The 115,343-nt window shown below is 42.3% G+C and carries 98 protein-coding genes, 25 tRNA genes and 1 pseudogene (1 of these 124 running past the window's edge); 50 read left to right on the top strand and 74 right to left on the bottom strand.

From position 1 onward, the window contains the following. The first annotated feature begins 700 nt into the window (after positions 1–700). Positions 701–1,705, top strand: a complete 1,005-nt coding sequence (locus tag RMZ43_RS06535) for a phosphoribulokinase (RefSeq protein ID WP_322646157.1) — start codon at positions 701–703, stop codon at positions 1,703–1,705. Positions 1,706–2,121: 416 nt separating this feature from the next. After that, complete coding sequence (gene metK, locus RMZ43_RS06530) at positions 2,122–3,396, top strand: methionine adenosyltransferase (RefSeq protein WP_322655190.1); 1,275 nt, start codon at positions 2,122–2,124, stop codon at positions 3,394–3,396. 178 nt (positions 3,397–3,574) lie between these two features. On the opposite strand, the gene RMZ43_RS06525 is transcribed toward metK, so the two are convergent. Next, positions 3,575–4,537 carry a hypothetical protein gene (locus RMZ43_RS06525; protein WP_322655189.1) on the bottom strand — a complete coding sequence of 321 codons (963 nt, stop codon included), beginning with the start codon at positions 4,535–4,537 and terminating at the stop codon, positions 3,575–3,577. Between the two features lie 337 nt (positions 4,538–4,874). On the opposite strand from RMZ43_RS06525, the gene RMZ43_RS06520 reads away from it, so the two are divergent. The 4 genes from RMZ43_RS06520 to RMZ43_RS06505 all read left to right on the top strand — a co-directional run bounded on the left by RMZ43_RS06520 (position 4,875) and on the right by RMZ43_RS06505 (position 9,534). Continuing rightward, the gene (locus tag RMZ43_RS06520) at positions 4,875–6,323 is read left to right on the top strand and encodes a sensor histidine kinase (RefSeq protein WP_428850700.1); all 1,449 of its coding nucleotides are present in this window, start codon (positions 4,875–4,877) and stop codon (positions 6,321–6,323) included. Further along, complete coding sequence (locus RMZ43_RS06515) at positions 6,316–7,641, top strand: sigma-54-dependent transcriptional regulator (RefSeq protein WP_322655188.1); 1,326 nt, start codon at positions 6,316–6,318, stop codon at positions 7,639–7,641. The genes RMZ43_RS06520 and RMZ43_RS06515 overlap by 8 nt, the downstream gene beginning before the upstream one ends. Positions 7,642–7,786: 145 nt before the next feature. Next, positions 7,787–9,199 carry an RNA polymerase subunit sigma-54 gene (locus RMZ43_RS06510; RefSeq protein WP_322655187.1) on the top strand — a complete coding sequence of 471 codons (1,413 nt, stop codon included), beginning with the start codon at positions 7,787–7,789 and terminating at the stop codon, positions 9,197–9,199. Between the two features lie 2 nt (positions 9,200–9,201). Then, positions 9,202–9,534, top strand: a complete 333-nt coding sequence (locus RMZ43_RS06505) for a hypothetical protein (RefSeq protein WP_428850699.1) — start codon at positions 9,202–9,204, stop codon at positions 9,532–9,534. A gap of 410 nt (positions 9,535–9,944) precedes the next feature. On the opposite strand, the gene RMZ43_RS06500 is transcribed toward RMZ43_RS06505, so the two are convergent. Together RMZ43_RS06500 and RMZ43_RS06495 are read right to left on the bottom strand one after the other, a co-directional pair. After that, positions 9,945–11,129, bottom strand: coding sequence for an anion transporter (locus RMZ43_RS06500; RefSeq protein WP_322655185.1), 1,185 nt, complete (start codon positions 11,127–11,129; stop codon positions 9,945–9,947). Between the two features lie 245 nt (positions 11,130–11,374). Then, complete coding sequence (locus RMZ43_RS06495) at positions 11,375–12,631, bottom strand: MFS transporter (RefSeq protein ID WP_322646165.1); 1,257 nt, start codon at positions 12,629–12,631, stop codon at positions 11,375–11,377. 377 nt (positions 12,632–13,008) lie between these two features. Between RMZ43_RS06495 and RMZ43_RS06490 the strand changes: the two genes are divergently transcribed. Next, a complete protein-coding gene (locus RMZ43_RS06490) occupies positions 13,009–14,178 on the top strand; it encodes a homocysteine biosynthesis protein (protein ID WP_322646166.1) in 1,170 nt (389 codons plus the stop codon). A gap of 152 nt (positions 14,179–14,330) precedes the next feature. Here RMZ43_RS06490 and RMZ43_RS06485 read toward each other — a convergent pair whose 3' ends face one another. Further along, positions 14,331–15,347: a hypothetical protein gene (locus RMZ43_RS06485; protein ID WP_322655184.1), complete on the bottom strand. Its 1,017-nt coding sequence runs from the start codon at positions 15,345–15,347 to the stop codon at positions 14,331–14,333. 379 nt (positions 15,348–15,726) lie between these two features. Here RMZ43_RS06485 and RMZ43_RS06480 point away from each other — a divergent pair, with 379 nt between their 5' ends. Further along, positions 15,727–16,620 (top strand): tetratricopeptide repeat protein, encoded by an 894-nt coding sequence (locus RMZ43_RS06480; RefSeq protein WP_322646168.1) that lies wholly within the window; start codon positions 15,727–15,729, stop codon positions 16,618–16,620. Positions 16,621–16,713: 93 nt separating this feature from the next. Here RMZ43_RS06480 and RMZ43_RS06475 read toward each other — a convergent pair whose 3' ends face one another. The 3 genes from RMZ43_RS06475 to RMZ43_RS06465 form a co-directional block, all read right to left on the bottom strand. Further along, positions 16,714–17,334, bottom strand: coding sequence for a TMEM165/GDT1 family protein (locus RMZ43_RS06475; RefSeq protein WP_322646169.1), 621 nt, complete (start codon positions 17,332–17,334; stop codon positions 16,714–16,716). A 309-nt stretch (positions 17,335–17,643) separates the two neighbouring features. Further along, positions 17,644–18,096 (bottom strand): DUF29 domain-containing protein, encoded by a 453-nt coding sequence (locus RMZ43_RS06470; protein WP_322655183.1) that lies wholly within the window; start codon positions 18,094–18,096, stop codon positions 17,644–17,646. A 296-nt stretch (positions 18,097–18,392) separates the two neighbouring features. Then, positions 18,393–19,355 (bottom strand): protochlorophyllide reductase, encoded by a 963-nt coding sequence (locus tag RMZ43_RS06465; protein ID WP_322655182.1) that lies wholly within the window; start codon positions 19,353–19,355, stop codon positions 18,393–18,395. A 196-nt stretch (positions 19,356–19,551) separates the two neighbouring features. Here RMZ43_RS06465 and RMZ43_RS06460 point away from each other — a divergent pair, with 196 nt between their 5' ends. Genes RMZ43_RS06460 through RMZ43_RS06445 form a run of 4 tightly spaced genes read left to right on the top strand, consistent with a single transcriptional unit; the run spans position 19,552 to position 20,569 of the window. After that, positions 19,552–19,851, top strand: coding sequence for a type II toxin-antitoxin system HigB family toxin (locus RMZ43_RS06460; protein WP_322646172.1), 300 nt, complete (start codon positions 19,552–19,554; stop codon positions 19,849–19,851). Continuing rightward, complete coding sequence (locus tag RMZ43_RS06455; RefSeq protein WP_322646173.1) at positions 19,835–20,233, top strand: helix-turn-helix domain-containing protein; 399 nt, start codon at positions 19,835–19,837, stop codon at positions 20,231–20,233. The genes RMZ43_RS06460 and RMZ43_RS06455 overlap by 17 nt, the downstream gene beginning before the upstream one ends. Continuing rightward, the gene (locus RMZ43_RS06450; protein WP_416212027.1) at positions 20,154–20,372 is read left to right on the top strand and encodes a DUF6888 family protein; all 219 of its coding nucleotides are present in this window, start codon (positions 20,154–20,156) and stop codon (positions 20,370–20,372) included. Before RMZ43_RS06455 ends, RMZ43_RS06450 begins: the two co-directional genes overlap by 80 nt. Then, positions 20,369–20,569, top strand: coding sequence for a DUF6887 family protein (locus RMZ43_RS06445; protein WP_322646174.1), 201 nt, complete (start codon positions 20,369–20,371; stop codon positions 20,567–20,569). Before RMZ43_RS06450 ends, RMZ43_RS06445 begins: the two co-directional genes overlap by 4 nt. 82 nt (positions 20,570–20,651) lie before the next feature. Here RMZ43_RS06445 and RMZ43_RS06440 read toward each other — a convergent pair whose 3' ends face one another. Both RMZ43_RS06440 and RMZ43_RS06435 read right to left on the bottom strand, forming a co-directional pair. Then, a complete protein-coding gene (locus tag RMZ43_RS06440; RefSeq protein ID WP_322646175.1) occupies positions 20,652–22,379 on the bottom strand; it encodes a succinate dehydrogenase/fumarate reductase flavoprotein subunit in 1,728 nt (575 codons plus the stop codon). A 236-nt stretch (positions 22,380–22,615) separates the two neighbouring features. Beyond that, positions 22,616–22,933, bottom strand: a complete 318-nt coding sequence (locus RMZ43_RS06435) for a hypothetical protein (RefSeq protein ID WP_322655181.1) — start codon at positions 22,931–22,933, stop codon at positions 22,616–22,618. Positions 22,934–23,477: 544 nt separating this feature from the next. On the opposite strand from RMZ43_RS06435, the gene RMZ43_RS06430 reads away from it, so the two are divergent. After that, entirely contained in the window at positions 23,478–24,332 is an 855-nt protein-coding gene (locus RMZ43_RS06430) for a hypothetical protein (RefSeq protein ID WP_322655180.1), read from the top strand. A gap of 78 nt (positions 24,333–24,410) precedes the next feature. On the opposite strand, the gene RMZ43_RS06425 is transcribed toward RMZ43_RS06430, so the two are convergent. The 4 genes from RMZ43_RS06425 to pds all read right to left on the bottom strand — a co-directional run bounded on the left by RMZ43_RS06425 (position 24,411) and on the right by pds (position 28,501). Continuing rightward, on the bottom strand, positions 24,411–25,730 hold the full coding sequence (locus RMZ43_RS06425; RefSeq protein WP_322646177.1) for an ABC transporter substrate-binding protein: 1,320 nt from the start codon (positions 25,728–25,730) through the stop codon (positions 24,411–24,413). Between the two features lie 203 nt (positions 25,731–25,933). Next, positions 25,934–26,025: transfer RNA gene (locus tag RMZ43_RS06420), tRNA-Ser, on the bottom strand. Positions 26,026–26,145: 120 nt separating this feature from the next. After that, positions 26,146–27,078 (bottom strand): 15-cis-phytoene synthase CrtB, encoded by a 933-nt coding sequence (gene crtB, locus RMZ43_RS06415; protein WP_322646178.1) that lies wholly within the window; start codon positions 27,076–27,078, stop codon positions 26,146–26,148. Next, entirely contained in the window at positions 27,062–28,501 is a 1,440-nt protein-coding gene (gene pds, locus RMZ43_RS06410; protein WP_322655179.1) for a 15-cis-phytoene desaturase, read from the bottom strand. Before pds ends, crtB begins: the two co-directional genes overlap by 17 nt. A 548-nt stretch (positions 28,502–29,049) precedes the next feature. Between pds and nagZ the strand changes: the two genes are divergently transcribed. Continuing rightward, positions 29,050–30,138, top strand: coding sequence for a beta-N-acetylhexosaminidase (nagZ, locus tag RMZ43_RS06405; protein WP_322655178.1), 1,089 nt, complete (start codon positions 29,050–29,052; stop codon positions 30,136–30,138). A gap of 78 nt (positions 30,139–30,216) precedes the next feature. Here nagZ and RMZ43_RS06400 read toward each other — a convergent pair. After that, positions 30,217–30,287, bottom strand: a tRNA-Lys gene (locus RMZ43_RS06400). A 281-nt stretch (positions 30,288–30,568) separates the two neighbouring features. Between RMZ43_RS06400 and RMZ43_RS06395 the strand changes: the two genes are divergently transcribed. After that, positions 30,569–31,258, top strand: coding sequence for a homing endonuclease associated repeat-containing protein (locus tag RMZ43_RS06395; RefSeq protein ID WP_322646182.1), 690 nt, complete (start codon positions 30,569–30,571; stop codon positions 31,256–31,258). On the opposite strand, the gene RMZ43_RS06390 is transcribed toward RMZ43_RS06395, so the two are convergent. From RMZ43_RS06390 to RMZ43_RS06280, 23 genes are all read right to left on the bottom strand, one after another. After that, positions 31,240–31,313, bottom strand: a tRNA-His gene (locus RMZ43_RS06390). The genes RMZ43_RS06395 and RMZ43_RS06390 overlap by 19 nt on opposite strands. A gap of 6 nt (positions 31,314–31,319) precedes the next feature. Beyond that, positions 31,320–31,393, bottom strand: a tRNA-Ala gene (locus RMZ43_RS06385). Between the two features lie 71 nt (positions 31,394–31,464). After that, positions 31,465–31,538 (bottom strand) — tRNA-Arg (locus RMZ43_RS06380). A 6-nt stretch (positions 31,539–31,544) separates the two neighbouring features. After that, positions 31,545–31,619: transfer RNA gene (locus RMZ43_RS06375), tRNA-Val, on the bottom strand. A gap of 5 nt (positions 31,620–31,624) precedes the next feature. Beyond that, positions 31,625–31,696, bottom strand: a tRNA-Gly gene (locus RMZ43_RS06370). Between the two features lie 4 nt (positions 31,697–31,700). Beyond that, positions 31,701–31,773 (bottom strand) — tRNA-Thr (locus RMZ43_RS06365). A gap of 95 nt (positions 31,774–31,868) precedes the next feature. Further along, positions 31,869–31,941 (bottom strand) — tRNA-Leu (locus RMZ43_RS06360). 3 nt (positions 31,942–31,944) lie between these two features. Further along, positions 31,945–32,017, bottom strand: a tRNA-Pro gene (locus RMZ43_RS06355). Between the two features lie 4 nt (positions 32,018–32,021). Next, positions 32,022–32,096: transfer RNA gene (locus tag RMZ43_RS06350), tRNA-Leu, on the bottom strand. 6 nt (positions 32,097–32,102) lie between these two features. Next, positions 32,103–32,178: transfer RNA gene (locus RMZ43_RS06345), tRNA-Gln, on the bottom strand. 3 nt (positions 32,179–32,181) lie between these two features. Then, a tRNA-Gln gene (locus RMZ43_RS06340) sits at positions 32,182–32,254 on the bottom strand. A 5-nt stretch (positions 32,255–32,259) separates the two neighbouring features. Further along, positions 32,260–32,357, bottom strand: a tRNA-Asn gene (locus RMZ43_RS06335). Positions 32,358–32,363: 6 nt separating this feature from the next. Then, a tRNA-Phe gene (locus RMZ43_RS06330) sits at positions 32,364–32,437 on the bottom strand. 172 nt (positions 32,438–32,609) lie between these two features. Then, positions 32,610–32,684, bottom strand: a tRNA-Arg gene (locus RMZ43_RS06325). 4 nt (positions 32,685–32,688) lie between these two features. Next, a tRNA-Ser gene (locus RMZ43_RS06320) sits at positions 32,689–32,778 on the bottom strand. 4 nt (positions 32,779–32,782) lie between these two features. Next, positions 32,783–32,865 (bottom strand) — tRNA-Tyr (locus RMZ43_RS06315). A 7-nt stretch (positions 32,866–32,872) separates the two neighbouring features. Further along, positions 32,873–32,944, bottom strand: a tRNA-Glu gene (locus RMZ43_RS06310). Between the two features lie 9 nt (positions 32,945–32,953). Beyond that, positions 32,954–33,025: transfer RNA gene (locus RMZ43_RS06305), tRNA-Trp, on the bottom strand. A 3-nt stretch (positions 33,026–33,028) separates the two neighbouring features. Next, positions 33,029–33,104, bottom strand: a tRNA-Met gene (locus RMZ43_RS06300). A gap of 4 nt (positions 33,105–33,108) precedes the next feature. Then, a tRNA-Cys gene (locus RMZ43_RS06295) sits at positions 33,109–33,182 on the bottom strand. Positions 33,183–33,185: 3 nt separating this feature from the next. Further along, positions 33,186–33,262 (bottom strand) — tRNA-Glu (locus RMZ43_RS06290). Between the two features lie 4 nt (positions 33,263–33,266). Further along, positions 33,267–33,340: transfer RNA gene (locus tag RMZ43_RS06285), tRNA-Asp, on the bottom strand. 108 nt (positions 33,341–33,448) lie between these two features. Further along, positions 33,449–33,643: a hypothetical protein gene (locus RMZ43_RS06280; RefSeq protein ID WP_322655177.1), complete on the bottom strand. Its 195-nt coding sequence runs from the start codon at positions 33,641–33,643 to the stop codon at positions 33,449–33,451. Between the two features lie 204 nt (positions 33,644–33,847). Here RMZ43_RS06280 and RMZ43_RS06275 point away from each other — a divergent pair, with 204 nt between their 5' ends. Beyond that, on the top strand, positions 33,848–34,684 hold the full coding sequence (locus RMZ43_RS06275; protein WP_322655176.1) for a polysaccharide deacetylase family protein: 837 nt from the start codon (positions 33,848–33,850) through the stop codon (positions 34,682–34,684). 98 nt (positions 34,685–34,782) lie between these two features. Here RMZ43_RS06275 and RMZ43_RS06270 read toward each other — a convergent pair whose 3' ends face one another. From RMZ43_RS06270 to RMZ43_RS06260, 3 genes are all read right to left on the bottom strand, one after another. Beyond that, positions 34,783–35,172, bottom strand: coding sequence for an alr0857 family protein (locus RMZ43_RS06270; RefSeq protein ID WP_322655175.1), 390 nt, complete (start codon positions 35,170–35,172; stop codon positions 34,783–34,785). 16 nt (positions 35,173–35,188) lie between these two features. After that, positions 35,189–35,695 (bottom strand): HNH endonuclease, encoded by a 507-nt coding sequence (locus RMZ43_RS06265; RefSeq protein ID WP_322655275.1) that lies wholly within the window; start codon positions 35,693–35,695, stop codon positions 35,189–35,191. Between the two features lie 114 nt (positions 35,696–35,809). Then, positions 35,810–36,061, bottom strand: a complete 252-nt coding sequence (locus RMZ43_RS06260) for a hypothetical protein (RefSeq protein WP_322646186.1) — start codon at positions 36,059–36,061, stop codon at positions 35,810–35,812. A gap of 71 nt (positions 36,062–36,132) precedes the next feature. Between RMZ43_RS06260 and RMZ43_RS06255 the strand changes: the two genes are divergently transcribed. The 3 genes from RMZ43_RS06255 (at position 36,133) to RMZ43_RS06245 (ending at position 39,631) form a co-directional block, all read left to right on the top strand. Next, positions 36,133–36,468 carry a ribbon-helix-helix domain-containing protein gene (locus RMZ43_RS06255; RefSeq protein ID WP_229460451.1) on the top strand — a complete coding sequence of 112 codons (336 nt, stop codon included), beginning with the start codon at positions 36,133–36,135 and terminating at the stop codon, positions 36,466–36,468. A 524-nt stretch (positions 36,469–36,992) separates the two neighbouring features. Then, positions 36,993–39,014, top strand: a complete 2,022-nt coding sequence (locus tag RMZ43_RS06250; RefSeq protein ID WP_322655174.1) for a GAF domain-containing protein — start codon at positions 36,993–36,995, stop codon at positions 39,012–39,014. 8 nt (positions 39,015–39,022) lie between these two features. Beyond that, the gene (locus RMZ43_RS06245) at positions 39,023–39,631 is read left to right on the top strand and encodes an SRPBCC family protein (protein WP_322655173.1); all 609 of its coding nucleotides are present in this window, start codon (positions 39,023–39,025) and stop codon (positions 39,629–39,631) included. A gap of 97 nt (positions 39,632–39,728) precedes the next feature. On the opposite strand, the gene RMZ43_RS06240 is transcribed toward RMZ43_RS06245, so the two are convergent. After that, positions 39,729–39,801, bottom strand: a tRNA-Glu gene (locus RMZ43_RS06240). 322 nt (positions 39,802–40,123) lie between these two features. Here RMZ43_RS06240 and RMZ43_RS06235 point away from each other — a divergent pair. Beyond that, on the top strand, positions 40,124–42,043 hold the full coding sequence (locus tag RMZ43_RS06235; protein ID WP_322655172.1) for a cation:proton antiporter: 1,920 nt from the start codon (positions 40,124–40,126) through the stop codon (positions 42,041–42,043). Between the two features lie 199 nt (positions 42,044–42,242). On the opposite strand, the gene RMZ43_RS06230 is transcribed toward RMZ43_RS06235, so the two are convergent. Further along, positions 42,243–42,902 carry a cytochrome b N-terminal domain-containing protein gene (locus RMZ43_RS06230; protein WP_322655171.1) on the bottom strand — a complete coding sequence of 220 codons (660 nt, stop codon included), beginning with the start codon at positions 42,900–42,902 and terminating at the stop codon, positions 42,243–42,245. 262 nt (positions 42,903–43,164) lie between these two features. Further along, on the bottom strand, positions 43,165–43,860 hold the full coding sequence (locus RMZ43_RS06225; RefSeq protein WP_322655170.1) for an esterase/lipase family protein: 696 nt from the start codon (positions 43,858–43,860) through the stop codon (positions 43,165–43,167). Between the two features lie 619 nt (positions 43,861–44,479). Between RMZ43_RS06225 and RMZ43_RS06220 the strand changes: the two genes are divergently transcribed. Beyond that, positions 44,480–46,144: a hypothetical protein gene (locus tag RMZ43_RS06220; protein WP_322655169.1), complete on the top strand. Its 1,665-nt coding sequence runs from the start codon at positions 44,480–44,482 to the stop codon at positions 46,142–46,144. Between the two features lie 147 nt (positions 46,145–46,291). Here the strand turns inward: RMZ43_RS06220 and petJ are convergent, their stop codons facing one another. From petJ to RMZ43_RS06200, 4 genes are all read right to left on the bottom strand, one after another. Next, the gene (gene petJ / locus RMZ43_RS06215) at positions 46,292–46,636 is read right to left on the bottom strand and encodes a cytochrome c6 PetJ (RefSeq protein ID WP_322655168.1); all 345 of its coding nucleotides are present in this window, start codon (positions 46,634–46,636) and stop codon (positions 46,292–46,294) included. A gap of 255 nt (positions 46,637–46,891) precedes the next feature. Next, positions 46,892–47,311: a plastocyanin gene (gene petE, locus RMZ43_RS06210; protein ID WP_322646193.1), complete on the bottom strand. Its 420-nt coding sequence runs from the start codon at positions 47,309–47,311 to the stop codon at positions 46,892–46,894. Positions 47,312–47,706: 395 nt separating this feature from the next. Beyond that, positions 47,707–48,198, bottom strand: coding sequence for a photosystem II cytochrome c-550 (gene psbV / locus RMZ43_RS06205; protein WP_322646194.1), 492 nt, complete (start codon positions 48,196–48,198; stop codon positions 47,707–47,709). A gap of 132 nt (positions 48,199–48,330) precedes the next feature. Next, entirely contained in the window at positions 48,331–48,549 is a 219-nt protein-coding gene (locus tag RMZ43_RS06200; protein ID WP_322646195.1) for a hypothetical protein, read from the bottom strand. 904 nt (positions 48,550–49,453) lie between these two features. On the opposite strand from RMZ43_RS06200, the gene RMZ43_RS06195 reads away from it, so the two are divergent. Beyond that, positions 49,454–50,902, top strand: a complete 1,449-nt coding sequence (locus RMZ43_RS06195; protein WP_322655167.1) for an MFS transporter — start codon at positions 49,454–49,456, stop codon at positions 50,900–50,902. A gap of 66 nt (positions 50,903–50,968) precedes the next feature. Here RMZ43_RS06195 and accD read toward each other — a convergent pair whose 3' ends face one another. The 8 genes from accD to RMZ43_RS06155 all read right to left on the bottom strand — a co-directional run bounded on the left by accD (position 50,969) and on the right by RMZ43_RS06155 (position 59,235). Continuing rightward, complete coding sequence (accD, locus tag RMZ43_RS06190) at positions 50,969–51,919, bottom strand: acetyl-CoA carboxylase, carboxyltransferase subunit beta (RefSeq protein ID WP_229453450.1); 951 nt, start codon at positions 51,917–51,919, stop codon at positions 50,969–50,971. Positions 51,920–52,131: 212 nt separating this feature from the next. After that, positions 52,132–52,344 carry a hypothetical protein gene (locus tag RMZ43_RS06185; RefSeq protein WP_322646197.1) on the bottom strand — a complete coding sequence of 71 codons (213 nt, stop codon included), beginning with the start codon at positions 52,342–52,344 and terminating at the stop codon, positions 52,132–52,134. Between the two features lie 238 nt (positions 52,345–52,582). Continuing rightward, a complete protein-coding gene (locus tag RMZ43_RS06180; protein WP_322655166.1) occupies positions 52,583–52,729 on the bottom strand; it encodes a hypothetical protein in 147 nt (48 codons plus the stop codon). Between the two features lie 454 nt (positions 52,730–53,183). Continuing rightward, on the bottom strand, positions 53,184–54,035 hold the full coding sequence (locus tag RMZ43_RS06175; protein ID WP_322655165.1) for a prepilin peptidase: 852 nt from the start codon (positions 54,033–54,035) through the stop codon (positions 53,184–53,186). A 125-nt stretch (positions 54,036–54,160) separates the two neighbouring features. After that, complete coding sequence (locus tag RMZ43_RS06170; protein ID WP_104908437.1) at positions 54,161–54,421, bottom strand: hypothetical protein; 261 nt, start codon at positions 54,419–54,421, stop codon at positions 54,161–54,163. An 88-nt stretch (positions 54,422–54,509) separates the two neighbouring features. Next, the gene (leuB, locus tag RMZ43_RS06165) at positions 54,510–55,598 is read right to left on the bottom strand and encodes a 3-isopropylmalate dehydrogenase (protein WP_322655164.1); all 1,089 of its coding nucleotides are present in this window, start codon (positions 55,596–55,598) and stop codon (positions 54,510–54,512) included. A 233-nt stretch (positions 55,599–55,831) separates the two neighbouring features. After that, a complete protein-coding gene (locus RMZ43_RS06160; protein ID WP_322655163.1) occupies positions 55,832–58,582 on the bottom strand; it encodes an HAD-IC family P-type ATPase in 2,751 nt (916 codons plus the stop codon). A gap of 110 nt (positions 58,583–58,692) precedes the next feature. Further along, a complete protein-coding gene (locus tag RMZ43_RS06155) occupies positions 58,693–59,235 on the bottom strand; it encodes a hypothetical protein (protein ID WP_322655162.1) in 543 nt (180 codons plus the stop codon). Positions 59,236–59,491: 256 nt separating this feature from the next. Between RMZ43_RS06155 and RMZ43_RS06150 the strand changes: the two genes are divergently transcribed. Then, positions 59,492–59,917 carry a universal stress protein gene (locus RMZ43_RS06150; RefSeq protein ID WP_322655161.1) on the top strand — a complete coding sequence of 142 codons (426 nt, stop codon included), beginning with the start codon at positions 59,492–59,494 and terminating at the stop codon, positions 59,915–59,917. Between the two features lie 301 nt (positions 59,918–60,218). After that, positions 60,219–60,683 carry an SRPBCC domain-containing protein gene (locus RMZ43_RS06145; protein ID WP_322655160.1) on the top strand — a complete coding sequence of 155 codons (465 nt, stop codon included), beginning with the start codon at positions 60,219–60,221 and terminating at the stop codon, positions 60,681–60,683. A gap of 34 nt (positions 60,684–60,717) precedes the next feature. On the opposite strand, the pseudogene RMZ43_RS06140 reads toward RMZ43_RS06145, so the two are convergent. The 4 genes and pseudogenes from RMZ43_RS06140 to RMZ43_RS06125 all read right to left on the bottom strand — a co-directional run. Then, positions 60,718–60,816: pseudogene (locus RMZ43_RS06140) on the bottom strand (DUF4277 domain-containing protein); the annotation flags it as partial. Positions 60,817–61,107: 291 nt separating this feature from the next. After that, entirely contained in the window at positions 61,108–62,586 is a 1,479-nt protein-coding gene (locus tag RMZ43_RS06135) for an alpha-amylase (protein ID WP_322646204.1), read from the bottom strand. 112 nt (positions 62,587–62,698) lie between these two features. Further along, positions 62,699–63,325 (bottom strand): DUF1003 domain-containing protein, encoded by a 627-nt coding sequence (locus RMZ43_RS06130; RefSeq protein ID WP_322646205.1) that lies wholly within the window; start codon positions 63,323–63,325, stop codon positions 62,699–62,701. A gap of 166 nt (positions 63,326–63,491) precedes the next feature. Further along, the gene (locus tag RMZ43_RS06125; RefSeq protein WP_322655159.1) at positions 63,492–63,878 is read right to left on the bottom strand and encodes a hypothetical protein; all 387 of its coding nucleotides are present in this window, start codon (positions 63,876–63,878) and stop codon (positions 63,492–63,494) included. Positions 63,879–64,029: 151 nt separating this feature from the next. On the opposite strand from RMZ43_RS06125, the gene rppA reads away from it, so the two are divergent. The 7 genes from rppA to purT all read left to right on the top strand — a co-directional run bounded on the left by rppA (position 64,030) and on the right by purT (position 72,006). Continuing rightward, a complete protein-coding gene (gene rppA / locus RMZ43_RS06120; RefSeq protein WP_322655158.1) occupies positions 64,030–64,710 on the top strand; it encodes a two-component system response regulator RppA in 681 nt (226 codons plus the stop codon). Between the two features lie 86 nt (positions 64,711–64,796). Then, positions 64,797–66,077 carry a sensor histidine kinase gene (locus RMZ43_RS06115; RefSeq protein ID WP_322655157.1) on the top strand — a complete coding sequence of 427 codons (1,281 nt, stop codon included), beginning with the start codon at positions 64,797–64,799 and terminating at the stop codon, positions 66,075–66,077. Positions 66,078–66,328: 251 nt separating this feature from the next. Further along, positions 66,329–67,183, top strand: a complete 855-nt coding sequence (locus tag RMZ43_RS06110) for a mechanosensitive ion channel family protein (RefSeq protein WP_322646208.1) — start codon at positions 66,329–66,331, stop codon at positions 67,181–67,183. Between the two features lie 205 nt (positions 67,184–67,388). Beyond that, positions 67,389–68,339 carry an ABC transporter ATP-binding protein gene (locus RMZ43_RS06105; RefSeq protein WP_322646414.1) on the top strand — a complete coding sequence of 317 codons (951 nt, stop codon included), beginning with the start codon at positions 67,389–67,391 and terminating at the stop codon, positions 68,337–68,339. Between the two features lie 41 nt (positions 68,340–68,380). Continuing rightward, on the top strand, positions 68,381–70,138 hold the full coding sequence (locus RMZ43_RS06100; protein WP_322655156.1) for an ABC transporter permease subunit: 1,758 nt from the start codon (positions 68,381–68,383) through the stop codon (positions 70,136–70,138). A 156-nt stretch (positions 70,139–70,294) separates the two neighbouring features. Further along, positions 70,295–70,777, top strand: coding sequence for a pentapeptide repeat-containing protein (locus RMZ43_RS06095; RefSeq protein WP_322655155.1), 483 nt, complete (start codon positions 70,295–70,297; stop codon positions 70,775–70,777). 65 nt (positions 70,778–70,842) lie between these two features. Then, positions 70,843–72,006 (top strand): formate-dependent phosphoribosylglycinamide formyltransferase, encoded by a 1,164-nt coding sequence (purT, locus tag RMZ43_RS06090; RefSeq protein ID WP_322655154.1) that lies wholly within the window; start codon positions 70,843–70,845, stop codon positions 72,004–72,006. 37 nt (positions 72,007–72,043) lie between these two features. Here the strand turns inward: purT and crtH are convergent, their stop codons facing one another. Then, positions 72,044–73,534, bottom strand: a complete 1,491-nt coding sequence (gene crtH, locus RMZ43_RS06085; protein ID WP_322655153.1) for a carotenoid isomerase — start codon at positions 73,532–73,534, stop codon at positions 72,044–72,046. A gap of 352 nt (positions 73,535–73,886) precedes the next feature. Here crtH and upp point away from each other — a divergent pair, with 352 nt between their 5' ends. From upp to RMZ43_RS06070, 3 genes are all read left to right on the top strand, one after another. After that, positions 73,887–74,537: a uracil phosphoribosyltransferase gene (upp, locus tag RMZ43_RS06080; RefSeq protein WP_322646213.1), complete on the top strand. Its 651-nt coding sequence runs from the start codon at positions 73,887–73,889 to the stop codon at positions 74,535–74,537. A 75-nt stretch (positions 74,538–74,612) separates the two neighbouring features. Continuing rightward, on the top strand, positions 74,613–74,966 hold the full coding sequence (locus RMZ43_RS06075) for a hypothetical protein (protein ID WP_322646415.1): 354 nt from the start codon (positions 74,613–74,615) through the stop codon (positions 74,964–74,966). 127 nt (positions 74,967–75,093) lie between these two features. Then, positions 75,094–75,363, top strand: a complete 270-nt coding sequence (locus RMZ43_RS06070) for a YggT family protein (protein WP_322646214.1) — start codon at positions 75,094–75,096, stop codon at positions 75,361–75,363. A gap of 408 nt (positions 75,364–75,771) precedes the next feature. Here RMZ43_RS06070 and RMZ43_RS06065 read toward each other — a convergent pair whose 3' ends face one another. After that, complete coding sequence (locus RMZ43_RS06065; RefSeq protein WP_322655274.1) at positions 75,772–77,163, bottom strand: cytochrome P450; 1,392 nt, start codon at positions 77,161–77,163, stop codon at positions 75,772–75,774. A 283-nt stretch (positions 77,164–77,446) separates the two neighbouring features. Here RMZ43_RS06065 and RMZ43_RS06060 point away from each other — a divergent pair, with 283 nt between their 5' ends. From RMZ43_RS06060 to RMZ43_RS06050, 3 genes are read left to right on the top strand one after another with little or no spacing between them, the layout of a single operon-like run. Further along, the gene (locus RMZ43_RS06060) at positions 77,447–78,079 is read left to right on the top strand and encodes a ParA family protein (RefSeq protein WP_229483082.1); all 633 of its coding nucleotides are present in this window, start codon (positions 77,447–77,449) and stop codon (positions 78,077–78,079) included. A gap of 2 nt (positions 78,080–78,081) precedes the next feature. Further along, a complete protein-coding gene (locus RMZ43_RS06055) occupies positions 78,082–78,828 on the top strand; it encodes a hypothetical protein (RefSeq protein ID WP_322646216.1) in 747 nt (248 codons plus the stop codon). Positions 78,829–78,856: 28 nt separating this feature from the next. Beyond that, positions 78,857–79,246, top strand: a complete 390-nt coding sequence (locus tag RMZ43_RS06050) for a tautomerase family protein (protein ID WP_322655152.1) — start codon at positions 78,857–78,859, stop codon at positions 79,244–79,246. A gap of 296 nt (positions 79,247–79,542) precedes the next feature. Here the strand turns inward: RMZ43_RS06050 and RMZ43_RS06045 are convergent, their stop codons facing one another. Beyond that, on the bottom strand, positions 79,543–80,430 hold the full coding sequence (locus tag RMZ43_RS06045) for an alpha/beta fold hydrolase (RefSeq protein ID WP_322655151.1): 888 nt from the start codon (positions 80,428–80,430) through the stop codon (positions 79,543–79,545). Positions 80,431–80,755: 325 nt separating this feature from the next. Between RMZ43_RS06045 and RMZ43_RS06040 the strand changes: the two genes are divergently transcribed. The 4 genes from RMZ43_RS06040 (at position 80,756) to RMZ43_RS06025 (ending at position 84,698) form a co-directional block, all read left to right on the top strand. Next, positions 80,756–81,067 carry a BMC domain-containing protein gene (locus tag RMZ43_RS06040; RefSeq protein WP_322646219.1) on the top strand — a complete coding sequence of 104 codons (312 nt, stop codon included), beginning with the start codon at positions 80,756–80,758 and terminating at the stop codon, positions 81,065–81,067. An 87-nt stretch (positions 81,068–81,154) separates the two neighbouring features. Beyond that, complete coding sequence (locus RMZ43_RS06035; protein ID WP_109011757.1) at positions 81,155–81,502, top strand: carbon dioxide-concentrating mechanism protein CcmK; 348 nt, start codon at positions 81,155–81,157, stop codon at positions 81,500–81,502. Between the two features lie 853 nt (positions 81,503–82,355). Then, complete coding sequence (locus tag RMZ43_RS06030; RefSeq protein ID WP_322646220.1) at positions 82,356–83,543, top strand: HetZ-related protein 2; 1,188 nt, start codon at positions 82,356–82,358, stop codon at positions 83,541–83,543. A gap of 471 nt (positions 83,544–84,014) precedes the next feature. Beyond that, positions 84,015–84,698 (top strand): Crp/Fnr family transcriptional regulator, encoded by a 684-nt coding sequence (locus RMZ43_RS06025; RefSeq protein WP_322646221.1) that lies wholly within the window; start codon positions 84,015–84,017, stop codon positions 84,696–84,698. 193 nt (positions 84,699–84,891) lie between these two features. Here RMZ43_RS06025 and bcsA read toward each other — a convergent pair whose 3' ends face one another. The 5 genes from bcsA to RMZ43_RS06000 all read right to left on the bottom strand — a co-directional run bounded on the left by bcsA (position 84,892) and on the right by RMZ43_RS06000 (position 95,490). Then, entirely contained in the window at positions 84,892–87,504 is a 2,613-nt protein-coding gene (gene bcsA / locus RMZ43_RS06020; RefSeq protein WP_322655150.1) for a UDP-forming cellulose synthase catalytic subunit, read from the bottom strand. Positions 87,505–87,555: 51 nt separating this feature from the next. Next, the gene (locus tag RMZ43_RS06015) at positions 87,556–89,895 is read right to left on the bottom strand and encodes a cellulose biosynthesis cyclic di-GMP-binding regulatory protein BcsB (protein ID WP_322655149.1); all 2,340 of its coding nucleotides are present in this window, start codon (positions 89,893–89,895) and stop codon (positions 87,556–87,558) included. A gap of 181 nt (positions 89,896–90,076) precedes the next feature. Further along, entirely contained in the window at positions 90,077–91,333 is a 1,257-nt protein-coding gene (locus RMZ43_RS06010; protein ID WP_416212457.1) for a glycosyl hydrolase family 8, read from the bottom strand. Between the two features lie 39 nt (positions 91,334–91,372). Then, positions 91,373–93,730 (bottom strand): tetratricopeptide repeat protein, encoded by a 2,358-nt coding sequence (locus RMZ43_RS06005; RefSeq protein WP_322655147.1) that lies wholly within the window; start codon positions 93,728–93,730, stop codon positions 91,373–91,375. Continuing rightward, positions 93,727–95,490: a porin gene (locus tag RMZ43_RS06000; protein WP_322655146.1), complete on the bottom strand. Its 1,764-nt coding sequence runs from the start codon at positions 95,488–95,490 to the stop codon at positions 93,727–93,729. Before RMZ43_RS06000 ends, RMZ43_RS06005 begins: the two co-directional genes overlap by 4 nt. 322 nt (positions 95,491–95,812) lie before the next feature. On the opposite strand from RMZ43_RS06000, the gene RMZ43_RS05995 reads away from it, so the two are divergent. Beyond that, complete coding sequence (locus tag RMZ43_RS05995; protein ID WP_322646227.1) at positions 95,813–96,607, top strand: hypothetical protein; 795 nt, start codon at positions 95,813–95,815, stop codon at positions 96,605–96,607. A gap of 222 nt (positions 96,608–96,829) precedes the next feature. Here the strand turns inward: RMZ43_RS05995 and RMZ43_RS05990 are convergent, their stop codons facing one another. Then, entirely contained in the window at positions 96,830–97,627 is a 798-nt protein-coding gene (locus RMZ43_RS05990) for a hypothetical protein (RefSeq protein WP_322655145.1), read from the bottom strand. 575 nt (positions 97,628–98,202) lie between these two features. Between RMZ43_RS05990 and RMZ43_RS05985 the strand changes: the two genes are divergently transcribed. Then, positions 98,203–99,855, top strand: coding sequence for a cellulase family glycosylhydrolase (locus tag RMZ43_RS05985; RefSeq protein WP_322646229.1), 1,653 nt, complete (start codon positions 98,203–98,205; stop codon positions 99,853–99,855). A gap of 83 nt (positions 99,856–99,938) precedes the next feature. Then, complete coding sequence (locus RMZ43_RS05980) at positions 99,939–101,720, top strand: M61 family metallopeptidase (RefSeq protein ID WP_322655143.1); 1,782 nt, start codon at positions 99,939–99,941, stop codon at positions 101,718–101,720. Between the two features lie 105 nt (positions 101,721–101,825). Here the strand turns inward: RMZ43_RS05980 and pyk are convergent, their stop codons facing one another. Next, positions 101,826–103,595, bottom strand: a complete 1,770-nt coding sequence (pyk, locus tag RMZ43_RS05975; RefSeq protein ID WP_322655142.1) for a pyruvate kinase — start codon at positions 103,593–103,595, stop codon at positions 101,826–101,828. 381 nt (positions 103,596–103,976) lie between these two features. Here pyk and crtR point away from each other — a divergent pair, with 381 nt between their 5' ends. Next, positions 103,977–104,867, top strand: a complete 891-nt coding sequence (gene crtR, locus RMZ43_RS05970; RefSeq protein ID WP_322646417.1) for a beta-carotene hydroxylase — start codon at positions 103,977–103,979, stop codon at positions 104,865–104,867. A 55-nt stretch (positions 104,868–104,922) separates the two neighbouring features. On the opposite strand, the gene RMZ43_RS05965 is transcribed toward crtR, so the two are convergent. The 5 genes from RMZ43_RS05965 to RMZ43_RS05945 form a co-directional block, all read right to left on the bottom strand. Next, complete coding sequence (locus RMZ43_RS05965; RefSeq protein WP_322655141.1) at positions 104,923–106,713, bottom strand: diguanylate cyclase domain-containing protein; 1,791 nt, start codon at positions 106,711–106,713, stop codon at positions 104,923–104,925. A gap of 9 nt (positions 106,714–106,722) precedes the next feature. Further along, on the bottom strand, positions 106,723–107,703 hold the full coding sequence (locus RMZ43_RS05960) for an ABC transporter substrate-binding protein (protein ID WP_322646233.1): 981 nt from the start codon (positions 107,701–107,703) through the stop codon (positions 106,723–106,725). Positions 107,704–108,182: 479 nt separating this feature from the next. Continuing rightward, a complete protein-coding gene (gene aroH, locus RMZ43_RS05955) occupies positions 108,183–108,584 on the bottom strand; it encodes a chorismate mutase (protein ID WP_322655140.1) in 402 nt (133 codons plus the stop codon). A gap of 159 nt (positions 108,585–108,743) precedes the next feature. Then, positions 108,744–109,565, bottom strand: coding sequence for a signal peptide peptidase SppA (gene sppA / locus RMZ43_RS05950; protein WP_322646235.1), 822 nt, complete (start codon positions 109,563–109,565; stop codon positions 108,744–108,746). A 538-nt stretch (positions 109,566–110,103) separates the two neighbouring features. After that, positions 110,104–110,400 (bottom strand): hypothetical protein, encoded by a 297-nt coding sequence (locus tag RMZ43_RS05945; RefSeq protein WP_322646236.1) that lies wholly within the window; start codon positions 110,398–110,400, stop codon positions 110,104–110,106. Between the two features lie 520 nt (positions 110,401–110,920). On the opposite strand from RMZ43_RS05945, the gene RMZ43_RS05940 reads away from it, so the two are divergent. From RMZ43_RS05940 to RMZ43_RS05920, 5 genes are all read left to right on the top strand, one after another. Beyond that, entirely contained in the window at positions 110,921–111,715 is a 795-nt protein-coding gene (locus RMZ43_RS05940; RefSeq protein ID WP_322646237.1) for an MlaE family lipid ABC transporter permease subunit, read from the top strand. A gap of 133 nt (positions 111,716–111,848) precedes the next feature. Beyond that, entirely contained in the window at positions 111,849–112,235 is a 387-nt protein-coding gene (locus RMZ43_RS05935; RefSeq protein WP_322646238.1) for a DUF3119 family protein, read from the top strand. A gap of 137 nt (positions 112,236–112,372) precedes the next feature. After that, positions 112,373–113,656 (top strand): DUF3086 domain-containing protein, encoded by a 1,284-nt coding sequence (locus RMZ43_RS05930; RefSeq protein WP_322655139.1) that lies wholly within the window; start codon positions 112,373–112,375, stop codon positions 113,654–113,656. Positions 113,657–113,733: 77 nt separating this feature from the next. Then, positions 113,734–114,411, top strand: coding sequence for a glycerol-3-phosphate 1-O-acyltransferase PlsY (plsY, locus tag RMZ43_RS05925; RefSeq protein WP_322655138.1), 678 nt, complete (start codon positions 113,734–113,736; stop codon positions 114,409–114,411). Between the two features lie 501 nt (positions 114,412–114,912). Further along, positions 114,913–115,343, top strand: the beginning of a protein-coding gene (locus tag RMZ43_RS05920; RefSeq protein ID WP_322646241.1) for a lipid-A-disaccharide synthase-related protein. 784 nt of this gene lie beyond the right edge of the window; only the first 431 of its 1,215 coding nucleotides appear in the window; the start codon lies at positions 114,913–114,915; the stop codon falls past the right edge of the window.

The following is a 115,343-nucleotide window of genomic DNA, read 5'->3' as shown; positions in this document are numbered from 1 at the left end:
GTTAGCTATATTCATGACCTGTCTATGGACAATGACATCACTATGACAACTTAAGCTACAAATATAACGATATAGAGAATCGTGATTTTAGCAACTGTAATCAGTTTCACTTGATGTGAAAAATCTTTCAACCCTATCAGTACTTGGCCATAACGTCAACGCTTCTATCTGAGCATATTTATAAATTTACAGTCACAAATTTGACTAATCTGAGTTCTTTGCTCATTCGTTGGATAGATTTTTGCTTTGAATATATTAAGTATTGTCGAGCAGGAATTACAATTTAGGAATATCAAAAAATTAGCAGCAATAATCAATTATACCATTAAGTCTTGTTTATAGTCATAAGTAGCGGACTGGTAAAGGCGCAACGCTGATGGGCAATGCTGATCCCCATTTTTAAATTAACAACTAAATCAACAAAAAAATGATTGATGAACTACCCTAATTCTTATTGAGAGCAATCTTGTATGGGATACCCCCTTCTGTTAAAATCAAATATACCACTAGGATTAAATACTTACCGGCACCAAAATTCAGGCTAGTCCGACGAGTAGCAACTTAATTACTTTTGTTGCTTGCTTCTTATAGATGTGCTAGGTAGCAAGAACGCAGGATAAACCAAAGGGGTAAACTCCTGGCTTCAGAATCTGCTGTGTGAAAAAATATTGAGACAATTTTAGTATTTTAGAGGAGATTTATGACAAATAAGCCGGAACGCGTGGTACTGATTGGAGTAGCCGGAGACTCTGGGTGCGGAAAATCTACGTTTTTGCGTCGTTTGATAGATTTGTTTGGTGAAGATTTAATGACAGTCATTTGCTTGGATGACTATCATTCTCTTGATCGCAAACAACGTAAAGAAACTGGGATAACGGCACTAGACCCCAGAGCAAACAATTTTGACCTGATGTATGAGCAAATTAAAGCGCTCAAAAGTGGTCAAGCGATTGATAAGCCGATTTATAACCACGAAACTGGCTTGATTGATCCGCCAGAGCGGATAGAGCCGAATCACATTATAGTTGTTGAAGGGCTGCATCCTTTATATGATGAGCGGGTGCGATCGCTAATCGACTTCAGTGTTTATTTTGACATTAGCGATGAAGTCAAAATTGCCTGGAAAATCCAGCGAGATATGGCTGAACGTGGCCATCGCTACGAAGATGTCTTAGCGCAAATCAATTCCCGCAAACCTGACTTTGATAAGTTTATTGAACCACAAAGAGAATTTGCTGATGTGGTTCTGCAAGTATTACCCACGAACTTGATCAAAAACGACACGGAGCGCAGAGTCTTGCGAGTACGTATGCTCCAGCGCGAAGGTAAGGAAGGCTTTGATCCAACCTACCTATTTGATGAAGGGTCAACAATTAATTGGACTCCTTGTGGACGCAAGCTGACCTGTTCCTATCCTGGTATGCAACTGTACTACGGTTCAGATGTTTACTACGGCCGCTATGTCTCAGTGCTAGAGGTCGATGGTCAATTTGACAACTTAGAAGAAGTAATTTATATCGAAACCCATCTCAGCAATACATCCACTAAATATCAGGGTGAATTGACTCACTTGTTACTCCAGCACCGCGAGTATCCAGGTTCTAATAATGGTACTGGTTTCTTCCAAGTGCTTACAGGTTTGAAAATGCGTGCTGCCTATGAGCGATTGACAACTACCGAAGCAAAGTTAGCAGTTCAAGTTTAAAAGTAGCAGTGTTTGTGTCAAAGTTTGTGGGGGCGCTTCTGAGTGTCCCCTTTTTTTGTGTTATTAAATACTTTTAACTACAAAATAATTAGTATAAATTGATCTTCTTTACAGATACTTACCTGATAGCTAGTGGTTTTTATCGATATTAATAAGATACTAACTACTGAAGTATAAATATTGTTATGATTTCATAAATTAATGTGAGTTCGACTGCTTATATGGTTTTCACCTAACGAGCCGAATCAAACAACCTTTAAAAGGTTTACTACCCAAAACCATGTCTCTCTGACTCAGAGAGGGGCAGGCTTGAACTTTAGTTAAAGTTAGGGTTCATCTAACTCACGTTAAATTAGGTAGTTGAACTAAATACTACATTTAGTTCAGCCAAAAACTCAAGTCAGGAGGAATTTCCTTTGTCCCGTCGATATCTATTTACCTCGGAGTCAGTCACCGAAGGTCATCCAGATAAAATCTGCGATCAGATTTCTGATACCATTCTGGATGCTCTACTGACACAAGACCCCAGCAGCCGTGTTGCTGCTGAAGTAGTAGTTAATACTGGTTTAGTGCTAATCACTGGTGAAATAACCACCAAAGCCAATGTGAATTTCGTCAATCTCGCCCGTCAGAAAATTGCCGAAATTGGCTATACCAATGCCAATAATGGGTTTTCTGCTAACAGCACCAGCGTTCTGCTGGCTTTAGACGAACAATCACTAGATATTGCCCAAGGCGTTAACACCGCTCAAGAAACCCGCGAACAAGATAGTGATGAACAATTTGACAAAATTGGTGCGGGCGATCAAGGTATAATGTTCGGTTTCGCCAGTAACGAAACACCAGAACTGATGCCCTTACCCATCAGTCTTGCTCACCGCATTGCTCGCCGATTGGCAGCAGTCCGTAAAACAGGTGAATTGTCATACCTGTGTCCTGACGGTAAAACCCAAGTAACTGTGGTCTACGAAGATGGACGCCCAGTAGGTATTGATACTATTCTAATTTCTACCCAACATACAGCCAGTATTGGGGAAATCACGGATGAGGCGGCGGTACAAGCCAAAATAAAACAAGACCTCTGGTCAGCAGTGGTCGAACCTGTTTTTGGTGACATTGAAATTAAGCCTAACCAGGAAACACGTTTTTTAGTTAACCCCACTGGCAAATTTGTCGTTGGTGGCCCTCAGGGAGACTCTGGTCTGACAGGACGGAAAATAATTATTGACACCTACGGTGGTTATTCACGGCATGGTGGCGGCGCTTTTTCTGGCAAAGACCCCACCAAGGTAGACCGCTCTGCTGCTTATGCTGCTCGTTATGTGGCGAAAAATATTGTCGCTGCTGGGTTAGCAGAAAAAGTTGAAATTCAGTTGTCTTATGCTATTGGCGTAGCGCGACCAACAAGCATTCTGGTGGATACCTTTGGCACCGGTAAAGTGGATGAAGAAACCTTACTGGAATTAATCAACCAGCACTTTGAACTCCGTCCGGCGGGGATAATTCATGCCTTCAACTTACGTAACCTACCAAGTGAAAGAGGCGGACGTTTTTATCAGGACGTCGCGGCTTACGGTCATTTTGGGCGGGCTGATTTAGAATTGCCTTGGGAACAGACCGATAAAGCTGAATTGTTGAAGCAAGCAGCAAACGAGTCACTTTCGGCAGTAGTTGCTCAGGCATTAACTTAGACTTGTACGCTACTGCAAAAACTTAGTTTATCTACGTGAGGGTATTAGCAACTTAACAAGTTAGCGATACCCTCATTTTTTGCTAGCCATCTGAATATCCAAAAGTAAAACTACTACTTTGTCAAGCTAAACGCCCCGACAGTAGATTCATCTGTTGCAAAGATTTTTGTTAATGGTATTACGGATCGATGATAGCTTTTGGTTGCAAAGATACAGATTGCCCATTAACTGACAATGCTGTAGCTTCTAAAATCTGGCCGTAACGATTGCGAGTGCCGAATCCTTTGGCGTGAATTGTGTTTCCTATGTTCGCCATACTGGTTAGCTGTTCGCCTACATGGGGCGGGAACTTGACAATAGTGCCATTAGAAATAATAACGCCGTTAATTTCTCCTCGATGTCCCACCAACCAATTCTGAGCAGTTCCCTCCGCAGATAAAGTACTGTAGTTGTTTAAGTTGGGGGTTTGGGGGGCTATTGTGGGAGGTTGTTCGACTAAAGTCTGTCCAGTTTGAGAATTGGTGATGCTTTTGGCTCTCACTTCCTGTCCGAAGCGAGTGGAAAAGCCAGGATCGCCAAAAATGCTCACTTTCGTGTTTGGGGTAATTATCCCCACTAAACTGTCCGCCATCTGGGGAGGAAATTTCACCTGTAGCCCATTATTGAGTAATAGCCCATCCACCTTACCTTCAGGGTTGAGAAGATACTGTTTTACCTCTCCATTGAAAGTGGTTCCGGCTGTGGGGGGTAATTCTGGTGGGGGTGCTGGGGGAATATCTAGAGGATTAGCATTGGCTAAATTGGCACTTGGGAGATTAGCTTCTAGCGATCGCCCGCTTGGTGTAGCATTACTAGCAACAGTATTGTACGTCCAAAAACCGAAAAGTGCGATCGCGGCTCCGATGCCGCCACTAGTTAAAATTAACTTTAACTTGCGTTGGCGATCGCGCTCTCGGATTTGCTTGGCTTGAATCTGCTGTATTGCTTGTTGAATCATTTCTGGAGGAATTTGTACTTCTGCTCCAGCCTGCATAATTTCTTCTAAAGAATAATCCTGATTTTCTTGAGCATACAACTGAGCTGCTTGAGCGAAAACATCGGCAGCAATTTCTTTTGGAATGCGAACTTTAGAGTTATTCATCTGCTTTAATTCAATTTAATTGCTAACTAGAACTTTTAGAAGTGCAAAACTCGTGCCATAGATACAAGACACTCGTTAGCTAGTAAGGCAGGATGAAAATTAAAGAGGGAACAGGGAACAGAATGTAATGTATGGGGATTTAAAACCAACGCATAACCTTGTTTCTTGATAGTTGTAGGGATCTTTTACTCCCTCCAGGTACAGGAAATAGAAAAAACTGTTCCCTGTTCCCTATTCTCTGTTCCCTATTCCCTATTCCCTTCTTGGATGAGCAACTGGAATTTGGCATAGTTTTTGCACTTTTAGAAGTTCTAACCCTTATTCCATGAAACCTATTGTGTTATCTCAACGTTGGACACTCCGGCGACAGCTAACAATCCTCAGCATCCTTTTTTTAGGTTTAAGTGGAGCTGCTTTGTGGTTAGTGGTACAACTATTTGAAAGTCTGGAAGGTGCTGTTGTTACCAGAAATCAGAGAGAATTAGCTTTTGCTAACACCAGACTAATTAAGCTGTTTTGGGAATCAAACCTTGGGCAAGCACCAAAGCCAAGTGAGCAGTCAAGCAAACTGTTGGCGGAACTTTCAAACGATGCCCTAACTTCTTTTCCAAGGGTAGAAGGGGGATTTTATCTGCTTCAACAAGACCAGCTTTTAGGCTATGCCTATCCTACCCACGGGGGCCCTGTCCCCAAAAAAGATATTCCTCCTGCTGAACGAGACACAATTTTGCAATTGACTCGCAGAGCCACAAGCCAAGGTTTACCCCAGGAATTAGTATTGCACCCCGGTCTTGATCTCTTGGTACTGCGTGCTGATCCTCTACCTCTGTGGGGAGCAGTGTGGACGATGAAACGTATGCCTCATCTAGAAGATAGCAATCAAAAAGTTTTAAGTGTTTTTGTAGTATTAGGAATTTTAGTCGTAGGAGTTTGGACTTTTTATATTGCCTTACAACTACAGTGGGGAGTGCAGCGACTCCAGCAAAGTATTAAAGCAATGGAAGAGGATAAAGCTTCGCTAATTCCGCCGCTACCCGCAGAAATGGGACTGTTGGGAACTGCAATTAATAGTATGCAATACCATCGCCAAGAGTTAGAGCAACGCTTGCACCGAGTTGAGCGCTTGGCTTCTCTGGGACAATTGGTGGCGGGGGTAGCTCATGAAGTCCGTAATCCCTTAGCTAGTATGCGCCTCAATTTGCAATATACAGAACGGCAATTAAAAAAGCAGGGAATTACGACTTTACCGATCGCTAGTTTACTAGAACAAGTAGACCGTTTAGAGATGTTGGTGCGACGGCTATTGTATTTTGACCAAAATCAGCAAGAAGAAATGGTAACAACTTCCCTAGAAGCGATCGCTTTTGAATCAGTTTCTCTATTACGTCTCAAAGCCGAAGAACAGGGAGTAACCCTTTTTTATCGCTCTGCTGCTGAACCTTTGCCCCAAGTACCACTACGCCACCGAGAGTTAGGACAGGTGATGATTAACTTAATCTTAAATGCCATCCAAGCAAGTCCACCAGAAAGCGAAGTTGAAGTTGGTATCAGCCAAGAGCAAGATTACTTAGTGACTTGGGTAAAAGACACTGGCGCAGGTTTAGCACCAGAAGAACGCGATCGCATTTTCGATCCTTTTTATTCCACAAAACCCCAAGGAACAGGTTTAGGTTTAGCAATTAGCCACGAGATTGTCACCCGACACGGAGGGCATATTGATTTGAAATCTCAACCGGGTTGCACCGTTTTTAGCGTTTACTTACCGAAGAATCACAACGATGGCTAAGATTTTGATTATTGATGATGAAAAAGCTTTGCGTCAGGCGATGGCGCAGATTTTAAAAGATGAAGGCCACGACGTAATAGAGGCGGGAGACGGAGAGCAAGGACTGAAGATGATTCAACAAGATGCTACATCTCGTCCTGACTTGGTGTTTCTAGATTTAAAAATGCCCAAAACTCAGGGTAATGCTGTTCTGAAGGCTTTAGGTAGCAAAACGTTGTTTGAATTGCCAGTAATTGTGATGACAGCTTATGGAACAAGTCGTACAGCCATTGAAGCGATGCAATTGGGAGCTTATGATTATTTAACTAAACCCTTCGATTTAGAAGATTTAGTCAACTTGGCGCAAAAAGCTTTAGCTCATTCCCAAGCATCCGCCGAGCAAATTGGTGAAGCAAATATCCAAAATCTCGGACAGCCAGAAGAATTGTTGGGGCGATCGCTTAAAATGGCAGAAGTTTTTAAACTTATTGGCAGACTTGCCCAAGGAAACACCACAGTTTTGATTGTCGGCGAATCAGGTACAGGCAAAGAATTGGTCGCTTCCACACTGCATAATGCTAGCCCTCGCAGTCGTGGCCCTTTAGTAAAAGTTAACTGTGCAGCCCTCCCAGAACATTTATTAGAAGCAGAATTATTTGGTCACGAAAAAGGAGCCTTTACTGGAGCGAATCACTTGCGAATTGGTCGCTTTGAACAAGCCAATGGCGGCACAATTTTTCTGGATGAAGTCGGAGAATTGAGCCAGATAATTCAAGGGAAATTGTTGCGAGTATTACAAGATAAATCCTTCGAGCGCTTGGGTAGTAACCAAACCAAAACTGTAGATGTCCGCATTTTAGCTGCCACCAATCGGAATTTAGAACAATTGGTACGCCTGAATCAGTTTCGAGAAGACCTTTACTATCGCTTTAATGTAGTACGAATTGAACTACCACCTTTGCGCGATCGCCCCGAAGATTTAGAACAACTTACCCAACATTTTTTAAGTTCTATTGCTCTCAGAAATGGAATTAAAAATTTAGCAATTACCTCAACCGCCCTAGAAAAACTCAGAGATTACGCTTGGCCGGGGAATGTGCGAGAACTGCAAAATACTTTAGAGAGAGCAGCAGTTTTTTCTGGAGGAAGAACCATTCTTTCAGAACATCTCATTTTTAATCAAAAATATCAGATGAATTTGAACTTAGAACAAGCGATCGCTCAGTTAGAAATAAACTTTATCCGCCATGCTTTAGCACTTTATCCCCAAGAACCCCACAAAGTATTAGGAATTTCTGTTGAAAGCTTTGAGCAAAAAAAGAAACAATGGAATTTATAGCAAAACTTTCAACTTCTCGTTTTCTCGTTCCTTGACTCTGCCAAGCGCCTCCTTGGACTATAGGCAGAGCCTATAGATGAGCATTCCCATGCAGAGCATGGGAACGAGATAAAACTCCTAACTCTTAACTCTTAATTCCTAACTAATGAATTCTTTAAACTCAGCATCTACATTAGAAACCCATCTAGAAACTCAAACTGTTATTTACCCAACTCTACAGTATTTAGTTCGCTTCTTACCGTGGGATGGTAAACGAATATTCGACCATCTTCGAGAAGAATGTAAACACAATCCATTTATAATAGAAAATTCTGATTTCCATACCAACGAAGCACTTTTAGATGATATTCTACCTAATTGGTATAGTCCCATCGCCCAGGAATTAAGTTTAAGCGAGCATCTTATTGGACAAATATCAGCTTTGCCAATACCATACAAACAACGTGAAGCCTTAATCTATCTAACTCAGTGGTTATCAAATTCAGGTTACTTAGAAGAAACTCCAGAAGTGTGGGCAGATGATAGTATCTGGAGTGCAAAAGAATTACAAGCTGTTGTGCCTCTACTGCAAAGTTTAGATCCACCAGGAATTGGTACACGAACCCTGCAAGAATGTCTGTTAATACAACTTAAAGACCACCCTGAAAGTCTAACTTTTCTACTAGTTCAAAATTATTTAGAAGACATAGCAAATTGTGTTGGTAATTCTTCAGAGTCAAAGCAAAATTTTCAAGCGCTATTACAAAAATTGTGTCGAAATCACCAAAATCTTGATGTTGACATCAATAAAATCAACGATGCTATTCAAAAGATTCAAGAATTAGAACCCCGTCCCGCCAGAAACTTCGGTGGTAGCGATGCTCCCATCGTCACCCCCGATTTAAAAGTTGAGCTAATCGCTGAAAGTTGGCAAATTTCTTTAGCTTATGAAGTCAAACAACGTTTTTGTCTGAATTCCGAAGCCATTAAACTTTTACAGGAATCACCAAAAACAAGGCGAGATACCCAACAACTAGAAGCATTATTGCAAAAAGCAAGAAATTTACTCACAGCTTTGCAACAATGGCAAGAAAATCTGCTCAAAGTTGGGAAATTTTTAGTTGAGCGACAGCAAGCTTTTTTGCAGAGTCGGGATAAATTAGACTTAGTATCTACCCCTCAGCAATTAGTAGCTCAATCAGTAGGACTTAGTAACTCTACAGTCAGTCGGATTGTGCGGGGACGGTATATATTAGTTTGCAATCAACCCAGTCGGATAATTCCGTTGCATTCACTATGTGTTCCTGTAGGAGTAGGTGGACGTACTCCTCAACAAATCCAACAGATGCTATTACAGTTAATTGCAGAAGAATCACCCGCCAATCCTCATACTGATGAGGAATTAGCCCAGCTTTTGAAAATCCAATTTTCTCTGCCAATCACTCGCAGAACAGTCACAAAATACCGTAAAATTGCCGGAATAAAGTCATCACATCAGCGTAAGTTGACTGATAAAAAGATGGGAAGCAAGATCCAAAAAGCAAGGAAGTCTCTTGAATTATCAAAGTTGAGCCTTTGAAGGTGAACGTTGCGCCTTTGAACCTGAACGTTGAGCCTTTGAAGGTGAACGTTGCGGCTTTGAGCCTCGAAGTTGCACCTTTGAACCTGAACGTTGCGCCTTTGAACCTGAAAGTTGCGCCTTTGAAGGTGAACATTGAGCCTTTGAGCCTGAACGTTGCGCCTTTGAAGGTGAAAGTTGCACCTTTGAGCCTCGAAGTTGCGTCTTTGAAGGTGAACGTTGCACCTTTGAACCTGAACATTGAGCCTTTGAGCCTGGAAGTTGCGCCTTTGAAGGTGAACGTTGCACCTTTGAACCTGAGAGGATGTCTGAGAAGTATTAAATATTTCGCTTGATCCCCCCTAGCCCCCCTAAGGCAGGGCTGTTTCATTCCCCAAAGAGCTTTAAAAATCAAGGGTTCTAGCAAAGAAAAATTAGTTATTTTGTTACCAGCGTGCCGAGAAAATGAACTATTTTACTGATATTTAAGTGCTTAAAAGTTCATCTCATCGTCGCCCTTACTTACAATTTTCTCGCTAACCATCTTGACAAATCCTGTTTGAAATGGAATGAAACAGCCCTGCCTTTTTAAGGGGGGAACCGGAATCAAAGTCCCCCTTTTTAAGGGGGATTTAGGGGGATCTACAAGTCTCAAATACAACACCAAAAAGTTTTCAGACATCCTCTGAACGTTGCACCTTTGAGCCTGAAATTTTAAGTTTGATTGTTGACAAATGACAAATGACCAATGACCAATGACAAATAACTAAATCCAAAAATAAGCCAGAATGAGAGTCACGACAGTTAGCGGTAGACCAAAACGCAGATGTTCCCAGAATGACAATTGATAACCAAGTTTTGCAACAGCCTCAGCAACAATTAAATTAGCAACTGAACCTAACAAAGTTAGATTACCAGCTAAAGTAGATCCTGCGGCTAATAGTAACCAAGTTTTCGTGTCTGGATGGGGAATTAAATGTTGTAGTAATAATACTGCTGGAACATTAGAAACTAAATTTGAAAGCAGAGCAGTAATTCCTAATATGCTCAAGGGATTATAAACTAAACCGCTAAATAAATTTAATATGCCTAATTTTTCTACTCCAGCAGTCACAATAAATAGCCCAGAGAACATCACCAGTAAATCCCAATCAACTTTATTTAAAACTCGTTGCGGTTTAATTCGCCTAGTAATGAACAGTAAACCAGCAGCTACAAGTGTTGCTTGGGCTGGAGGTATCCCAATTAAAAATGCAATTAATAGTCCTCCTGTTATCAATAGGCTTTTAGTAAGCAACGGTTTAAATATGCGGTAACGCACGGGGGTTACACTCAAACAAGACTTAGTAGAACGAACATCAGGATAAAGCCACCACAATAACCCAATTTGGATTAACAAACTTACTAATGCGATGGGAGTCAATGCTTTCGCAAAATCGAGATAGCTGATACCAGAGAAGGAACCAATCAAAATATTTTGCGGATTACCACTTAAGGTAGCTACTGAACCCAAATTAGTTGCTCCCGCTAAGGCAAGTAAGTAAGGAATCGGATTGAGGTTCAAAGTTTGGGTTAAACCGAGAACCAAAGGAGTCAAAATTAGAGCGATGGTATCATTCAGAAAAAAAGCGGAGAGAATTCCACTGCCAAAAGTTAAAACAATTAGCAAACCTAGAGGGCTGCGGGTGAAGTGTGTAACTGTATCAAGGGTTAGTTGAAAAAAACCAGCGTAAGCTAAGTTTGTGCTGATTACCATCATGCCAAACAGGAAAATCAGCGTTTTATAGTCTATCGCTTGCCATGCTTCTTTGAGGTCTAATACCCCGAATGCCATCAGCAAAGATGCACCAACTAAAGCAATACTAGCTCGGTTCATCCGCAAACCAGGGAGATATCCTAAACCCAAACCGATATAAGTCAGTCCAATGATGATGTATCTGAAAACAATCATGATTTTGCTAGATGCTTTTGATTAAGTAGTCATTGGTCATTTGTCATTTGTCATTGGTCATTTGTCATTGGATTTTAGTGCATACCTCGCCTCTTGTGGGTGGAAAAACTTTGTCTTTTATGAGACTAATTCAAACCATGTTAAGGAGTGAACGGGTTTATTTTGGACTAATGACTAAGGACTAATACTTCGACTACGCTCAGTACAAGTGACTAATGACTAATGACTAATAATTAATGACTGCCCTAAGCGGTTTGAGGTGATGCTTTTCTATTAACTCCTGTTTTTGTCTCAGGTACACAGAACCAAAAAACTGCTAAAGCCACAACTGCGATCGCTGCTAAAATCAAAAAACCAACATTGTAACCAGCACTTTTAACCACAAATCCAGCTAGCACGTTGCTCAAACCCGCACCAATGCCAATAGCAGTGTTGAGCATTCCTTGGGTAACATTAAAGCGTCCCGTGCCTTTAGTCAAATCAGCTACCATTAACACGGAAAGCACACCAAAAATCCCCCCTGCAATACCATCCAGAATTTGCACAGAAACGAGAAAATAGGGATTGCCCGAAAACGTATACAGCACTCCTCGAATCGGTAAGACGGCAAAGCCCAGCAAAAATATAGGTTTTCGGGCTGTATGTGCGAAACGCCCAGCCAAGTTAGATACTGGAATCATCACTAATTGAGCCACAATGATACAAGCAGACATATAAACTGTGTCACTTGTCCCTTTACCCTGTGCCAATTCTTGACCAACTAGCGGTAACATAGCAGCATTGGCAAAGTGAAACAAAACTACTGCAATACTAAAGAATAAGATTCGGCGATCGCTCAATAATTGCAATATGCCTTCATGATGCTGTTGATGTTCTTCTTTAGCTTCCTCCTCACCCTCTTCTCTATCTCCACGCGCTAATTCGTGGTCAATCTCTCTTTCACGAATCATCCTCACTGAAATAATACTGCCCACAGCCATAGCTGCAACCAAGAAAAATATTGCCTTGCGGGCAATAAAGTAACCTACTAAACCAGCGAGAGTAGCAGCTAGCAGATTTCCTGTATGGTTAAATGTTTCATTACGACCTACTCGCCTATCTAATCTCTCATGTCCTACGAGTCCCAGAGTAATAGCAGCAATCGCAGGTGGGAAAATTGCAGCAGCAATCCCAATCATAATCTGAGAGCCAATGACAACAGGCAAGTTGGGGAACAAGCCCATAGCAATAGAGCCGATAGAAACAAACACAGCCGCCAGTACAATCAACATCCGTTTTTGACGTAGCCTGTCAACCAATGCACCAGCTGGTGTTTGAGCAATAACTGTGGCAATTGCCGAAGCTGACATCGCCAATCCAATTTGAGCCGGGTTCCAATTTGCTGAGGCTTTCAGATAAATACTCAGATATGGCCCAACACCATCGCGCACATCTGCGAGAAATACATTCAAGTAATCAAGCGATCGCAAACTCTTATTACTCGGTTTTCGCTGTTTTTGCATAAGTCTCTAGTGATATTTTGTGAGCTATGGAGAGGTCACAATACTCTTGTGCAAAAATCGTGCCAAATCAATGAGCATCTGGCGAGAAAACCCTTACGAGTGCATTTACAGAAACTGAGTTAAGCAATATTTCATCAACGGTATCAGTTCAGGCATAAAAAATATTTCGGACACAGGTAGCGTGCAGTCTCCAAAAAATATATGATTTGGACTTTGCAGTACTTGAATTACTTTTTTGGGAATTTTAACCCTATCCGGGGTAAGCTGTCGCGCAGAGATTGGTGACAAATATTTTGAGAATAAATTATGCAAGAGTTTGTGATTTATCAAGATATCCTTCAAAAAGGAAGACAGCATGAAGCGCTAGCACTGATAAAATGCGAACAATTGCAGAAATTAATGAGAAAATCAGCCGCCAACGTGCGGTAGTGTTGACAACTGAAGAATTAAAAGCACGAGTTGTAGAAATCGGTGTTATTAAAGCAGCTAAAGAAGTTGATGTAATTACCACTGGCACATTTGAGCCGATGGAATCAAGTGGTGCAATTATCAATCTCGGACACACTGACCCCCCGATAAAAATTCGCCGGTGCTGGTTAGATGGTGTGCCAGCATACTCTGGTTTTGGTGCAGTTGATTTATATTTGGGTGCGAGTTCTGCTGTGGAGACGACGGACGGGGAAGAAGTTAGAGAACGGGGCGGCGGTCATGTAATCGAGGATTTGATCGCTGGTAAACCTATACATGTAAAAGCACAAGGACAAGTAACAGATTGTTATCCCAGAGCAAATTTTGAAACTACAATTACTAATGAAACGATTAATCAGTTTTATTTATTCAATCCGCGCAATCTTTATCAAAATTTTATTGTTGGGGTAAATGGTGGCGATCGCTCCCTCTTCACCTATCTCGGCCCTTTACAACCACGTCTGGGAAATGCCGTTTACTCTAACCCCGGTGCTATTTCCCCCTTACTCAACGATCCCGATTTACAACTCGTTGGTATAGGTACTCGAATTTTTTTAGGTGGTGGTATTGGCTATGTTGCTTGGGAAGGCACTCAGCATTTCCCTTTACAAAAGCGTTTAGCTAATCGTACACCGATTGGGCCTTCCGCCACTTTAGCTTTAATTGGTGATGCCAAGCAAATGGATGCTCACTGGGTGCGGGGATGTTACTTCAAAAGTTATGGCCCCTCATTGATGTTAGGCGTTGGTGTACCACTACCTGTATTAAATGAACAAGTAGTTGAACACTGCGCCGTCCAAGATCAAGACTTAGTAGCCCCAATAGTGGATTTTTCCATTCCCCGGCGTGTCCGTCCCACCTTTGGTTTAGTGAGTTACGCCCAACTCAAATCTGGACGGATCACTATTGAGGGCAAAGCTGTACGCTCTGCCCCCTTAGCGAGTTTGTTTTTTTCTAGGCAAGTCGCCCTAGAGTTGAAAAAGTGGATCGAAGCAGGTACGTTTACCCTGACAGAACCAGTTTCTCCAATTCCGATGGAGCGATCTTTTCTACCCCAAGACCGACGGACGGATTTTTGATATTGGGGACTGGGGAGTAGGGTGAGCAGGGGAGGCAGGGGAGCACAGGGGACAAGGGGACAAGGGGACAAAAGTTTAGAGCTTCCAACAAGTCTTTCCCCTTGTCCCCAATTCTCCTTGTCCCCAAGTCCTCTTTCCCATGCCCTATTCCCTTACTCTTGAGTCGGTTTCGGTCGCTTGATGGGCTTAGGAACGGGCATTTTTGGTATAGGTTTTGACACCACAGAGGTGTCGCCGCCTACACCTGTTTTCTTGATAGGACGTGGGGTTTCGCCACTGCGTCTGGGGGGGAATGGTTTTCTACCACCAGCACCACCGCCACCGCCAGCACGAGGGCCACCTTTGAATGGTGGTTTGCGTTTTTTGGGCAAGTCAGCGATCGCCTCAGCTTTTTCTACTATCAAAACGTCAGCTTCTCGCTTGGCTTGGAAGTCCCAGAACTTTCCTACTGCTTTGGTGGTCAGCACACCCCTTAATTTCAATTTAAAATACTTGGGTTTCTCAGTTGGTTTGCGTGCAGCCTGTCTAATTTTGACTACCAAGCTCTTAGCATCAAAAGATTGGTATACTACCTCACCACGAACAGAAAAACCACCATCTGCAACTTCTGATGAGGGAATTGTACTTAGTTCAGAGTTTTCGGATAAGCCATCATCGGGTGTCTGTAACTCTTGCAACTCCAAGTCTGACTCGTCTTCATCTGTTGAGTTTTTTGCCAGATTTTCTGGCTCCCAAACTCCGACGATTTGGATGTGCAAGGTATCATTCTCTTGTCTTGTACGTGGATATACTACCCACAAGTGTTCTTTTTCTAAGTCTAGATGATTCTTGACTAAGCTCATAATCCGGCCTAGGAGGACGGCATTGAGTTCTACACCATCTGTGGTTAGCAGCGTACCTTGAGTAAATTGTTCGCTGCTAGCATGATAGCGACCCCTGACCAACCCGATCGCTCGATATTGCATCGGCTCACTAGGAGGCGGAATTGGTTGCTGTCGATTGATTAAGTTCCCATTTGAATCAGTCTCAATGGGGTTAACAGGCGAATTTTCAGGCTTAGAGGACTTGGCTGCTATATGAACATTAGCGGCTGCATCTATGTTAGTTGGGCCCTGGTTAGAGGCAGAAGAATTGGAGGATTCAGGCAACGGCATCAGGTCGGAATTCATAAAAACTCCTTGCGGCGGAGACACATCCCATTGTGGGATTTTACAAAGGCAGCTGGAAAGAGCATTTGTGCGACTGATGAAAGTATATTTGCTTTTAACAAAGTCACACTAGGGTACTCTATAACAATACTAAAGACGCTAAATTGAGTGTGTAAACACTAAACGTGTAATTTAGCGCCTTTACACTAGTTTCGGAAGCATATCATAGCTACAATTCTGATGGCTCCTCCTAAAGTCATCACTTACTTTAGCAGTGTAAATAGTTAATTGTTATAAAATTCACAGGCAATTGACGGTATTCCGCAAAGTTTTGGAAATTTTTAACTTTACGATTTGTGTAAATGATAATGTCATTAAAATTTAGGAGAAAGACAAAACTGTGTCTCAACCGCGCAATCGTTGGATAGTTCAAATCGTCTTGGCGCTGGCAATTCTTGCTTTTGTGGGTGTTTCGGTGATTCCCATAATTGGAGCATTTAATAATACGCCACCCTCAAACCAGAATACTGCTAGCACTAGAGGCACTTTGACCTCTGCTGAACAAAAATCAAAACTGGAAGACGAAGTACGGGGTTATGAACTGGTTTTGCAAAGAGAACCAGAAAATCAGACTGCGCTTAAAGGCTTATTACAAGCGCGGCTACAATTACTGAGTCAAAAAGAAAAAAGTGAGGTTAAACCAGCTGATATCCAAGTTGTCATTGAACCTTTAGAAAAGCTAGCCAAGCTGAATCCCGAACAATCAGAATATTCAGTGCTACTGGCTCAAGCCAAACAACAAATTGGCGATCGCGAAGGAGCAGCTCAAGCTTATCGCTCGATTTTGGAGACGAAACCAGGCGATTTGAAAGCTTTGCAAGGAATGGTGGCTTTGTTAATCAGTCAGCAACGCCCGGAAGCAGCCATTGGTTTGCTGCAAGAAACCCTCTCTAACGCAGCTCAGGCGAATAAAATTCAGCCTGGAAGTGTAGATACAGTAGCCGTGCAGGTGTTGTTAGGTTCTGTTCACGCTTCCCAGAAACGCTATGCTCAAGCTAGCTCTGTATATGACCAAGCAATTAAGAAAGATCCTAAGGATTTTCGTCCTGTTGTGGCCAAAGCGATGCTCTTAAAGCAACAGGGCAAAGACGCAGATGCAAAACTTTTATTTGATAACGCCGCAGCTTTAGCACCTGCTCAGTACAAAGACGAAATTAAGAATGCAGCAACGGTTTCCCCCCTCCCTAATCCTGCTGCATCTCCCGCCCCTCCATTGAAAAGTACTCCGAAATAGGGGCATGGGGCATGGGGCAGAAGTTCTTTCATTTTGAATTTTGAATTTTGAATTGATTTCTCCCCTACTCTCTGCCTCCCTACTTCAATCCCCTCACGCTCCCTCAATGGCAGCAACGACACCAAAAACTAGAAACAGGCATCCGCCAATTAAGGTGAGTTGACGCTCAGAAATTCGTCCGGCAATCATTTTGCCGCCAATAACTGCGATCGCAGCACAAATGGCATGTCCTAAAATTGCCCCTATTGTCACTCCAATGGGATTATTACCTGCGGCTAGGGCAATGGTGGCAATTTGGGTGCGATCGCCCCACTCTGCCATAAATGTCAACACAAAGGCTTCTATAATAATTGCCAAGGAAGTCTTTTGCTTTGGTAACTCCAAATCTGCTTTTTTCACCGCAGCTTCGGCTTCTTCTACAACTTCTGTATCACAAGCAGCCGAGGACATCTTACTAGCGTCATATAACAGCTTGAGACCAAAAGCAATAAACAAAGCTATTTCGGCGTAATGAATATAACTTTTTGGCAACAAAGATACCGCTTGTCCAAATAGCACCGAAAGGATTGTCATCGCCGCTAAAGCAGCTGTCACGCCTATAAATACAAGCCGCCGCGAGTGGTGCATTGCCAAAATAACAGCAATAAAAAATGTTTTATCGCCTAATTCGGAAACTGTAATTAATAATAGACCTGCGGTAAAAGCTGTTAACACTCTCTCAAGCTCCTGAAAAATCGTTGACCGATGTGAAGCTTGATGAGAACCAAAAGACCTCACCAAGTTTACACTTTTCGGTGTGAACTTAGTGAAGGTCTCGCTTTCAAATATTTATTATTCGCCACCTGAACCAGGCTCATCGCCAGTATGTTGATTCAGATGTACTGGCTTTTATGTTTTTTGCCAGCTAGCTACTCCCCTTCTATGCAGATTAAGTATACATTTTTTACAGGTAGAAGTCAAGAGTAGGAAATCCAGAGGTATAACTGTACAGAGAACGAAGCGCACATAAGCCTGATTCAGCACTTACTGAGGTAAGAACTCATCATTTGTGACTTCTGGTAGCTGATATGGACACACCACAGGAAAGGATTCTATTGACAAACCAGTTTCAGCTTTTGCTTGCTTAACTGCTTGTGCATAACACTCTATAAAGATGCTCTCAAGATAGGATTTGAGGCTAGGCGAATCATCTAGAGCTTCTTTGACACGTCTACGATGTTCAATGATGCTTCCTTCCCAGCTACCGCTTCTCTTTTCAGGCTGAAATTGCCATTTGAGCAAATGCACCAGAATTACAATCAGATTACTCTTGAGGCTCCGACGCTCACTCCTTCCCATGTCGGCAATTTCTTCGATGAGATTTTCCCAGTCCACGTTCGCATAGTCGTGACTTTGCAATTTTTTCACAGTCGTTTGTATCCATTGCAAGTAATCCGTGTCATATAGCGTTTGGGAATGCGCCTTTAGGGAAGACATGGCAGTTTCCATTAGAAATGGTTAGATAATTTCTCGCATATCTTTACGATTAACATCGGTGCGTTAACAGAATGTAACGCACCTTACGGATTCTAAGAATTGGGAGGTATTAATTTTCTCAGAGATGTAGTCTCGCGTTCTAGTATGTAAATTTTGCGATGTTTTATTGATTTATCAGCATTGAGTGGAACGGTAAACCAAAACCATCTCCAACTCTACGTTTTATTCTTGCCATCACTCACCTCACCTTTAGAGGTCATTATCAAGTAAAAATCAAATTATTGCATCCTGTTCGATCATGCTAGTCCAACCAATTTAACGCTTAGTTCCCACATGCGCTCGCCTTTTTCATCATCGCGGGCTTGAGGAGAGACTTTTTGAACAAAGGACTTGCCATCTTTCTTCTGACGATTTCCCCAACTCCAATAAGCACCAGATTGATTGTACTCAGGATCGGCAACTACCGCAGCAACCCGTTCTCCTGCCAACTCTTGAGACACATATCCTCCAGTGATGTACTTTTGGAATAAAGGGAAGATTTTCTGAAATAGAGGATAGTGGTTTCTAAATAGCGGCGTTTCTGCAACACATCCCGGATAGAGAGAGCTGAAGGCTATACCAGTTGACTCGTGATAGCGCCGATGCAGTTCCCGCATAGTCAGCACGTTGCAAACCTTGCTGTCTTTGTAAGCTTTGACGGGTTCAAACTTCTTGCCATCAATCATCGAGATTGGCTCTTTAAATCCTTGTGCAAAGCCTTGCAAATCGCCCAAGTCAGGACGCGGCGGAATCTTCCCACCCAGTTCATCTGGATTGTGAGTCACAGTTCCCAAAATCACGAGCCTTGGCTGTGAAGATGATTTCTTGAGATCCTCAAGCATTAGGTTGCACAAAAGGAAATGTCCGAGGTGATTTGTGGTGACAGTTAACTCGTAACCTTCTGGACTGCGTAAAGGCTGCTTTATTAAGGGCATATAAATTGCAGCATTGCACACCAAAGCGTCTAGGGAGTGACCGCTTGCTCGAAAGTTATTCACAAATTGTCGAACGCTATCCAAAGAGCCGAGATCGATATGCATGATAGTGTAACTACCCTGGTGGGGGATTCCCAAAGATTGAGCTGCAAGTTGAGCCTTCGCTATATCTCTACAGGCCATTACTACATACCATCCTCTTTCAGCAAGAGCCTTGGCAGCATACAAACCGACCCCCGAAGATGCACCTGTGATTATAACCGTTGGCTTGTGATGTTGTTCCATTGTGTTCAGCCTCCATTGACTGTTTCTAGGATCTCACACCAGTGAGCCATCATTGTCACCACCTTTTTCAATGCTGGATTAGCCTGAACTAACCCGCAATCCAAATAAGTACTCTTGATTTTTTGCTCTCATTTTGAGAGATTATAAGAGTAATTGATTTTGCATTGAAAATATATGGCAAAAAAGCTAGAAACAGATGCATTTAATTGCAATTCGCACCCTTCGCGCTGATACCGCTCAGTATCCCGATGTCAAGAAACAGATTAACAACTGGTATGCAACTGTGAAGAAAACGGAATGGCAGAACTTAGAGGACGTTCGTAAGATTTACAAGGATGCTGAAGCAGTTGGAAACTTCACTGTTTTCAATATAAAGGGTAATGACTATCGCCTAATTGTCGGTATTGATTATGAAGACCAGGTAGTTTACTACAAATACTTTCTTACACATACTGAATACAATAAAGGCAAATGGAAAAATGACTTTTACTTTTGACGAAACTGCTTATCGCAATCTAGTAGCTGAAGTTGCTCCCAAGGTAATTGAGACGGAAGAAGAATATGAACGTGTGTTGACAGTGGTAGAGCGTCTAACCTTTGCGAAAAATCGCACTCCAGAGCAGCGAGTTCTACATAAATTGCTGGTGAAGCTGATTGAACTATATGAAACACAGAACTACCCGATGGATTTATCTGTACCTCATGAGATACTTCAACACATCATGGAAGCAAGCGGAACCCGTCAAGCTGATTTGGTAGGCGTTATTGGATCAAGCGGTGTGGTATCTGAGGTTGTTAATGGTAAACGTTCTATTAGCAAAGCACAAGCCAAAATGCTTGGTGATTACTTTAAGGTTTCACCTAGCCTATTTATCTAAGCCTCAACTTACAAATGTGATGTTTCAGCCAATTCACATCGTGCGATTAGATGAGCGATCGCTCAATATATTTATATTAACTGGGCAAGATGAAGGAATAGAGCTAGAAATTAAGCCAGATGGTAGTATAGAACCATGAATCAGGTAAACTATACAGCAATGAGCAACCAAGAGCTAAAGAGTTACTTTCTTGCCCACAAGGATGATAAGGAAGCCTTTTATGCTTACATGGATAGACGAAAATCTCGTAATCGTGATGCTGCAATACAATTAAATGATCCGGCTTGGGAAGAAAAGATAATAGCTGTGATTCAGAAACAACTAAGTTCTGATTAATAACTTAATTATTTCATATTTTTAATCGAGGCGGACAAAATTTTTGTAGTCCCCTCGATTTCTCGCATAAATTTACTTTTGGCTAATATTTCCGCTCTTTTGGCTCAAACATAGTAATCGCCACCGGTCGATATTGAATGTCAATTCCGGCTGGTGAATAGTAAGCCATTGTGTGTTTGAGGAAGTTAGCATCATCTCGTTCGGAATAATCTTCGCGGAAATGAGCGCCACGGCTTTCTTGACGATTCAGCGCTGATGCTAAAATAGTCTGTCCCACTACCATCAAACTTCGCAATTCTAAAGCTTCCACAAGTTCCGTATTCCAGCAACTACCTTTGTCATCTAAATAAATTTGTGGATATTTTTGTTGTATTTCTTCTAATTTATGTAACCCTTCACTCATTAATGCCTCAGTGCGAAAAACACCGCAGTAATCAGTCATACAATCCTGGAAGGCTTGACGGACTTGGTTAATACGATACTTTCCTGGTTGTTCTAACAAAGCTTGAATTTGTTGCTGGGCTTCTGTTACGTAGCGTTGCTCATCCACAGAGGGCAACTTACGTTTTTGCACAAATTGGGCGATCGCAGCCCCAGTTCTCTTGCCATAAACGACACATTCCAGCAGAGAATTACTCCCCAAGCGATTAGCACCATGTACGGAAACACAAGATGTTTCGCCAGCAGCAAAGAAAGCATCAACTAAACCATCACCACTACTGCGGACTTGCCCATCAGTATTAACTGGGATACCACCCATACAATAGTGAATTGTCGGACGGACTGGCATCGGTTGAGTTACCGCGTCAACACCTACCAAACGGTGTGCTTCTTCCCAACAGAAGGGAACGCGACTCATAATTTTTTCTTTGCCCATGTGGCGGAGATCGAGATAGACAAAGGGGCCACCAGCACTACCATTGAGATGAATACCACGACCTGCGCGAATTTCGTAAGCGATCGCTCGTGAGGTAATATCACGAGGAGCCAGTTCCATGCGACTGGGTGCATAGTTCGCCATAAAGCGATCGCCTTCACTGTTAATTAGATACGCCCCTTCACCCCGTACCGCTTCTGAAATCAGTACCCCTACCGGATATAAGCCAGTGGGATGAAATTGGACAAATTCCATATCTTCCAGGGGCAAACCTGCGATCGCAGTCATTGCCAAACCATCACCTGAAGAAGCGTAATCATTAGAGGTGGTGTTATAAACGCGACCATAGCCCCCTGTGGCAAACATCACCGCCTTGGCTCGCACCACCTCTATACGTCCATCCAAAAGATGGAACATTACCACACCCTTCGCCTCATTTTCTTCCAAAATGAGACGCATCACATACCATTCTTCATAAACTTGCACCCCATAACGCCGCAGGTTGTTAACCAATTCATGCAAAATCGCGTGACCAGTCTTATCAGCCGCGTAACAAGTGCGGTTATGGGAATGTCCGCCAAAAGCCCGTTGAGCAATGCGCCCATCAGATAAGCGAGAGAACAAAACACCCATGTGTTCCAAATCAATTACCACATCTGGCGCTTCTTGGGTGAGAATTGCCACAGCATCTTGGTCTGCCAAGTAATCAGAACCCTTGACAGTATCAAAAGCATGTGCTTGCCAAGTATCTTCTGAATCAACATTTTTTAGCGATGCAGCCATACCACCTTGAGCCGCCACCGAGTGCGATCGAATTGGGTGGGTTTTAGCAACCACAGCAATATTTAAATTAGGGTCAGTGCGGGCAATTTCTACAGCAGCGCGACATCCCGCCAATCCGCCCCCGACAATAATCACATCGTGTTCCAGCATAATTAGTCTCCGACTGCAAACCACTGCTGTTCTATTGTAAAGATGTGATTAATCAGGTGTGCTTTGTAACAGTAGCACTTCTCCAAAAAAATTCCCTGCCTATAAATGACAGGGATACGATTGCAAATTTTGAAATTAGGAGTAAAAAGTTAAAAATGAAGAATTATTGAAACAGATAGAGTGACTCCTAACTCCTGTATAGACGCGATTAATCGCGTCCCCTAACTTATAACTCTTTAACTAGTTGCTTCTACAGGTTGTTGCTGAGACACATTACCTGGTATAGGTTCCATTTTGGTTCCCGGGCCTACAGGACTAACTTCTATATGATTTAACAAGGTAGTGACAAATGCAAACAACAAGAACGGTAGCGATAACAGAACGACAAGACCTGCTGTTGCTAAAGCATAGACAGGTCGCTTGGCACCCATGAGTGCCAAGGCTGAAGCCAAACTTAGGGTAATCGTAATTAGCCAAACAATTATTTGACCGTATATGTCACCGAAAGTCAGGGTACAGACAAACCGATATTTTTGAGTATTATTTCCGCTCATCACATTTGCCTCAAGTCTCTCCTAATAGGTTCTACGTTAGAACTATGTTTGCCTTGTAGACAATTTCTAAATATTTTTGCAAGCTTCGTAATATAACTTCATAATCGATTTTTTTTGTTACAAAGCGCAATTTCTAGTGCAGTATGACAGAAATACACCAACCGTAGGCTACGGGAAGTCCTTCTTTTATAGTGGTTACTTGAAATTCTCCTTTTTTCTTGTACTACGGAGTTAGAACAAAAACTAAGATAGCTAGGTGTTGATATAAGCTCAGTTTTTTGTTAAAAGTTTTCGCAATCCGAATGAACTCCTTAAAAAATAGACTCTTTGCCTAAAGCAAAAATAATTTTTGTCATCTGCCAAATTCTAGATATTTAGAATATGGTATTTAATTTTTTGATAGTAAATATTAACTAGATAAATCCAGTAAGTCAGAATGGAAAAACCAATTTTTTGATGTTAAATTTTGAGTATTGCCCGAATTTGTTGACTTTAATCAACAAAACCTTTTATTTTTCGTGGCAATGTTGTTTTAGGAGTGAACGTGAATACTATTTTTTTTCGTAAAGGTGTTTTTTGCTTGCCAAGTATAGCTGCTCTTACAGTCCTGAGTAGCGGCTTATCCGTAAGTGCCCAGACAGTTGACAAGGTGAATAGTCAAACATTAACTGACCCTTCCGCAACCGTAGCGTCTCCCAACAAGTTTAGTACAGAACTAGACACTGTAAGCCAAAATCTCTCTACAGAAACAATTGAAACATTTACAGCAACAAATTTAGCTAAAGTACAGCAGTTCTCAAACCCTGCGATACAAGAAAACGCCAATGTAACGCCTACACCCATTCCAGGTACAGTAGCAACCTCATCTGCAACACTTACCTCTGAGTTTGTAGAACCGACTCCTCAAACTACTTCTCAAACTAGTTCTCAACCATCTGCTACTAAAGTGGCGCAATCGGATATTGATTTAGGTAGAACTACTCGTGGTGGCAGCAGTTATATTGGCATCGCTGCTAACATTGGTTTAAGTGGTGGTGATACATCTTTGGGTGACGGTAACTTCGCGGTAGTCAGCAAAATCGGACTGACAAATGCTATATCGGTGCGACCCTCAGCTGTATTTGGGGACAACACCACAATTTTACTTCCTGTCACCTATGATTTTGCCTTCAAGCCAGCAGATGCTTTTAGCGAACCGTTAGCGATCGCACCTTACGTTGGAGTGGGTGGAGCTTACAAAACTGGTAATGATTCGCAATTAGCCTTTTTGGTAACTGGTGGTATTGATGTGCCTCTAACTCCTCAATTCACTGCAACGGCTGCTGTAAATGCCGGATTTTTTGATCAAACTGATATAGGCTTATTGTTAGGAGTTGGTTACAACTTCACTGGCTTTTAAGAGTTAGGAGTTATGAGTTAGTAATGTTTCACTGATAACTCCTGTACAGACGCGATTAATCGCGTCTCTCCTAATTTTCTATTTGGGGGTAACTTTATCAATTACCTTGATTTTCCCATCGTCTCCTACTGTCCAAACATCATAAACACCGACTACATCGCCGTTAGCATCAACATCTACGTTGCCACTGGCTCCTTGATAGTTAATCTTTTTACCATCTTTAAGCAACTTTAATCCTTCGCAGACATCGGTAACTTCCGTACCAGGCCCATCAGCCACTTCACGGATTTTGCTAGCTATACCAACACCTGTATTTTGTTTAGCAGCTTGTGCAGCCAACGTCAATAAAGCAGCCGCATCCCAAGCTTGAGGAGCGTATTCTCCTGGCGCACCACCCTTTTTATCCTTCCACAGCTTGTTAAAAGCTTCTAGTGCTTTACCATCAGAACCAGGTACTGTACCGATCGCTCCGGTTAAAATATACTTATCACCATCTTTGCCAACTTGTTCAGGAAAAGTAGGTGATTTAACTCCATCTGTCAGTAAAATTTGCACTCCCTTCGTCACACCTTGCTGATAGGCTGCTTTCAGGAACAAACTACCAGTTTCAGCATACAGTACAGCTAGGACTGCATCTGGTTTACCAGCAAAAGCAGCCGCCGCTTCTGTATCAAATGTTTGGGCTTTCGGGTCATAGCGGACAGGCTTATCTTTATTAACGATGGTTCCACCCAATTTTTCAAAAGTTTGCACAAATGCCTTTTCAAAGCCAACGCCATAGTCGTTATTAATTACGACTGTAGAAACTCGCTTAAAACCTTTTTTATTGGCAAGTTGAGCTAAAGCTAGTGCTTGGTAAGTATCAGGGGGAGCAGTACGCGCCCAAAAGCCTTTATAGTCGCCTTTTTGGGCCTTTTCAGTAAAGACAGGACTGGTACTACCAGGGGAAACCAGCATGACTTTATTCGGTGTGGCAATGGAGACTGCTGCACTAGAAACGCTACTAGCAAAGGAACCAACTACACCTGCTACTTTATCTAAAGTTGCTAGTTTGGTCATACCGGCTGCACCCGCTCTAGGGTCGGTTTGGTCGTCTACTTGCACCAAGGTAACTGGTTCGCCATTCACCCCACCGCAGGCGTTGACGGTATCAACAAGTAAAGGGACAGAACCTAACATTTGTTGTCCAACAGAAGCTAAATCGCCTGTTGTCGGTAGTAGAGAACCAATTTTTAGCCCTTGAGCAGTGCTTGTAGTAGTTGAGTTTGCTGCTGGAGTAGCGGTATTTCCTGTGTTAGCTGTGCCATTGGGGGTACTATTATCACCACAAGCCCCAACTAGGAACCCAATTGCTAGGGTAGCTATACTGAAGGTTAAGGCGGCGCTAATCTTTTTCATAAGTAACTTTGACTCCTCAGATATTTAGGAGCCTAAAAGTAAGATTCAAACTAGATTTTTAAATTAGCTTTATCTTATCAGGACTCCAAAAGATAAATCATATCATCCATCTTTGGGAGTAGAAATATTTACACTAGATTAGTATTATTTTTCGACACAGAACATAGTCTGTGTATCAAAAGTATTTATCAAAAACTGGAAAACGGAGAGGGAGGGATTCGAACCCTCGGTACGGAGTTGCCTGCCGTACAACAGATTAGCAATCTGCCGCTTTCGACCACTCAGCCACCTCTCCATGACTCACGAATATCTATGTTATCAGATTTGTTTGGGGGAGTCAATAGTCATTTGTCATTAGCCGTTAGTTATTTATGAAACACTAAGGACTAAGGATTAGGGACAAATGACTAATTTTTTAAAGGACTTGCGATCGCATCCAAGCCAGGGGCAAAGTGCGTAACTTTTTCCACTGGGGAACGTAAGCCCGTTGACTGAACACATCATAATCGTTGCGTTCAATCACCTCCAGGATCTGACCGTATAGCATTGATGCTGCCCACACAGGCCAACGAGCATCGGATGCTAAATAAGTAATTCCCTGGTCGGATTTGCTATAGAATTGGCGGGCCCGTTCGATTTGAAAGCACATCAGCGCCCGCCAACGATCATCTACCACACCTTTGAAGAAGTCTTGCTCGGTGTAGTTGAATTTTTCCAAGTCCTCAAGGGGAATGTAGATTCGCCCCCGTTTGGCATCTTCGCCTACATCCCGCAGGATGTTGGTGAGTTGATTGGCAATTCCCAAAGCGATCGCTTCTTCTATGGGAACATAAGGTTGTTTGTTCTGCTGCCACGGAGCGGTGTATATGGTGCTATCTACACCCATAACTGCTGTTGACATTAAGCCAACAGTGCCAGCAACGCGGTAACAGTAGAGGTATAAGTCCTCAAAGGTTTCATAACGGCTGCGATATAAATCCATGCGCTGACCGGCAATCATATCCCGAAAGGGCTGAATGTCCATCGGAAAGCGCTGGAGAGTATCAACTAAAGCGACATCGTAATTTTCTAATGGCTGTCCCGCAAAAATCGATTCCAGCTGCTGTTCCCATAGGTCTAGGGTTTCTGGCGTGGTAATAGCAGATGCGGGCCCATCCACCAACTCATCTGTACGGCGACACCAAGCGTAAATTGACCAAATAGATTGACGTTTTACCGGACTCATGAGCAAAGTACCCAGGTAAAAAGTCTTGGCATACTTTGCTGTGAGATGTCGGCAAAGTTTGTATGACTCGTCTACAGAGACCAGCGTTTTCATGCGCGGGGGGGAATCAGGCAGTTGCAGCATTCGTTGCGGGCGGTCGGGTGAGCGTTTGCAGGTTTGAGGAATTTGCTACCGGGAGAGCCTCAGAAATTGCCTGCGCTGTCAGCTTACCAGAAAGTACGGCACCTTCCATACTGCCTAAGTAGCGTTGCATGGTATAACTTCCGGCGAGATAGAAGTTGGCAATGGGCGTAACTTGTGCGGGGCGGTACTGTTGGCGGCCAGGTGTCGCTTTGTAAACTGAACGCGGCGTTTTCACCACATGAGATTTTAGCAATGTTGCTGGATTGTCTCCCCCAAAGTGATCGGGGAAAAGTTTTTCCAATTCAGCAAGCGTTGCAGCCACAATCTCCTCATCAGATTTGGCAATCCAATCTTTTGCCGGAGCTAGAACTAATTCCAGCATTGAGCGATTGGGGTTGGCGTATTCACGGCAGGTATTGCTCATATCAGCATAAACGCTTAGGAGGGGCGATCGCGAAAAAAGCAAGTGATCAATTTCTGTAAGTTTCCGGTCAAACCACAGATGCAGGTTAATCACTGGTACTCCTTCCAAACCGTCTAGCTTCTGGAAAAACTCTATAAGCTTCCAAGGTTTAGGCAACATGACCTTCAAGGGGTCAACCGACATGGCAGATACATAAGCATCTGCTGTGATAACTTCATCTTCTGCTCCATTCAACCCTCGAATCAAGTATCCTTTTACCGTGCCATCGGCGTTGAGCAAAATCTCTTTCAAGGGAGCATTCAACCGCACTTCTCCACCGCGTTCTGTGATGTAATCGACGATTGGGCTGCATAGACGTTCTGTGGGAGAACCATCTAAAAATGCAATCTTGGAGCCATATCGTTCTTGCAAAAAGCGATTCAGTGCAGTTAGGAGAATCGTTGACGAAACTTCATCAGGATTGATAAAGGTAAGTGCTTTACACGCGGCGATAAAAACGTCACTAGTTACCCGCTCGTCAACACCTTGCCTTTTCAACCACTCTAAGAAGCTGTACTTATCCATCTCTTCGACATACTTCTGACCCCTAACTACTGCCGGAAGGAGTCCAACTGCAAATCGAATCTTCTGTTCCCAAGTCAACATATCTTTGTTGCGAAGAATCGATGCAATGACGTTGAAAGGAGATGGAATATCTGGAACATCAAAACGTGAGAGTGTTCCAGGCTTGTCTGGTTGATTGAAAATCAGTGTATGCTCTTTCCACTGGAGTCTATCTTCAATGCCCAACTCCTTGAGCATTTGGAGCATATTCGGATATGCCCCAAAGAAGGCGTGTAACCCGGTTTCGTACCAGTCGCCGTCAGAGTCTTTCCACGCCGCAACCAGACCACCCAGTACGTCCCGGCTTTCCAAGACAATGGGAGTATGACCTGCGTCCGTGAGATATTTCGCGCAGGAAAGTCCTGCTAGACCAGCACCCGCGATCGCTACTCGCATTTAACCCTAATGCCCTTCAATATTTCTTAATGGTTTTGTCGATTCTCATTATACGTTGCAAACCGTAACATTTGGCAGTTATTGTGCGATCGCTCTCCCAAAAAACTTTTGCCAAAGGGAATTTTACCTACGCGCACCTACCCAACAAAATTGCCAACACCATTGTTGATAATAGGTTTTGGCGAACATTTCATCTAGATTTATATGCAGGAAATTTAGGGAAACAAAAGTAATTCCTTTGACTGAAAATAAGTAATCTCAAACGTGGTACTAAACTAGTTGATTTCTTTGCTAATCAGTGTATCTACTCTGAAAAATATCTAAGGTAGTGCTTAAAAATTACTAGTTAATTCCTATAAAATTTCCTTCTATGGATAAATTGACAATGTAAAAATCAAGGCAAATTTAGAGCTTACCTACTTTCCCCAACCAGAATCAAAACCTTCCTTTGAAAGCTTTTCACTCCCCATAAGGATGTAGGATAAAAGTTTATATGCTTTAGGTTGAACAACTTAGTTGTTTACCGCAGAACTTATAGGTAAAAAATTATGAGTGTATCGCAAGAGCTAAAACGCTTTGGACATCACCTGATTTTGGGTATTTCCGGCACGACATTAAGCGATGATGATAAACGCGCACTCAATGAATTAAAGCCGATTGGGGCGATCTTTTTTGCTAAAAACTTTTTGGATAGCACCCCATATCAGGTTTGGCTAGAAAGCTTCAAAGATTTAAACAATCAGATACGAGAATATACTGAACGTGATTCGATGTTTATGACTTTGGATCATGAAGGAGGTCGTGTCATTCGTACACCACTGCCGATTACGCGATTTCCTCATGCGTTATTGCTGCGATCGCACGCCCGCGAAGTAGCAAAAGCCACAGCAGTAGAACTTAAATCACTAGGCATAAATTTATCCTGGGCACCTGTAGCAGATGTTTTTTCCCATCCACACAACCCCGTTATTGGCTCTCGTGCATTTGGTAACACTCCCGAAATTGCTGCAAAAGATGCGCGTGAGTACTACCTTGGACTTCAAGAATCAGGAATTTTGGGATGTGCCAAACACTTCCCCGGACATGGAGACACCAGCAAAGACTCTCATATTGAGCTACCAATACTGAATTTAACTTTAGAAGACCTGCGACTTCGAGAACTCATACCTTTCAAAGCTCTAATTGAAGTACAGATACCTTTAATCATGACTGCCCATATTTTATTTCCTAAGATAGATGCCGATGTGCCAGCAACGCTTTCCCAAGCTATTTTGAAAAACATACTTAGGGAGGAACTTGGCTTTGAGGGAGTAGTTGTATCTGACGACTTGGATATGAAAGCAATTTCAGATATGTTTATGAAATCTGGAACTGTGGCGCGGTCATTTCATGCAGGTTGTGACCTATTTATTGTCTCGCGCAATATTAATTCATCATCTATTGAAAGAACTTATCAGATTGCTGAAGATTTTGTTGATTCCCTTAGCAAGGGTAGCTTAGACGAATCAGTAGTGGAAGCAGCCAAAGAAAGAATCGATAAACTGCTGGCAGTAACACCGCAATATCCCGTAAATGCTTTGGATAAAGATATATTATTGCAACATGCTCGGTTGGCGATCGCTAGTTCCTATTCATAACCTAATGCGTTCAATTTGCATATTAGTAATTGCCAAAAGGCTGGCTAGGATTGCATTTCTTAATTTTGAATTGCTTAATGGGTGGTATAGGGGTCGAACCTATTTCTGCGAGTTAAAAGCTCGCTGCACAGCCGTTATGCCAACCACCCTAGTTAATTTAAATAAGAAATGAGCAAGTGCGATCGTACATTTAGATCGCAAGCGTTGTTAACACCAACACTAGATATAAATCCACCGGGGAGGTACTGCCCCTCCTATTTCTGTGTTATCAGCACAGCGCCTCGCTTTTCGGCTTCAGGTGGAAAAGAGGAAGATGGAGGAATTGTAGCTTGCTTCCCGTAGGGTACCCCTACAGTTGCCCGTACTCCAAGGTTCAAGCTTGGTTGCCGTCCATTCAGCAGCATCTTCCATTGAAGGGCGTATAATTTTCATGCAAATCACTGAAGAAAAATTAATAGAATGGTTCCAAGAATACTATCAGTCTCATGGTAAGATTCCTGCATTAAATAAAGTTAGAGATAAAAGTATTCCTTGCCCAGTAGCGCATAATACAATTATTAGAAAGTTTGGAAGTTGGAATAATGCTTTGAAAGTTTCTGGCTTACCGTTATTTGTAAAACCCATCCTAGCGAAAGAAGTAATTTGTTGTAACTGTAGGAAATTTTTTTCTAAACAAAGGCATCGCATAAAACAAGGTAAACTTGATTTTTGTTCAAATTCTTGTGCAGCCACTTATAGAAATTTCCATAAGAATCATGGGAATAGACGATCTAAGCTTGAATATTGTCTTGACGAGCAGCTTTCAAAGCTTTATCCAGAGTTGGAAATTCATTTCAATCGAAGAGATGCCATCAATGCAGAGCTTGATATATACATACCCTCCCTAAATTTAGCTTTTGAGTTAAATGGCATTTTCCATTACGAGCCAATTTACGGAGCCGAAAAACTAGCGTCTATTCAAAATAATGATAAACACAAGTTTCAAGCCTGTTTAGAAAATAAAATTGAATTAACTTTTATCAACTCTTCTCAACAAAAAAAATTTAATAAATCTAGCTCTCAAAAATATCTTGATATCATAACCTCCATTATTAATTCAAAGGTATCTGACGGGGCTTGAACCCGCTATGACTGGTTCCACAAACCAGCGCCTCGACCACTTTGGCTTCAGACACCATCAGTGGAATCAATGGGACTTGAACCCATAACCTCCTGCTTGCAGGGCAGGCGCTCTAGCCATTTGAGCTATGACCCCATCAAACAAGTAAAAACTAAAAAGAAACAAAAATAATTAAATTCATTCTTTTGACTTTTGACTTGTTTAGGCGGGAATGGTAGGACTTGAACCCACAACTTTCGAGGTAGAAGCTCGAAGCTCTATTCCATTGAGCTACACTCCCAATATTTGGTAGTCCTGGCAGGAATTGAACCTGCAACCCTTTGCTTGTAGGGCAACTGCTCTACCGTTGAGCTACAGGACTACGCAAGCGAGTGGAGGGACTTGAACCCACGCGCTGAGTATGGCGCACTCAGATGCTACCGATTACATCACACCCGCATCAAGCTGGTAACAGGAATTAAACCTGTAACCTACTGATTACAAGTCAGTTGCTCTGCCAATTGAGCTACACCAGCACTAATTTTGGTGACGGGGGCAGGAGTTGAACCTGCTGATGTTCAGGTTATGAGTCTGACTAGCCACCGTTGCTCTATCCCCGCATATTCACCAATACCCTTGACTGGATTTGAACCAGCAACCTCTTCGTTCTAAGCGAAGCGCCTCTTCCGTTGGGCTACAAGGGCATATCGGGATGGCAGGATTTGAACCTGCGACTCCATGCTCCCAAAGCATGGCTTCTGGCCACTGAATTACATCCCGTTAGTACTCCTGGTGGGAGTCGAACCCACAAGCAAACAGATTTTAAGTTTGCCACCTCTTCCAATTGGGCTACAAGAGCAGAGTTTGGCAGCCCCACCAGGGGTCGAACCTGGAATCTTCGCCTTCAAAGGGCGCTATGTTGCCAATTACACCACAGGGCTTTATTGCCAGGGCAGGGTTTGAACCTGCAACCTCATCGTTCAGAGCGATGCGACTTACCAATTCGTCCACCCGGCAATGAATGGCTGCCTCAGTAGGACTCGTTCGCGTTAGCGTTCCCGAAGGGTACCTACAATCGCGCGGTTAACAGCCGCTTGCTCTACCATTGAGCTATGAGGCAACGAAGCCCCCCAGGTCGGAATTGAACCGACGACCTCCTGTTCTTCAGACAGGCGCTACTACCAACTGAGCTACCGGGGGATAATATCAATTCAAAATTCAAAATTAAGAAATTCAGATAATACCTGGGTTTGAGGGTTTATATCTGTTGTTTGATGAGAGGAGAATTGGTATGAGGAGGAGAGATGGGTTTTACCCAGTGGACTGGTTTAATTCAACTCGAATCAGCCACTCCATCATCTCTCCCATGTAACGAGAGTGGAGGGATTTGAACCCTCACGTCTTCAGTTTCGTAGACTGAGATGTTATCCAGTTACACCACACTCTCAAAACGGAGAGAACAGGATTTGAACCTGCGACGGATATTAACTACCCGTTTCCTCTTAGCAGGAGGACGCTTTGAGCCACTCAGCCACCTCTCCACAGTGGGTCGAGCAGGATTTGAACCTGCGTGCAAAAAAGAACAGTTTTACAGACTGTCGCCTTCAACCAGACTCGGCCACCGACCCATAATGATTCCCCTGACGGGACTTGAACCCGCAATTTCTGCTTTGAAAGAACAGCGACTTAACCATTCGTCCACAGGGGCATGATTGACGCAGGGACTAGGATTTGAACCCAGAACATCGGATTTGGAGTCACGAGGTGTTGCCGTTACACCATCCCTGCATTTGGTGGCAGTGGCGGGATTTGCACCCGCATATACCAGGGTATGAACCTGGGGCTTTGCTGGTTAAGCTACACTGCGACAGAGGTCAGAGCGGGATTTGAACCCGCGCTAATCGGTTTTGCAGACCAACGCCTTCAACCACTTGGCTACCTGACCATTTGGGAGTCCTGACGAGATTCGCACTCGCAATCTTCAGTTTGAGAAACTGACGGCTTCAACTATTCGCCTACAGGACTACAACCAGGGTGACAGGATTTGAACCCGCAACATTTCCGCAGACAACGGAAAGCTCTAGCCAGTTGAGCTACACCCCGATTTTTTGGAATCTGTGCCTAAACTTTTAAGTTTTTAGGCACAGAATTTTGGTGAACTTGCCCATTTCTTATTTAGTTTTCAAGGTTCAGATAATTGACTTTTAACTGTTAGGAAAACAACCAAAATTCTAGGTAGCAAACCTGTTGTGTATTACGGATGTACTCAGTGGTTTTGATGAGTGCAAATTTAGAGCTTTTTTCGTTTTTTGCCTCTACTACCGATGGTTTGTAAGTAGGAACAGCTTTGTTGGCTGGGGACTGTGGTTTATTCCAACGCCTGTCTTTTAATTGTATGTAGAACATGACTTTGACCCTTGAGAAGCTTTGTCTTTGGCTTCACTACATTTATACTACAAAATACTACAAAAGGTGTCAAGGGGTTTCAGAAAAATTTTTTGAAATTGTCTATAAAAGCTTCTGCACTTATATTTGAGCTTGCTAAACCCTCTGAAAAGTCAAACTACAGTTTATGATTGGGTGAATCTTTAAAAGCCTGAAAAGCCTAACGTGACAAACAACTTCCTTAAGCGACAAAAAGTAATTAGTTTTGTTGCGATCGCCTCTACGATTACAGCTTGTAGTATGACCCCAGAATTGGGTTTGAACAAGCCTTTAAGCAAAATCCCTATTGCACAAGTTCAAGCTCATCCAGCAAAGGGCCAAATTAATGCCCAACTACCGCCAGCCAAAGTAGAAAACCCTACCTTTACAGTCCCAGCTAAATTTCAGGGAAAAACAGTTTATCAGGTGCATCCCAGGAATAACGAGAAGGTTATTGCTCTAGGCATTGATGATGGGCCCTGGCCGAAGACAACCCTAGAAATGCTGGATATCCTGAAGCAAAATGATGTTAAGGTAACATTTTTTTGGGTAGGACAAGCTTTACAAGCAAATCCCGACCTAGCCAAGCGTGAGGTAGCTGAGGGACACGCCATTGGCAACCATACTTGGCATCATTGGTATCGACGAATGGATGAAGCCACAGCTAAGAGTGAAATTGATCGCACAGCCGATCTGATATACAAAACTACAGGAGTCAAAACTGCTCTGTTTCGTCCTCCTGGAGGCTTTTTAAACAACGGACTAGCCGCTTACGCCAAAAGCCAGAAAGACGCTGTAATTATGTGGTCGCTAACTTCAGCCGATACAGATCCTCATGCCAAACCGCAAGCATTTGTCAATAATGTATTGAAAGGTGCAAAACCAGGTTCTATTGTTTTGATGCATGACGGTGGTGGCGATCGCCAAAGAACTGTACAAGCATTGCCACAAATCATCAGTGGACTCAAACAGCAAGGCTACCGATTTGTGACAATTCCCGAATTGTTAAAAATGGCGCAATAAATGGGGAGAAATAATTACTCCCCGAATTTGAGATTTTAAATTTTGGATTTTGGATTATTCAATCTAAAATCCAAAATTAACTCACTTTACTATTTTGTTTATTCGCTCATGACAGAAGCACAAGCTTGAGATTCTTGCCAGAGTTTGTGCAAGAAGAACTCAGCGCGATCGCTCATAGTGGTGAAAAAAACACCTACAGCATCCTTAGAACTATCTAATAGCCAAGAACCCCGCAGGGTGACTTCCATATATTCGGCATCGCAGGCAGAGAGGGCAATGATTTCTCTGTCATCCCTTTTTACCTCAGCCTTAAGCACTTCTACTCCTGGCAAATCAACAGGAAGCAAAAAGGAAGCGGTACTGGGTTCAATACATAAACTTTGCCCAACTCGCAGGGCTAAAATCACTCGCTGTGCTACCCATTCTTCTAGCGACAGAGTGAGACATTCCAAATCAAAACTGCTTTCAGTGTAAGTTAATTTCAGCATTCCTTATGCTCTCCTGTTATTCCAGGCTTCCTTGCATATCTATCCAAAACTGTTCGGCAAAAGAAATCGCGGGGTGAATTGGTGCTTTTAGCTTGGTACGCAGTTGCATACCAGCTTCAAACAGGGTGCGATCGCCTTTACGGGAGTTACATTTCTCACAAGCTGTGACTACGTTATCCCAAGTGTGAGAACCGCCTCTTGATCGCGGTATCACATGATCTAGCGTTAGATGTTTGCCGCTACCGCAGTATTGGCAAGTGTGATGATCTCGTCGCAACACTTCCCGCCGATTCACTGGCGGAACTTTCCACATCCGCTCATTAGAAGTAACTGTTAAGCGAATGTGTTTTGGCACATCAATTACCAAACTGGGTGAGTGAACTCGCCATCCGCCTTCTGTGGTAAAACCTAGCGGTTGAGCTTTGTCTGTTAGTAACAGCACAATCGCCCGCTTGATATTGATCCGACATAGTGGCAAGTAATTTTGAGAAAACACCACCACAGATTGCTCTAACACTTGCATTGCGTTCGCGCCGCGCATTGAAGATATCGTCACAGCTTAACTCCTTATAAAAAAACCCCCGCTTCAAGTTTTCGGTGAAGCGGGGGTTAGAATTGACCAGAAAATTTTCTGGTCTTATATCGGTACAGTATTCCTTTGTCTGTACCCCCCGCTTTGTTGATCTAGTTCTGGTTTTGCAATCAGCGCACTAATGCTGAGATGTCTAAAGTCATAATTACCCTCTGTGATTTGCCCCTGATTTCGGCTACCATCGCCCATAAATAAATACTCCACTTCCATAGCAGCCGATTCCCAACCGGTTCGGCAATTGGTGGCACACAAAATTGAAGTAGAGATGGGGTAAATGGATTTCACAGAAAATTTCACCTATTGAATATCGCTTTAAACATACTACACTTGTATTACTATCTTGTCTATACCTTTAAGGAGAAATAGTGATGCATACGATCGCTCGCACCCCAACTACCGATATGGAAGTTACCAGCATCCGCCTAGAACGGGAACTAAAAGATAAGCTCAAAGAAATAGCTGGCAATCAGGGATATCAAGCTTTGATCCGAGATATCCTTTGGAATTATGTCCAGCAAAAATCAGGTGAATGGAAGCCTCGATTTTCCCGAACCGACATTCGAGCTAGCATCGCTGCCACAGCTCAGCAAGAAGAACGCTGTGTACTCACAGGTCAACTAATTCAACCCCAAGAACCGATGTTGTTAGGGCTGACCAGGAATGGCGATATGGTTCCTCTGAGTATCGAAAGTTTGGCTGGATAGTCTTATATTCAGGCAATGCAGCTCAGTTATTTTTGCTAAATAATTGGGCTGCATTCAGTATTTAGCTTGATTTTATCTAAGAAATAAAACTTATTGTTAAGAATGTTCAAATTAAGAGAAAAATAAAATTTTACAAAATATTTAAAATAGCTCCAGTATTTTTACGGTTATATTTTAGTGATTTTCCCTGAGATTCCAGAGAAATTACGGTTTATGTATACTTACAGACAGGATATTCTAAGTCACAGTTAGTTAATTATCTCAATATTAATAAGATAAACCAGCCAAAATAATCAGGCTGGGACATTTTAGAATATCCTAAGTGTCTCACTACCTATGTAGCAATTTGCTTAATATAACGAGAACTTGGCCATCTTCTATAGAAAAGGGCTATAACAGGTGAGAGAAAGTATTCATACAAGAATTGTCAATTATCAAGGTGGAGCAACACAACTAACGGTGAAGAATATGCCAACCAGTTGGGTGCAAAAACAATGGAGTTATTATCTGAGGGCGTGCCAAGAATGAAAAAGCCTTTATCGTCGCCGCCACATTATGTAGATGACATAGATCGACTACAACCTTACCAAGTCAAGCTGATGCAGCATCAGGAAGAACCTGCCCACAAGTTGGTAGAAAAGATTAACCAAATCATTGCCAATAGCTCCACTACGGCCTTGATGCTGCAAGATATTGCCAAATTGCTAGGAGTTGTCTTTCAAGTAGATTGCTGCTGCTTAGTTTCAATAACGGGTGAGACATCCGACGAAGCGATTACTAGTAATTGGTGTGCTGATGAATATCTAGCGTTACCACAACAAGAACAGATGTTTTCGATGGAACAGTTGCTTATGCACTCGCCAGTGCTGCAATGTGCTGCTGAACCATTGACTATTGAAGATATTTCCATCATTCAGAACAGTCTGGTAATTGGGTGTCAATATTTGCCACTACCGATAAAAGCAGTTTTGGCAATTCCCACCCGGTTTGGTGACAATAATAATGGCGTGATTAATCTGATAAAATTCCAACCCTATGATTGGAGTGAATCAGAAAAACAACTGCTAAAACAGGTGGAATCGGCTTGCGCGATCGCTTTTTCTCGCGTAGCACAAGCCCAACTAATTGCTCATCAACAAGAGTATCTGCAAAAGAGCAATCAGTATCAAAGCTTGATCAAGCAACTAACATTACTGAACCGTAGCAACTTGGAGCTTAACCAAATGCTCCAGTTAGTTATCGCCTCTACTGCCGAATCTCTACAGGCAGATCGGGGTTTGCTTATATTACTAAAATATACAGACCCACTATTTAGAACTCAAGCTAAAAAACAAATTCCGAAAGCGAAGGCTAGAGTGGTTGGTGAATGGGCTAAGGAAACACAAATTTCTCGCACTACTAAACCAGATACCTTAGAAGATGAGTCTTTCTTGCTTTCAGAGTGTGGTTTATGCCAGCGTGCCTTCATAGATTCTGCTAAACCAGTAATCTTTGATAATTACACAGAGCAAAATGATACTTCCTCAGCTGCTGCATTATTTGCAGTAGAGCAATTCCCTGCGGTCTTATTAGTACCATTAGAGAACCAAGGTAAAATTTTAGGATTCTTGGTGCTACAGCAAGCTGTAACTCGCGGTTGGCAAGCAGCAGAATTAAATCTTGTGGAACTGGTTTGTGCTCAAGTAAGTAATGCCATAATTCAGTCACAGACATTGCGCCAAGTGCAAACTTTGGTAGATGAGCGGACAGCGAAACTACAGAGTAGTCTCGAACTCCAAGCAAAGTTGCATGAAAGAACCCGGCAGTATGTAGAGCAACTACAGAAACTCAATGAACTCAAAGATGAATTCTTGAGCAACATGAGCGATCGCTTACGCTATCCTTTGACAAACATGCTGATGTCAATTCGGAACTTACGTTTGCCAGGAATTGCGCCAGAGCGTCAGGTTCGATACATGGATATCTTAGAGCAGGAATGTACAAAAGAAATTAACTTGATTAATGACTTGTTAACACTCCAGAAACTAGAGTCGTCTCACGAAGCCCCGCAATTAGAATCTATAGATTTAAATACTAGAATTCAGAATATAGCAGCATCTTTCGAGAAAAAACTCGCAGAGAAAGGATTAAAGATTTCTATAGATTTACCAGAGGAATCACTAAAACTGCAAACGGAACTGGAGAGTTTTGACCGCATCCTGCAAGAATTGTTAACAAATGCCTGTAAATATTCAGAGCATGATACCATTGTCCACCTGAAAGCCTCTCACCAAGTTGATCGACAAATTGATCAAGTTATCATGAAGGTGACGAATACAGGGCATGCCATCTCTCAAGAAGAAGCGACTTATATCTTTGACAAGTTCCGTCGCGGAAAAGGGCGCTGGACTCCAGGGACTGGCTTGGGACTTGCTTTAGTCAAGTCTTTAGTGCAGCATTTGAATGGAGCGATCGCAGTTGAAAGTCTCCCAATTTCGGATTCTGAACAGAGCGAAATTTGCTTCACCCTAACTCTGCCCCAATTTTCTGACGAAAGCAAATCATAATCCTGAAAGTGACTAAACAACAGAACACAACAGAGAACCTTGATTTCCAGTCTCCTAGTGATGACATCAACCTCGAAGGGGATTTGACTGCTGATGCAGTCGTGGCAGCTAAGGTAGAAGTTCAAATTGAGAAAATAGCAGAGCGACAGCGACAAATCACCGCCAAAGTCCAAATTCCCCAACCAGTAGAACAAATCTGGAAGGTTCTGACAGATTATGAAGCCTTACCTGACTTTCTCCCCAACCTCGCCAAAAGTCGTCTAATCGAGCATCCTAATGGTGGTATTCGACTAGAGCAAGTAGGCTCCCAGCGCTTACTAAGTTTCAATTTTAGTGCGCGGGTAGTTCTGGATTTGGAAGAATACTTTCCCAAGGAAATTAACTTCCGCATGGTGGAAGGAGATTTTAAAGGCTTTTCTGGTAGCTGGTGCTTAGAGCCTTATTATTCTTTCGGTGAGTATGTCGGAACAAATCTATGCTACACAATTCAAGTTTGGCCTAAACTCACTATGCCAGTGGGAATCATTGAAAACCGACTGAGCAAAGATTTACAGTTAAATCTTCTCGCTATTCACCAACGTGTAGAAGAGTTAGCTAGCAAAGAACCTTCCGTATAGTTAAACCATCATCCAGGCTTTTGTCTGGATGATGATTTAATTTATAGATTTCTCGCAAAAAAAAATACTTTTTGTTTGCTTTTTGATTGTTTTTAAGTACCCCCAGGGGAATTCGAATCCCCGTTACCTCCGTGAAAGGGAGGTGTCCTAGGCCTCTAGACGATGGGGGCATCGGACTCAGACCTTTTATAAGGTAACTAATTTCTTAGCCTTTGTCAATAGCTTTTGCCAAAAAAAGTTTGTGGCGGCTAAACTGGGTGGAGGCAAGAGCTTGAAGAGGATAGAAATACATGGAGATACCAAAAGAATTCTGTAGATACTTTTGTGGCAAGCCGCAGGGTTCATCAGCGTCCGGCATTGGGAATTTAAAGAGACGCTTAAATAGAAAAGCTAAATTCAGCAATGGCAGAGGGTATGATGTTGTACCGTGTAAAGTTAATATCTACGGTTTTTTATAAAAGATTTTGAAATAAATCGCTCAAAATCTCCAACATGGAAGCATCTTTTGAAATTACCTTACAGATGGCGATCGCCGTCCTTGCAGGCATTAGCGCTCAAGTGCTGGCTGCATACTTTCGGATACCCAGCATCGTTTTGTTATTGTTGTTGGGCATCTTCTTTGGCTCTGATGGCATCGGGCTGTTGCATCCCCATTTACTAGGCACTGGCCTGGAAGTTATTGTTGCCTTAGCAACGGCAATCATTTTGTTTGAAGGCGGACTTAACTTGGATCTGCGAGAGTTAGGTAGAGTTTCAGTTAGCCTGCAATTGCTCGTCACTCTAGGAACACTGATCACATTGGTTGGTGGGAGTATGGCTGCTCACTGGCTGGGTGAATTCCCCTGGAAGATAGCTTTTCTCTATGCTTCTATTGTTGTGGTAACAGGCCCAACTGTTGTTGGGCCGTTGCTCAAACAAATCAATGTAGATCGGCAAGTAGCAACACTCTTGGAAGGAGAAGGGGTTTTAATTGACCCTGTAGGGGCTATCCTCGCCTTTGTCGTCCTTGACACGATTTTAAATGGCGATGCTGACCCCATTAATGCGATCGTCGGTTTGCTGATGCGTTTGGGTGTTGGGGCGGCAATTGGTGGTGCTGGCGGTTATCTGATGAGTTTGATTTTCAAACGCGCCAGTTTTCTGTCATTCGAGCTAAAAAACTTAGTGGTATTGGCGATACTTTGGAGCCTATTTACCTTATCGCAAATAATCCGCAGTGAATCGGGAGTAATGACAACGGTAGTTGCAGGAGCAGTTTTTGCTAACTCCTCAGTCCCAGAAGAACGCCTGTTAAGGAGCTTTAAGGGTCAGCTGACAATTCTCAGCGTCTCGGTACTGTTCATCTTATTAGCCGCTGATTTATCTATTGCCAGTGTGTTGGCTTTGGGTTGGGGTAGTTTATTCACTGTTTTGGTATTAATGTTTGTCGTTCGCCCAATTAATATCCTCTTGTGTACCTGGAACAGTGACTTAAACTGGCGACAAAAACTGTTTTTAAGCTGGGTTGCTCCTAGAGGAATTGTTGCTGCCTCTGTTGCTTCTTTTTTTGCGATTTCGCTGACACAGCGCGGCATTAACGGCGGTGATTCCATCAAAGCTTTAGTTTTCTTGACAATTATCATGACTGTTGTCTGCCAAGGACTAACAGCTGGTTGGGTTGCTAAATGGCTGCAAATCACTTCCAAAGACGTAACTGGGGCGGTGATTGTAGGTTGTAATCCGTTAAGTCTTTTGATTGCCCGCTTCTTTCAAGAACGGGGGGAAAACGTGGTCATGATTGATACTGACCCCGAATGTCTTGTACAAGCCGAGGCGCAAAATCTGCGGGTGATTGCTAGCAGTGGGCTAGATGCTGCTGTTTTGGAAGAGGCAGGACTTGCCTCTATGGGTACTTTTTTGGCTATGACTAGTAATGGCGAGGTGAATTTTGTTTTGGCTCAACGAGCAGCTGAGGAATTTAAGCCGCCGCGCGTCTTAGCTGTTTTCCCCCGCGATCCGCAAGCGAATATTTCGGTTAGTAATAAAGTTAATCAAGCTTTTATCCCAGATTTAGCAATTAAAACTTGGAATGAATATTTGAATGATGGGCGTGTCAAGCTAGGGACAACTACGCTAGATGAGTTGGAGTTTTCTACTCAATGCGACCGCATCCAAGAAAAAATTCGGACTGGAGTATTAATACCGCTATTGATAGAACGAGAAGAACGCTTACAGGTAATGCCAGCTAACCAAGAGTGGGAAATTGGCGATCGCATTATTTACCTGTTGCATGACCCCAGACCTAGCCTTTTAAAACGCTTATCTGGTGCTACCCAATCCACTCCCCTCGCTCTAGAAAAGCTACCAGAGGTTGAAGACCTATCCCTTTCCCAATTACCTCAATTGTCAGCTAGTGAGGCTCCTGGGGGATGAGGCAGGGGAGGCAGGGGAGGCAGGGGAGGCAGGGGAGCAGGGAGCAGGGGAGAAAATGCTGTAATTTCCACGCAATAGGGATTTTAAAGCAAATAAATTTATTTCAAGATGGATAGCACAAGAAATAATGCGTCCAAGATCAAGCCCATAAATAAATTTAGAGCCTTCTTCCTCTGCCCCCTGCCCCCTTTCCTCTTTATTAGCTTTGGGAAGGAATAAATTCGCTTCCTGGTGATTGTTGCGAATTATCAATTTCTGGTCTGGGCGTTTCTTGATACACTTCCCATTCTTGCCACAGTAAAGCAGATAAATGCACTATGGCAAGAATTAGGGTCGCCACCGAAATCAGATAACTGTGAATTGTGTAAAGGTGTTGGATAGTAGTTGTGTTAATGGCTCCACCGCCAGTTAGGATTTCGCGGAGTTGCCCACCAATAAAAGGAATGGCTTCGATGGTTCCTAGTTCAATGTTAAAACGCCAGTATCCCTCCTGAGTCCAATCTAGAATCATCGCTGTCCAATTCAGTGCGATCGCACTTAGGGTCAACAAAATCCCACTAATCCAAGCAGCCAACCAACTCTTGCGAAATTGCCGACCTAAAAACATCACTACAATTTGAATCAGAGCGATCGCAATTACCGCGTTACCAGCAATATCATGCGCTCTCCAAAACAACCACCCGTATGGCAGTTGTGTATTAATCATCTTCAATGAGTTATAAGCTCCGCCTGCTGTTGGTTCATAGTAAAAAGACAGCAGAACTCCGGTAGAGATATAAATTAAGCACAGAGTCAGAATCACGACCGATATTATCGTTGCTACTCGTCGCAGAATCCTATCGAACTGGGTGCTTTCCATAGTTCACCCCTCCTGTTCTTAAGTAAGTATTTATTACTATTACAATTTTAGCTAATAAATATTAATAAATGTTGCACTACTCAAATTTTTAAATTAAATATATTAAACGATTCTTGATGAGCTAACTAGCTTGCCTCAGACTTAAGTCTGAAGCTAATAGCCCAAGTCCACTCAAGTGGACTGAAATTGTTTACTAGTCATTTTTATACATAGCCTAGCAATGAATTACTAGGCGATTGTTGGGACTAGCATCAGATATCAGTTAAATCAAATATTGTGCCCAAGTTTTTAAGGGTTCTGCGGAACCATACCAAATCCCGGGACTTCTGGGAGAATGCCTCACACCTTCAATCACCAGATTTTCTGCCCCTTCTAGGTGAGCAGCTTCAATGGGTGTGATTCCATCTCCCCAAGTGTTACCTTTACCACAGGTTAATTGGTAACTATTGTAAGCTAACCAACTACCGCGTCGCCTTTGTCCAAAGATAGTTTTGCCAGCCACACAAACGTAATTAACGTTTTTGTAAAAAGCTCCTGGGTAGTTATTGGTGACAAAATCTAGATTGGAGCGCGTCCAGCGTTCTTGACTAATATGGGGTGTACCCAAGGTGATGAGAGTACCAATCAGTGGATGACCTTCCCAGAGAGATGGTTTGACATTACCGCGCCCTAAATAAGGCTTTTCTCCCATGTAGATGCGGGATATCCAACCTCCTGCTGAGTGAGCAATTAAGTTAATTTGAGTAGCATTATGTTGCTCTAATGTCTGCTTGATTGTAAGATCAAGTTGTTGCAAAATTGGCGTTACAGGTCTTCCTCCAATAGTGGGTAGCCAGTCACGCCGTCGCAGTGGTACTGTAACAGTTGGAAAATCTAACTGTTGTAGGGATTGTTCTAGTTGGTGGTAAGCGATCGCGCTTTCTAGATATCCAGGTACAATAACTGTTGGTAACGGCATTTTAAATTTTGGATGCAATGTATTGATAAGGGTTTGAACTTTTTTGACGAAGAAGTAGTCAAAAGTTAGAATTGCGATCACACAACTGACTCTTTTTATAAAAACCCAAATAGCTTTGGTGGGGTTAGGGCTAAAATTTCAGTAAAATTGTACAATTTGCAACAGATTTAGGGACTGCTGATGTGGTAGTATTTTCACATAGGGGCTAGTCATAGGATTAAGTAAGTGTGGCATCTGTTACAGAAGTGTAGTTGAGTAGAAAACAGGAGAAAAAACAAAGCAACTTCAAGAGATGTTGTTATCTGCTCAAACTTGCTTTCAGTTAAACTTTAATAAATATCCGAGATATTAATTCTAATTGTGTGCGTCATAACAATAAGAAAAGAAATCAAAAGTAGTAGTTTTTAAAATATTTCTTTAGCAAGCTCAAATTGGAACACATGATACAGCGTCATTGATCGATTAAAAACTTGAATAAATGGCAATTTTGGCGTTTTTATTGCCAGGATATGAAGTTATTATTTCTTTAGTGGGATGCATATCTCGCAATATCTTGCAAGATAATCAAAAAGATAAAACGCTAGTCAACTGCAACTGAGTAGAGTGAACGATAACAGCTATGTCTTACGTCTCCCTGTTTAGAAATATACCAGAACTTTTAAGCCAGCCAATTGGGATAGCAGCTATAGCTTCTCTTGGCATCCACGGTGCGATCGCGATGATTGTGCCATTGATGCCTATGGATTCTAGCAAACCCAAAGATACAGCATCATCAAAAACCGTCGGACTTTTGGAATTGAGCCAAGCCGACCAAAGCCGTTTGCCACAAAGCACACCCCAAGTTGGTTTACAGCAACTTCCTCCAATAGCACCACTTTCTGCCCCCAACTTTAGCGCCCAAACTCTATTGCCCCCAGTGGCACCAGCGCCATCCAGTCAGCTAGTACTGCCTCCGCTACCCGCATCATCGAATAACTATCGAGTTTCCTCCTTACCTACAAGGCAGTCTTTGCGAATGATTCCTAGTGGGAATTTGGGATTTGACGCCTCTAAATTTGATAGTTCTAAATTCAATAACAGCCCTAAATTTTCTCGATCAGTTCCTAGTGTAAATGTCAGTAATACCAAATACGAAGCACCTGTGCCGTTGGGTGTAAATAGATTACCAGAATTGCAATCGCAGAAAATACCTGATGATAGTCTGCAAAAACCGTTGGGTGTCAATAGATTGCCACAATTGCAGTCGCAGCAAATACCTGATGATATTCTGCGGAGTGCTCAATCTCCAAACTTATCTGATACTAACCCCATTACAACAGCACAATTGGCGCAATCGGTTAATAATGCGTCTAGAATTGCTCAAAACCCGTTGATAACTTCTTTAAAACAAGCTCCAAGGGCTGGGGATAGCTTAACTTTAATGAGGGGAACCGCGTCACAAGCACCCGATTTATCTGCCAAAGGAACTCAACTGGCCATAGCACAGCTAGACTCCTACGCAAACCTGAGAAAAGAAGTCCAGCAACAATACCCCAATGCTGAACAAAAACCAGTCATCCGCCAAACATTACCCACCAAGAAGCCGAATCTTGAAGGTGCTGTTTTGGGTGTATTAGTGGTAGATCCTGATGGTAAAGTCTTAGATATCAAGTTTCAAGACAAGTTAGTTTCCCCGGAATTGAAATCAGAAGCAAGAGAATACTTTAACAAGCAATCCCCCAAGGGAGATAAACGGATTAGTTCCTATCCATTTAACCTAAGTTTCCAAAACAATATTAGCAATACTACTGGGGCTACTCAATTATCTGCACCGGGAATCAATAACAATCAGCTTACCCCCAAACCATTTCCTGAATTGCGAATCAGAAATAATCAACCTGGTTCCTCATCTACAGGTATTCTTAAACCATTAACTGCACCAGAAGTTAATGGCAATCAGCCTAAGTTCTCACCAACATCTGCTCCCAAACCATTATCTGAACTACGAATCAGAAATAACCAGCCTGCATCCTTTTCAACAGGCACTCTTAAACCATTATCTGCAACGGGAGACAATAGCAATCAACCTACAACTTCACCAGCAATTACTTCTAAACCATTCCCTGAACTGCAAATTAAAAATAACCAGCTTACGCCTTCATCGGCGGCTACTACTTCCGAATCATTATTGCTGCCAAGAGTCAATAAGAGTCAGCTGACACCCTCTACTGAATCGGATGGGAAATTAGTAGAACGGTTGCGTGAATTGAAGGAAAAAAGAGAAAAGTCTAATCCAGAAAAATAATCGCCAGATAGCTATTTGAAAGCTGGTGCTTTCTAACCATTGGCATTGTTACCTTTTATTCAGCCCATCCCAAGTGATAAAGTGCGGGATAGGCTGATTTTTATTGGCAACTAAACTGATAAACTGAAGCGGGTTCGGGAACAGTCTTTACCAGCCTTGTTCTGCATTCTGAAAAACGTAACCAGCTACCTCCAGAATCTCCTCAGAACTCAACTTGCCTTTAAAGGCAGGCATAGCATTTTTACCATTTTGCACTTGGTGGATAATCGCCTCGATTGAGTCGCTATCATAATTTTCTAAGTACTTTAACAATGCTTCCTTTTTCAAAGTTTTCTGGCTAATAAGGATATTACCGCCACCTATATGGCAAGAAGCACAGTTAGCCTCGAAAATTTTAGCACCGTTAGATATTTCGGCAGCTAGTGCTGGACTAATGAATATCAAGTTGAATAGAGCGATCGCCAACAGTAGAATTAATAAAAGTATTCTCAACAGAATTTCCTCGCAACAAGCCTCCAGCAAGAGTATAAACGCGATTAATGCCTGATTAAGTCAAGTTTGATCAAAATTGGCGGTAACGAGTTTACCCCTCTATTGCCACAGGTTACTTAGCATCTTAAGGGAGGATAAGACTCGTTACCACCATTTATCCATTGTATGCGTCACTCTAGGAGTGTGATGTGTTGCTATGAGCTAATTTCAGAGAATAAAAGCTCAGAAAATCATCTCGTGTGAATGAGGATGTTTCTAGCCTTGGACAGTGATTGTACCAACCATGCCAGCACCACGGTGGGGTTCGCAGTAGAAGGTGTAGTCACCAGCAGGTGCGTCTGCGGGGAAGGTGGTTGTTTCTTTTTGACCAGCACTCATCAGCAAATTCTTATGAGACAGAGATTTTGCTAAAGCGGCATCCTTGGCGGGGTTTTTGGCAGCATCAAACACAACATTATGGGGAGGAACTTTATTGTTGACCCATTCAATTGTGTCACCTGGTTTAATTGTCAGCTTTTTCGGTTCAAATGCCAGCATTCCTTTATCGCTACCCAATTTCACCTTGTAGGTTTCAGCCGAAGCACTGGGAGTAAAAACAGCAAAGCTGCTAACAACTAAAAGGATTGTCAACACAGCTAAACTAAGACGTCTCCAGCTTGCCGAGATCAATTTCATGGCTCTCTCCTAAGAAACAATTTTTTTTTCCTTTCTCATTTTAAATAAAATCAACGCCAAAGTATGACAATCTGTCATAGATACAATTTTTTTTTCAAAATAGGGAGCAATTTATTGCAAAAAGTTGGGCAATCAGTAATAAATACTAGACTGCCATAGCCCAAAAAGCCTGTGAATAAAGGCAAACGGTAAAATAAAAGATTTTTATTTTTCTTTAGGAAGATTTTGACTTTTGAAGAATTTTTTGTGACCCAAACAAGAATATTTTGTGCTGCTGCAAGAACGAAAGCAGCTAAACTTTGGTGAAAACTGGGGAATGGGGAATGGGGAATAAGGAATGCCATACCCTATGCCCTATGCCCTATGCCCCAATGACTCAGCACTAATTCCAGGATTTAGTAATAGATTTTTCCACCTCCCCACTTAGTGCCGACGATTTTGGGTTGTAAAAGAATATGACCGGCGACCGCCTCCAAGTCATCATCTGTCAGATTTCGCATTGCTGTGAAAATATCTGCACTTTTGATACTAGGGTGGATTTCGGAAATCTCTTCTTCTCCGTCGTAAGTAGTGGGATTTTTCAGATAATCCACCAAGCCTTCAATGTTATTACGGTTGGGTGTTGCCAGTGCCAGGTCTTCTGGAGTGAGTCCTACGTTCTGATTTGTTTTGGTAACTCCCCCAGCATGACATTGGGCGCAAGCGTAATTAAATAAGCGTTTGCCTTCTTTGACTTGTTTAAGGCTAAGTACGACAGTATCACCCTGAGCATTTAATGGCACTGTCCGGGTAGCTTTGTCGAGTTCCACTGCTGTCGCGCTACCAACAAGCAACTGAAACGAGAGTAAAACAGTAGCCACAACAACGCCAATTAGTCTTCTAAACATGTTTCCCCTTAAAGATTTTGACGCTCAACACAGCTAAGAAAGCGATTCTCAATCTCCAAGCTGCTAATTGCTAATGACTCTTTGTTTTTTATCATTAGTTATCAGTGATTAGCCAAAGTCCGAGATAACCCTTCAGGTATCCTCGCGATCATCGTCCATCGAGTCGCTAGTACCTTTTGGGCCTATTTCAGACGATATTTGGGAAATAATTGCCTTTGCATCTTCTAACGCCAAACGAGTCTTTTGGTGTTTGTAAGGAATTCCCAGTTGGTTGCACAGAGAAAACACTTTTTCTACAGGAACGCTGTAGTCGGCTGCTATCTCTGCGATTGATAGGTCTGCAAAACCCATAATGCTTGTTAACTGATAGATAGAGATTGAGTCGCTGTAATACCAATATCACGTTAGGAGTGCAATTTGTTGCCCAAAATACTGTTTGGGAATCGGGAAGGGGAGTGGGGGGAGCAGAGGGAGCAGGGAGAGCAGGGGAAGAACTTTTAACTCTTAATTAATTACATTTAGGAAAATTAACGAAAAACTGCTGCATCATGAAGATGAAAGGGGCATGAACTATGCTATGGGCAATCATCCTTTGCCCAAATCCGTTCGTCTTTGAAAAGTCGCTACTGCTAACAAAAATGTGTACCTATCACGGTGTAGCGTAGTTAACTACCGCCAATAATAGACCTCTTGCATAAATCAAAAATAAAGAACCTCACCCCGCATTTGCTGAGGCAAACGCTCCCCTCCCGAAGAGCCTACGGTGTATACACAAGTCTGAAATAGTTGAAAAACCCAAGGTTTTACCCCACCCTAACCCTCCCTTTATAAAGGGGAGCCACTGCGTTGGGCGGGCAATGCCCGACTTGAAGCATGTGGCGTGAGGGAACTAGATTTCTTGTTTCCCCTCATAATAAGGGGGGATTAAGGGGGGTAATTCGACTTGTGTGTACACCGTAGCCCGAAGAGCGGGGAGGGGTTGGGGGTGGGGTGTTAGGGACTTTTGCAAGAGGTCTAATGACGATCGCGATCGCCAATCCCAAAAAATTAAGTAATCTTTTCTTGACCACAGACAAATAACAGTCTCTCTTATTACTTGTACCTTGTGTTATTAAGGAGTGATATTTTACTTATTTGAAATTTTGGTTGAAAATTGCAAGCTAAAATAACAAAAACTTATCAAAAATGCTGATGGAAGCATACTGATCTCAACAACCGGATTTATGTCAGGATGTTTTACTCATAAACATACATTATGGATTTTGTTCAGGTTGAAACAACTGCATCACGGACTCTAGAAATTCCCCAGATTGCCTTACCGCCCACAGCACTTTCTCCAACCTCTCGAATTCCCAAGGATGCGATTCGCACTAGTTTAAAAGCCTCCACTACAGATTCTGTCTTAGCAGCGATTTACTCCCTTGGAACTGGCGGAATTTTACTCAGCAATTTTTTGGTGGAATTGGGTGCTAGTCCAGTGGTATTTGGGATGCTTTGCTCTATCCCCATGTTGGTCAATCTTATTCAGCCGTTGGGTGCTTACTTGTCTGAACGTAGCACCAGCCGCTTTCAATATTCTCTTCGGACACACGGAATTGGTCGGCTGCTATGGCTGGTTCTAGTAATCGGTATTATCGGCCTCAGCCTGGGGGTGATTAATACTCACCAGCTAGTGATATTGACACTCTTGATTGTTCTATTCAGCAATCTTTTGGGAGGACTAGGAGCGGCATCATGGCTAAGTTGGGTAGCAATGATAGTTCCCCGGCAATTGCGAGGTAGGTATTTTGGGATACGCAATAGTGCTGCTAGTCTCACCAATTTGGTTTGCGTACCAATAGCTGGTCTAGTTGTATCACATTGGTATGGTGGAAGTATTCAAGGCTATGGGGTGGTTCTGCTGATAGGTATAGTGTTTGGGATTATGGGATTGGGGTGTCAATATTTCCAGGTGGATATGAATCCGCGATGCCTACGGCAGCAAGCTACGCAAAACACTTATTATGGCAAGTTACCTCAAACAAATGAGATTGAACAAGAGGCAAAGGAGCAGGGAGTAGAGAGCAAGGGGGATAATTCAGATGAGGATTTGGCCCCCCCTGTTGCGCCAGCTTCTAGCATCTGGAAAAACTCTAACTTTTTGAAATTTCTGCTGTATTTCAGCTTCTGGGCGCTTGCTGTTAATATCAGCAGTCCTTTTTTCAACCTCTATATGCTCGACACGCTCGATTTAGACGTGAGCTATGTGACTATCTACAATAGCCTTCAAGCGGCGGCGACTCTGGTGATGCTCATCGTGTGGGGCAAATTAGCAGACAAGATAGGCAATCGTCCCATCCTGATCTGTATTGGGATTTTAGTTGCAGCCACACCACTGCTTTGGCTGGGGATTGGTGCTGATCGCCTTGACATTTGGTTATGGTTACCCCTGTTACACATCTTGGCTGGAGGTACTTGGGCGGCGATTGACTTGTGTAACAACAATATACAGTTAGCGATCGCACCAGTTAAAAATCAGTCTATCTATTTTGCGATCGCAGCTGCCGTTGCTGGAGGGAGTGGTGCTTTAGGCACAACTATAGGCAGCTTCATCATCCAATTTGCTCAGTTTGGAGGCTTACTGGGGTTGTTCGCCCTCTCTAGTCTATTTCGACTAGCAGCCCTTGTTCCATTGCTTTTTGTCAAAGAGCCGGAGAGAGCATGAGGAGGATAGGGGGATAAGGTAGCATTTTCTCCCTCTGCTCCCCCTGCTCCCCTTGCTCCCCCTGCTTTATTCGGCGGCAGTAGAAGTCAAGGACATTGTTTCCCACAACACCATCTGAGGTGTTGTTAGTACAGGCTGGTGTAGGGCAATCAGCTGGGCTAGGGTGTTCTTTAATTGGGTACGGGGTACGATATCATCAACAAAACCGTGCAGGAGTAAATCTTCAGCAGTCTGAAAATCATCGGGTAGTTTTTCCCGCAGGGTTTGCTCAATCACTCGCCGACCGGCAAAACCAATGGTTGCCTTGGGTTCTGCCAAAATGATATCGCCTAACATCGCAAAGCTAGCGGTAACGCCGCCTGTTGTGGGATTGGTTAAAACAGGAATATATAATAATCGCGCATCTTTATGGCGCTGTAGGGCTGCGGAGATTTTCGCCATCTGCATCAGGGAGAGCATTCCTTCTTGCATTCTCGCGCCACCAGAAGTGCAGACGATAACCACAGGATAGCGTCGTTGAGTGGCTTGCTCAATCATGCGGGTGAGTCTTTCTCCCACGACTGAACCCATGCTACCACCCATGAAGCGGAAGTCCATAACCCCAAGGGCAATGGGCAAACCATTGATTTGACCTAAACCAGTTTTAACCGCGTCTATTAAGCCAATTTTTTCCTGCATTTCCCGCAGGCGATCGCTGTAGGGTTTGCGATCGCGAAATTCGAGCGGATCGGTTGGACGCAAATGCTCGTCTAGCGGTTTCCAGGTATTATGATCTATCAATTGACGGATGCGCTCATCGCTGTCTACCCGATTGTGATGACCACATTCAGTACAAACCATCTGGTTGGCTTTCAGGTCTTTTGTATATGCCAACACACTGCATTTAGAACATTTATGCCATAGCCCATCAGCAATTTCACGTTCTTGGCGTTCGAGGCTGGTAGATCCTGACTTCCGTCGATTTGCAAACCAATCAAATAGAGACTTTAAACCGCGTGATTCTTCGTTGTTAGCCATTTTTTATTTTATTTTAAGTGGGTATGAGGTCGAAAACATGCCAAGCCGTATCGAATTATCCTTAGCCCTTCGTCATTTGTCTTTATTAATGACTAATAGCTACATCGTCAAAGTAAGCTTTTAAGCAATTCAGACTTTAATTTTCATCTTTGGTTGCCAGCTTAACGAAAATACTTATGCCAATACAAGTCCTTGCTCTTTTTTCAGCAGACTTAATTATATGGACATACTGACAAAGCCATGAGAATACCAACCTCCAAATAAGATGCTTTCCCCCTCCTACCCAAATCAATGATTTGTATTGCTAGGTTATGACCAATCAGCATCTGTTGCACTAGTTGTGATTGCCAACGGTTAATCGTCGTTAACGGATTACGGAAGTCCCCACCTTCTCTGCAAGACGCTAACGCGAACAATGTATTCATAAGGTGGAGATTATGAGCGGCTGATGACGATTGCATCCAGGATATATACGGAATACCGATTTCTCGGATATTATAGTTAGCAAGAAAGGCAGAGGGCAGGAGGCAGAAGGCAGAAGGGAATTCTGATAGCGTAGCGGTAGCGAGTCATCGAGCGTCTTCCTGCCCTCTGCCACGACCGAAGTCCGTAAGGGTTGAGAGCAACAATCCAAAATCTCTGCCACAGGTGTGTGTCCTGCAATCAGTGTAGGTCTGTTCGCAAAGCTTCTCCCAAGGGGAGACGCTTACACTGCAAGAGTAAACCTTCTGCCCTCTGCCTTCTGCCTTCTTCACTGTCTTGACCATCAATGCCACAAGCGAAAACCAAGCCTACAGGTATGTGTTGCAAGAAAACCCTTCCCTACGGGACGCTACGCGTAGCTTGCTTCTCCGAAAGAGTAGGGCAGAGCTATGGGTAAAAGATTTGAGTCTTGGGAATCAGAATTTCTGCCTTTGGACGGATGTTAGACCAATAGAACTACGGAGTTCTCTTGGGTATTCCCGATGAATTGGAAGAACTACATCTGTCTAGACAGGCGGGTAGTTAATAAGGGTAATACAAGTCACAAGCTGAATATTATCAAAATATCAAGGGTAGATGGGGTAATGCTGGTTACAGTCACGAATTATAAATATTTATTATGAATGGGCATTGGGCATTGAGAAAAGGACTTGGGGACAAGGAAAATTGGGGACAATGGGAAACACTTGTTGCAAGTTCTGATTTAAGTCCCCTTGTCCCCTTGTCCCCTTGTCCCCTTGTCTCCCGTGCCCCCTGCTCCCCTGCCTCTTCCCCACCCAGTTCAAGACGCTGCGAAGAATAACCGCAGGTAGCTAGACAAAAGGGCTTCGCCGCTAAATAGAGTAATTACAGATCCCAAAGCCAGAAAAGGGCCAAAAGGCATCTTTTGTCCTAATTTTGGTAGCGATGTCTCTTGACTCGCGGCTTTGCGTCTACGCATAATAATGACACTGCTGCCAATTAACGCTCCTAGCACACAAGCAATAAAACTAGCTAAGAGCAAATATTTCCAGCCTAACCAGGCTCCCATCATAGCTGCTAACTTGGCATCACCTGCACCCATTGCAGTTTTACCAAAGGCAATTGAACCCAATAGAGCGATCGCATCAAATAACCATAAGCCCAATACTGCACCGACTATTGCCATCATCAGGTGATTTACCAATGCCACGAAACTATCCTCTGGTAAAAAACCAACCACCATTTGAAACAAAATCCCCACCACCAAACCCGACTGAGTAAGTGGATTGGGTAAGGTCATTGTATCTAGGTCGATAAGCGATAGTGCCAATAACCAGCTACAAAAAGCCCAATAGCCTATTGTTAAAGTCGAAACTTGGAATACCAAAAAAACTAATAAAAAAATTATGCCCGTTACCCCTTCTACCACAGGATAACGGACAGAAATTTTGCTTTTGCAGTATCGACAGCGCCCTCTTAACGAAATCCAACCAAATACTGGTACATTGTCGTAAGCTTTTAGCTGGTTTAAGCATTTAGGACAACGAGAGGGCGGCCAAAGAATTGACAACCCAGCAGGTAGCCGATAAACAATAACGTTGATAAAACTGCCAATAGATGCACCTAAAGCAAAGACCATTACACTCGCCAAAATGGCGAACAAAATGTCCATACAATCATTTGTCCTTTGTCATTTGTCCTGTGTCATTTGTCGTTTATCTTTTGTCCTTTGTCGAGAACTAATGACCAATGACCAATGTACAGACAAGGGTTAATCGCGTCTGTACTGACCAATGACTAATACATGTGCGATTCTATTTGACTCAAGGGCACAAAACATTCTTGAGGTAAAAGAACTGGTTGGTTAGTGAAAATAACCTTACCTCGATGAGTCACACGATTAATTGCTACACCGGAAGGTTGCCCAGCTATTTCGGGATGTACTTCACAGTGAGTATAGTATATCTGCCCGGCGGCTCTGATTACAGCAGGATCAATCAAAGGCGATTGGTTCTTCGGGGCGGTAAAATTTACTTGACCTTGTCGTAATGCGTACACTATCGACTGTTATTTGATTGCTAGATTTCCCTTTAGTCTACCCGAAACTTATGGCAAAGGTTGCCAAATTGCCCAAGTGGCATTTTAATTATTTTTTTTCAAGAGCTAAAATCAGTGCATCGCCCATAGCACGGCAGCCTAAAAGGTTTTTTCCTGGAGAAATTATATCCCCGGTACGATCGCCTTGTTCTAAAACTTGCAATACGGCTTGTTCGATGTTATCTGCTGCTTGTGGTTGGTCTAAACCGTAACGTAACATCATCGCCACACTCAAAACCTGTGCCAGAGGATTTGCCTTATCCTGTCCGGCAATATCCGGGGCGGAACCATGAACTGGTTCAAATACACCAGGCCCAGAAGCACCCAAACTAGCCGAGGGCAACATTCCAATACTACCTGTGAGCATGGCAGCAGCATCAGAAAGAATATCACCAAACAAATTGCCTGTGACAATAGTATCGAACTGCTTGGGAGCGCGTACTAACTGCATAGCAGCATTGTCTACATATAAATGAGACAGTTCGATATCTAGATATTCTTGTGAAAGTTGGGTGATGCGATCGCGCCACAACTGAGATACTTCTAATACGTTGGCTTTATCCACCGAACAAAGTTTTCCGCCACGTTTGCGGGCTGCTTCAAACGCCACTCGTCCAATGCGTTCGATTTCCGATTCGCTGTAAACCATTGTATTTACACCGCGTTTTTCACCAGTTTCTGTGGCAAAAATCCCTTTAGGTTTACCGAAGTAAATCCCACCAGTGAGTTCACGCACTACCATAATATCCACGCCTTCCACAACTTCGCGTTTCAAAGTCGAGGCGTCGATTAGCTGGGGCAAAATTTTCGCTGGGCGCAAATTGGCAAATAATCCCAAACCTGCACGTAGCCCCAACAAACCTGCTTCTGGGCGTAAATTGGATGGCAGGGAATCCCACTTATAACCACCAATAGCGGCAAGTAATACAGCATCACTGTTACGGCAGGTATCTAGAGTGGCAGATGGTAGGGGTTCGCCTGTGGCATCAATTGCTGCACCACCGATGAGAGCTTCTTGGAATTCAAACTTCAGATCGAATTGCTTCCCTACGACTTTCAGCACATCTACCGCCACTGCCATAATTTCAGGGCCAATGCCATCGCCGGGGAGTAGAGTAATGCGGTAGTTCTGGGTCATAGCTGATTATTACTAGGTAAATGCTTACAGATTAAATATCATACCTAGCAAAATGTACCGATGGAATTTTTAATCTATTAAGGTATGGCTCCAACGTAATCATCTGACGTTGTATGAAACTGCTATTCCTTTAGTGAAAAGTTTTACCCAAGCTAGTTGTCCTACCACACCACCACAAAGAGTGATGGTTGTTTGACTTCATCTAAATTTTCCTAGCTTCTCTAGCACTATCCTTAGTTGAGCGGATCGAAACGCTGCAAGATGAGAGCTATAAACACCACTGGCAAACCTACACCCATACAAATGAGAGCTTGGGTAAATGTCAAAGGTGTGGTGTTAAATACTTGATTCATCATGCTCCACTGACTAAACAGACATTGTAAAATCACCACAACCACAATTCCGATCGCAGGTGCATAGGCTATGCGTGTGCGTTTACCTTGGATTTTGGCAACTAGAGATGGTAAAAGCTGGGTAATGCTTAATAGGTAAAAGATTTCTGCTGCCACTAACCCATTAATCGCCATCGTGCGTGCCAAGGCTTGATTGTCTGTAGTTTGAAGTATCCATTGAAATACCCCAAAAATTACTAGCCAATTGAAGGCGGAAATCGCTAAGATGCGCTGGAGTAAACTACCTGATAAAAGCTTTTCTCTAGGATTGCGCGGTGGTTGCTGCATCACTTGTCCAGATTTTGGCTCAAAGGCTAAAGGAGCAATCAACCCTACTGAACTGACCATGTTCAGCCAGAGAATTTGGATTGGTAAGATGGGAAGTGCAGTAGACAGGAGAATGGCAATTAAAATCGTCATCGATTCTCCGACGTTGATCGGCAGCAAGAAAGCGATCGCTTTTCGCAAGTTGCGGTAAACCCCGCGCCCTTCTTCGACAGCAGCTTCAATTGAGGCGAAGTTATCGTCAGTTAGAAGCATATCCGCCGATTCTTTGGCAACCTCTGCCCCGGCTATGCCCATCGCTACACCAATATCTGCCTGCTTGAGAGCGGGAGCATCGTTGACACCATCTCCAGTCATCGCCACAATTTCGCCCTTGAGTTGCAACGCTTTCACCAAACGCAACTTTTGTTCTGGAGCAACTCGCGCAAATACCATGCCTTGCTCGGCCGCTTGGGCGAATTCTTTTTCATCCATCTGAGTTAATTGCTGTCCGGTGAAGACCTGTTCTTCAGTCGAGCAAATTCCCATTTGGCGAGCGATCGCAGCTGCCGTTAGTGCATGATCTCCAGTGATCATCTTCACCTGAATCCCAGCAGATTGACAGGCACCCACAGCAGCGATCGCTTCCTCACGGGGCGGATCGATTATGCCTTGAAGTCCTAAAAACACCAGTCCTTGATCGAGATCGTGGCGATTTAAAGAGCGTTTAGCCGCAACTTCTTTTCTAGCAAAAGCTAGCACTCGTAATCCTTGGTTTGCCATGCCAGCAACTTCCTCTTCTACTGTGGCTGGATTGAGCGCAGCCTGTTGCCCTTGAGCATCGAACATGCGATCGCATCGTTGGAGAATTGCTTCCACAGAACCTTTGAGATAAATCACATTGAGCGAGCGCTTTATATCCAATTCATGCAAAGTCGCCATGTATTGGAATTGGGACTCAAAGGGAATAGTATCGATTCTGGGTAATTCTTGCTCTAGATTCTCTTGCGTCAATTCCGCTTTATTAGCGGCCGTAATCAATGCTCCCTCAGTTGGGGTTCCGACTAAGTTCCACTGTCCGTCTCGCCATTCGATGTGAGAATCATTGCATAGTAATCCCGCTTCCAAAGATTCCCAAAGAGCAACATGTCCATCTGCATTGAAATCAATAGGCTGCTGATTCATGAGGATTTCACCCTCTGGGGCATAACCAATACCGCTAACGGTGTAGTGTTGCCCACCTGCATAAATATTCTGAACTGTCATCTGATTTTCGGTCAACGTGCCAGTTTTGTCAGAGCAAATAATAGTTGTACTTCCCAATGTTTCCACAGCAGGTAACTTGCGAATAATCGCGTTACGTCGTGCCATGCGGGAAACCCCGATCGCCAACGTGACTGTGACAATTACAGGTAATCCTTCCGGAACCGCGCTGACTACCAGAGCTACAGCTGCTTTGAAAACATTAATCCAAGATTCGCCTTGTCCTAATCCGACTGCAAATGTCAGGGCAGCCAAACCTAAGATCACATACAACAAGGTTTTGCTAAACTTGTCAATATTTCGCGTCAGTGGTGTTTTTAACCCTGTGCTGCTTTCAATTAACTGTGATATCCGACCGGTTTCAGTGGCATCTGCGATCGCTACTACAATCCCTTCTGCTTGTCCGAAGGTGACGAAACTTCCTGCATACGCCATATTGCTCCGTTCGGCTAATGGTGTTTCGACAGCCAGCGATGGAGTTGCTTTCTCCACCGGAACGGATTCACCTGTTAAACCAGACTCGTCAACTTGTAACCCACGCACACTTAATAGCCGCAGATCCGCAGGTACTTTATCCCCAGATGCTAGCAGTACCAAATCGCCCGGAACAAGTTCTATCGAAGCCAAACGGGTTTTTTGTCCATCACGAATTACAGTTGCTTCGGTGGTGACAGCTTTAGATAGAGCTGCGATCGCACCTTCTGCTTTCGATTCTTGAATGTAGCCAATGATGACATTAATTAGGGTGACACCAAAAATTACTCCGGCATCTATCCAATCTTGCAATAGCAGCGTTACTACTCCTGCCGTCAGCAAAATATATAGTAGTGGTTGATTAAATTGCTCTAAAAATTTTAGCCAAGGACTTTTACCATCTTTAGTAGTTAGTTGATTTGCACCCATCTGTTGATGCCGCGTGGTAGCTTCTTTATGAGTCAAACCTGCTTCTGGATGGCTGGCTAACATTTGCACAATCTGCTGTTCTGCCAGAGTATGCCATTCATAATTGAGTAAATCTTTTGTGGAATCAGCAAAAGTATTTGTAGCGATCGTATTTGTTGCCATCTTTGTCTCCATGCAGTAACCGTTAAACGAATTCGTAATTAAGAATCATCAGATTTAATCTGGATTTCTCTGTTTGAATCTGTACTTTTCTTTTTTTCAAATTGGTGTTATTACGAGAATCTTTTGCTAAGTTCATAAATATGCCACTCTCGCACACCCCAGTAACGGAGAATCGATTCTGCTTGCCATATTTCATCTACTGTTCCCTCTAGCTTCACCAAAAATTCTTCTTGTAAGGTAGTTGGCTCACAGAGTCTAGGTTGCCTTTCGGGAGCAAACCAACCTTGAAAAGCACCATACACACTGCCAAAAATTGCACTCGCTCCACCCGCCAGCAGTGTACCCAGCACAGACTCAACCGCTAATGCCGGGCCAAAACCGGGAATCACTAATACGCCAAGTCCGGCTGTGAGTGCCAGGAAGCCCCCGGCTGTTCCTCCTGTAATTGCGCCAGCTTTAGCACCTTCGATCGGAGTTATGGGATGTTTATCTGTATTAGCATCCTCGTGCAACTTTTCGTGTTCAGAGTCTAAAGTAAACACAGAAATTTTCTGCATAGGAAAGTCAATTGCTCTGAGTTCATCAAGCACCTGTGTTGCAGCTTCACGGGTAGAAATGATGCCTATGGCATTTTTAAAAGGATGGAAATTCATCACAATATCTCCTATAAAAATAAGTAAATTGAAAACAAAATTTTATTAATATATAAATAATAAAAACTAGAGTTCTTGAGTTTGATTGTGAGCCTATTAGTTACGCTTATCTGCTTCTATTTCAGGATTACCGATAAATGTGAATGAAAAGTGAATAAATCATTTATCCTACTCACCTTTCACTTTTGAATCACATTTATCCCTCAAGCTAAAAGGCAACAGGGATGAATGAAGTAATTGATTATTGGAGATGTGTATGAGCTTTAAGAAGATTTTGGTGGCGGTCGATGATTCACCTGCAACTGCAACAGTGTTCACAAAAGCACTTGAATTAGCCCAAAGAGAAGCTGCTCAGTTAATGATTAGTCACAGCATTGAGCTAGTAGTTTCTAGTCAAGCTACTATGAACTTAGTAGAACTGAAAATACAAACAGAACAGGCACAGGGTTTACTGCGGTTCTACTATCAGAAAGCAAAAGCACAAGGCATTCTGGCAGAATTCAGTTATCAAACAGGAGATCCTGGGACTAACATCTGTGATTTAGCCCAGAGTTGGGGAGCAGATTTGATTGTGCTTGGTCGGAGAGGACTTAAAGGATTTGCCGAATTTTTAGCAGGAAGTGTGAGCAATCACGTCGTTCATCATGCTCCATGTTCCGTCCTGGTAGTTCAAGGTCAGTAGTTGCTTCAGAACTGTCTACCAACCGCCATAATTTTGCTGTTAAAACGTGAGTTTTCCACCAATAGTATTCATTATGTTTTACAAGAAACAATCTAGTTTTCTTGTAGTCCGCCAAAGAAACTTTGCATGGTTTATTTTATGGTAGGAAAATCAAGTTATTTTCTCCCCCTGCTTCCCCTGCTTTATCTGCCTGGCTTCACTCGTAATTTTTGGGTTTGTCGATTATTAGGACTAGAATACATGGGGTTGTTTTTAGCAGGAATAACCGTTTTAATTGTGGTTTTTCTATCAACTCATACCCATGAAAATCTACACTGAAATCGAAATTCAGGCATCTGATAAGCAGGTATGGAACTTACTTACTGATTTCGCCAGTTTTCCACATTGGAATCTGTTTATTCGTCAAATTAGTGGTTCGCTGAGTGAAGGGGCACAGCTAACTGTTCACTTTCAGCCTCCGGGTACAGATATTATGATCTTTCGACCTACGGTGATTACGGTAGAAGCAAATCGCAAATTGCGCTGGTTAGGGCATTTTTTGATCCCAGGTTTATTTGACGGTGAACACAGCTTTATCATTGAGCCGTTAGGGAGCGATCGCGTTCGCTTCATTCAACAAGAATCTTTCCACGGCTTACTAGTACCTCTGCTAGCTCGTCGATTAAATATCGACGTTCGCCAAGGGTTTGAAGCCATGAACCAAACATTGAAAACCAAAGCGGAATGTATTAAAGATGAGAAACAGGAGGTCAGAAAGTTTATATAGTTAGCTTTTATAACTTTCCTCAACTATATATTCACTCATTAATTATTTCTACTAATCCTATCGGATCTAATATTCCTGCTACTATCCCTAAATGGTCTATGTTCTGAATCTCAATTTCTTTGGCATTTAACATCACAATAGAATTATCCATTACTTCTATTGCAATTTTCTCATACTAATTTTATATGAAGTTGCATAGAATGGAAAGACTAAAAACTTTGGTTGGTAAGCATTCTAGCTTTCTAAAGTCTTATGCAGCTTTACAATAATTTGGCATCAAATAATTTTGGTTATTAATTAATTTTTTTAAACTCTTTCATATTTTCAAGGACATAAGCTAGTGCGCTTGGTACTACCTAAGTTCTCTTTTAGGCAAAGTTTGTCAAGCGCCTAACTTTCTGCATGAATGCTACTAAAACCCAGACTATGACTGTGGAACCCAAACAGAAACAGAACCAGCATTGCATCGAAAATCAGCCCAGCCCTCATCATTTGTTGTGATGGGTTCGCTGAAATGTTCAGTAATGTCAATGTAAGTGCTGTTGGGTTGCCCAACTTCCATCCACTTAGTCCCCTCTTCCCCATTACTCAAAACAACCGCCATCCCGCCAGGATGTTCTTCGTCTCCTAAGCGTGTCCAGCCGATTGTATTAGCGTGATCGAAATAATCGTATTGGTCGCCATAAGCATAGGTTTGACGGGCGTGCAAAAATTTATCAATTATCCATTGATGACTATCGAGCCAAATCTCATACTCATTGCCATCTGGGCCTTTATCTTTATAATGAGCACCATAGTAATCAGCATGGAAGATACAGGGATAACCATCACTTCGCAGTAGGATCAACGCATAAGCCAACGGCTTAAACCAGCTTTCTACTACAGACTCCAATGACTGCAAAGGTTGAGAATCATGATTCTCTACTAAAGTAACGGCTAAAGCAGGTTGTTGTTGCACCAAGGTGTTATCAAATATCTGCCGCATGTCGTAGTCACTGCCTTGTGTGCTAGCTGCGCTAAAGTTATAGTGCAATGGCGCATCAAACAACAACACATCGCCACCGGTGACGCTAATGAAATGGTGCAGTGCTTCAATTTCATAAGACCAATACTCACCAACGGCAAAGAGATCGCGACCTGCTTTTTGGCGACAGTGATTCAGCCACTCTGGAAAAAAGCCAGCTCTAACGTGTTTAACGGCATCAAAACGAAAGCCATCTATATTAGTGGTTTCTACAAACCACTCACCCCAGCGATTCAACTCGTCGCGAACTTCTTGATTCTCCATATCAAGATCGCATCCCATGAGATAGTCGAAAGCGCCTTTTTCTAGGTCAACCTGTTCGTCAAATTGTTTATCTTTAAACAGGTAAACTGCATTCTCTCCTTCGTTGTAAACATTGTAATCAACCGCGTCGAAGTGCCACCAGTGCCATTCCATATCGGAGTATTTGCCCTTCCGACCTGGGAAGGTAAAGTGAGTCCACACTTTTATAGTTTGCATCTCACCGATTGCCTCGTGGCGATTGTCTGGATTGTAGGGAGTTGCTTCCACCTCTTCAGCTTCGTCTGCACCTAACTTGTGGTTGAGGACAACATCCGCATATACTCGAATGCCAGCATCTTTTGCAGCTTTGATAGCAGCGATATACTCGTCTTTTGTGCCGTACTTTGTCCGAACCGAGCCTTTCTGGTCAAACTCGCCTAGATCATACATATCGTAGACCCCGTAGCCAACATCGAAGCCACCCCCTGTTCCTTTGTAAGCTGGGGGTAACCAAACAGATGTAACACCTGCATCAGCTAACTCTTTGACTTTCTCTTTAAACTCATTCCAAAGATTGCCATCAGGAGGGATATACCAATGGAAGTACTGCATCATTACACCATTCAATTGAGCCATTTGTATCCCTCTAGTCAAATATTACGATAAATTGTTATTGCCAACACAAAAATTATACTTGAAGTTTTGTTTGATGTTTCTAAATACAAAAAAGTCTACTAAAAAACTGCGATCAACTGATATTGTTTTCTTCTGTAGATGATAGTTCTTGAGCCAAGTTTTTCTGGAGTGCTTCTAATACCGCGATCGGGTCAGCCGGTTCCTGCATCAATTGAGCTTCCGAATCATGCCGATTTAGCACATCAGGCAAATCGGTACGGAGTTCTTCTAATAGAGCAATAATCTTGGCAATTTTTTGCTCGGAGAGCAGGTTAAGCTGTAGCATCAGTTGCGCCCTCTGTTCGGCAAAGTTTTCTTGGCGAGTTTGTCGCACTAATACTCCAGTTGAAATTACCAATGCAGCAGCGTCTAAGCCTTGATTTGACCAGCTAAACGGGGGTAAATTGAATGGTAAAAGGCGCTGAAAGAAACTGCCAAAAATCCACAAAGCTAGTATGAGTAGCAAACTATACATAAATGCCGATCGCCCAAAGAATGTAGCGATCGCTTCTAGTATGCGTTGGTGGGCAGGAATATCTCGAACTTCCTGGGTATGAAGTGAAATAATCGCTTCAATATTTTTTGCAATCGGGTCTGGTAATGGAGCCACGATCACTTGATTTCGAGAAGCTTTATCTTTGAGTTCGTTAGCACCTGAACTGAAGTGTTTGTTGGCTGTATCGTCTGCGTTGTAACTCATGCAGCAACTCCTGAATCTGAATTTTACTTGATTATTGCTTCTCTTCTGATACTGTCGGCAAATGGGAAAAGTATTAGTCGTTGGTAAGAGTTTGAAGCCTGTTTACGTTTCGTAATATAGTTGGATTTATTTCCGCCCACTTACTTAGCCTGAAATACTATCAATGTTATTCAACAAATTCATAGCGTACTAACTTTCTAACATCCTGACGGGGTAGACCTAATTCTTGGGCAATAGTCGCTTCGATTTGGTTGAATTCTATCGTTGGCAGTTCTAATTCCAATCGCTTCAGAATGGGATCTGCTGTTTCTACTTCAACCTGAGTAATTCTCTTAGTTCGGTTGATGGCGGCATTAATGAGCAACACATTGACTGATATTCGGGCTTCGAGTTGGGTATCTGACTGAAGTTTATTTTCCGTAGAATTGGGTCGGCTTAACTCTTGGGCAGCTAGGAAACTACAGCCAAGCCAAAACGCAACCGCTACCAGTGGTAGAGGCAACCAAAACTCTAATCCCAGCCCTTGCAGCCAACGTTTACTAATACGCCACACATTACACCTACTTCTGATTTTGCTAGGTCACACTCGATCTATATCCAAATGGGATAGACAACTTCTCAAATGTGACTGATGAAAGACGTTGAGATTGCTTCAATGCATTATTCTAAACAAGCACAAATGTATATTAAGTGTATATAAGGTGATGAAAATATTACTGGTAGAGGATGATCCAAAGCAATTAATGCCACTACAAATGGTTCTCTCTCAGGCTGGACACAGCGTTGATGGTGTCAAGGATGGTGAAACCGCTCAATGGCTTTTGGCTGAAAAAGAATATGACCTGCTGATTTTGGATTGGATGTTACCTCGGATTAGTGGAGTGAGTTTGTGTCAACAGTATCGGGCGGCGGGAAAAACAGCTCCTATATTAATGATCACGGCAAAAGATACTACACCTGATAAAGTGATCGGCTTAGATGCCGGAGCTGATGATTACCTAGTCAAACCAATTGATATTATAGAGTTCATGGCGCGGGTGCGGGCATTGAGGAGGCGATCGCCTCTTTGGCAAGGAGATACGCTCCGCTTGGCAGACCTCGAACTTCACCTCGATACACTAATTTTGGAGCGCCAAGGGGCGACTGTATCCCTTTCCAGCCAGGAATTTCAGTTGCTAGAGTATTTCATGCGTCATCCCCGCCAAGTCCTGACTCGCAACCAAATAGAGCAAGCCGTATGGGAGTGGGGTAGTGAGCCAGAAAGCAATGCAATCACCGTTATAGTTCGTAAACTTCGCCAACGTTTGCAAACATTAGCAGCAGGAGATTGGATTGAAACTGTCTATGGTATGGGTTATCGTCTCAACCCACCAGAAGCAACTTGAGATTTAAAACACCTGAGACGGAGAATAGGCAGTAGGCAGTAGTGTAGTTCAATGACAAGTCTTGTAATTACGAATTAGTATCAGTTTTGTTTAACCGCAGTCGTCGTAACTTAGCTCGTTGGTTTACCCTTTCAATGGGGTGCATTCTCATCCTTTTTGCTGGAGTCATTTATAATCTTGAGGTGAAAGACAAGCTCAAAGCATTAGATCAACTGCTTTATAAAAGAGCAGAGCTAATGGCAGCCAGTTCACAATATCGGCTGTATCAAGGACAAAAACAAGTCGATCTGAGCAATATACCGCTATTGGGTAGTGGTTCTCACCCTGCTGATATTGAACTGGTCTATGTTCGCTGGTATAACCCGAATGGCAAACTCAAGCGGTTTTTTGGGACTCCACCTCCAGAACAGTTAAAAACATTATCTGGGTTTCTCACGATCAAGTCCGCTGACCCTTTTACAGACAAAGTGCTTTGGTTGCGTCAGCTAACTCTGCCTGTTCAAGGAGGAAATTCGGTCATCGGCTATCTGCAAGTTGCTATCCCTCTAACAGAAACTCAAAATGATCTCAACGAGTTTCTGTTAATGTTGAGCCTAGCAGTACCTGTAGCACTGGGGCTAATTGGACTTACAGGTTGGGTACTCGGTGGTATAGCCATGCAGCCTGTTCAGCAAGCCTATAACCAACTACAGCGTTTTACATCAGATGCTTCTCATGAGTTGCGATCGCCTCTGTCTGCAATTTTAACCAATGCCCAAGTTGGGTTACTAATGGCCGCAAACCATCCCCAAATCCATCCCTCAATGGAGAACATCATCGATAGCGCTAAGTTGATGAGTACCTTGGTCAGTAACTTATTGCTCTTAGCTCGGCATCAAGGACAATTAACTCCAGAATCACTCAAAAGGGTAAATCTTAATGGCTTGTTGGAGAATCTAGTTGTTCATTACACTACTATTGCGGCAAAAGCATCGCTCAAATTCATTAGCCATTTGCCAGAACAACCCATTGAGTTGTGGGCTGACCCCGATTTGCTGCGGCTAGCTGTGGAAAACTTACTCAACAACGCTTGCAATTACACTCCGTCTGGTGGAACTGTCTGGTTACGTTTAGAACCTCACCCAGATCGGGCAGTAATTCAGGTGATTGATACTGGAATTGGAATTCCAGAGGCAGATTTACCTTACATTTTCGATCGCTTTTACCGAGTTGACACAGAACGTACAAGAGAAAGCGGTGGATTTGGGTTGGGATTGGCGATCGCTCAACAAATTGTCCAAGCTCACGGCGGTCACATTCATGTGATGAGCAATGAGGGTAAAGGCTCGACGTTCCAGATAAAATTACCGCTTATGAGCCATTCCTAAATCACCCTTAAGAGATGATGATTCATAATTAATATCTAAAGCCAAGAGCTATGTGTAGCGACTTGCAAACAGACAAGGCACTGTTAACGAATTTAAGTAGAGCATCTTAAAAAAACTGTTCAGACATTCTCTGAGAACACTTTGCTATTTGCTGCCTAGCACACCAAAAATTAAAAAAAACTATTTATAAACGATTTTTATTTAATTTATAGTATGTTTATTGTGTTTAATAATTCACAGACAAAAAAATTATGGATTTCAGGCAAATTAGCGTAGTTGCTAGTCAACTTTTAACTCTGTTTGGACTAAAAGTTTTAGGTGCGATCGCTCTGTGGCTGATTGCTCAACGCTTGATTGATTTTGCATTAAAGCTGGCGCGACGTGCTTTCCGAAGCCAACACGTTGACCCGACACTCATTAACTATCTTCTGAATATCATTGGTGTTACGTTAAGAATTGTTCTAGTTGTGGCAATTCTTGGATTCTTTGGGGTTGAAACAACTTCTTTTGCTGCATTGTTAGCAGGAGCCGGTATTGCAATTGGTGCAGCATGGGGGGGATTATTGGCCAACTTTGCAGCTGGAGCATTTTTAATCGTTTTTCGACCTTTCAAAGTTGGTGATTTCATTACGACAGCAGGCGTTACAGGTACTGTTACAGAACTTGGACTGTTCACAACTAGTATTAATACACCTGATAATGTATTAACAATTGTTGCCAATAATAAAATCTTTGCTGACAATATCCAGAATTATTCTGCCAATCCTTACCGTCGGGTTGATCTAGTGGCTCAACTGCATCATGATGTGAAACATAACGAAGCGATCGCCCTTTTAAAAGCGAAAATTAGCCAAATCCCTAATGTCCTCCAAAATCCAGCACCAGATGTAGAAATTCAGACTTTCAATTTTGCAGGGCCTGTACTAGCAGTACGTCCTTATTGCAATAATGACCATTACTGGCAAGTTTACTTCGACACTAATAAAGTTATTCGTGAAACCTTTAACGAAGCTGGATATCCAGTTCCCGAATACCGTTATGCAGTTAGCGGTTTATCTGGTAATGGGATTAATAACGTTATCCCACCACTATCAGAAATAACTTGACACTAGAGTAAAAAGTCAAGGTTTTCTTTGTAAATATTTCCTAAATAGCAGAATAAGAATTAATAAGTAGTTAAGGTATACGCCTTACCTACTTTTTTATGTCACCCATTTCTTTAAAGTCAGTTTCAATTTCCGAAACAAGCCTGACAGAAGTTGGAGAAAGAGGTTACGTTAAGTGTTAATCACAAGCCGCACCCCAGCAGCGATGGTAAAAGAATTAGCAATTTGCACCCGTGGACTAACTAAGCAATTTGACAGACACGTTGCTGTCAATGATGTGGATTTAGAAATCCAGGCGGGAGAAGTATATGGACTGATTGGGCCCAATGGCGCGGGTAAAACAACTCTCATCCGAATGTTGGCAACTGCTGAGGAACCAACAACGGGTGAGATTTATATTAATGGCGATCGCTTACTCCGTGACAAAAGTAATCCCAAACTGAAGCGTCGTTTAGGCTACTTACCCGATGACTACCCGCTATATGAAGATTTGACAGTCTGGAATTACCTAGATTATTTTGCGCGTCTCTATCGTTTAAGAGAACCACGTCGCACTCAACGTTTACATGAAGTTTTAGAACTCATCCAACTTGGCAATAAACGTCACAGCCAGATTTCTACTTTGTCGCGGGGGATGAAACAGCGCTTAAGTTTAGCGCGAACCATTATCCACGAACCGATTTTACTACTACTAGATGAGCCTGTCTCTGGGCTTGACCCCATTGCCAGGATGCACTTCCGCGAAATCATTAAGGCTTTGCAAGATGCTGGGATGACTGTAATTATTTCTTCTCATGTTCTCAGTGATCTAGCGGAACTGTGTACATCTGTGGGAATTATGGAACTTGGCTTCTTGGTAGAAAGTACCTCTTTACAACAACTGTACCAACGTCTTTCGCACCAGCAAATTGTGATATCAACTCTGGGAAACCTAGAGACACTTTTAAGAGAATTGAAACATCACCATTTAGTAGAAGAGTGGGAGGTAATATCAGGAAAAAACAGTGTACGGGTGAATTTTTCAGGGAAAGAAGAAGATAGTGCTGAGTTGTTGCGATCGCTTATTAAAGCAGACATCCCCTTGAGCGATTTTCACTGCACCCAAGAAGACTTAGAAACTATTTTCTTAAAATTAGGTCACAAACAAGCATCTTAATGCATCAATAAATATCACTTATTTCTGGAGAAATTCTTCCTATGATGCCCAATTTAATAGATAAAATAGGCGATTGGAATCCGCAACTATTGCGAGAACTCAAAGGACGGCTGAAATTTTTTAATGTTGCGATCGCTGTTGCTACGTCTTTACTTCTACAACTCGTAGTCTTTGTATATCAGTTCCGCGAGTTTCCTGATGATCAATACTCCTTAATGGGCACGTACTGTCGTTTGCGTCAAGGATATCAAGGGCAACAAAATCAGATTTACCAGCAATTAGATCAAGATAAAATTTATGATTTAAATAACTTTTTTTCAAATAACTTTTGCCCTCAAAATCAAATTGATTGGCAAATGTGGTGGCGAGATCATTGGGAATATATATTCCTAACATTTAGTGTAATTTTTGTATTTACACTATTAGTTGCAGGAACTTATTTGCTAATTAACGATTTAGCCAAAGAAGAAAGTCGCGGGACATTGAATTTCATCCGTCTTAGCCCCCAATCAGAAACAAGCATAGTGACTGGCAAATTGCTAGGAGTACCGAGTTTAATTTATCTCGTAATTTTAGTTTCAGTTCCTTTACATTTGTTGGCTGGCAGTTCTGCCAAAATTGCTTTTAATTACATTTTTAGTTACTACGCAATTCTTGTTGCCAGTTGTCTTTTCTTCTACAGTGCCGCACTACTATTTGGTTTAGTAAGCCGTTGGTTTAGTGGTTTTCAGCCTTGGTTAGGTAGTGGCGCAGTTTTGCTTTTCTTGTTTACAACAATAGCATTTGCATCGTCTTATAACAACGGTTTAAATAATGCAACTGCTTGGATAAGGCTTTTCGCTCCTTGGGATACAATCAATTATTTATTTCCTCACTTATTGCGTGTATACAATGGTTCTCAACTAAACAGGTTAGAGTTTTTCTTTTTACCATTAGGGAAAAATATTGTTAGTGTTATTAGTTTCCAGTTGTTAAACTTGGGATTATGCAGTTATGGAATATTACAAGCTCTCAAACGTTGCTTTCGTAATCCTCAAGTTTCAATCATCAGCAAGGGACAAAGTTATTTATTAGTAGCTTTTTGTCAAGTGATGATGTGGGGATTTAGCTTACAATATTGGCAAAATAATTCTAACTATTACGGACAGTATGAGCAAAATTTAATTTTTCTGGCAATATACAACTTGGGGTTAATTTTTAGTTTGATTGCTATTCTTTCGCCTCATCGTCAAGATGTACAAGATTGGGCAAGATATCGGCATCAGGAACTTTCTAGTCGCAAGAGTGTTTGGCAGGATATAATTTGGGCTGAAAAAAGCCCTGCGCTTGTGGCGATCGCTATTAATCTGGCAATTATTATTATCCCTTTGCTAGTCTGGATTTCAATTACATCTGTTTTGGATACAGACAATTGGCTAAATAGCAATTTTGGCAGGTTGAAACTACTTTTAGCTGTAGCTTTGTCTGTCAGCATAATCATGATTTATGCTACAATTGCCCAACTAATACTTTTGCTGAAAACTCCCAAACGTTCTTTCTGGGCAATAGGTACTATAGGCGTGGTATCGTTCTTACCACCAATGATTCTAGGATTTCTTGGCATATCCTCGTCGAAATATCCTACTGTATGGCTGTTTTCAACTTTTCCTTGGGCTGCAATACAGTACTCTGGAGCAACAACAATTTTTATGGCATTCCTAGCTGAGTTGAGTGTTCTAGCATTATTAAACTTCCAGTTAACAAAACAGGTGAGATTGGCAGGCGAATCTGCAACGAAGGCACTGTTAGCAAGACGCTAGGATCGCAAGCCGGAAGTCAAAAGTCAAAATGAATACAGCGTGCGCTGTAACAGGTAAGTAATTATCTATTAGAACCCCGATTTGTTTGAGAAGTCGGGGTTCTTGCATTAAGGTTAAACTTTTCATTAGCATAAGTATCATGGTAATTTGACAAGAATGCTAAATCTGCCAACTCAAGACCTACGCCATACAGCCATTCAGTATTTAGAACAAAGTTCTTCACAGCGTCTACAGATTCTTAAGCAACTTGGTATAGCTCGTTATGATTTCCTCACAAAAATACGACTAAATGAAGCAAATATTATCTGTATGATAAGGTTTTTCCAATATCCAAGTCAGCTAAAATTTCCGAATCTTATAGGAGCAGATTTATCTAATTTAATTTTAGATGGGGTAAACTTCATTCGGGGAAATTTATCAGGAGCAAATCTGCAAAATACCAGTTTAGTAAATGCAGACCTCTTATTTGCAAATTTTACGAAAGCCGATTTAAGAAATGCTGATTTACGAGGCGCAACTTTGAATGAAACTATTTGGTTAGAAGCTTTAGTAGATAAGTGTCAGCTTGGCGTAGGTACTGGTTTAAATGATTTGCAACGTCAAGATTTACAATTACGCGGTGCTAACTTTAATTCTTGAGAAAATGAGAATTAAAACACACAAGATTATAAGATTATTAAATTGAGATTGATTTGGAGAAGTTAATGAGTATTAAGTTGCCTCAAAAATTGATGTTGCTAGGTTCAGGAGAACTAGGCAAAGAATTTGCGATCGCAGCTCAACGTCTTGGTAATTATGTGATTGCCGTTGACCGCTACGCCAATGCTCCAGCTATGCAAGTTGCTGATGCTTATGAAGTTATTTCTATGCTCAGTACTGATGATTTGGAAGCTGTAGTAAAAAAATATCAGCCAGATATTATTATACCAGAAATTGAAGCAATCAGAACAGAAAAGCTGATCGAATTTGAGCAGCGAGGGATTATAGTTATACCGACTGCGGCGGCCACGAACTATACAATGAACCGCGATAGAATTCGGGAACTAGCACATCAACAATTAGGCATTAGAACGGCTAAATATGGTTATGCAATAACTCTAGAGGAATTGATTGCAGTTTCTGATGAAATTGGGTTTGCTAATGTTGTTAAACCTGTGATGTCATCCTCTGGCAAAGGTCAGTCTGTAGTGCAGGATGAGAGTGAAGTTGAGAAGGCTTGGAATTATGCGATCGCTAATTCTAGAGGAGACAGTCAAAAGGTCATCGTAGAAGAATTTATTAACTTTGAAATTGAGATAACTTTACTAACAATTAAACAGTGGAATGCACCAACTATTTTCTGTTCTCCTATTGGTCATCGCCAAGAAAGAGGAGATTATCAAGAATCGTGGCAACCCGCAGAAATTTCTGAAGAAAAGATATTAAAAGCTCAAGAAATAGCCATCAAAGTCACCGATGCTTTAGGAGGAGCCGGAATTTTTGGCGTTGAATTTTTCATTACTAAAGATGAAGTGATTTTTTCTGAACTTTCTCCCAGACCTCATGATACAGGAATGGTGACATTAATTTCACAAAATTTAAATGAATTTGAATTACATCTGCGAGCAATTTTAGGCTTGCCAATTCCTCATATAGAACTGCTAGGAGCATCAGCCAGCGCGGTAATTTTAGCTTCAGAAAAATCTGATTCTATTGCTTTTAGTGGTGTAGCTGATGCTTTGTCAGAAAAAGATGTAGATATTAGATTATTTGGTAAACCTACTGCTCATCCATATAGGCGAATGGGCGTAGCTTTGGCGAAGGGTGATAATGTCGAAGAGGCTAGGGAAAAAGCCACGAAAGCAGCCAATAAAATCACAATTATCTAATCTAATATCGATTCAAAAATAATCCAAACCTATGGCGTTAAAATCCTAAATCTACGGCAATGCGATGGGCGCAAGCAAACCCAGAAAAAGCTACTGCATTCAACCCTTGACCCGGAAAAGTACTATCCCCTACACAATAAAGTCCTGGAATAGCTGTGCGATTAAAGGGCATATTCAATAACCCCCACAACTTGCGCTGGGGAATTGGCCCATAAGTGCCATCCTGACGACCCAAAAAGCGGCGATGGGTGCGGGGTGTCCCCACTTCTAGGTAATCCAATCCAGCATCTAATCCGGGAAAAATCTTTTCTAGGCGGTCAATAATTCGCCAAGCCGCCTCTTCTTTCTTCGCTTCGTACTCACTCGGAGAGAGTTTTTTCCAATCATCTATCCAATGAGGCGTAAATGCGTGAATGATGTGGTATCCATTTGGTGCTAAATCTGGATCAAGCAATGTGGGAATCGAAACGAAAACAGTACCTTCTGCTGCTGTCATCTTTTCCCAATCTTCTAGCAAAATATGGTGACACTCTGTCCCCGCAGGTAAAACTGACTTTTTTACCCCAATGTGCAAACTCAAGAAGCTTGGAGATTTTTGATAATTTTGTTGCCACTTTTTCTCATTATGTGGCATTTCTTCTACTGATAATAATTGTTCAAACGTATCCCAGCGTGTAGCATTAGAAACTATGCGTTTACCCCGATATACTTTACCATTAGCCAGTTGCACACCTACCGCTTTTCCCTGTTCTGTGAGAATTTTCGTGACTCTAGCTTGATACTGAATTTTACCTCCAGCCTTCTCTAGACCTTCCACCAGTTTTTGGGCAATTTGTCCTACCCCGCCTTTAGGATAATTAACTCCGCCATAATGCCTGTCAGAAAAGACCATCCCAGCATTAATCATTGGTGTCATACCTGCTGGAACCACCGACCAGCAATAACACTCCATATCGATAAATTTCAATAATTGCGGGTTTTTAATGTAGCGCCGCGCCACATCCCCGGCATTTTGGGGCAGATACTTAGCTAAACCAAGACACGCTAAAGGGTGCTGAAAAAATACCCGCAGTAAATACCGAGGTTCTTCCAGCGACAGCAAATCCATGCTGTTGAGACACTTGAATACTTTTTGGCATTCGTCATAAAAGCGACGAATCCCCTGGTCTTCATGGGGAAAATGAGCAATAAGATTTTGCAAAAATTTTTCATAAACCCGGTCAACCTTCAGGTTTAAACCTTTGGGTAAATGATAATGAATCTGTACCGGATCTGCGATCGCTTCTTGGCTAACATTCACGGCTGACAAAGCGCGGGTAAGTAGATTAGTAGTGCCGTTTTGTCCCAGCCCAAAAATCATCGATGCGCCAACATCAAATCGATAGCCTTGGCGTTCAAAATAACCAGCGCTCCCACCTGGAATCAAATAACGTTCCAGTACGAGCACTTTCGCTCCCTTAGCTGCTAACTGGGTTGCTGTTACTAATCCGCCAATCCCAGACCCAATCACGATCGCGTCATTTGTCATTTGTCATTTGTCCTTTGTACTGAGCGTATCGCTAAAGGGTAGCCTCTCGTAGAGAAGTATTTGTCCGTTGTCTAGAGTCAATATTTAATTTAACTAATGATAAATGACCAATGACTAATCAAAAAAAAGAGGGACGAGCCTGCTGCTGCTGGCTAATCCCGTCTGCCGATCCTTAAAAGAGAGGAGAACACTGTATAACAATATAGCCTTGATTGAGAATTAATGTCAACTACTAATGAAAATTTTTATCAATAAAATTGGTAGCGTTAATTATCAGCTGTCAGCCGGATACAGGAAAGAGTATTATGGTGTTTTCAGTTCTTATACAATAAAAAAGCCCTTCTTTCTGGCTATGACGCTACAATTGCGGGTTTATGTTCCACCCCATCCCCTAATCAAACACTGGCTGGCAGTTGCCCGTGATGCAGGCACACCTTCAGTGTTATTTCGCAGTGCCATGACTGAGTTGGGAAGATGGCTGACTTATGAAGCTGCGCGAGACTGGTTGCCAACCCAAGAAACGACAGTGCAGAGTCCCTTGGATACTTGTTCAGCAACCGTAATTGATCCGCAAATACCAGTGGCAGTAGTACCGATTCTACGGGCTGGACTAGGATTACTTGAAGGAGCGCAGACTTTACTGCCTTTAGCTTCTATTTACCATTATGGTTTGGTGCGAGACGAAGAAACACTGCAACCTCATTGTTATCTGAACAAGTTACCAGAAAAATTTGACCCCGAAACACGAGTGTTAATTACCGATCCGATGTTGGCAACAGGGGGGTCGATCATGGCGTTAATGGCAGAATTGACACAACGGGGTGCCGATCCGACCTTGACCCGGATTGTCTGCGTGGTGGCGGCTGCACCAGCTTTGCAAAAACTGAGTGCAGCTTATCCAGGTTTAATAATTTACACGGCGACTATTGACGAAAAACTTAATAACAAGGGGTATATTGTACCGGGATTAGGAGATGCAGGCGATCGCATCTTTGGGACTTAAGCTAGTATGCAGCTAGGGCAGGAAAATAGCATAACTACTGTAAAAGTTGCAAGGTTTGTTGAAGGCGGTAAAGATATGAGTCAACGAGATGGTTTTGGCAGTGGTTTCGTCGCAGGGGCATTTGTCGGTGGCGTATTTGGCGGTGTTATCGGGGCACTGATTGCTTCTCGACGCAATCCAGAATTGCTAGCAGAGGAGGAGACAGAACTGACGGATAGCCAAGCCGAAGCGAAAAAAATAGCAGCAAAGCGGCGTCAAATGAAAGCCTCAGAAAGCGAGAGCATCGGCATAGAAACGGCTAGGCGATCGCTAGAAGATAAAATTGCCCAGCTAAATGCCACAATAGATGATGTGCGAAAGCAACTGGGAAATGTTAATGGCGGTTCACCCCAAGCAAGCAATGATCGCTCCCTCACTAAAGACTCTTGAAGTCTGTTCAGGCGTGGTGAAAATGTCAAGTGTGGTAAGTGCTAAATCCGCAAACATCATGACATGGACTAAATTAAAATTAAAAGATAAGACCGCGTTTGACACTTAGTAGGAAACAAAGCTATCCATGAGTTTACTGATTACGACACTAATTACCTTTGTCACCTTTTATAGCTATTTGCTAATTATCCGGGTTTTGTTGACCTGGTTTCCGCAAATCAACTGGTATAATCAGCCATTTGCTGCTTTAGCCCAAATAACCGACCCTTATTTAAATCTATTCCGCTCAATTATTCCCCCATTAGGCGGTATGGATTTTTCTCCAATCTTAGCTTTCTTCGCGCTCAACTTAGCTGGCAGCTTTCTGACCTACTTTTTGAGAGCTATTCCTTATTAATTAGCCTGCCATCTATTTGTATAGGGATTTTGATTAGTACCCGAATAAGAAAAATTGTAGAGACGCCAATTGTGAAAGCGTCTCTACAATTTTTTTAGATAGAGAAGAAACAGAAATTCAAACCTCTATTCAATTACTGCCATTAACTTTTGTTGAATCAGCAACGAGAAGCTTTTTTGGCAGTTATAAAGCAATACAGTTCAGTTAAGCATTTCTTTCTTCTCTCTGCGTCCTTGGCGTCCTTGGCGGTTCGTTAAAAAAATTGAGTTTGACAAAGAGTTTTAGCCTTAACTGAACTGTATTGAGTTACAAAGTGCAGCTTCAGCGCGTTTGCAATCTATTATTTAGTTTGCCCATACTATGAGAGAATGAAAGCGATCGCCTTCAGCATAGCTTCACTTAAGTACATCAACCTAAACTAGAGGTGGCAACGGTATTTGCACGCTTAACTTGAGGTGTAGCAACCATCCGCATTCCGGCAGGTGCAGCTATAGTTAAACCCCGCCGCACAGGATGCACAGGACGTTTATTCACTAGCGATACTTGAAATTCTGACAAAATAGTTGCCAAGACGATTTTCATTTCATACTGGGCAAATGCCATCCCAATACAGCGACGATTACCGCCACCAAAGGGGAAATATTCATAAGGTGAATATTGTCTTTCTAAAAAGCGTTCTGGTTTGAACTGCTTGGATTGTGGGTAAACTTCTTCTCGATGATGCGCTAAATAAATACTAGGAATTATTGCTGTCCCTTGTGGCAATTCGTAGCCCATAATTTTAATTGGGGTCTTCACAACCCGCACGAAAGCAGTCATGGCAATTGGGTAAATTCGCAATGTTTCTTGGCACACTGCTGTCAAATAGGGCAATTTAGCTACACTACTCAAATCGGGGTTAACTCCAATCGTATTGAGTTCCTGTAGCAACTTTTCACGCACCTCAGGTAAATGGTCAATCCAGTAAAAAGCCCATGTCAATGCGGAAGCAGTAGTTTCATGTCCTGCAACTAGCAGCGTCATCAACTCATCGTGTAATTCTTCATCTGACATCCCTTGACCATCGTCGTAACGAGCAGCCATCATCAAACTTAGGATATCTTGACGATTTTGCTCGGATTGTGCCCGACGTTCTCGAAGCAAAGTATAAATAAGTTGATCAATTTTTTGCCGTTGTTGCAGAATCCGGCCCCACGGACTCCACGCACCGAAATCTTTTTGCATGAATCTGAAAAAGAAGGCACTAGACATTACAGGCGAACTGATGAAGTCTAGTAAGTCACTTAGCGATCGCCTCAGTGACTCAAAAAGCTCTCCCTCATTTAAACCAAATACAACCCGCAGGATAACACGCAAGGTGATTTCTTGCATCGATTCGCGGATTTTAAAAGGCTTGCCAATTTGCCATTCACTACTCACCTGTCGGGTTATTTTTTGGATCTCCTGACCATAAGCTCGCATCCTTTCGCCATGAAAAGGAGGAGTTAGTAGTTGCCGTTGGCGCTGGTGGCGATCGCCATCCGCTAACATAAAAGAGCGATCGCCAAGCAAAAATTTTAGTCCTATGTTCCCCCTGCCAACCTCAAAATAGCTAGAATTAGCATTAAAAATCTGCTCAAGCGCTTGGGGTTGACTAAAGTACACAAGATGGTTATCAGAGCGACTACTCCTGATGGTAAAAGTGTCACCATAGATTTTGGCAAAATCATCCACATATTTTATAGGCTGACCAATAAACTTGATCATCCGCAGCCAGCGCGGCATTTGAGGCCCATCAGGCAAATTGTAAGTTGCTGTCATTGGAGTTTGGGGAATTGATGGCTTCTGAATTTTATTGTTACGAGTTTTCATGTTCTTGAGGCCCACATAAAGCGGTATATTCATCATGGGGGAGTAAGAAGTAGGGAGTAGGGAGTAAAAAGTGGAAGAGAAGGATAATAACTAATAACTTCTAATAAGTAACTCAGTACTCAACACTCTTTCAAGTCAGTCCATAATTAAAAAATCCCACAACCAAAAATGAAAAAGATTTCTTCCCTACTCCCCACTTCCCACTCTCCACTCCTTTTTCCTAGCTAAAGCAGTGCCAAAAATCATCGCTATTCTTAACGGTAAAGGAGGAGTCGGTAAAACGACCACCGCAGTCAATCTGGCTGCAAACTTTGCGAAGAAAAAAAAGGTACTGTTGATTGACGCAGATATTCAAGGTTCTGCCAGTTGGTGGTTTGGGCGCAGTCAGCAGGGAATGGGATTTGATTTATCTCAAGAAACAGATCCCACACTTTTAGGTGATTTACAAAAGATAACAGGTTACGATTTAGTAGTAGTAGATACGCCTCCCGCGCTGCGCTCTGAAGCATTAGTGGCGGTAGTTGCGATCGCAGATTATCTAGTTTTGCCTACACCCCCAGCCGCAATGGATTTAGCTATCCTAGTGGAAACAGTCAAGCAAGCCGTCATCCCCGTGGGAACTCCTCATCGGGTACTGCTTACCAAAGTGGATACGCGCAGTATGGGGGAAGCACTAGAAGCAAAAAACACTCTGACTCGATTAGGTATTCCTGCTTGTAATACCTTTATCCGTGCTTATAAGGCTCATGAACGAGCGGCACTTGAGGGTGTAGCGATTAGTCAATGGCGAGGAAGTAATGCACGGGAGGCGGAGTTAGACTACCGCCGTGCAGCTGATGAATTACAGCGTGATTGGAGAAAATAATAATGGCTAGGAAACAAAGTCTCTCTGACTTACTACAAGAAGAGGCGCAAAAATTTACACCCCCCGAAGGGGAATCTGCGATCGAAATTACAGCAGAAAAAATTGCCGAAGAACAAGCTTCATCAGATGAAGAATCCTCAGCACAAACACCTGAGCCAAATTCTACTAAGCGCACAACTCCAACTAAGGCTGAATTAGAAGCAATTGTCAAAGAGTTGACTGCTAATCTGGAAAAAAGCCATCAAAACGAAGCATCTCTTGGGCAAGAAATTGCTGATTTGCAATCAAAATTATCTAAACAAAAAACATTAGCATCCGAACATAAATCCTTAGTGCAACAGGTTACAAAAGAACTTGAAGAAACCAAAAAAACAGCACTGCAACTCGCAGAAGCGAATTCTAAGCTTATAGAAGAAATTAATGCTTTAAAACAAACAGCAGAAGATAATTCTAAACTAGCTGTAGCTGTAGAAGAAACTAGTGCTATAAAACCCGTAAAAGAACACTACAATCCATATAACTACAAAAAATCACATCTTTCATCAGAAAGACTAGCTCAAAATCAACCAGATCAGTATGCTGGTAGTGTTGTAAAAGAAAGTAGTGCTATAAAACCAGTAAAAGAACACTACAATCCACTTAACTACAAAAAATCACATCGGTCATCGCAACCACTAGCTCAAAATCAACCACAAAATCAACCAAATGAGTATCCTGAGACTTCTAATGAGATGTGGTTACTTGACTAGAACCAGTTCATCAGTTAGATAAAGGTTAATGGTACAAATTAAAATCTATGGCACTGCTTCATTTATACGTCATTCTCGCAGTGCCATTTCTGACGCAATTCATTCTTGTGTTGTTGAAGCTCTAGTATATCCTCAAGACAAGCGTGCCCATCGCTTCTTTCCTCTCGAACCCGATGATTTCATCTATCCCGTCGGACGTTCAGAAAAATACATCATTATTGAGATTAGTATGTTTGAGGGACGCACTATTGAAACAAAAAAGAAACTAATTAGGTTGTTGTTTTCCCGTTTATCTGAGCAAGTTGCAATTGAACCTATAGATATAGAAATCACCATTACAGAAACTCCAAAACACAACTGGGGTATCCGAGGAACAACAGGAGATGAATTAAATCTAGATTACCAAGTGCAAGTGTAAATCTTTGCAGCTTGTAGGGCGGGCATTACAATAGACATCTCCAGAAATAAAATATGCCTCATTCAGAACCCTTGTAAAGACTTAGCAATGCTACGTCTTTTTTTCGGAGATGTCTAATAAACTGCTGTCTTTTTGTAAGATAAATTTACCATCTCTCTAGCTGCTACATTATCTACAATTCTGCGAAAGCAACACGATTAAAGATAAAATACTAGCTATGACAGAAGGAATTAGCAACAGATAAAAAACTTTCCAGATTAGGGTTACAGAAAAATTATTTGAGAGTTGGGCTATCTTTAAACTCGAAAGTCTAAAATATGCTGTGCGGTGATTTGTGGTTGTTCCAAGTGTGGGAGATGACCACAATCTTGAATCCAGACAAGGGTACTGTGTGGAATTTCTCTTTTAAATCTCATGGCATCTCTAGTACCCAAAATTTTATCGGAATCACCCCATAAAATTAGCGTTTGTTGCATAATTTGTGATATTTTCTTAAATCTAAAAGCACTGTAACCACCACTTTTAGTGAAAGCAATCAAAGCTTTATGCCAACTCGGCATTTGTAGATGTAATGCGCCACAACACAGCGCATCGACAGAAGCAAGACTTTGATTTTTATATCCAATGCGGGAAACGCGATCGCGCACTTTCAAATTACTTAAAAACTGAGTTGCTAAATAATCAAATGGGGGAAACATGAATTTGCTCAATGGGGAACCATCCGCCAACCCAGCACTATCAATTAACACTAACTTTTTTACTACTTCCGGGTAAGTCAATGTAAAATCAATTGCAGTCGCACCCCCCATCGAAGCGCCTACCAAAATTACAGGTTGGTTAATCAGACTTTTCCAGAAATAATAAAGATGGGTTTTAATAGCAGTTGGGCTATAGGCAATTCCTGGGAGTCTATCTGTAAACCCAAAACCTAACAAATCTACCGCCCAAGTTTCATTATGTCCAGATAATAATGGTAAAAGTCGCCTAAATTCTAATACAGAACTATCAAAGCCGTGAATTAATAAAATAGGAGTTCCACCACTCCCTTCTTTGACGAATGTTGTAGTAATTGGTTGATTAATTAAAAGAGTAGTGATCGCAGTTGTTTGAATACTTTGAGCTAGTGCGATCGAGGCAGATTCTGTCAGTTGCCCAACTGTTTTAGGAAGAAAATTCGGAAACATAAATTTAAGTTTATCATACTAGCTTGCTTTCACCCATTGCTGATTTTGTTAAACAACAAAATTACACAAAATAACATGCAAAAAGTTTAATTATAATATATAAAACATAGTCCACAGACTCTCAAAGCATTCTATCTCCTAGCTCCTAATTGTACAGACGCCATTAATCGCGTCTCCCAACTCCTAATTGTACAGACGCCATTAATCGCGTCTCCCCATTCCCTCAAAAATTATGAAATCAAAGAAAGTTTTTTAAAATGTCAAAATTGGGACTAAAGCCACGTACAATTAAAATCGCCTATCCCTTAATCTAGGAGCTAATACCATGCCAATGGCCGTTGGCGTAATTGAAACTTTAGGTTTTCCTAGTGTTTTAGCCGCAGCAGATGCAATGGTCAAAGCTGCCGCAGTCACAATTGTGTATTATGGTCAAGCGGAAAGCGCCCGCTTGTTAGTCGCCGTCCGGGGACATGTTTCTGAAGTAAATAGAGCTGTTGAAGCCGGAATCGCTGCTGGAGAGGAAGTAAAGGTTGGTACAGTAATTACCTACTACATCGTTCCCAATCCCCCGGAAAATGTGGAAACTATATTACCAATCCATTTCACTGAACAATCAGAACCTTTCCGCATATTCTAAGCAATTTTGCTATCAACATCTGGAGCGAAGCTTCGTACAATTAATTTGTAGCCCCCCTCTATCGTTTATTCATACAGGAGATTAATAATGTCATTACAAGCAGTTGGAGCACTTGAAACGAAAGGTTTCCCTGCGGTGCTAGCAGCAGCAGATGCTATGGTAAAAGCTGGGCGAGTCACCCTCGTTGGTTATATCAGAGTAGGTAGCGCTCGCTTTACAGTTAATATTCGTGGTGATGTTTCTGAAGTAAAAGCCGCTATGGCTGCTGGTGTTGAAGCTGCCGAAAATGTTTATGGCGGTACATTAGAATCCTGGGTGATTATTCCTCGTCCCCATGAAAACGTTGAAGCTGTTCTACCAATTGCTTATACAGAACAAGTCCAAGGCTATCGAGAATCTGTAGAAAATCCCATTGTTAGATCAAACAGTCGATAGATTTAGATTCAACCTTTTGCGGGGGACGTCAAAACAAAAAATTCCCATACTAATGAATTTAAAGAGAAGTTTCTTGTCAGACTTCTGACTATCAAAAGTTTAAAGGATTGCATTCTTTATGTTTTTAAATTCTACATAAGTTTAATTTTGAAGCAGAGGAAAAGCAACAGTCAAAGTCAATAGTCAAAATCAATATTGACTGTTGACTATTGATTTTTAAAAATATAAAATTTGTAAGAATAACTTGCCAATGTTAGAGGCATTGTTATGAATGAAACTAGTTTAGAAAGGATAAATTGACGTATTAATCCTTTCTATCCAGAATAGCGTAGACTCAGCCATGTGGAATACTGGATCTGATCCCAGGCTCTAGCGATAATATTTATCCAAGAATTTATTTAAGGTTTATATAACTTTATATAATGGTTTACCAAAAATATACTGAGGTTTAATATAACCAAGTATTTTCTAGGTAAGGGCTTGTAGAGCCTTAAAACTTATACGGGTGAAATTCGCCTGACATTGAGTTAAATTTAGATTCGTTCTCGACTTGGTTACAAAATGTTCAGATTTCCTCAACCCACCTCGCGCAAAGGTTTATCTCTGCCACTGTAGACAGATTTCTATTCTCAGTTATAAAACATAACTTTACAAAAAAGTTAAATCAAAAAATAGCCCAAAATCCTTATATATAAGGGTTTGGGACATTTGGGAATTGTAAACAAGATATCAATATATAAATTTCTGCATAATTGTAGTGAATTAAGACGTAATAAAAGTGGAATCACTGAACTATTTTCATGAGACTCATGAAATCCGGGTAGGTTGCCAGTTAAACAATTAGGTGGGACAAATGGGGGTTGTGATGCAAACTTCAAAATTGAGTTTCGAGGAACGCAATCTCACTATGACAGCAGATGTGGAACAACTAGCTCTAGATTGGCGAAAGCGCTTGGCTGCGGAATGTCCAGACCAAAATGAACCTGCTCGAGAAAGTATTATTCTCTGGCTATTGGGATCTGACTCCAAGCGGTTTGATCTGTTTAACCCTAAAGAACTCGATATTGCCAAGCAAGCGATGGAATATCGCTGGAGAATTTTACGTCAACGCTATTTGGGGCTAGGGCGAGAACGTGCTTATCGGAACTTGATAACGCGATTAGGGAGTTTAGTAACATTACGGAATAAGATTCAGACTTGGGTTTCCCTAAGCCGCGATCGCCAGCGTAGTGTCATGGATGTGTTACAAGAAGTACTTCAAGAATTACTGCAAAGTGACAGCCAGATGCAACAGCAAATGGCTGATATTGCTAAATATACAAGTGATAGACGATTGGGAGATGCCCTGCTATTTGCCAGTGTAGAAGAATATTGTCTGCGACCAGTCCGCAATCAACCCCTATTAGCTTATCGGTTCGTGAATTACTTGCGTCGCACTCAGCGCGGTGGTTTAACCCAAGTGCCTGGCCGTGACTTAATTAGACTGGTGTCAGAAGAAGTTCTTACAGACGACAATGACAATCGAGTTAACTTAGTTGATAGTCAGGCGATCGCAGAATATCAAGAAGCACAACAGCTAGAAGAACAACAAGTCCTACGTCAGTCAGTCCAAAAAGAATTTGAAAATTATTTACAAGAAAATCTGGGAACAGATGCACTACAGTGGCTACGACTATATTTACAAGGTAAATCCCAAGAAGAGATTGCCCATAAATTAAATAAGCCGACTAAAGAAGTATACCGTCTGCGAGAAAAAATCAGTTACCACGCTGTGCGTGTTTTTGCTCTCAAAGGTCAACCAGAGCTAGTAGACAATTGGCTCTCAATTTCTTTGCAAGAACATAACTTGGGGTTAACCCAAAACCAATGGCAGCAACTTGATCAAAAATTGACTCCTCTAGGACGGCAGATTTTAGATTTGCGGAGAGCAGGTAACTCAATAGAAGCAATAGGCCAACAGTTAAAACTCAAAACCCATCAAGTGTTAGGTGAATGGACAAAAGTCTATCTTGCTGCCCAATCTTTAAGAAGTCAGGAGTAGCCTGTGAGGCATTTAGTTGCTCAATTAAAGTGGTGTACCAAACTAGGAGATAGCGAACAGGGGAGAATTCATCGCAAGTTCATCCCCTCATGCCTCAGTTACTAGAGTAGAACTTCAAAAGGTAGAAGCAAAAGGAACCACGCTTAAAAGCATGGGATTAATTTTGAACGCGTTATGTATCGTAGCAATTTTCAGTTGATATATTTTTTATACTAGTAAGCTTTATATATACAACTAAAATTTTGATTAATTAATTAAACTTTAAATCATATTTCTGTAAGTGAAATCGCTGATTCCAATTTTATACATAATTGTTATGTTGTAATCGAACTCTAGACTGAGCAAACTTAGAGTTCAACTCAAATAGATTAGAGATTTTGCTGCCGTATTCTAAATAAGATTACGGTCTAAACAAATTTATAGTGACAAAGTTAGTTTCCTACTCTTGAATCCATTTTTTATAAATATTTCATGCAGACTGAGGTTTTTAGTGAACTTTTCCCCCTAATGAGTACAGCCACCCCCCAAACTTTGGAATGGCTGCTCAACGTTGCAATTGAACATGAATATCCATCTGGGCGAGCCGTTGTGATGGAAGATGCCTGGGGTAACGCCGTTTACTTCGTTGTTTCAGGTTGGGTCAAAGTCCGGCGTACCGTCGCAGAAGATTCAGTTGCTCTGGCAATTTTTGGTAAAGGCGATTTTTTTGGAGAAATGGCAATTTTGGATGAATCCCCACGCTCAACCGATGTCATAGCCCTTTCATCTGTGAATTTGCTGAGTGTATCTAGAGAGCGTTTTATTCAAATCTTGTTCAAAGATCCACAGTTACATCACCGGATGTTACAACTGATGGTGCGACGATTGCGGCAAATTAACTTGCGCTTACAAATGCGATCTTCACCACCAGCAGTTAAACTCGCCTATACCCTAGTGACTTTAGGCGAAAGCTATGGTCAAGAATCGAATTGTGGAAAGGAAATTTTTAACATTCCTTTCAAAGATTTAGCGGAGGTAACAGAAATTGGTGTTGACGAAACCACCAAAATTATGGAAAAGCTGCATGAGAAAGGGTGGATTAAAATTGACAGCACCAACAACATCATTTATCTCGTGAACTTTAAACAGTTGATGAACTTGGCTGGCAAAGTGTGATTGCTAAGGGTTATGAAGGGCTGACAAATTAAAAAATATTCAATTATTATTTTGGGGTGGATAGCGCTCAGTCGAACGCTGTACACCCCACAATAATTGAATTGACTTTTGCAATTTAAAACACTCCCAAGCGCAAGCAACATCTGGACTTAAATGGAGCTTGCGCTGGTTAAAATCTAGTCAAGTACTTCTGTTACAGAACCTCCAATAGTTGTTTAATTTTTGTGTCTTGACGTTCTTTAAATTTTTCTGGAAAAACTAATTCGAGCGCAATCTTGCCATTTGTCTGTTCTTCTACAGCATGAATTTCGGCAACAAATCGGTTAGATGAGAGATTATCCTCATCCTCATTCAACAGTAAACCAACTAATGGTTTGACAGTTCGCATCGTGTGCAAATCCTGTTGTCCGATCATTTTGTGAGAAGACACGGCTTTTGTATCCTCTATTTCTAAGCGCAAACCTGTTGTTCCTAATTCTGTGGCTACTGCAAAGAAGAAGTTACCATCCCAGTAGAGTCGGCTATGGCTATTTACCTGCTTGCGTACCTTTTTACGACTAGTTTGTTTTACGTCACGCAAGGCCCGAGTCAGACTTGTGGCTAAGAATCCAAGAGAAGCGAAGGGTTGGTCTACATACTGGCCCTTTTGAGAATACCACTCTCGGACATCAGAATATAAAACTAAAGTTAAAGCATCACGTTGGGCATCGTTGAGCTTCACAAAATCAACAGCCAAAAGCGTTTCTGTGTCATTAATAGGAGAGACTCGGACAATCTGCGCTGTTAAAGAGGCGCTAGCAGTATAATCTCCCATCACCTCAACTTCCGCTTCCTCGAGTAAATTGGGCCAAGTTTCTAAAGAAATTAATGCCCCAGTTTCTGAAATATTTACCGTTTTGCCCATGATTGTTTGACCATTACTGCTAATTAAGATCGGGAGGCGACGCTGTAAACGGTGGGCAGTACGTACTTGTGGTTGTTCAAAGCCAACCAGCAAAGCAGCTATCAGCAAAACCAGATTAAAAACAGACCACATGGTGTTGACTAAGACCGCTTGCCAATCTTCAGGATGTAGCAGCAGCCAATAGGGAACAGCTAGTAAGGAAGAGACTACAAGTGCTGTCACCACCAAAAGACCACGCATCGATTCCCAATCAAAGGTGCGTTTGGTTATAGAAGTTCCTTTGTCGGTAACGTTAAATGAACCCAGCTTTGGATTAAACAGCGCTAACATCGTCACCCACCCAGCCTGGAAAGCCATCGCAAATTCAAAAATTTCATTCCAGAAGGAGAAACGGACGTTTTTGTAAATGATGTAGTTAGTAAAAAGGGACAGGAGAATATGGGGTAGGGCGTAAGCTAGAGTTTCTAAACCCAAACCTTGGACAGAGTTAATGCCAAATAGTAAAAAGAGTGTCGGAGCGATCGCATATATTAGTCGAGGATAACCATACAAAAAGTGGGAAGTCGCGCTAAAATAACAAATCCGTTGTGCAAATGTTAGATTCAGCTTTGGATTAAAAATGGGGTTTTCTAATCGCAGAATCTGCGCCATCCCCCTGGCCCAACGCACTTGTTGTCCCACGTAAGAAGAAAATGTTTCTGGCGCTAAACCAGCCACCATAATTTTGTCGTAGTAGACAGACTTGTAACCTAGCGAATGCAATCGCAAAGCAGTGTGGCAATCTTCCGTCACGGTTTCTACTGCAATTCCCCCAACTTCTAAAGCGTGAGATTTGCGGATTAAGGCTGCGGAACCGCAGAAAAAGGCGGCATTCCAAAAATCGTTACCTTTTTGCAGTACCTTATAGAACAGTTCATTGCCTGCGGGTATTCTACCTTTAGTGACCAAATTACGCTCGAAGGGGTCGGGGTTATAGAACCAGTGAGGAGTTTGGACAAACGATACTTTGGGATCGAAGAAAAAACCCATTGTATGCAAGAGAATTTGCCGCGAAGGAATGTGGTCACAGTCCAAAATCAACACTAAATCGCCATCGGTTTTGTAAAAGGCGGTATTGATATTACCAGCCTTCGCGTGGTCGTTATTGTCCCGCGTCATGTGTATACAGCCAAGTTCTTGGCACATTTGCCTTAGCTGTTCTCGTCTTTTACTAAACTGTTCTCGGCGTGGGTCGTTCTCTTTATACTTTTCTGGACGACCATCATCAAGGACATAAACCTTTTTTTTATCAGGAGCATAATCACAAGCTAAGGCTGCCACAGCCGTCTTGCGAACAATCTCCACATCTTCGTTGTATGTAGGAATGTAGATATCAACTTTGAACCATTCCTGTTGAGGAATGTTTGTTAGATTAACTGGTTGGCGTTCTTGAATTTTCAGGGTTTGAAAGTATGCCAATACCAAGGTGAGGATGGCATAAAGTTCGGCGGCGTACAAGAATACACAAGCGATGCTGTTAAGCCAACCATCAAAGTTTAGGGTGTAGCTGGTGCGGTAGTATAAATAACGCAGCGTTGTTACCATACTCAGCCACAGCAGAAACAAGTGATAATACTGGCTGATTTCTGAAGAGGACTCTTGGAACTCCGCGTGTATCACCAATTGACCGAGTAGCACAAGAAACACTGCTACCAATCCTTGCTGCCAAACTTCTATTGGAGTAATAATCAGTGGCACTGAGAGTACCAATAGCAGCACGATAAACCACTTAAACTGTTTTACACCAACCTTTTGAAGAGTGCGGTCAAAAAATCTAGGGGTAATATCAATCAACCAATTGCTCAATTTTGAGCGCTGGCGATCGCGTGATTTCCGGGGCGGGGTGTGGGGGGAAGATGACATTGTGGATCTAAATTTTGAAATTTAAAATGGGCAATACTTAATCGAAAGTGTCTACTTTTTATCAGCAGTTAAACGCTTGAGATACAACTGAAGAATCCCGTAAAGAATTAGAGACACAGTGAAAATGCCTATAGGTAGCAATAGCCAATTTTCTTGTAAAAAGCGTGATGCTTTACTGAGGATAGTGGTATTTTCTAAGCGACGAGTGTTTGGGGCGCTTTGGAAAAACTGTAGTTGATAGGCATCAGCATCGTAAGAAACTGGGTCTTTTTGATCGCTACTAATTAGCACCGTATCCTTCTTGAGTTGGAAGAACCACGGGTCTTGATTGAGGACTTGTCGCACTCGCTCTAAACCAGTTTCGGTTTGAGATGTTAAAGCAAGAACGACGCGATCGCTGTTCCAAGGAGAGATAATTTGCTTAATCATCCCTTGTGTATCCTGGGGGGTCTGAACCACAGCATTGGCAGAGGAACGGGAGTATGCTTGACTCAAGTTGAAGCCAGTGGAATTAAATACTTCGGGAAAAGGAAAGTCTTCTCGCGTTCCAATTCCTACCAAATGGTCATTTTTGCGGGCTTGTGTTGGCAGAGCATCTGGTGTATAAACATTTAGTTTGACAGCATCTGCTTGACTAAGCCTTCCCAAACGTTCGCTAAAAGCCAATAAGGTCAAAATATCTGTCTTCGAGGGGGTTTGGGGCACAACAATCGCTGTCTGAGACAAATCCTGGGGTGCAGCAAAGGGGAAACCAAATTTCAGCAGGTTCAAATCTGGTAGTTGTGTAGAGATTTCCCGCTTCAGGTCGAAGCTAGTATCAGAATGCACCGTACCTGTCAGTTGTTGATCTGGTGGTTGAAGACAGTTTTGTTTATCAAACGGTTCTCTCGGATTCATCCGCATGAAAACTTGTAGTTTCGAGTTGGGTTTAATCAAGTTTTCCGGCAAATTAACTTTAAGATTTTTGCGGGTTTCTCCCGACTCAGAATCAAGACGTGCGCCACCGATGAAAACTCCATCCAGTAAAACTTCAACCGCAGAAGTTCGCGGATTAACCTGCGGCCCGTAGCTGTACACCAGATTCATGGAACTACCACGCAGAAATCTATCATCTGGTAAAGCTCGAAAATCAATTTCAACTGGTGGCGCTCCGATGCCACGTACAGTCACATCACTAAACGGCTCACCATTTACTTGGGTTTTGATGTCGCCTAGTTTAAAAGAATTTTGTTCTGGCAAATAACGAGGCCACTGGCGGAGTCCTGGTGTCGAAGGTTCCTTGAGGGTGTCTACAAAAACCACCTGACCAGTACCCATTTTTTGCAAGTCTGGCTGTGATAAAAATTGGGTTGCCTTTTCTACAGCTTTTGCGCTGTTCCCAGTCGCAATTAAAACCGGAACCCCGCTTTTTTCAGCTTTAGTTATAATCAACACCCCTGTTTCATCTGGTACGGGGTTATTATCACGATCAAGAATTTGATTGCTGATGACTTTCAGGGGCAAATTCTTCCAAGTATTTAAGGTCGGTTGCTCGTTGGGAGTACCAATAATGACCAAGCGATCGTTTGCCTTCACATTTGCGACATCAGACACCACGCTTGTCTGAATCGGGCGAAAATCTGCGATTCTCCCCAATGCCGCTTGTAAGCGAGCTGCTGCTGTCAACCAGGATTGATCAACTTGACTTGGTTGCAAATAAGCAATTTGGTTAGTTTCTAAGCCAAATTCGTCAAAGAAAGGATAAGGATAGCGGCTGAAATTCAAAGGAATCGGCTGCCGTTCATAGTTAAAGATTAATTTGGAATCTGGCAGAATCTCTGTCCACAAGTCGGGGCTACTAGGGTCGCTACATTCGAGAGTGTTATTCTGCTGTGCCACCAATACCAGTTCGTTGTAGTCTTGCAGCAGCTTTGGTGGGATATTGAACAGTACTTGACCGACTTGGGACTCTTTGCGATTGAGTGGTACGCTACCAACACTGATGCCATTCAATAGCACGGTCAGGTTAGAGCGATTAGCATACAGCGATGGTGAGTGTTGAAAACGGATTAAAGCTTGTACCTTACCCTGGTCTAGCTTCCAGCCACGAGGACGAGTAAAGGCAAGACGACCTTCTGAGTAAACCCCACGCAAGCGCATCCGGTTGCCCACAATCGGACTACGATTAAATTCTAGGGTGTAAGTTGCCAGATTCTTGGCACTAGGAGCTTTTAAGTCTGCTTTACTAGTATTTTCTGATGTCGTTGCTTGAGCTAATAAAGTTACTTCTTGTTGCAGATCGCCTTTGGTTTGAGCTTGAGCGCTCAATAATGAATTAGGAAACAAAAAAAAGCAAGAAGTAACAATAATTGCTTTTTTACTTGTTTGGGAAAGATGAAACAATTGCTTCATGGTAGAGGGTGATTTTAGTGTGAATTTACTCAAATTTTTTATGTAAAAAGCACAAGTGTTTTGTTGCTTTTAGAACTTCAAAATCATCCCATCAGATTGTTTTAAAAAATCAACGGGAGCCAGTCTGCGGGGAGTAAAAGTTAGTTGGGAAGCTTATACCCTAACTCAGCGTCAGGGGATATCATTTAAGCAATCGCTGGGGAATTGTCTTTGGAGGTAGCAATCCTAACCAAGCCAAATTCTGGGTATAATAAGCAGATTGATCTCCCCAAATTCCCTGCTTGTATTGAGGCAGTATTTTTTTTACAAGCAGTTCTTGAGCGATCGCTGGTTTCACTACCTGCATGGCGGCATACAACATAGCGTATTGAGATGTAGCTTCGTAATCCACTAATGGTTTCCCTTGAAGATCAATGCGTGCTGGTATCGATTGTTTACTCCACAGTTTTTGCAGGTGCTGAGTGGATGTCACTAAATAGCGCTGCGCTTGGGGTGAGTTAAACCAGGCAGCATCCAACGACAAACGCCACCAGACTCGATAGGAATCAAAGCTATACAAACTCTTCAGAGTACTGGATGCTGGTAGGGTTTGGTATTGTCCTGTTTTGGTATTTAGAGCTACCCAATCACTGGGTAAACCTACGCTAGAAAGCTTTGCAGAATCTTCTAGCACTTGATAGCTGCTGTCTACCAAACTCAACCAATCATGTTGGGGATCAACTTGTGCAAAGATGCGAAAAGCATAGGGTGCAAAATAAGAGGGATTCAAGTAAACGGTAGATGCATCCGGGACGAATGCAGCTACAGGCCCTGGTAGTAGGTAGCGCTTACCTTGGGTTTTTGAGATAGTGGACAAATTCCACAAATCTTGCAGTTTGAGTTTTGCTAGTTTTAGGTATTCGGGTTGATGCCAACGCCGTGATGCTAAAATCAGGGCAGTAATCGCATCTATATCTCCATCGCTAGCAAAGTTGCTGTCGATGACACCCCAGTTACCATCTTCTTTTCGTCCCCACTTCCAAGCCCACAAACTATCTGTGCGTTTATCACCTACTTGGCGCTGGAGGTTATTTTCCGACCAGTTTAAAGTCAGGGCAAAAGTTGTCGGATCATTAATCAGTACTGCTCGTAGCAAAGCATAAGCTTGGCCTTCGCTAGTTGAGCGATCGCTTGCTTCGTAATCAATCACCCGCCCATCTGACTGAATAAATCTTTGGCGGTAGCTATTCCAACTTTGGGCTAGTAATTCCCGGTTGGGCGTAGATTCAGGAAGATCAGCTAATAATCCAGTGGGATTTTGACTACTACCTTCAGTGGGGACGTTTGCCACCGGAGTTTTTTGATCCGGTGTTTTGGGGTTTGCTGCCGAGTAACTAGAGACACAGGCAGATAAACCAATCAGGCAGGTAATAGCTGCCACTTTTGGGAAGTGCCACATCCTAAGAACAGTTTGATTTGTAAAAGATTTAAGCGATCGCTAATTTCTGTTTCGACGTTGATAGTCTTCCCAAGGGGGTTGAAATCCTCGTCGTAGCAGAAAGTCTGTTTGGATTTGCTGTATTTGCTGAGATGCATCGCTATCATTTCCTCCTTCTGCGGCTGCTTCTAATTGCAGTTGTTCTAGCTGTGCCAGTGCTGTCAAAGGCTGATCTAAAATCGCATTTAATCCAGCAAGGGCGCGGCGTGTGCCTTTGTCTTCCGGTTTTTGTGCCAACACTTGAGCATAAATCTCCTGTGCTGAGTCAAAACGGCGTTGTTCAAAGCGAATTCCGCCTAAAGCAGCTAAGGCATCGATGTTATCTGGTTGCTGCGCCAAAATAGTCTGATAGGTACTACTAGCCAAATTCAAATCACCTACAGATCGAGCCAATTCTGCCTGTAACTGGTATGAGTCAGAAGTATTGGGAATACGGGCAATCAACTGCTTCATCCGCGCTTGTGCTTGGGCAGGATTGCGTTTTGCTATCACCTGTAATAGGCGCAGTTGTAGTTGTATGGAACTAGGGTCAGTTTCTACCAGATAACTATATAAAGCTTCTTTTTGTGGATCAGTAGGTAGCGCTCCTATCAAACTATATAGTTCTGGAGGAGTATTAGTTGCAGGTTGTGTAGCTAACCAATTGTTGAGAACTGCCTCTGCTTCTGGTTGGGAGATCCGCTTGGCTTGATAGGCGATACTAGCACGCCCTAGTTGAATCGACAAATTTTGAGGATTGCGAGCTATTAATTGGTCATAAACTGTCACAGCCTCATCAAAACGCTTTTGTTGCAGTCGCACTCCAGCCAATCCGCCCAAAGCAGCATCAATAATATCGCTATTATTTGGCTTACTAGCAATCACAGCTTGGTAACGTTGAGCGCTAGCTTCGAGATTACCCTCACGACGCTCAATTTCTGCTGCTAGTAATTGGGGTGCGAGGTCTTTAGCACCTGCGGGGGTAGCGGTGTAAGCTGCTAAAGCTTGCCTTGCACCATTCAACTCTTGGCGCTGCACATACATTTGCGCCACCCGGAAATTCAAAAATGGTACGTTAACCCCCATTTGTAAAAGATTTTGGTACACAGGTAAAAATTCTGGGTCGGGAACATCAATGTTCACTAAAGCATTAGCTAGCTGTTGCAACTGCACGCGATCGCTCGGCGTTGATTGTATTGCAGTAGTCAAACGTTGTTTCAAGTCATTTTTACCGAGCAAACCTAGCTGATTTTCTAAAGCTAATTGCTGTACCACCAGACTTTGATCGTTGGGAAATTCTAACGCCACCCGTCGGTACAGTTGCAGTGCTGTTTGTCGTCCTTCAGGGAACCCAGTAAAGACATCGGCGACTTCGCGCAGTAGTTTGGGGGAAGGGTTGGGATCGGTTTGCAGTGCTTGACGATAGAGATTTAAAACTTGCTGGGTGAGAGTGGGGTTATTGGTGTACTTGCGAATTTCATTGAGCGATCGCGCTAAGGGCAAAATCGCGTCTGGTCTTCCTTGTAATACATCCAAAACCGCCAACGCTTGAGCTTGTTGTTGATTGGCAAGGTATGCTATAGCTAGTTCTTTACGGGTTTCAAACCCCATTTCGTTAAGTTTATTGGAGCGCTGTAACTGCGCTTCTAACACCTGTACTGCCTCTCCAGGATTGCCTGTTTCTCGTAAGGTGCGACCGTAGGCTAGTGCTGCATAATCTGTAATAGCTTTGCCAGTGGAGCGATAGCGGTTAAACAACTCCAGTGCTTTCGGAAAATCCCCACTGTAACTATAAGTTTGGGCTGCATCAACGACTGCTTTTGGCGTGGGGTTGTTGTTTAGCACGATTTGGTAGTCTGCTAGGGACTCGCTTAAGCGTCCTTGATAAGAGTAGAGTAGAGCACGGTAATGACGACCTTCTGAGTCATTAGGATTTAACTCTAATAAAGTTGTCAGAGCCTCAATTCCTTTTAAGTTCCACGCAGGACGATAAGTAGCTAATATACCAACTGTTTTTAAAGCTAGTTGGTTGTTGGAGTCTGCCGCCAGTACTTGTTGATAAGCACTCCAAGCTTCGGGAATACGTCCGGCTTTGCGATAAGCGATCGCTAATCCTAACCTAATTTGCGAAGATTGCGGTTGACTTTTAAGGGCTTGCTGGAAGGCTGCGATCGCATCATTAATCAAGCCTTTTTTTAAGAATGCAAAACCCTTTTGTGCCGATGCTGATAAGTTCTGTGCTTGAGCGGGGGCAATGCTGCATAAAGGTGGCACAGTTAGCAAGTAAGTAAAAAGAAAAAATGAACAAGTAAAAAGAGAACGATATTTAATTTTTTTAGCTTTTCCCTTTTGCCTTTTATCTATATTATTTTGGCTCATTGAGTAATTCTCCCTCTGGGAGTGATACCAAATTCTGATTTCACTCTGATACCGAAGACTGTTTCTGAGAAATCATCACGCGCTTGAACCGAGAAGCCTAGCCGTAGATTGTCAAGAAATTTAAAATCATAGAACATTTCTAATACATCGGGATTATTTCCACGACGTAGCTGATCGTTAGAGAGAGCGCGGCCATAAGCTAGTCCTACTCGGTCATCTGGGGTAAACAAATCCACAAAACTAGCTCCCAAGACGTAAGTATTTGCACCCTCTCCTAAAGTGCGGTTTTCGTAGTGCCCATAGCGCCCAAATAAACCTAATTTCAGATTGGGAATAAAGACTTCGGCATTGATACCGTATGCTTCTTCGCGATCATTTTTATCAGTGCCAAATTGATTGTTACCTCTGGCAATGCTATAGCTTTCAAGGAAGCTATCATTAACACCAGCGTCGCGATCGCTAGCATAAGTACCACGAATAATTGCATTGCCGTAACGGATGCCGATTTCGCCAGCAAATCCATCTAAAGAAAAGTCACCAATTTTATCTGCTGATGAAAAGACTGCTGCTTTGGCTTCAATATTGTCGGTGATACTCCAATCAGTTAAAAAACCAGTGCGGGAACTAATTCCTGTCGCCGCCAGTGCTGGGTTCGTTTGAAACACCGGATTAAAGAATTGACTGGCTCCATCTTTAGCAAAGCTGTTGCGATCAAAATAAGAGGTTAAATCTATTTGACCGATCACAAATCGCAGATTAGGTACTCCTGCTAGTGAAGTCGCCAAATAAAGCTCGTTGATGTTCAAACCATCGTTTCGGGAGTCATCGAAGTTGCGGTTGCTGCCTTGGCTTGTTAAGTCCAAGGTTGCCCCAATCAAGGCTTGAGGTGACAGTGGGTAGACTCCGCTAACTCTCGCCCGTGCTGAGGTGTCGCCACCTTGGTTAATATAAACTCCTTGGAATTGTAAAGAGGGTTCCCTTAAACTGCTGCTGGTGAGCTGGCGGCGTTGTTGAGTAGTTATAGATGGGGTAACTGGCACTGCTGTGCTTGGAGTGGGAGGCGTATTAAGAAATGATGGTGTTGTCTGTGGATTGGGTAATTGTTGATTAAAAGTTGGTGCTACTCCTGGTGCAGTTGATTCTGGCGTTGCAGGCAAGTTGGGAAGTGGTGGCAGAGGGGCTATTTGAGAACTGAGTAGTTGATTAAAAGTTGGCGCTACTCCTGGTGCAGTAAATTCTTGCGTTGCAGCCGAGTTGGGAACTGCTGAGGGAGCCGTTTGAGAACTGAATAGTTGATTAAAAGTTGGCGCTACTCCTGGTGCAGTTGATTCTGGGGTTGCAGACGAGTTGGCGAGTGGTGGCAGTGGGGCTGAACTACTTGGTGGCTCCGAGCCGTTCATCTGTCCCTGCAATCCTAAATTTAGGTTAGAAGTGTCCCCACCTGCTGCCACTCTTGGTGTAACAGTACGTGTTGCTGCCGGGGCTTTTCCAGTTACCTGCTGCTGGATGAAGACACTCTCCATTTCTTGGAGATCGTTAACTGGTTTAGGTTCCACAGCTTTCAATACTGGATTAGCGATCGGTGCAACTGCCACACCAGTCGTTGCGCGTGGAGGAGGCAATGTTTGCGACCCTGACTGAGATTGTTGACTTTTATTAACGGGTAATTCAGGCACTGGTAGCGGTTCTGCTAAACCCAATTGGTAATCGATAGTCTTTAGCTGAGATGGGTTAACTTGAGCTGAAGATTTTTCGCTCACTGCCAGTACCCAGCAAATCGAGACGGCGACAGTACAAAGCAGTAGATATACTTTGTGGTACTGGCTTGGAAAAGTAAATTTATAACAATCGAGTACTGTTTGCCTCATCAGCCTAGTTGGGTAACAACTACATATTTAGATTATTCAATGTCGCTACTTTAGCAAACGAAATGAGTATTAACCACTAGATTGAATAAAATTTGTAATTTTCAATTAATTAATTAAGAGTCGATAAAAGTTGTTATTTTTCAAAATAGATTGGGCATAATAGGTAAAAACCTAAGCTAGGTTTGGAAATAAACTAGATAATCTGCTTTTTACCATGCAAAATATTGATTTAAAAACTATTTTGACTAATTTTAAAGCTTTGTCTCCTACTAATCTCCAGATAGCTACTTCCTTAGTACTTTTAGCCGCCAGTTATGGCTGTGTTCAAAAAGCACAAGAAAAGGTGGAGATGAAAATTGGAGATATACAACCTATATCAAGTAAAGGTATATACAATGTCGTCGGTAATACCAATCTGCCCGAATCTAGCAAGATTACAGTGGCCGCTGTGCGTTATCTGCGTCCAGTATCAGGACAAACAGAAGCTTTACTAAATTCAGACACCAATACTAACCGTTCAATTCTGGCTCGTCAAATTGTGGAAGTGAAACAGGGAAAATGGGAGGCTGCGCTGAATCTGTGGCAAGTTTCACCCAATGGTAATTTTCAAGAAGTCTGGCAAGCAAATCCAGCACAAATACGATTATTTCCAGAAAATGGCGTTACATTTGTAGCTATTTTCGATCCTGCTACTCAGTCGGAACAGCCAGATAATCAAAACTCTCAAAAGTTGAAGTTAGAAAATCAACAGCTTGAAAACCTTGAAAGCAACTTAATTCGCTTTACTAACGAAGGTGAAAAATATTTACAAGTTAGCCAAACTTTAACAGTACCCCTACCTACGGGGAAAACAATACCACCGCGTCGGCAACCGGAAGACTTGAATGGTGGTTGGGGAAACCGATATCAAATCCCGCCGCAATCCATAGCTTCTAAAACTACCTTACCTCCACCGATTAAAAATAGGCAAACGAATGCCTATCTGACTACTTCAGAGTTTCTCAGGTAAGAATTATAGTGGTTCTCAGTTAATTAGGTACTAAACCCCACCCTCAACCCCTTTCTCGCTTGCGAGGAGGGGTCTATGATGTATCTCATTTGAATTCAAATCTTTTATCAGTTTCTTTTTGATATATAAAAACTGGAATACCAGCCTCAATATGAGCGCTGGCATCCAGATATTAATTACCCAATAACCACCAATTTAGTGGGTTATTGATTTGAGTAGATTTTAAAGGACAGTATTATAGTAAATCTGGAATTTAGGTGGGGATTCTACCTCAGCATTTGTTGCTTGAGACAGTTGTAAGTTCTCCTGCATTGCTTGCATCTGTAGCATCATCTCTTTAATTTGTTTTTGCAACTCTTCAAATTCTGATGGCATAATTACTGTTTGATTGATTTCACCAGCAGTAATTTCTTTCATATTGTTGGGATTTTCTTGAGCATAGCCAAGGAAAGTCTGGGCAGATGCAAACGCAGAAGTAGCAGCAATATCTCTGATTGTGGTAGTGGTATTTTTTGGAGTTGTAACCTTTGGTACAGGATTTACTGGTTGTACATTTACCTGCGTCTGGGTTTGCGCTTCAATAGGTTGAGATGCAGTGATTGCATTTTTTGAGATGAGAGCTTGATCAAAAGGTGCCTCGTCATCTAAAAAAGCGCTCAATCCAGAAATTTGCAATCGAGGCTCGGAAATTTGCCATTCTTTTAGTAATGTCTCTTTTTGCTGTAGGTGTTGCTCTAAATTAGATAATTCTTGCTGAATTTTTGCTGATTTGGAAGAAGAATTTCGCCAACCACAGAAAGCAAGTGCTGAAATTCCAGACCCTATACTAAGTGCTGTTGCAAAAACTACGTAAGGGATAGCAATATCTCTAAGTTTGCCATAAAAAATAGGTTCTTCCTGAAATTTGATACCAATTTGTTTATCGCCTAGTGTCGCAAGGGGAAATGACATTAAAGAAAATACACTTAGAGAAGCGATCGCGGGTGGTAGTAAAAATTTTTGCAGCGCAGAAAGTGTCATATTCAGAAAGTTTTTGTAAAAGAGAAGACTATGGGTAGATTACAGCAGATATAATTACCGCTTATAACATCTAGCTGGTATAGAGTTTTCGCGGTTAATCAATGTGTGTACTGCCTTAGTATCTAAGTTATTCTCTATAGGAGATATGTTCAATAGAAAACTCATGAAGAACTCAGTAAGTTACGTAAATTTTTTGTAAATTAAGCAACTACTACAAATTATACAAAGACAAATGCAAAACATAAATAAAAGTTTATACGTATTATCCAGCAAAGATTTTAGCGTTCTTGACTTTCATTATCCAATTTTTGCGGATATAGAAACAAAATTAGCCAAGTATTGCTCTAAGATTACTAAGATGCACAAATGCATGGAAAGTTAATTAAGTAATACAAATAACAGTCAAATAAATGCATTGTAATTAGAGTACATATATTTATCGGTGGCTAAAAATCACATTTACAAAAATGCTTTTTAGCTAAAGATGTTGTAAAATCTTCTTGCTTGGAAACAGCATCATATATTTTTTTGCTGATTCAACTTAGATATTGCCTTACCAGAAAAGTAATAATAGTATGCAAATTATCGATAAAAATAAATCAAGAGCAGTAAGATTACATAAGAAATTACTAATATTTTCCTTAAGTCTATTAGTGTTTTTAGTAATTATATTGACTAAGACACCTGCTAGTATTCAGCTAGATGCTGTTAGGGCTGAGATGCAAACAGAGCAACCACTTTCAACAAGTGGTAGAACAATTGTTGATGCAAAAGGCAAGGTCGTACTGCTTAGAGGCGTTAATTGGTTTGGTATGGAAACTGAGACGCACGCCCCTCACGGTTTATGGCAACGAGATTATAAGGAAATGCTGGCACAGATTAAAAACTTAGGATATAACGTCATTCGGTTACCTTATTCTGTGGCAGGATTGCGATCGCTTAATGTAAGTGGCATTGACTATAACATTGGCAGCAACAAAGAACTTCAAGGTAGAACGCCCTTGGAGGTAATGGATTTAGTTATTCAGGAAGCAGAACGTCAAGGATTGCTAATCCTACTCGACAGCCACCGTCTCAACGATCAGCAAATTCCAGAGTTGTGGTATGGAGACGGCTTTACAGAAGCAGACTGGATCGATACTTGGACAATGTTAGCAATCCGATACAAGAATCAAACTAACGTTATTGGCGCAGACTTAAAGAATGAACCCCACGGCAAAGCTAGCTGGGGTGATAACAATATAAGTACTGACTGGCGACTGGCAGCAGAACGTGCAGGCAATGCAATTCTGGGTGTGAATCCTAATTGGTTAATTGTTGTTGAAGGAGTGGAAAAGAATGTCCCCGGTCAAAAATTGCCGCAGCATTGGTATGGTGGAAATCTGGAAGGTGTAAAAAACTACCCAGTCCGTTTGTCTCGTTCTAATAAGCTAGTTTATTCTCCTCATGAGTACGGCGCTGGGGTGTACAATCAGCCTTACTTTTATGACTCTAACTTTCCTAACAATCTAATTGATCGCTGGCAAATAGGATTTAACTATATCGCTAGTCAGAATATTGCTCCCATCTTGATTGGGGAGTTTGGGGGACGGCAAGTAGACTTAAATTCCAAAGAAGGAATTTGGCAAAATGAGTTGGTGAAATACATTCAAAAAAATAATTTGAACTTTACTTACTGGAGTTGGAATCCTAATAGTGGTGATACAGGCGGAATTTTATTAGATGATTGGCAAAGTGTTGATTTACCTAAGCAGCAATTACTATCCCAACTGCTCCCAGCTGTACAAGTTCAACCGAGTAATCCTCCTGTTTCTCCAACTCCAACTCCTTCTGTCTCTCCAACTCCAACTCCAACTCCTTCTCCTTCTGTCTCTCCAACTCCAACTCCTTCTCCTTCTGTCTCCCCATCTACTACTAGTACTGCTCAACTAAAAGTCACTACTGAGATTAATTCCAACTGGGAAACTGGATTTTGTGTCAGTTTCAAAATTACAAATCAGGGTAATACCAAGGTTAATAACTGGCAACTGGCATTTAACATGAATCAAGCTAAGATTAATAACTTTTGGAACGCAGATTTTAAACAGCAAGGAGCGATACAGTATATAGCGACTCCTTTAGATTGGGGAAAAACAATTGAACCAAATCAAGTACGCGATACAGGGTTTTGTGCCAACAAACTTGGTTCTGACTACCAGCCGCAGCAAGTTGCCGCCGTTTCGATTTGAAGTCAAAAGTTAAAAGGCGAATTTGTCATGATAGGAGAAATCACCAATCCCATTAATCATTGAGTATAAACTCAGCACACAAGATGACTGAAGCAACAGTAACTCTTCCCAACACCTACGTTCGCGAAACCGGGCCAACGATTCATTACCTAGTGGCAATGTCCCAGCCAGAAACCCATCTGTTTGATGTGACTTTGCACCTTGTCGATTACCACTCGCCGATTCTGGATTTAAAACTGCCAGTGTGGACACCCGGTTCCTACTTAGTCCGGGAATACGCCAAGAATTTACAGGATTTTGGGGCTTTTGCAGAGAGTAAGCCTTTACCTTGGCGGAAGATCAGTAAAAATCACTGGCAGATAGATAAAAAGGGTGTTTCAGAATTAACTGTACGTTACCGCGTTTTTGCAAATGAGCTATCGGTACGGACAAATCACTTAGATGCTACGCACGGTTATTTCAACGGTGCGGCACTATTTTTTAGAATAACGGGCTGGGAGAACCAACCCATTCGCCTTACTATCGTACCACCACGCCCGGAATGGCAGGTAACTACTGCCTTACCACCTGTTGGTGAGGAAACAAATACTTTTTTGGCTGGTGATTTTGATACTCTTGTTGATACTCCCTTTGAGATTGGTCGCCACCAATTGTATAATTTTGAGGTTTTGGGAAAACCCCATGAACTGGCAATCTGGGGACAAGGAAATTTCCAAGCCCAGCAGATGATTGCTGATATTCAAAAAATTATTCAGGTAGAAGCACAGATGTTCGGCGGTTTGCCATATCAACGATACGTGTTTCTACTACATCTATTTAGCCAAGCTTTTGGCGGTTTGGAGCATAAGGACTCTTGCTCATTAATTTACCAGCGTTTTGGATTTCGCGCTCAGGATAAGTACAATCGCTTTATCCAATTGGTAGCACACGAGTTCTTTCACTTGTGGAATGTCAAGCGAATTCGCCCAAAAGCATTAGAGGTTTTTGATTACGACCAAGAAAATTACACACCATCATTATGGTTCTGTGAAGGCACTACTAGTTACTATGACTTGTTAATTCCTTTGCGGGCAGGAATTTATGATGTTCAATCGTATTTGAATAATTTGGGCAAAGAAATTACCAGATATGAAATGACACCGGGGCGCAAGGTACAACCCGTTTCTGAGTCGAGTTTTGATGCTTGGATAAAACTTTATCGCCCGGATGCCAATAGCGGTAATTCCCAAATCTCCTACTATTTAAAAGGGGAAATGGTATCGTTGTTGCTGGATTTACTGATTCGCTCTACTCACGACAATCAGCGCTCCCTTGATGATGTGATGCTGAAAATGTGGCAGCAATTTGGGAAAGATGAAATTGGGTATACTCCAGAACAGTTGCAGGAAGTTATCGAATCTGTTGCCGGAATTGATTTGACTGATTTCTTTAAACGCTACATTGATAATACTGATGATTTGCCTTTCAATCAGTATTTAGAACCCTTTGGCTTGCAGTTAGTAGCCGATGAGCAGGAAGAACCTTACTTGGGTGTGAGAATAAATACAGAGAATGGGCGGGAGATAATTAAATTTGTGGAGACCGGTTCACCTGCACAAGTAGCGGGAATTGATGCAGGTGATGAGTTGTTAGCAATTGATGGGATTAAGGTAACTGCGGGTAGCTTAAGCGATCGCCTAAAAGATTACCAACCAAACGATAAAATTGAAGTCGCAGTTTTCCACCAAGATGAACTGCGTACTTATTCCATCATCCTCGCCTCACCACATCCGACTCGGTATCAGGTAAAGCCTGTTGAGCATCCCAACTCCACACAGCAGCAAAATTTTGCTGGATGGCTTGGGGTAGCGATCGCAACTGTTTGATAAAGTAATTGGGGAGTGGGGAGTGGGGAGTAGGGAGTAGGGAAAAGGGAGATAAGGGAGAATTATTGAACAAGTTTCTTCCTTGTCTCTTCCCATTCCCGACTTCTAAGCCGTTCTCACTGCTCCAGAGTAAATCAAACCCCGTTGCAGATCCAGGGTTATAATTGCCCCATCCCGAATTGCCTGCGTTGCTTGCTTCACTCCGACAATCACTGGCACACCGAGACGCAATCCAATGACTGCTGCGTGACTTGTCAGACTTTCTTCTTCCGTAATAATGCCCGCAGCTTTCCGAATTGCCTCGACGAAATCGGCACTAGTGCGGGGTGCAACTAATATGTCCCCCGGATTAAAGTTACTCACATCCATACCAGTATTAGCTACCCGGGCGCGACCACTTACTGAACCTTGTCCTAGCCCAATTCCGTGACCTAGTATTGCTGTTACCACCTCTACCTTGATCAAATCTGTGGAGCCGGAAATTCCCTGGAGTGTGCCAGCTGTCATTACTACTAAATCTCCCTCAGATAGTAACTTCAGTTCCTGAGCCACGTTGATTGCAGCTTGAAATGTCTGACCTGTGGAAGGTAATCCTAGCACCAACAGGGGTTTTACTCCCCAGACCATTTGTAGCTGTCGCGCTACATTCACATGAGGTGTCACTGCCAAAATCGGTGTTTGGGGACGGAACTTAGAGACATTGCGAGCTGTTGCCCCAGTTTGCGTTAGGGTCATGATTGCAGATGCGCCTAATTGTTCGGCAATTTGACCTACAGCTTGACTAATAGCATTAGGAATGGAGCGCCGGGAATCTTTTAAAGAACGTAAGTTTAAATGTTGGGCTTGTTCTTGCTCCATCCGCTCGGCAATTCGTGCCATCGTTGCCACTGCTTCTACAGGGAAGCTACCCACGGCGGTTTCATTGGAGAGCATCACCGCGTCGGTGCCGTCTAAAATCGCATTTGCTACATCCGATACTTCAGCGCGAGTGGGACGAGGATTGCTCACCATGCTGTCTAACATCTGAGTGGCAGTGATGATGGGAATCCCCAAGCGATTTGCTGTAGCAATTAGCCGCTTTTGGAGTACCGGAACATCCTCGGCTGGCAATTCTACCCCTAAGTCACCTCTGGCAACCATCACGCCATCACACAAAGCCAGAACCGCCTCCATTTGTTCAATGGCCTCGTGCTTTTCAATTTTGGCAATTACTGGCACTTGCTTGCCTGTACTGGAAATTAGTTCTTTAATTTCGATCATGTCCTGCGGATTGCGGACAAAGGAAAGTGCCACCCAATCTACACCTTGATCTAGACCAAACATCAGATCCTCTCGGTCTTTGTCGGTCATTGCCTTAATTGACAGGTAAACGCCGGGAAAGTTTACGCCTTTGTTGTTAGAAAGTTTTCCAGGCACGGTGACGCGACAATGCAAATCACCTTTGTCCCGGTTAATCTCCTCCACAAGCATTTCTACTCGTCCATCATCGAGGAGAATTTTTGCGCCAACTGGGACTTCTTCGGCTAAATAATCGTAGGTAACGCAACTAATTTCTTGAGTACCTACAACTGGACGATTTGTCAAGGTGAAGCGATCGCCTTTTGCCAAAACTATAGACCCATTATCAAACTTACCCAAGCGAATTTTTGGGCCCTGCAAGTCTTGGAGAATAGCCACTGGCTGATTTAATTCAAAAGCAGTTTGCCGAATTAAGCGAATACTACGCTGATGATCGGCATGAGTTCCGTGGGAGAAGTTTAGGCGCAGCGTCGTGGCTCCCGCTTCAATAATCGCCTTGAGCATTTCAGGACTGCTAGTGGCGGGGCCAATAGTAGCGACAATTTTTGTCCGGCGCAGAGAATCTCTTAGTTGCATAAGGGCTGAAGTTAGGGAGCTATCTGGGAAGTCATCGTAACTTAAGGGGCATCTCCTTTTCAGTTACTGCCATATCAATAAGATATAAACAGCTAGAGAGGGTTTCTGGGAGAGTGGGGCCTGTGGGATAGACTAGATATAGTACATCAATCTTGTGTCCATCCTTCCAACGAAGGTGTTTATCCCATCAACTTCTTGCCAATTGTCATAACCCCGCTTATCAAAAAAGACTAGTCCTCGTCTGGAATCATACCGTTATTCATCTACTGATATGCAAAGCTGTGGATAAATATTGCTATACAAAACTTTACAAAATTTTATTCTTTCCTAATCTTTATCGTATATTTGTAATGTTTGATTAAGAAGGAGTCAATGTTAGAGATGATCGCATCGGAGGCACAAAAGCCACTGACAATCCCGCCAAAGGAATTTTTAGCGCCTCCTGGTGATTTTAATCCCACGCTACTGTTGTTTTTAGTAGCTGTAGCAATGCTGGTGTTATCTAACTTTGGTTACTGGCTTTGGGAATGGCCGCACTGGCTGTGCTTTAGCGTTAATACTATTGCCTTGCATTGTGCTGGGACGGTAATTCATGACGCTTGTCACCAATCAGCCCATCGCAACCGGGTAATGAATGCGATGTTAGGGCATGGCAGTGCATTAATGCTAGCTTTTGCTTTTCCTGTATTTACGCGGGTGCATTTACAGCATCATGGACATGTCAATCATCCTGAAGACGACCCAGATCATTATGTCTCAACGGGTGGGCCATTATGGCTGATTGCGGTGCGGTTTTTGTACCATGAGGTATTTTTCTTTCAACGGCGACTTTGGCGTAAATATGAGCTATTAGAATGGTTTATCAGCCGCTTAATTGTCGGTGTAATTGTTTACATATCAGTGCAATACCACTTTTTAGGTTACATTCTGAATTTTTGGTTTATACCAGCTTTTGTGGTGGGGATAGCACTGGGATTATTTTTTGATTATTTACCGCATCGTCCTTTTGCGGAGCGCGATCGCTGGAAAAATGCTCGCGTCTATCCGAACCAAATTCTTAATATTCTGATTATGGGACAGAATTACCACTTAATTCATCATTTGTGGCCTTCTATTCCTTGGTATAATTATCAGCCTGCATACTATGTCATGAAGCCCCTGTTAGATGAAAAAGGATGTTATCAAACTTCAGGATTATTGCAGAAAAAAGACTTTTTTGAGTTTGTTTATGACATTTTTTTAGGAATTCGCTTTCATCATCAAAAGCAATAGAGTTGATCAAGCGATCAGTTAGGTTTTAGAGAAAGTCGCACACGGCGTTATATATCTAATGAGTACAATAGCGATCGCGCCCCTTTTCCTTGGCATTGTACAGTGCTTTATCGGCTGAAGCGATGAGTGTATCTGGCTTGATGTCCAAAGTGGGTATGACGCAAGTAATACCCAAACTAACTGTGACAATATCCTTGACATCTGACTGTGCATGGAGAATGGCCTGATCGTGAATTGCTTGTTGAATACTTTGTGCTACTTTGATCGCTCCTACTAAATCAGTATTGGGGAGTAGTACCGAAAATTCTTCTCCTCCGTAACGCGCTACTAGATCAGTAGGACGATGAACTGTCTGTTCCACTGTTTGCGCTATTATGATTAAACAATGATCGCCTTGAAGATGACCATAGTAGTCGTTGTAAGATTTGAATTTATCAACATCTAATAAAATTAGTGACAGGGGTTGTTGTTTTCGTGCAAGGCGTTTCCATTCTGCTTGCAGTCGTCCATCGAAGCAGCGACGGTTAGCCACCTGAGTCAAACCATCTACATTTACCAGTTGTTCTAGTTTCTGATTTGCATCTTCTGCTTTTTCTTTAGCAATTACTAACTCTGCTGTTCTCTCTTTTACCCGTTGTTCTAAAGTTTCAAAAGATGTTTGTAACTGAAGTGCCATGTGGTTAAACGATTTCGCCAGTTGACCTATTTCGTCTTTTGAGCTTATTTGGGCGCGGATATCTAAGTTACCTGTGGTAAACTGGAATACTATATCGGTAAGGTAAATTATTGGCTTTGTTAGCATTTGCCCAATCGCAAAAGCGATGATTGTCACTACTGAAGCGATAATTGCAAATAGAAACATTGCGCCACGAATTTGGTTTTCTACAGGTGCTAGGGCAACAGCAAGGGGCTGTGCAAACAAGACAGACCAATGTTTATATTTTGATTTTAAAGGAGCGATCGCAATCAGATTAACCTGATTCCCTGTTGTTGACAAAGGTGCAATTAAATATGGCTGTTTATTATCCAATGCTTGCTTAAGTTTTGGCTCATTAGTTGCCAATTCTTTAACAGGAGAGTTAGGCAAACGCCCTTTCTTTTGTAATTCAGTTACAACATCGGAAGGCAGAGCCACTATTGATTTAAAAAGTAGTTCTGATGCAGTGCTATGTGCCAGATAAATATTATTTTCATCTAAAAGAATAGCAAATGATTTAGCCCCAGCCCGTTCAGTTTCTCGAGTTACTAACTGCTGAACAACAGTAGCATTGTATGAAACACGTAATACACCCAATATATCTCCTTTGGCATTGCGAACTGGACTGCTAAAAAAGAGGGTAACAAGGTCAGGAATCATTGGCGATAGCTTCATGCTAGAAACATAATATGATCCAGTTTCCACTGGTTTTTTAAAATAATTTTCAACTGATTCATCTTTGCCAATATTCGATGTATCTGTATCCAATACATTTTTCCCGTTTAAGTCGAGCAAAGCATAGGAAAGAATATTAAGCATATCTTTGCGACTGAGACGGATTAATGTTTCTGTTGCCAATTGCATTTCGGGGCTGTCATCTCGCTGTTTTGGAGTTAGGCTTAGGTAGCGTACCGAACCTGGTAAAATAGCCTCTACACGCACGGCATTGAGATTTCCATCAATAAAGGCATCTATTCTGCTAGCAGTTTCGTTAGCCGCCGCAGATAGGGCTTGTTTGGCGTTGTCAGTTAGTATTTTTTCAGTTGTCTGTTTGTTGATAAATGCTAATAACAGCAACGGAATCAAAGCAACAATCAGAAACGAAGCTATCAACTTTGTACGGATGCCGCCCAAAAGATTGTGCTGCATGGCTTTAAACTAGGGTGGAGGGTTCAAGAAGGAAGAATTGAACAAAGTTTCTAGCTCAGGAATCCGCGTCACGTTTCCAGAGCGAATAAAAAAGTCTGCATATATCTTGGCAGTTTTATAGATGGAGTTAGAGTTGCTAGATTGAAATAATTTTTGATTTTCATCTAAATCAATTAGGTTTACTCCCTTTAGAGAGATTGTATTGCTAGGAATTTTTAACGCTTTGTTGATGATAGCGTTTCCTTCCTGAAAATTTGCTTTCCAGTAGGTTGTGGCTTGCAGCCATCCTCGCACAAATGCACGAATGTCTTCGGGGCGATCGCGGATTGTATCACCACGAAAGACAATCATATCTAAAATCAAGCCAGGAGTTTGTTTGCTGGTAAATAGGATATTTCCCCCTAATTTCATAGCTTTAGAAAGATAGGGTTCCCAAGTGTGTCCAGCTTGAATAACATTATTTTTCAGCCGTTGGGGAATTTCTGAAGGCTCTAATTTAACCAAGTTCACATCATCACTGGTTAAGTTGGCAGATTTCAACATCTCAGTCACAAAAACCTCGCTAAAACTGCCTAGATTTGCACCGAGCTTTTTGCCTTTCAAGTCAGCAACGATTTGAATTTGTGATTGAGCGACTACCACATCTGCTCCTGCTGATTCATCTATAACCATTACACCTTGTATATCTGGATTTGTGGCACTTAAGATTATAAAACTTCCTAAGGATGATGTCATACCATCATACTTACCTGCACTGAAATTTGCTCTTTCTAATTGGGTATATCGTTTATAAATTAGTTCCACATCTACCCCTTGAGCTTTGAAGAATCCTTTTTTTTGAGCAATTATAACTGGATACTCCCCAACAAAAGATGTAAATATCACTTTCAAGGGAGGGTGTTTTAATTTGGTCGTTACTGAAGTATGACAAGCAAATAGTAAACAGACGGTAATAACAAAAATACTAATATATCTGAGTAATTTAAACATAGAATGTTTGATCAAATGGATGCTTTAGTCCAATACGCTTGGCTTTGTGGAAAATTGTAGGTTGGGTTACGCTTTACTTAACTCAACAAAGCCCCGGAAATGTTGGGTTACCCTGCGGATTCTTGCTACGTTCCTCAACCCAACCTACACAATTTAAGGTTTTTGGCGCTAACCTAAGTGTATTGTGCTTTAGTCCAATAACTCTACACAAAACTACCCTAATGGCAACCTGATATTGCTCAATAAGTGAGGCAAGGCCTTGCAGAGATTATTAACTGACAAACCAGGATGCTCTAGATATTCATTGTTCAAGAGTGGTTGAACAATGACAAGATTCAAATTTGAAATTTTTTCAGTTTTATATCTTCTTTTTCAACAGCTTGAGTTACAAAAATTATTGGTCACCACTACTCAATTCAATACTGGCACAACACAATAACTTGAGCGCTAACTAGTTATTAGACTTAGACGTAAATAATTTAAACTTTCGATTTAACTACTGGCTGTGATGTTTGTAAAGACTGGGGCAAACTCCAGTCGGGACGCAAGCTGGCGGCATTGCGTAAATAGATATGATGAATTGAGGCGGAAGCGGGCAGATAAGCGTGGATTAAGAACCGAATGCAGCGCTGTAAACTACCTTCAACATGCATTTGCTGCACATCCAACATGGCCACATTATCCCAACCAGGACGCGATCTAGCGATCGCAGCTGGAAAAATCGCATCCAAATCGCGTGTAACTGAGAAAGTTACACTAATCATGTCACTTGGCTGGAATTGATTTCGGTTTTCTAGTTCATCTAGAAGTTCTGTCACTACCTCTCGCATTGCCTCAACGGTATTTTCTGAAACGGTTGTTGCTCCGCGAATAGCTCGCATTTGCCACTCCACGCCTAAATCCTCCTTAAAAGAAAAAAGTTAGAGGTTAGAAGTCAAGAGTGAAAAATTAAGAGTTTTAACTCCTAACTCCTCACTCCTAAACGCCAGTTGCTCCACTTGGGGAAACCCCAAGACCGCACTGGCTCCTCCTAACTCATATTAGGGTCGATATAACCACAAGGGTAAACCACTAGTAGACATTTCAAATTCGAGCCAATCAATTCCAGATCGAATTCCTGATGAAACTTGACGACTTCCTGGTAGAAGGCGACTCAATAAGGGTTTACGTTCTTCTAGGGTATAACAAAGAGTTTTTTCTGGATCTAGTCCGACTAGTTCTGCTGTCCAGCGACGGGCATCTTCTTCTGTACCCAGACGATCTACAACACCCAACTCTAGGGCTTGCTGTCCAGTAAAAATCCGACCATCGGCGAAACTTTTTACAGCTTCTACTGTTAAAGAACGGCCATCAGCTACCGTTTGGACAAACTGCTGATAACTTGTGTCAATCAACTCTTGCAGGATGTTTTCTTCTGGTTGAGTCAGTTGCCGATCAAAAGACAATATGTCTTTGTAAGGGCCAGACTTAATTACCTGGAAGGAAACACCGATTTTTTCTAGCAAGCGTTCCAAGTTATTTCCACGCAAAATCACACCAATACTACCCGTAATTGTACCTGGGTTAGCGACGATGTGTTCGGCTCCCATACCGATGTAGACTCCTCCAGAAGCCGAAATATTGCCAAAGCTAGCGACGATTTTAATTTTTTCGCGTAAACGCTTCAGGGCGCTGTAGATTTCTTGCGAATCTCCGACTGTACCGCCAGGGCTATCGATACGGAGCAATAATGCCGGAAATTTTTTTTCTTCTACAGTTTTCAGGGCTTCTAAGACGCGTTTGCGAGTAGCACTGGCGATCGCACCAGTAATTTCAATCCGCGCAATTTGTTTTCTAAACTTGGGCTTAAACGGCCAAATCATGAGCTGTCAACATACCTCGTAATAAATTCAATATAAGATGCCCAACGGTCAGACGACCTCTTTTGCTCTGTTAAGAAACATGAGCAGGCATTGTGAGCATCAATATTTTAAGGAAATTTTTATATTTTGCAGTGAGTTTTATTTGATATTCTCAATGGATACTAATCAAGTCCTTAAAGATTGCAGATAACACAAAACGCCAAACTCTAGTCTAGCGTCCAGCATGATGATTTAGCACAGACTATTTTAGCTGTTTTGCAGAATTAAAATCTTACAATCCTTGGTATTCTAGGTTTTTAACTTTTTAAGGATTGTTTTACTAGGGTCGCGCACCTGTACTAGTTGTTAGTAATTGATAACTAATAACTAATGAATAATAAATATTTAATAAATAATTCCGGCACTCAATTTAATTAAGAAAATTCCTTGAGCAACACTAATCCCTATTTAGGTAAAAACCAGTAGTACTTTCACTTTTGGCAATATCACTTTTCCCTATTCTGTACAGCCCATGAGCATCTGACCAAGCTATTTCTACTTATGAATTAATTCGTAAAATTTGACACCGATAGTAAACGTACATATCAAACAGTGCGCCGACGAAACTACAGGTCAAACTAATCACAAATAATCCCCGCAGGGGAGTTCCACTGCCAAAGGTGGCGAGAAAATGCATAATCTGAGTAGCGATCGCCTCAGTTAACTCTTGTAAACCGGGGAAGTAACCAATGAGGGGTAAAAGGAACAATCCGCCGCCAACAAGTAACATGGGAGCAACAAAACTAAAAATGATCGTCAGCAGTAGGGAGCGGAGAAAGTTCGTGAAAATAGCCATTTAAGACAAACTCCGTGAGTAGAGATGACAAGAGCTAGATAGCAGTTCGTCATTTTCTACAATACGTGCGATCGCTCCTGACCAACCAATCTGTCAAAAATCTTAAGTTTTCATTAAAATAAACGGCTACCAGCTACAGCACATGCTGGGTATCTCAAAAATAATTTGAATCTACAAAACCCCTGCACAATCAAGCTTATAGCTAAAGTTAGCTTTATTTCGTCGTCTGCAACACCTTTAATAACAGCTTCATTTTCTGAGAGTATATTTAATCAAAGTTAATATTTAGCCTCGTGGGGACTGTGGAAGAAGCAGGGAGCAGAGGGGACAAGGGGACAAGGGGACAAGGTGACAAGGTGACAAAAGTTTAGAGCTTCCAACAAGTCTTTCCCCTTGTCCCCAATTCTCAAGAGTCCCCAAGTCCTCTTTCCCATGCCCAATGCCCAATGTCCCATTACCCATTCCCTATCCCAATGACTTCCGCTATTCTTAAGGCAGTCACCGAGTTAGCTACAGAACATTGAACCAGACTACATCCAAATCCAGCTTAGGAGAATGGAGTCAGCGACTGCTGGCGGCGATTTTTCTGGGTGGGCAAGTACTAGTTCACCTATTGAAGGGCAAAATCCATCGGCGCAACACGTTGCAACAAATGGCAGAAGTTGGGCCAGATTCCTTATTTATTGCGCTATTGACGGCTATTTTCGTCGGCGCGGTGTTTACTATTCAGGTGGCGCGAGAATTTATTAACTTTGGCGCAGGAAACATTATCGGCGGAGTACTTTCTGTCGCGTTGACACGAGAACTTTCTCCCGTGTTGACAGCAGTGATTTTAGCTGGGCGAGTTGGCTCTGCCTTTGCAGCCGAAATTGGTACCATGCGAGTCACAGAACAAATTGATGCCATGTTGATGTTGAAAACAGATCCAATCGATTATCTAGTTATTCCCCGCGTCCTTGCTTGCTGTTTAATGCTACCAATTTTAACCCTCCTGTCTTTGGTAACAGGGATGTTCGGGGGATTAATAATTGCGACAAATCTCTACAACCTCTCTGATACGGCATTCCTAGACTCAGCCCGTAACTTTCTTGGTATCTGGGATATTTTTAGCGCCATGATCAAGGCGTGTTGTTTTGGCATTTTAATCGCCGTAATTGGTTGCAGTTGGGGGTTAACGACAACAGGAGGAGCCAAAGGTGTAGGACAATCAACCACAACTGCTGTTGTGACTGCCTTGCTAATTATATTTGTTAGCAACTTTTTTCTTTCTTGGTTAATGTTTCAGGGGACTGGCAGTGCATTCATAGGGCTATAAGAGGAGTAGAGACTCGATTAATCGCATCTCTATAGGAGTTATAAGTTAAAACTCCTCACTCCTAACTCCTGACTCCTGACTCCTAAAATAAATAAAAGAGAGATGCCTAGTAAATAAAGCAGGATTTAAGACTGTGACCAGTTCATTTGCTCCTAACTCCACATCTACTGTGGAACTCAAGCCTAGTTACAATATACCTATAGTGTTGGTGATTGCCGCTATTCCACTATTGTTGGTACAACCGTGGGTAGGCTCCATTTTTACACTGTTTGGTTTGTTTCTCATGTTTCAGGCGTTAACGCTGCGTTTGCAATTTACCGCCACAGACTTAGATATTTACAGAGGCGAAAAATTAATTCGACGCTTTCCCTATCAGGAATGGCAAAACTGGCGGATCTTCTGGAATGGAGTCCCCATTCTGTTTTACTTTAAAGAAATTAAAAGTATTCACTTTTTGCCGATTTTATTTGATCCCAATACTTTGAAAACTTGCTTAGAACAACGTTGTCCGCGTATTTAATCCTGAGTTCCATCTGTGCTGAGTCGTTTCGATCTAGACTCATAACTTAGCACTCATAACTCAGGACTTTTATGGCAGGTCAATTGTAATATTTCTGAAAGCTATTTATTCGCGTCATAGGAATTACACTATTGTTTATGAACTCAGAGGCATCTCAAACCCCAGAACCAATTGATGAGCGGTTGGCAAAAAAACAAGAACAGAACAATGCAGTTGAACATCCACTCAATCAATCTGTTGAGTCAGTGGGAGAAACAGGAGCCATTAGCTCATCAGAGAACTATACAACTTCTGAGCCACTTATCTCTAATGCAGAAGTGGTAGATTCTGAAGTGGTAGATTCTACAGTAGAGCTAACAGAAAATTCAAATGGCGAGTTTGTAGCGCAGTCGGAACCGGAAAATACCGCACTGGGATCAGAAAACCATTCATTATATGCAGAAGCAGAGCAGCGAGTAGCAGAGTTGCAGAGCGCTGAAGCTGCTCTCAAAGAAGAAATAGCCAAGCTGCAAGCTTTTTACAAAAACCTTCAGGCACAAGTGGGTGAAACTCAGACATCACTAGGACGACTTGTGCAAGAGTCACTAGTGCAATTAGAACAACGCAAACAAACCCTGCAAATTTCTGTAGAACAACTAGAACGCCGTCAAGAACGTATCCGCAACGAGATGCGAACCACTTTTGCTGGTACATCCCAAGACTTGGCTATTCGGGTGCAGGGTTTTAAAGACTATCTCACTGGTAGCTTACAGGATTTGGCCGTTGCCGCCGAGCAGTTGCAACTGACGCCAAGTGTGGTGGAACGAGAAAAACCATCTGTAAAAGAAAAAGAGGCTAAACCAGTTGAAACCCAACCTGGAATACCACAATTTGCCCAACAGCAGTTTCAAGATACTACTAAGCAAATTCGTCGCCTAATTGACCAATACCGCAATAAACCAGATTACTATGGGCCAGCGTGGCAACTACGGCGTACCTTTGAACCAATCCACGCAGAACGAGTCTCTAACTGGTTTTTTACCCAAGGGGGACGGGGTGGTTTGCGAACAATGGGTAGCCGCTTACAAAATATTTTGATTGCCTCAGCTGCAATTTCGATATTACACAAGCTGTATGGCGATCGCGTCCGTACTTTAGTTTTAGCTAATACACCAGAGCGATTGGGTGAGTGGCGGCGCGGCTTGCAAGACTGTCTAGGAATCGGTCGCCCAGATTTTGGCCCAGACCGGGGCGTGGTATTATTTGAAGCGTCTGATGCTCTGGCTCAGAAAGCAGACCGATTGACCAAAGCCAATCAATTGCCTTTAATTATCATTGATGATTCAGAGGAGCAAATTAGTCTGTCACTGTTGCAATTTCCTTTGTGGTTAGCTTTTGCTCCTGACCCCAAAACCGTGAGAAACTATGATGATGACTTTTAAATGAGTCATTAGTCATTAGTCATTGGTCAAGAGTAATACCTCTTGACTTTTTTGAATTTTGAATTTTGAATTTTATTATGGCTATTTGGTTAATCCTGTGCGGGGCAATTATATTTATAGCTTACCTATTGGGTTCTTTTCCCACTGGGTACATTGCTGTTAAGCAGTTAAAAGGTATTGATATTCGGCAAGTTGGTTCAGGTTCTACTGGAGCAACTAACGTACTAAGAACCTTGGGCAAAGGGCCAGGAGCATTCGTTTTAGTACTAGATGCCTTAAAGGGAGTATTAGCGATCGCTCTAGTCTACTGGTTATTCAATTTTAACCCGATTCAAAATTATATCCCCCCAACGGGAGATGCACAAGTGTGGCAACCGTGGTTAATAACTATAGCTGGGTTAGCTGCCATCCTGGGACATAGTAAATCAATTTTTTTGGGTTTTACTGGTGGTAAATCTGTTGCTATCAGCTTGGGAATTTTGTTGGCGATGAGTTGGCAGGTAGGTTTAGCAACAGCAGGTGTATTTGCGATTGTGGTGGCGATATCGCGGATTGTCTCTTTGAGTTCAATTGCAGGTGCGATCGCAGTTTCCATTTTCATGGTAATTTTGCATCAACCATTACCATATATTCTGTTTGGAATTGCCGGTGGATTATATGTGATTTTGCGCCATCGCCCTAATATTGAACGCTTGCTTGCGGGAACAGAACCAAAAATTGGGCAGAATGTAGCGACACCAGAACAAACTACATAACGAGTTTTTGCTACATACCTCGCCCTAAGCGATGCCTACAACACCCCTTGAGTGAGCATGGTATCATCTTTTGAGTTCAGACTAAGCAGCAAGATTCAATCTGATATAAACCTTTGAGGACTTTGCCATCTAACCCAACAGTTTCTCCAGTATTTAGTTGTATATTAAAGAGTTTTATCGGACAAACGGAATAAACTTTGTAATCTATCTGTAATAAAGCACGACGCGCTGCGTTGATTTGCGTAGTTTACCGCCGTAGGCATCGCAGGATAATTAAGAAAAGCCTGAAACAACCTCATGATTGCCAAACGGCTTTTGATAGTAGCGATGTGCTAACGAATTTTTTCAAAACACTCCCGTCTGCATTCATCTGCATTTCATTTTCAACCATTCTTTCTGGTTGACAGATAACTACCTTAGTTTCTTTTACTTTGTTAACCTACTTGCCTAAAGTAGGTAAAAAATATTACTAAGCCTTTTAACCCAATCCAAAATCCCAAGATGTCTTCTAAGCGAATCTTGTTTATCAGTAACGGCCACGGAGAGGACAACCACACCTCTCATGTTATTCAGACCCTACGCCAATTGTGTCCCTCTCTACAGATGGCAGCAATGCCGATTGTAGGGGAAGGAAAAGCTTACCGCAACTTGGACATTCCCATTATTGGCCCCACACAAACGATGCCCTCTGGAGGATTCTTCTATATGAAGCGCCTCTATTTGCTCAAAGATTTTCAATCGGGATTGATTGGGTTAACATGGCGACAATTACAAGCGGTGTTGCAGTATGCTCCCAACTGCGATTTGATTATGGCTACTGGAGATTTTGTCTCTCAGACATTTGCTTACTTAACAAAGCGCCCCTTCGTCTCGTTTATCTCTTGTCTTTCTGCCCTCTATGAAGGTCGATTGCCTATCAATCCTCTACTGTG

This window comes from Nostoc sp. CmiVER01 (assembly GCF_034531135.2).
In the GTDB taxonomy this organism is placed as follows: domain Bacteria; phylum Cyanobacteriota; class Cyanobacteriia; order Cyanobacteriales; family Nostocaceae; genus Nostoc.
Note: the sequence above shows the minus strand (reverse complement) of the source record. Positions and strands in the feature narration are given on the sequence as shown.

Excerpts from the sequence above, each read along its gene's own strand:
- RMZ43_RS06450 (WP_416212027.1), top strand. The coding sequence starts at position 20,154 with ATGGTAAACGTTCTATTAGCAAAGCACAAGCCAAAATGCTTGGTGATT.
- pds (WP_322655179.1), bottom strand. The coding sequence starts at position 28,501 with ATGCGAGTAGCGATCGCGGGTGCTGGTCTAGCAGGACTTTCCTGCGCG.
- RMZ43_RS06095 (WP_322655155.1), top strand. The coding sequence starts at position 70,295 with ATGCTAAATCTGCCAACTCAAGACCTACGCCATACAGCCATTCAGTAT.
- RMZ43_RS06255 (WP_229460451.1), top strand. The coding sequence starts at position 36,133 with ATGCATACGATCGCTCGCACCCCAACTACCGATATGGAAGTTACCAGC.
- RMZ43_RS06495 (WP_322646165.1), bottom strand. The coding sequence starts at position 12,631 with ATGCAAAAACAGCGAAAACCGAGTAATAAGAGTTTGCGATCGCTTGAT.
- RMZ43_RS06150 (WP_322655161.1), top strand. The coding sequence starts at position 59,492 with ATGAGCTTTAAGAAGATTTTGGTGGCGGTCGATGATTCACCTGCAACT.
- RMZ43_RS06070 (WP_322646214.1), top strand. The coding sequence starts at position 75,094 with ATGAGTTTACTGATTACGACACTAATTACCTTTGTCACCTTTTATAGC.
- RMZ43_RS05985 (WP_322646229.1), top strand. The coding sequence starts at position 98,203 with ATGCAAATTATCGATAAAAATAAATCAAGAGCAGTAAGATTACATAAG.
- RMZ43_RS06065 (WP_322655274.1), bottom strand. The coding sequence starts at position 77,163 with ATGACAGCAACTTACAATTTGCCTGATGGGCCTCAAATGCCGCGCTGG.
- RMZ43_RS06490 (WP_322646166.1), top strand. The coding sequence starts at position 13,009 with ATGCGAACAATTGCAGAAATTAATGAGAAAATCAGCCGCCAACGTGCG.
- RMZ43_RS06015 (WP_322655149.1), bottom strand. The coding sequence starts at position 89,895 with ATGAAGCAATTGTTTCATCTTTCCCAAACAAGTAAAAAAGCAATTATT.
- aroH (WP_322655140.1), bottom strand. The coding sequence starts at position 108,584 with ATGCGAGCTATTCGCGGAGCAACAACCGTTTCAGAAAATACCGTTGAG.
- RMZ43_RS05980 (WP_322655143.1), top strand. The coding sequence starts at position 99,939 with ATGACTGAAGCAACAGTAACTCTTCCCAACACCTACGTTCGCGAAACC.
- RMZ43_RS06500 (WP_322655185.1), bottom strand. The coding sequence starts at position 11,129 with ATGATTGTTTTCAGATACATCATCATTGGACTGACTTATATCGGTTTG.
- RMZ43_RS06145 (WP_322655160.1), top strand. The coding sequence starts at position 60,219 with ATGAAAATCTACACTGAAATCGAAATTCAGGCATCTGATAAGCAGGTA.
- RMZ43_RS06525 (WP_322655189.1), bottom strand. The coding sequence starts at position 4,537 with ATGAATAACTCTAAAGTTCGCATTCCAAAAGAAATTGCTGCCGATGTT.
- RMZ43_RS06075 (WP_322646415.1), top strand. The coding sequence starts at position 74,613 with ATGAGTCAACGAGATGGTTTTGGCAGTGGTTTCGTCGCAGGGGCATTT.
- RMZ43_RS05995 (WP_322646227.1), top strand. The coding sequence starts at position 95,813 with ATGCAAAATATTGATTTAAAAACTATTTTGACTAATTTTAAAGCTTTG.
- RMZ43_RS06280 (WP_322655177.1), bottom strand. The coding sequence starts at position 33,643 with ATGTTCTACATACAATTAAAAGACAGGCGTTGGAATAAACCACAGTCC.
- pyk (WP_322655142.1), bottom strand. The coding sequence starts at position 103,595 with ATGCAACTAAGAGATTCTCTGCGCCGGACAAAAATTGTCGCTACTATT.
- RMZ43_RS06185 (WP_322646197.1), bottom strand. The coding sequence starts at position 52,344 with ATGAATACATTGTTCGCGTTAGCGTCTTGCAGAGAAGGTGGGGACTTC.
- RMZ43_RS05990 (WP_322655145.1), bottom strand. The coding sequence starts at position 97,627 with ATGACACTTTCTGCGCTGCAAAAATTTTTACTACCACCCGCGATCGCT.
- bcsA (WP_322655150.1), bottom strand. The coding sequence starts at position 87,504 with ATGTCATCTTCCCCCCACACCCCGCCCCGGAAATCACGCGATCGCCAG.
- purT (WP_322655154.1), top strand. The coding sequence starts at position 70,843 with ATGAGTATTAAGTTGCCTCAAAAATTGATGTTGCTAGGTTCAGGAGAA.
- RMZ43_RS06050 (WP_322655152.1), top strand. The coding sequence starts at position 78,857 with ATGGTACAAATTAAAATCTATGGCACTGCTTCATTTATACGTCATTCT.
- accD (WP_229453450.1), bottom strand. The coding sequence starts at position 51,919 with ATGGCTAACAACGAAGAATCACGCGGTTTAAAGTCTCTATTTGATTGG.
- RMZ43_RS06460 (WP_322646172.1), top strand. The coding sequence starts at position 19,552 with ATGCATTTAATTGCAATTCGCACCCTTCGCGCTGATACCGCTCAGTAT.
- RMZ43_RS06440 (WP_322646175.1), bottom strand. The coding sequence starts at position 22,379 with ATGCTGGAACACGATGTGATTATTGTCGGGGGCGGATTGGCGGGATGT.
- RMZ43_RS06105 (WP_322646414.1), top strand. The coding sequence starts at position 67,389 with ATGGTAAAAGAATTAGCAATTTGCACCCGTGGACTAACTAAGCAATTT.
- nagZ (WP_322655178.1), top strand. The coding sequence starts at position 29,050 with ATGAGTGTATCGCAAGAGCTAAAACGCTTTGGACATCACCTGATTTTG.
- crtB (WP_322646178.1), bottom strand. The coding sequence starts at position 27,078 with ATGCTGCAACTGCCTGATTCCCCCCCGCGCATGAAAACGCTGGTCTCT.
- RMZ43_RS05960 (WP_322646233.1), bottom strand. The coding sequence starts at position 107,703 with ATGTTTAAATTACTCAGATATATTAGTATTTTTGTTATTACCGTCTGT.
- plsY (WP_322655138.1), top strand. The coding sequence starts at position 113,734 with ATGGCTATTTGGTTAATCCTGTGCGGGGCAATTATATTTATAGCTTAC.
- RMZ43_RS06470 (WP_322655183.1), bottom strand. The coding sequence starts at position 18,096 with ATGTCTTCCCTAAAGGCGCATTCCCAAACGCTATATGACACGGATTAC.
- psbV (WP_322646194.1), bottom strand. The coding sequence starts at position 48,198 with ATGTTTAGAAGACTAATTGGCGTTGTTGTGGCTACTGTTTTACTCTCG.
- petE (WP_322646193.1), bottom strand. The coding sequence starts at position 47,311 with ATGAAATTGATCTCGGCAAGCTGGAGACGTCTTAGTTTAGCTGTGTTG.
- RMZ43_RS06045 (WP_322655151.1), bottom strand. The coding sequence starts at position 80,430 with ATGTTTCCGAATTTTCTTCCTAAAACAGTTGGGCAACTGACAGAATCT.
- RMZ43_RS06515 (WP_322655188.1), top strand. The coding sequence starts at position 6,316 with ATGGCTAAGATTTTGATTATTGATGATGAAAAAGCTTTGCGTCAGGCG.
- RMZ43_RS06445 (WP_322646174.1), top strand. The coding sequence starts at position 20,369 with ATGAATCAGGTAAACTATACAGCAATGAGCAACCAAGAGCTAAAGAGT.
- RMZ43_RS06235 (WP_322655172.1), top strand. The coding sequence starts at position 40,124 with ATGGAAGCATCTTTTGAAATTACCTTACAGATGGCGATCGCCGTCCTT.
- RMZ43_RS06395 (WP_322646182.1), top strand. The coding sequence starts at position 30,569 with ATGCAAATCACTGAAGAAAAATTAATAGAATGGTTCCAAGAATACTAT.
- RMZ43_RS06100 (WP_322655156.1), top strand. The coding sequence starts at position 68,381 with ATGATGCCCAATTTAATAGATAAAATAGGCGATTGGAATCCGCAACTA.
- RMZ43_RS06485 (WP_322655184.1), bottom strand. The coding sequence starts at position 15,347 with ATGAATTCCGACCTGATGCCGTTGCCTGAATCCTCCAATTCTTCTGCC.
- RMZ43_RS06135 (WP_322646204.1), bottom strand. The coding sequence starts at position 62,586 with ATGGCTCAATTGAATGGTGTAATGATGCAGTACTTCCATTGGTATATC.
- RMZ43_RS06055 (WP_322646216.1), top strand. The coding sequence starts at position 78,082 with ATGGCTAGGAAACAAAGTCTCTCTGACTTACTACAAGAAGAGGCGCAA.
- RMZ43_RS06040 (WP_322646219.1), top strand. The coding sequence starts at position 80,756 with ATGCCAATGGCCGTTGGCGTAATTGAAACTTTAGGTTTTCCTAGTGTT.
- RMZ43_RS06175 (WP_322655165.1), bottom strand. The coding sequence starts at position 54,035 with ATGGACATTTTGTTCGCCATTTTGGCGAGTGTAATGGTCTTTGCTTTA.
- RMZ43_RS06230 (WP_322655171.1), bottom strand. The coding sequence starts at position 42,902 with ATGGAAAGCACCCAGTTCGATAGGATTCTGCGACGAGTAGCAACGATA.
- RMZ43_RS06220 (WP_322655169.1), top strand. The coding sequence starts at position 44,480 with ATGTCTTACGTCTCCCTGTTTAGAAATATACCAGAACTTTTAAGCCAG.
- crtR (WP_322646417.1), top strand. The coding sequence starts at position 103,977 with ATGATCGCATCGGAGGCACAAAAGCCACTGACAATCCCGCCAAAGGAA.
- upp (WP_322646213.1), top strand. The coding sequence starts at position 73,887 with ATGACGCTACAATTGCGGGTTTATGTTCCACCCCATCCCCTAATCAAA.
- RMZ43_RS06265 (WP_322655275.1), bottom strand. The coding sequence starts at position 35,695 with ATGCAAGTGTTAGAGCAATCTGTGGTGGTGTTTTCTCAAAATTACTTG.
- RMZ43_RS06155 (WP_322655162.1), bottom strand. The coding sequence starts at position 59,235 with ATGAATTTCCATCCTTTTAAAAATGCCATAGGCATCATTTCTACCCGT.
- RMZ43_RS06160 (WP_322655163.1), bottom strand. The coding sequence starts at position 58,582 with ATGGCAACAAATACGATCGCTACAAATACTTTTGCTGATTCCACAAAA.
- RMZ43_RS06535 (WP_322646157.1), top strand. The coding sequence starts at position 701 with ATGACAAATAAGCCGGAACGCGTGGTACTGATTGGAGTAGCCGGAGAC.
- RMZ43_RS06200 (WP_322646195.1), bottom strand. The coding sequence starts at position 48,549 with ATGGGTTTTGCAGACCTATCAATCGCAGAGATAGCAGCCGACTACAGC.
- RMZ43_RS06225 (WP_322655170.1), bottom strand. The coding sequence starts at position 43,860 with ATGCCGTTACCAACAGTTATTGTACCTGGATATCTAGAAAGCGCGATC.
- RMZ43_RS06455 (WP_322646173.1), top strand. The coding sequence starts at position 19,835 with ATGACTTTTACTTTTGACGAAACTGCTTATCGCAATCTAGTAGCTGAA.
- RMZ43_RS06425 (WP_322646177.1), bottom strand. The coding sequence starts at position 25,730 with ATGAAAAAGATTAGCGCCGCCTTAACCTTCAGTATAGCTACCCTAGCA.
- RMZ43_RS06465 (WP_322655182.1), bottom strand. The coding sequence starts at position 19,355 with ATGGAACAACATCACAAGCCAACGGTTATAATCACAGGTGCATCTTCG.
- RMZ43_RS06270 (WP_322655175.1), bottom strand. The coding sequence starts at position 35,172 with ATGCTGAAATTAACTTACACTGAAAGCAGTTTTGATTTGGAATGTCTC.
- leuB (WP_322655164.1), bottom strand. The coding sequence starts at position 55,598 with ATGACCCAGAACTACCGCATTACTCTACTCCCCGGCGATGGCATTGGC.
- rppA (WP_322655158.1), top strand. The coding sequence starts at position 64,030 with ATGAAAATATTACTGGTAGAGGATGATCCAAAGCAATTAATGCCACTA.
- RMZ43_RS06005 (WP_322655147.1), bottom strand. The coding sequence starts at position 93,730 with ATGAGCCAAAATAATATAGATAAAAGGCAAAAGGGAAAAGCTAAAAAA.
- RMZ43_RS06250 (WP_322655174.1), top strand. The coding sequence starts at position 36,993 with ATGAAAAAGCCTTTATCGTCGCCGCCACATTATGTAGATGACATAGAT.
- RMZ43_RS06025 (WP_322646221.1), top strand. The coding sequence starts at position 84,015 with ATGCAGACTGAGGTTTTTAGTGAACTTTTCCCCCTAATGAGTACAGCC.
- RMZ43_RS06435 (WP_322655181.1), bottom strand. The coding sequence starts at position 22,933 with ATGAGCGGAAATAATACTCAAAAATATCGGTTTGTCTGTACCCTGACT.
- RMZ43_RS06110 (WP_322646208.1), top strand. The coding sequence starts at position 66,329 with ATGGATTTCAGGCAAATTAGCGTAGTTGCTAGTCAACTTTTAACTCTG.
- RMZ43_RS05945 (WP_322646236.1), bottom strand. The coding sequence starts at position 110,400 with ATGGCTATTTTCACGAACTTTCTCCGCTCCCTACTGCTGACGATCATT.
- RMZ43_RS06130 (WP_322646205.1), bottom strand. The coding sequence starts at position 63,325 with ATGAGTTACAACGCAGACGATACAGCCAACAAACACTTCAGTTCAGGT.
- RMZ43_RS06195 (WP_322655167.1), top strand. The coding sequence starts at position 49,454 with ATGGATTTTGTTCAGGTTGAAACAACTGCATCACGGACTCTAGAAATT.
- RMZ43_RS06035 (WP_109011757.1), top strand. The coding sequence starts at position 81,155 with ATGTCATTACAAGCAGTTGGAGCACTTGAAACGAAAGGTTTCCCTGCG.
- sppA (WP_322646235.1), bottom strand. The coding sequence starts at position 109,565 with ATGATTTGGCCGTTTAAGCCCAAGTTTAGAAAACAAATTGCGCGGATT.
- RMZ43_RS05965 (WP_322655141.1), bottom strand. The coding sequence starts at position 106,713 with ATGCAGCACAATCTTTTGGGCGGCATCCGTACAAAGTTGATAGCTTCG.
- RMZ43_RS05930 (WP_322655139.1), top strand. The coding sequence starts at position 112,373 with ATGAACTCAGAGGCATCTCAAACCCCAGAACCAATTGATGAGCGGTTG.
- RMZ43_RS06510 (WP_322655187.1), top strand. The coding sequence starts at position 7,787 with ATGAATTCTTTAAACTCAGCATCTACATTAGAAACCCATCTAGAAACT.
- crtH (WP_322655153.1), bottom strand. The coding sequence starts at position 73,534 with ATGACAAATGACGCGATCGTGATTGGGTCTGGGATTGGCGGATTAGTA.
- RMZ43_RS06010 (WP_416212457.1), bottom strand. The coding sequence starts at position 91,333 with ATGTGGCACTTCCCAAAAGTGGCAGCTATTACCTGCCTGATTGGTTTA.
- RMZ43_RS06030 (WP_322646220.1), top strand. The coding sequence starts at position 82,356 with ATGGGGGTTGTGATGCAAACTTCAAAATTGAGTTTCGAGGAACGCAAT.